We start from the raw sequence: 81,168 nt of genomic DNA, 5'->3' as shown, positions 1-81,168 counted from the left end.
ATTGAAGAAGGAGACAGGAGACAGGAGACAGGAGACAGGAGGAAAATTACATGGGGATAGTCAACGACCTGCCGCTCCGCGTCTACGCTCCCCCAAGTAATGCGTGAACACCCCCGTTGACGGTGGGGTATTAAACCCACAAAGAAAATGATAAATTATTGCACAAATTAATACTAAGAGTAGCTACTTTTATCAATCTAAAGTCAACAGTTTATCTGAATAAAAGCTTTTAATTATTTAATTCTATGATAGTAGATTAAATGAATTGTAATCATAGCGGTTTGCGGATAAATTAATTATGAAAATTGGTATTGTACCAATTTTCATTATGAATGCTATAGCAGTCGAAGGAAAGGGGGCGGACATATCAAAAGTTTAAAACTCAGATAACGAAGATTTTTCGGCCTTTAGGTCTTTTCTTCTTCCTTCTGCTATACAAACAATCAAAGTGAAGTAAGAACTTTACCCATAATGTATTAAAGAGCTAAAAATCAAGCCTCATTCCAAGAAATGCTTAAGACCTAACCTCGGTAACTACTGATTACTATCAACACCCTAAGTATTTGTAACAAACAAACATTGATCGCGCCTGGTATAGCAAAATCCAGATAACTTCTTAATTAGCAATAGTTAAAAACTTACACCAATTTTATGTTATGTTGCACAAAATGAGGTTTTAGGTTTTATACCAATTTTATGTTATGTTGCACAGAATTATGAAATTTATTAATTCGTCTGTCTTAATCTATAGTCAACTCTGATTAAAATATTATTCTATGCAACTTCATATTAATTTGGTTTACAGTTTTATTTTTTTAATGCCATACAACTCTAATGAATACTTGCTTTTTGAAGTTGCAAACCGATATGATTTTGATTGTAAATAATTAACTCTATCTCTGAAATTATAATCTTTAATATTTAAGTTAATTCCACAGGATATTCAGTTTCATCAACTTCAGAATAATTATCTGGATCGTCAAAATCTGTATTTTCTAACTCTAATTCCTCAGTATTGTTTTCTTCTTGTTCAGCTAATGCTTGCCGATGAGAAACTTCAACTGCTATTTTGCTATCTTCTTCAGCATGATCGTATTTATCAGTGTCCTTAATATCAATTTTCCAGCCAGTGAGGCGAGCGGCCAGACGGACATTTTGTCCTTCCTTACCTATAGCCAAACTAAGTTGATCCTCAGATACCAAAATATGCGCTCTCCTTTCCTCTGGATCGATTAAACGAACTTCGTCTACTCTAGCTGGACTAAGGGAATTGGAAATATAAGTTGCAGGATCTGGAGACCAGCGAATCACATCTATTTTTTCTCCCCTCAGTTCATTCACAACTACCTGAATTCTCGATCCCCTCGCACCAATGCACGCTCCGACAGGATCTACATCTCTTTCTAGAGTATCAACTGCAATTTTAGTCCTCGGGCCAACATATCGGGATGGCGGATTTGCTTCCCTGGCTACTGCTACAATTCTCACTATCTCATCTTCAATTTCTGGGACTTCATTTGCAAATAAATAAACTACTAAACCAGCATCAGCCCTGGATACAAGTAACTGAGGCCCACGAGTTGAGCCTTCACATACTCGCTTGAGATAAACTTTGAATGTGGCATTAGCACGGTAGTTATCGTTGGGTAATTGTTCTCTCTTAGGTAGTTCAGCTTCTACTTCTGGTCTACCAAAACCACTAGTTGCAGATAAGATAATTGATTGTCTTTCAAATCTTAGGACTTTTGCTTGAAGAACTTCGCCTTCTAAATCTTGAAATTCTTCTTGAATCATCTTGCGCTGCTGATCCCGTAGTTTTTGAGCTAATACTTGTTTGGTCTGGATAGCGGCCATACGACCAAATTCATTTTGTTCTGGTGTGACATCTAAGAATACGGTATCATTTAACTGGGCCTCTGGAGCTACTTCTATAACTTCTTTCAGAGCTATGTGGTGGTCTTGATTGGTTACTTCTTCAACAATGGTTTTAGTGGCCAATACTCGAAATCCTTCTTCTTCTACATCCAACTCTACTTCAAAGTTGTCAAAGTAATCATCTGTGAAATGAATTCCATCTAGACGTTGAGTGCGTCGGTAGCGTTCATATCCTTTTAGTAGAGCTTCACGTAAAGCAGCTTGAACTGCTTGTTTTGGTAAATTGCGCTCTTTACTAATACCTTCGATCATATCTTTAAGTCCAGGCAAATTAACCATTGACATAATTTTTATCCTCTATTATTTTTCTAAGTTTTTGTACTATGAGGCGAGTTTTTTTTTCATCCTTGTGAGATTAGGATATTAATAATTTAGGTATTCAAGTGAAGTATTTTTTGTTTTTTCGAGAGCTTAAACTTTGAGAATTGAAAAAACAAGAAAAGAAGAACAAGTACAGATAAAAGCTTCAGCCTTTTTATACTGAAAAAAAGTGCAACTTTTTAAGCTTGAGCTACCAAAAAGTTAGGATTTTGGGCAGACAAGGGTAGAAAAATCAAGGGAAAATTATTCCGACTACCTCCTCTATAATTCCCATTTATTCTGACTCCTGAGGACTGACTCCTGACTCCTACCCTTAACAAAAGACTAGTGAAGCGCAAACCCTAATTACCTTCCTTCCTGTAATTCAACAGTCATAATTAGAGAGCGTGGAATAGTTACTTGTCGTCCTTTTTGGTTAATGTAAATTGCTGTTTGATCGCGACCAACCAGTTGCCCTATCCACTGATTTTTACCTTTATAGGGTTCGGAAGTATTTACCGTAACGCTAAACCCTTTAAAGGCAATGAAATCTCGGTCATTATCCAAAAATTTAGAAATACCAGGACTGGATATTTCTAGTAAATATGGTTCAGAAATAATATTTGCTGCGTCTAGTGATTCTTCTATGGCATAGCTCATACGTTCACAATCATCTAAACCTGTGTCTTGATGAAAGTTCCGAATGTCCAAACGCAGCACTGGAGGATGCTGATTTGTATGAAATACTGCTCCTACTAATTCCAATCCTAGGGACTCGGCAATAGGGGTAGCAAAATTGATGATTTGTGGTATTAATGGATGACTCATAGGACAAATGCAACAAAAAAAGTGGGCTTCACCCACTCCCCGTTAACAATTGTTAACATTAACTTAAATCCTTTACAGATTATACAAATTTCGCTTAGACGAGGCTTTCTTGATTTTGCCTTGTCGAATAGCAACAACTGCTTTGTTAACTTTAAATTCTACTTCCTGTAAGAGTTATGATACTTTTTCATTACTCATTTTACAAGTTGAGAATTGGGATAGGTTTTCCCTACTAAATTAGCTCTATTAAACTATTAATTCATTAGTATATCATATTTTTTGTTGAGAAGCAAGTTAATTTTTTCTCCGATTGCAATTAACTTTTTATACCATTTCACTTTAAGGATGTCACAAATAGTTTCAAAGTTATCATGTCAAATAATACGTTTCAATACTTTAAACGTCAAAGTTTTCTGTCTATTAAATCTTACTTTTAACTTTTAACTTTTGACTTTTGACTTTTGATTTCCGTGAAACGGTATTAGCTTATATTATTTTGGGGTTGATTAGCTTTAAGCTGTAGTTGTCTGGTTTGTTCTAGAATTTTTTCGACATCTTCCTCACTCATTCGCATCACATAGTTAATTTTTACTTCTTCAAGAAAAGCTGATGCTAAGGATTGAAGTTCTTCTAATGTGTGTTCTTGTTGTAATTCTGTACTTAGTGCTTTACCGAAGTTTTGAACTAGCTGGTTAGATAATTTTGTTCCTACTGGATCTGCCATTGCTATTTTAATTGTTTCATAAGCATTTTGGGGTCCTTCGGTAGCAATATTGGATAATTCTTTAATTAATCTTTCTGATAGTTGGTTTGCTAAATTTTCAGCTCCTGGTATTTGCTGAAATCTATGAAAAACTGGTAATTCTTCAATTATTTTTTCTACATTGTAACGAATTAGAGCTTCTATATCTGCTTGTAATTGAGGTATTACTTTGCAGACAGTTACTTGCACTAATCTAGTAGCGATCGCTTCGATTTCATTAATGTTATTTAGATCGATATAAGTTTTTTGTTGAGAGGAAAATATTTGCTTTGCTAATTCTCCTGTTTTGACATCTTTTTGCACTTGATTAATTACTTGTATTATTACTACTTCTGTTAGTTCTTGAGCAATAGAAGCAAGAAAACCTCGACTAGCTTGTGCCCTAATTGTTTCTAGGTCTATAATTTGAGCATCATTGAGGCGAATTGTTAGAGAAATTATCCGTAAAAACTGTAGAAATGGTAATAGTAGAAAAATATCGTACCAACGCCAGAGCATCGCTTCTGGCCAATTCACGCTAGGATAACGACGACTAATTAAAAATGTTCTGCCTAGAAATTCAATACCAAATATAATGATGAATGGTAGGTCAATTATGCCAAAATAATCAGCTAGTCCTCCACTTTCACCGATGCCACGATAATAGTTTTTAGCAATTAATGGTTTGATTTCTGTTTCAAACCATTCCAGTTCTTCAATCCATCCATTTTTTGTTAAGTATTCTTGACTCCAGAAGGTTTGAAATGATTCTTTTGCAGAATCTTCTGAATTAGGAATTCTATCCCTTATTCTATTTTTTATTTTTTCTAAAGAGCCACTTTTGTTGGCAACGGCGAAAGGATTTTGATCGATCATTTCTATGCTAAGTTCTCGTAATTCTGCCAACTCTTCTTGTACTATTAAAGAATCAGCACCTTGAGGTATTTTCGTTTCCAGTTCTTCCAAATGATCTAAGTATTTTTCTGTATCTCTATTAGATTCAATTCCCTTTATTGGGTCGTATCTTTTTGTGAGCATTGGGATTTGCTCAAAATAAAAATCACGAAAGGTAATATAGCTGATGTTAAATAGCACTAGAATAAAATTTACTAGGGCTAAAAATGCCATCATTCTTTCAAATATTGGAACTTTACGAGTTTTCCGACGAATCTTTTTTGTAGTTACCATTGATGATTTGATTTATTTATTTTGATATATAGCAAGCAATAAACAGGTAGGTTAGGACATAGAGTGATGATGAGATGAATCGAAATAAGGGGAAATGTTTTTCCCACTGTTCCCTGTTATATTTTATATTTTTTCAGATTGGGATAGGTTTGAAACTGCTCTACAATATTTAATTTTTTGATAAATCACACTTTATATCAAGGGTGGAAAAAGAATGTTATGAATAATCAGAGCAGTTAAAAGACTTGACAGGAGATGTCCTTTGGAATACAAAGATAAATTCTGACCTAGTAAATGGTATCAAAGCTATTCATTGTGTACGTCGCCAATCCGACGGTTCCCCTACCACTGATTCCTAAAAAATAACCTAGTTATTTGCAGCAAATATTGATCAAATTGTTACTATTGGTAACTTTCTGAAAAAAAATAATCAAAAAAAATTCAAGAAAAAATGAGACCCTGAGGTCTCACTACTCACTATTTGGTACAGATAGCGATATGTTTACTTCTTAAAGATATTTATATTTTAAAAATCTAAAAGCTTTTAAATGGTTACTCCTTCTTGGCGAGCAGCATGGGCCACTGCTCCTGCCACAGCAGTAGCGACCCTAGTATCAAAGACTGAAGGAATAATATGTTCTTTGTCTAGATCTGAAGCTTTGACTAATGAGGCGATCGCTCTAGCAGCTTCTAAATACATTGTAGAAGTAAGAGTAGTGGCACGACAGTCTAAAGCACCGCGAAATATACCGGGAAATGCCAAAACATTATTAATTTGATTTGGGTAATCACTGCGACCTGTGGCCATAACTGCCACATCTCCTATAACTAACTCTGGTTGTATTTCTGGAATAGGATTAGCCATAGCAAATACTATAGGGTCTTTAGCCATAGAACGGACCATTTCTGGGGTAACAACTCCTGGAGCACTTACGCCTAAAAATACATCAGCGTCTACCAAAGCATCTGCTAGAGTACCTGAAGACTCAACAGCAAATTCTTGTTTTTCTGGGTTTAAACCTGTACGATCTTTTGATACTATACCTTTAGAGTCACATAACCATATAGTATTGGCCTCTGCTTTGCGTAACAAACGAGCGATCGCTATTCCTGCAGCACCAGCTCCATTAATCACAATACGAATATCTTCTATAGATTTTTTGACCAACTTTAAAGCATTAATCAATGCAGCTAAACTAACTATTGCGGTACCGTGTTGGTCATCATGAAATACTGGAATGTCTAATATTTGGCGTAGTTTGGCTTCTATTTCAAAACAACGAGGGGCAGCAATATCTTCTAAGTTTACTCCTCCAAATACAGGAGCAATATTTTTAACTGTTTCGATAATAGCATCAGTATCTTGAGTAGCGAGACAGACCGGAAAAGCATCTACTCCAGCAAATTCTTTAAATAGCATTGCTTTACCTTCCATTACTGGTAAAGCTCCTCCTGGACCTAGATTACCTAGTCCTAAAACTGCACTACCATCTGTAACAATGGCAACTGTATTTTGTTTAATAGTGAGTTTATAGATTTGTTCGGGGTCTTCTGCAATTGCTTTAGATATTCTGCCTACTCCTGGGGTATAGGCCATTGATAGGTCAGATTGAGACTTTAATGGCATTTTACCTTGAACTGCTATTTTACCACCACGATGTAAATTGAAGGTTCTGTCGTAGACATCAACTACTTTGATTTCTGCTAATGCTTTAACCGCTTGGACAATTTTCTCGGAATGTTCGGTACTATAGGCATCGACTGTAATTTCTCTAAGTGTAATTCGGCGACTTTGCTCTAGTAAGTTAATATGGCCTATATTGCCTCCTTCTGATGCGATGGCTTGGGTTACACTGGCCAACATTCCGGTGCGGTTAGGAGTTTCGAGGCGAATTGTTAGACTAAATGAAGGATTAGGTGTTAGTTCTACCATTTTGGGTTTTTTCTAGGTTTTGAGTTCTAGATTTTAGTGTCATCGTAGTTAATATTAAGTTGCGATTTAGCATTTCTTGGGTTTAGTCAGGATTTTCTTCATTTCTTCAATAATGGTTTTTTCTATTAACCACTATTAACCACAAAAAAATTGTCTAACAAAGTTGACTAAAATATAGTTATTCTCCAAGAGTAGGGAACAGGGAACAGGTAAAAGGGATGAAGAAAAAAATGAGTATATATGAATACGCCAGTTATCATATTCTATGCTTTCAAAGAATGCCTCAAGTATCATAACTGATTCCTGATTTCTATATAAAATAGATAATCTTCAGGTTGCTACAAGTTGTAAATTTATGAAGAATATTAGGATATGAAATTCTGCGACTTGAAAAGATTTAGTGGGTGTTATTTTATCAAAAAAACTCTTGAAATTTGCCGATTTTTGGGGAGAGGAAAAATTTGAAATGGAAACTATGACTGTTTGATGTCAAAAGTATGTGAAGCTAGATTAATATTTCTTGACTTATATAGTAATATGATTTTAGTTGTGAGATATTGGAGACTTTATAACTAGAGTTTTGTAACATTATTTTTTCACGCTTGGTATAAGTCATACTGAAAAAAATCACCACATTCTCTAGAGTTGAAAGGTGAATATTGGTTTCTATCTTTAGAGAGGTGAAAAATAGTTGGAAAATTTCCTGATTTTGGGAAGAGAAAAAATTTGAGATGGAAACTATGACTGTTTGATGCCAAAAGTATGTGAAGCTAGATTAGTATTTCTTGACTGATATATTCTACTAAGTCACACTGAAAAAAATCACTAAATTCTCTAGAGTTGGAAGCTTAATATTAGTTTCTATCTTTGTCGTTTTTCCCTGGCATCATATATCCGAAACTTGTTTATCTTACTAATTTGAAAATTCCTATATTTCTTTACTGAATAATTAAATTTTAAAGCCTCTCCTTTAAAGGAGAAAAAATAAAAAATTTTCCTTTTATTCAATCCTCTTTGTTTTAGGGAGAGGCAATTATCAATTATCAATTATCAATTATCCATTATCCATTATTGAATGGTATGTTCTTAAAACGAAGACTAAAAAAAATCATCAAATTATCTATAGTAGGAGGCTTAATATTAGTTTCTATGTCTATAGATGTCAAAAAAGTTAGAAGTTTTTGTGGCTTTTTTGTGGCAAAAGTTGATGCTGAAATGTTTAATAACCGCTCACAAGTGGCGATCGCTCATCAAGACAATCAAACAACTTATAGTTTAGCTTTTGATTATAAGGGGGAACCTGAAGAGTTTGCTCTGATTTTACCAGTACCAGTTGTACTCAAAAAGCAAGATGTAAAAGTTATTTCACCAAAACTTTTTCAACGCTTAGATGATTTTACTGCTCCTAGGTTAGTTGAATATGATTCTTATCAGGGCTATGATGAAGAAGGTGGTCTTAGAGGTGGGGGAGTTAGAGGTGGATTTCCTCGTGAAAATGTAAGAGTTATAGAAAGCTTCACGGCGGGAGAATATGATATTGTTATTTTAAGTGCAACAGAGTCTAATTCTTTGGAAAATTGGTTAAGGGAAAATCAGTATAAAATTCCTAGAGGTGCTGCTAAATATCTGCAACCTTATATTAATAAGAAACTTTTCTTTTTTGTGGTAAGGGTTAACTTAGAAGCACAAGAAAAACTAGGTTTTCAAAATTTAAGACCTCTTCAGTTTACTGTTAAGAATTATCCTCAGATTATGTTACCTTTTCAATTAGGAAAAATTAACTCAGAGGATACTCAGAATATCATCGTTTATTTTTTGAGTGAAACAGGTCGTGCTGAAGTTAGTAATTATGAAAATGTGGTGATTCCTAGTAACTTTGATGTACCACTAAATATAGAGTCAAAATTTGGCGAATTTTATCGAGAGTTGTTGACTTCAACTATTCAAGCTACAAACAAAGAAATTGCGGTCATAGAATATGCTTGGGATACAGGTTTTTGTGACCCGTGTAATACAATACCGCTCAATTCTCAAGAGTTGAATGAGTTGGGTATGAACTACGAACAAGCATTTATCACTAGATTACATTTACAGTATACAAAGAATACTTATAATCAGGATTTAGAATTTACGATTACCTCCGATAAAACTCTCTATCAAGGAAGATATATATTGTTACCAATTAAATACAATGAAGGTAGCGATGATTTTAACGACAAAGTTAAAATTAAAAATCCTTCCGGCAAAGTTATTTCGGAGGTTGAACTAAAAAAAATATTTAAAAAGTTTTAGATATCAAAAGTATCTAACTGGATGGAAAAATTAATCTAGATTTTGATTGGATAAGTCTATAGGAAAAATTTTACACATCATATACTGTGGTAAAAAATTTCGGGGTTCATCAACACAATCTCTAAATTTTTCCTCTTCGTGATTCTGAGAATTAATCTCCTCTGTTTCTTTCAATGGATTGACACAAATACCAAGTTTGCCTACTCCTCCCATTAAAGACATTACTCGATTTTTGAGACTGTCAAGATCTTGAATTAGTCGATCTGCATCTAATATAGAAGGAGCGATAATAAAAAAAGTTTTGACTCCCTTGGAGTCGGGAGCAAAGCCAAAACTACATTCACCTAATAAGGATTGAGTGGAAAGACTTAAAGATTCATAGAAAAGATTAATGAGTGTTTGATAAAAAGATTCACTTAGGGAATGATCGTCAAAAGTCGGCTTAGATAACATAATTAATGTCCTCAAGTATTATTACCTACCATCTTAACATTTCTTAAAATGGTACGCTTATATTTTTTTTATATTCATTATTAAAATTACAAAACTATAAGATAATTATTGCTAATCTAAATATCTCAAGTCAAATTGGAGATTCTACATCCAGAATCCATATAAATTCAAAAACTACACTTATACTACACTTGAAATACTAGCAGCCAAGAAAAATTAATTGGATTAGATAAGTATCTGTGCCAAATTAATTTAACATTTAATCGAGGTATAAAATACTAAATCTGGGAACAGAAAATATATCTGAATACTAAATCTATTTATTATCCCCTAATTACCTAAATTTCAATTTTTTTGAAAATCACCCTAGTCTGGCATATTTTGTATGAGTAGTAAATCTACAAATGATTTTACCTACCTACTTAAATATTCAGAATGAGTCTATCAGATATCAGTACTTTTTTCCACAGCAGAAAGTTATTATCTATAAAAGTTTAAAATCTTCAACATTAAACATAATGATTAACTCTACTCTTGAACAACTCAAAAGTAAATTCGACAAAGCTATAGTTGCTGCTTTTGGTCAAGATTTAGCCAATACAGATCCAATGGTCGTTCCAGCTAGTAATCCCAAATTTGGAGATTATCAATGTAACGTAGCAATGTCTTTAGCTAAGAAATTAAAGGATAAACCAAGGGCGATCGCTACTCAAATTATCGAAAAGCTTGATATTACCGATATATGTAAGCCTCCAGAAATTGCTGGACCAGGATTTATCAATATTACCCTCAAACCAGAATATATAGAAGTTAATTTACAACAGATTATCAAAAATGAACGACTTAATATTCCCCCGACAAAAAATCCACAGCGAGTTGTCATTGATTTTTCTAGTCCCAATATTGCGAAAGAAATGCACGTTGGACATTTACGTTCAACAATTATTGGAGATTCTTTGGCAAGGGTTCTAGAATTTCAGGGACATGATGTACTTAGGTTAAATCATGTGGGAGACTGGGGTACTCAGTTTGGAATGTTAATTACTTATTTACGAGAAGCTTTTCCGGAAGCTTTAAAAACTGCTGATGTTTTAGATATAGGAGATTTAGTTGCTTTTTATCGAAAGGCAAAAAAAAGGTTTGATGAAGATGAAATTTTTAAGGAAAAATCGAGAGAAGAAGTAGTAAATTTGCAAGCTGGTGCAGAGGATAGTCGTTATGCTTGGCAACTTTTATGTAATCAATCTCGCAGAGAATTTCAAGTTATTTATGACTTACTTGATATTGAGTTAAATGAGCGGGGAGAATCTTTTTATAATTCTATGTTGCCTGGGGTTGTGGAAGAATTAAATAAGTTAAGTTTATTGGAGGAAAATAATGGTGCTCAATGTGTATTTTTGGAGGGATTTACTAATAAGGAAGGCGAGCGTTTACCATTAATTGTACAAAAATCTGATGGTGGTTATAATTATGCAACTACTGATTTAGCTGCTTTATGTCATCGGATTGAAAAGGAGGGTGCAAAGCGATTAATTTACGTTACGGATGCTGGTCAAGCTAATCATTTTGCTCAAGTTTGGCAAGTGGCAAAACGTGCTGGTTGGATTCCAGAAAATGTGGAAGTTGTTCATGTTTCTTTTGGTTTGGTATTAGGAGAAGATGGGAAGAAGTTAAAGACTCGTTCTGGGGAAACTGTCAGGTTAAAAGAGTTATTAGATGAGGCTATAAATCGGGCGCGGAATGATTTGAAAAAGAGGCTGGAAGAGGAGAATCGTTCGGAGAGTGATGAGTTTATTGAAAATATAGCTAAGATTGTTGGTTTGAGTGCGGTTAAGTATGCAGATTTGAGTCAAAATCGGAATAGTAATTATGTTTTTAGTTTCGATAAAATGTTGGCTTTGAATGGAAATACTGCTCCTTATTTATTATATGCTTATGTGCGGGTTCAAGGAATTGCTCGGAAGGGAGAAATTGAGTTTGAAAATTTGAGAGAGAATGGCAAAATAATCTTGAAAGATGAGCAAGAATTGGTATTAGGAAAACATCTATTGTTGTTGAATGAAGTGTTAAATATGGTAGCTGTTGAACTGTTGCCTAATCGTCTTTGTGAATATTTATATGAATTGAGTGGAAAGTTTAATCAATTTTTTGAGAATTGCCCAGTGTTAACTTCAGAAGAACCTTTGCGTACTTCTAGATTATTGTTGTGTTACTTGACAGCTAGAACTCTAAAGTTGGGATTATCTTTGCTGGGAATTTCTGTTTTAGAAAGAATGTGATTTATCAGTATTCAGCTATCATTATTTCTGTTTTAGAAAGAATGTAATTTATCGGTATTTAGCTATCATTTATTAACTCTTAACTGATGATAGCTTTTGGCGAAATCAAGTTTAAATCAGTATTCAGAGACTGAATGATAATTGAAAGTCTGGATAAAAATACATCAAACTATAACAGGGAACAGGGAAAACCGGATCTGAGAACAGTGGGAAAAACATTGCCTAGTTTAAGATTCATCAGTCTATGTCTTAACCGCTCTGGCTATTGCTATAAATACTACCTATAGGACTACCTCTATATTTTTTCACCAAGAATTATATTGACTAATGTGCCAAATTCGTCTTTCATTTTTATGGCTGACTTCTAATAACTGAATGCTGAATGCTTACTGTACTTCACAAACTTCGGTAAGACCTGATTTATTAACTGAGCTGTTTGTGCAGCATTCCGCAGGAAAACTCTGATGCTATCTAGGTCTCATAAATTTCTACTTTACTGGCCTACAATCAGAAATTCAGCCTCTTAATATTTACTTTATAAATCAGTTCTAAAACTTCTGATTTTCTATCTAAAAGGTGTATTATAATTACAGGTAGATACGATTGTATGCTCTACCAAAAAATCATGAAACTAGGTTAATAATATTAATATTTTCTTAGTTAAAAATTTCATTATTAACTGAATCGATTAATTTAACATTCTGCAATTGGGAAAACAGTCAGGAGTGCAAGTATTAAATCACCCAATTCATGGGTGCTAAATCTACACCTCAATTAAGTTTGGTAACTATACATTAGCTTCACTATATAATCATGGTAAAAAAAACAGTCTTAATCGTAGATGACTGCGAAATTGTCAGAAAACTCGGTTCATACTTTCTTACTAAGATGGGATTAAATATTATACTGGCAAGTGATGGTTTAGAAGCACTAGAAAAAATCAAACTAGAACATCCTGATTTAGTGCTTTTAGACATTATTATGCCAAAAATGAATGGCTATTCAGTTTGTCGTCAAATTAAATCAGAACCTAAAATTATGAATATACCTGTAGTTTTTTTCTCTAGTAAAAACAAAGAAGTTGATGTATATTGGGCGATGAAACAAGGGGCTAATGGCTATATAAGCAAACCTATAAAAAAATCTGAGTTAATGGCAATAATGGCAAGGTTTAATATCATTGCCAATGTGAATCCTAAATATAGTGACCAGTTTCTTTATAAACAGGGTTGTATCAGAATTTTATCCCCAGAAATAGAATCTAAGTCTAATTGTTATGAATTTTGTACAACTTAATTTGCCAATAAGTTGCTCGAAAAATTGACAGCTAATCAATTAAGCAAAGATTTATTCAGGATTTAGATTTAAAATATTAACAGTGAATTAAATCCTTGAGGACATAAGAAACAAAGTAAGATAATTGGAGAGTTTTTATTGTTGAAAAATGATTTGATTACAGGGAGCGTCTCAAGATGAATATTCAAACTCTAAATTAATTGATATACAGCAATTAGCACTTTAACTATAAGCTTTTTCGCTTTTCTAGACCGGGCTTGTTGGAGTGAGTTGGTTGATATACAGCAATCTTATTTGAGTTGTGAGATATTGTAGACTTTAGGGAATGAGAAACACCGAAGCAATAAAATTATTTTTTTTCTTTTGGGTTTAATACCCTGCCTTCTACACAGTGTTTATAATAGAGTTGTTGGGAATTAAGCTAAAAAAATGGCTAAAACCCTTATTAGTCAAAGTTTATAGCGTTTTTCAGTCCTAAGATACTGAAAACCTTATAGAATAAGCCTTTGAGCATTGTTCAATTTTTATTTCCCAACAACTCTAATTGCTTGGAGTTTGAGTCCCCATCTACTTTTTCCTTTTTCCTTCTTGCTTCTTGCCTCTTCAACAAGAATGATTTACAGCGCTTTTCATATTGATGAACCACATCGTCATAATCACGCCCCCTGTAGGGATGTTCCATGGAACGTCTCTACTGTGGTCTACCGAAATGAAAACCGCTGTAGGATTGCTATATATAGTCTTTTTCAGTTCAATGAGAGACAAAACTTAGAGTTTTAGGTAATAAAAATTTACTCCTCTACCTGCATGATATATTTCGATGAAACTTACTGTTAAAAAATGTACTGAGATTTTAGTCGAAAAAAGCTTATAGAATAAAGCTTTAAGATTGAATATAATTTGGTCTTTTATCTATATATTGAAATTAGATAACAGCCAAATTATACTAGATTAATAAGGTACTCGGTCATAAATAGATTCATTTTTTTATTTACGAAAAACTAATTAACCTGAATTCAGGATAAATTAAAAGCCTGATTCTATAGTTGCTAATTCTACCATCCGCTCAACATGATTATATAGTTTCAGATTATTCCAGGTTAAATAACTGCTCTTAATCCGAACTGACGTTAATTACACTTTTATTAGTAAAAGACACTTAAATGTAAATTTTGAGAAATTAGCTCTAAGAGAAATAAACCTACTACAGAATTTCCTTGTTTATCTAGAGGAGGACTATAGCAAACAATTATTCCTGTACTAGGAACTACTCCCAAAACAATTCCACTTACACCAGACTTAATTGGAATTCCTATTTTTACAGCATAACAACTTGATGCTTCATACAAACCACAGGTAGTCATTAGCGCTTTAACTGCACAACAGTGTTTTTTCCACTTAGAGTAAGGATATTTTACTAACAACATTCCTAGATTAGCAAAATCAAAAATTGTGCCAGATAAACAACAAATTTGATTATAAGTATCTAGAGCAATTTTCGAGTTTTGAATATAACCCGCTTCTACCAATTTTTCAGCTATAGCTTGATTATTATGATTAGGTAAAGACCTAACAGAAGTTAATATATTTGTATCTAAAAATAATTGACATTTTCCATACTTGTTAAGCCAAGAACAAAAATTTTCACAGCGCTCTTGAGCAGTATTTCCTGGTAGTAACGATGATAAAGCGATCGCTCCACTATTAATCATTGGATTTCTTGGCCATCCCCCATCAATTTCCAGTTGTTCTAAAGAATTGAAAGGCTTTTCTGAAGGTTCTATTCCCACTCTTTTAAATACAAAATCACTACCAAACTCACATAATAAATACAAGAGTAAAAAAGGTTTAATTGTACTCATTAGAGGCAATTTTATTTCTACATTACCTAATGAGATAATCGGATTTTCAATACTTTGTAAAACTATGGCAAAATTATTAGGGTTAGCTTCAGCAAGTGAAGGAATATAAGTAGGTAAAGTACCTAATTTTGTTTGAGTTAATGCTGTTTCTACCCAAGCTGCTAATTGTTGTTTGTCAATGGCTAACATTATTAAATTATGATCGGGTTTTATTATTGTTATATTTTTATTTTTGGTGCATCTCAATATTTGCAAAAATACTTTTTTCTTATCTATTTCCTGTTGCTTGTTGCCTTTCGGTTCTGTTGCCTAAAAGCGATAATTTTTTGGCTTTATTCAAAATTTAAATGCACCCTTTATTTTGGGTTTAATTACCGAATAATTAAGGTTTAAAGCCTCTCTTTTCAAGGAAAAAAAAAGAACAAAAATTCCTTTTCTTCAATCCTCTTCTTTTCAAGGAGAGGTAATTGTTAATGATTAATTGTTGAACCGCTGTCTACACTGTGTTTGCAATTGGTTGGGGTTTGAGTCCCTATCTACTTTTTCCTTCTTACTTCTTACTCCTTCCTTCTTCCTTCTTCCTTCTTCAATTAGAACGGAATTTAATTATAATAAGAGTTAAGTAAAAAAATATATATACCCGATGAAAAAGGTCATTGTTATTACAGGAGTTAGCCGTGGTTTAGGTAGAGCTATGACCGATGAATTTATTAGATTAGGTCATACTATTATTGGTTGTGCTCGTTCTGCATCTGCTGTTGAAAAATTAACTACTAAATATGGTAATCCACATCAGTTTACTTCTGTGAATGTAGCAGATGAAAATTATGTGCGAGAGTGGGTAACTAAAACATTAAGTCATTATTCACCGCCAGATTTATTAATAAATAATGCCGCTATAATTAATCAACCAGGGTCTGTTTGGGAAGTTGATAGTGAGGAATTTTCCCAATTAATTGATATTAATATTAAGGGTGTGGCAAATGTGATGCGTCATTTTCTCCCCGCTATGATTTCTAGAAAGAGCGGAATAATTGTTAATTTTAGTTCTGGGTGGGGACGTTCCACTTCTCCACAAGTAGGGCCTTATTGCGCTTCAAAATGGGCAATTGAGGGTTTGACCCGTACTTTAGCCCAAGAATTACCGTCAGGAATGGCCGCTATTCCTCTCAACCCTGGAGTTATTCATACTGAGATGTTAGATATTTGTTTTGGGGAGGCAGCAAAGTCATGTACTCCTGTGCAGTCTTGGGTAAAGAAAGCTGTTCCTTTTTTGTTGAAGCTCAAACCTAGTGATAATGGAATGCCTTTAACTGTGTCTTAAGTCTGATATTTCTAGAAAGTTACGATATTACCATTTTTTTATCTTTTTCTTTTGGGTCTCATACCCCGCACCTCATAAGCAGTGTTTAAAATTGGTTGGGGTTTTAATCCCCATCAACTTTTTCCTTCTTACTTCTTCCTTCTTCAGTTAAATGCGGATGAAGGGACTTGAACCCCCACTTCCGAAGAAACTAGAACCTAAATCTAGCGCGTCTACCAATTCCGCCACATCCGCATAATTTTAATATAACACACAAATCAGAAATTTTTGCAATGACTGACAATTTTTTATTATAACTCTTTCTTCCCCTGCAAAATATAAGTCTTCATGTAACCTTTGCCCTTAATATCAATAAATCCCCGTTCCACAAATAAAAATTTGTGCTGTAAAATCTCATAGGTCTGTTCTGTTATTTGGATAACACCTGGTATACCGTGAGACTCCATACGACTAGCAATATTCACAGTATCACCCCATAAATCGTATATAAATTTTTTACGTCCAATAACACCAGCGACGACTGGGCCAGTATTTATACCAATACGAATATTAAAGTTTTGTTCCTGTTCATTAGCAAAATGGGCTACTTCCTTCAGCATATCTATAGCCATTAGAGCGATCGCCTCAGCATGATTTTCCATTGGGTCTGGCAACCCACCCACGACCATATAAGCATCACCAATAGTTTTAATTTTCTCCAAACCATATTTTTCTGCCAATAAATCAAACCTGGAAAAAATCTCATTCAACCAATAAACTAATCTTTGAGGAGTGGCACGACCTGCTAATTCAGTAAACCCTACTAAATCTGCAAATAAAACTGTAACTTCTGCGAATCCTTCTGCAATTGTACTATCACCTTCTTTCAATCTATCAGCAATAGGTTTCGGCAGAATATTTAACAACAATTTTTCTGACTTTTCCTGTTCTAGGAGCAAAGCTGCTTCTGCTTTTTTACGCTCAGTTATATCACGACAAAGAGCCAATATTAATTTACCATTCCCTGCTTTTAATAAACCCAAACGTATCTCTACTGGAAAAGTTGTACGATTTTTGCGACGATGAATTCCCTCTATAGTCATTGGTGTACCAGGAATTAAATTTTGCCACTTTTCAGACATCTTTTCTGATAAAAAATTTACCTCAATATCTTCTATATATAAATTCAATAATTCTTCACGTTTATATCCCAAACTTTTACAGGTACTTTGATTAACATCAAAAATTTTGCCATTCATTTCATAGATAATAAAAGCATCTGCAGCTTGTTCCATTACAGATCTAAATCTTTCCTCACTTTCCCGCAATGCTGCCTCTGCTAGTTTCCTTTCAGTAATATCTCTTAAGGCCGCTACTCTATTTTTATTACCACGATAAAAAAATATTTTAGCCTCTATTTCTAAAGGAAAAGTAGACTCATCCTTTCTTACTCCAACTACTTCATAAGGTTTTTCATATCCAGAAGCAATTTTTTCTAATACGAAATCCTGATATTCTGGGGTTATTAAATCAAAGGTATTCATTCCAATCATTTCTGATAATTCATATCTAAACATTTGGGCAGCAGCGATATTTATTTCTACAATTTTTCCTTGTTCATGAATCATAATCCCTTCAAAGGTAGCTCTAGATAAACTCCGAAATCTTTGCTCATTTTCCTTGAGCTTTATTTCTGATTCCTTTCTATCTGTAATATCTCTAAAAGTTCCTGTGTAGAAAGTTTTTTGATTAAATTTTACTTCTCTGAGTGCAATTTCCATGGGAAATAGGGAACCATCTGCACGGATACCAACTAATTCGTAAAGGTTTCCACTGTCAGCAATTTTAGATATCAGTTGTTCTATATAATAATGTTGTTTATCGCTTTTTTTTTGTAGCTCCGACTCTGTTTGAATATCTACTAAATTTTCCTCTAGTAAATGCAAAAAGCTAGGAAAAAAAGATTGCCAATTTTCCGGTTGAATATCTTGCAAATCAAACACATAACAATAATTTTTAATTTCTAAACTTTGATAAAATATCAAATCTGGATTAATCCATAGTTTTAATGTTTCTACAGTTAATTCTTCTACTTCAGTTAATAAATGTTTGGTATCCATTTTTTCCATAGTCAATGGATTAATAGTAAAGTCAAATATTTGATAAATAGACCTCCCTATTAAGTCTTGATTTTCATAGCCAAAAATTGCCGAGGCACTAGGATTTATACTAATAATCTCAAGCTCTGGGTTAGTAAAAGTAATAATTGCATCTGTTGCTACTTTGATAATGGCATCATTTCTCGCAGTAACTTCCTCCAAAATATCCATTACCTGATTGTAGCGATTTGCAATTTGACCTACTTCTGTAAAAGGTTCTACAGGCACTCGCAAACTTAAATCTTGTGTACGAGCTTGAGAATCCATTACTCTAAATAAATCTAATATTTCTGTTTTAGCCCAATGCTCCGAAACATTTAAACCGATATGTTCATCTGCTTGTGAAACTCGGAAAACATAAAGTTTATTTGTAATGAATAAAATTGGATATACCAAACAAAATCCTAATAGAAAAGCCGCAAAAATTCCTAATAACTGAACAGTCAATTGTTGGCTAAAACTAAGACCAGTATCTAAAACCTCCGCCTTCCCAAAAAAAGCTACTGCTAATGTTCCCCAAATACCTCCACCAAGGTGAACTGGAATAGCTCCAACAGCATCATCGACTCGAATTTTTTCTAAAGCTTGCTCTACCAACATAGTGACTATGGCAGCAATAACACCAATGAAAATGGCAGAAAAAGCTGTAACAGCATGACAAGCTGCTGTAATGCCAACTAAACCAGAAAGAGTACCATTAATTAGTAGTTCAACACTGGGTATTCTTCTGATATACCAACCTACGCCAAGAGTAGTCAACATTCCTCCTACACTCGCAAGAAGAGTATTCACAATAATGCCCGCTACCTGTCCATTTAATACCAGGGTGCTTCCACCATTAAACCCAAACCAACCAAACCAAATTAGCATTGCCCCCAAAACTGATAGGGGTAAATTAGAACCATGAATTTTTTCTGGTGGACGACCAGGAGGAAATCTGCCTGTTCGAGGACCAATAATTAATAAAGTCGCGAGAGAAACCCATCCACCAATGCTATGGACAACACTCGAACCTGCAAAGTCAACAAAACCACCTTGCCCAAGCCAACCTATTAATACACCAGTGTCAACTCCATTCCAAACCCAATGACCAAATATGGGATAGACCAGACCTGAAACTAGGAAGGCGACAAATAGATAGGAGGCAAACTTCATGCGTTCAGCTACTGCACCAGAAACGATAGTCGTAGCTGTGCCACAAAACATTGCTTGAAATAAAAAGAAGGCTGCGTCAAAAGGTTGTAGATTGGTTGCCAGGAAAAATTTACTATGGCCAATTATTCCAGAAGATGAAGACCCAAACATGAAGGCAAATCCAAAACTCCAAAAGCAGGCAACTGAAATACCAAAATCAGTGAAGTTTTTAATAGCAACATTAATGCTATTTTTTGACCTGGTGAGTCCTGACTCTAAACACATAAATCCAGGTTGCATGATAAATACTAACCCAGAACAAAGTAATATCCACAAAATATCAATTGCTTCGTAGGTAGGTTGAGATGGGGAAGTTGATATATTTTTCAGTCTGGATTGATTTTTTCTAGGAATAACAGTTTGAGTATTATGAAAATTTTGGGGTTCTATAAACTGTAATTCTGGGGATTGATAAAAGTAAGAATTTTCTAAGTCTAAATTATAAATTTGCTGTATTGTACCTTTTTTTATCTGATTTGATAATTGATGATTTTGTATATATTTATCTGTTAGTGACCCATGTAAAATAGTTAATGCCAGGGTCAGCAAGAATAAAATAATCCCTAAAATGGATTTTCCATGCATGGCTTCGGATCTTAGAGCTGATTTATCAAGTAAATATTAAGAGGCTGAATTCCTTGCAATACAAAGGTTTTTGGAGTTATAGCCCAATCATACCTAAATCCCTGAGAGTTAGATGAAATAAGGGTTTTAGCTAAGTTGAAAAATCAGCTCTTACAGAGTAGCGGGACTTTGATATTGTTGACGGTGAAAATGGCTTCAAATTCAACATTAGCAAGGAAAATACATCAACAGGTTAAAAATGGCTCTTTGCGTAGCATTCCGCAGGAAAACTTAGATATATCAATAAATAGGCTATTTTGACGTTAAAGAATTACACAGTAAGGATTCAAGGCTATTTTTAATTGATTTTTTGCTAAAGTCCCAGTAGCTAAAGCGATCGCCGACATATTTGGCTAGCATGACCTAGGAAAAAGCGGAGCTGCTCTACACTCTTCGGGTCTCCTCGCCATATCCAATCGACTAAGAGAACAGAAAAAAATCATTTTATTCAATTCTATAGTTTTCATGTAAGGTAATTGTTAATTGCGAATTATTAATTGTTTACCACTAATTTAGAACAGAAAAAGTAAGTACCTGTGCAAAATTAATTTAATATTTGTAAGTAGGGAACAGAAAATCAAATACAGTACTTTTCAAGTAAGTAATGTCTAACGGTAGAATAATAATATTCATTTATTAAAATCATAATTGGATAATCTGTACATCATAAACCTGCAATATATTGTATTTTTGATGTAAAATTCAGTTATTAGCTACTAATTATTTCAATACTCAAGTCCTCTCTAGGCACATACCTTAATTTTTTAAAATGTTGCTTTAGTAAATACGATTTGGTATTAGTTGTAAATATAAAAATCATTTTACCTACCTACTTAATAAATTCATACATAAAACAAAGCAATCAGCAATTTTTAGTTTTTCGCTGATTGCTTTATATAAAGTGGGCATATTTTTGATAAAATTATGGTTAGATAAGCAGTCTATTGCAAGACAGTAAAAGTTTGAGTATTTTACTTCTCGCTGAAAGCTTCCCAAGTCTTTCGATCCACTATACCACTAACCTTAATTCCTTTATATTTTTGAAATTTTTTAACTGCCCCTGTGGTTTTTCTTCCAAAAAAACCATCAATTGGACCCGGATTAAAACCCATTGTTTCTAAACGAATTTGTAAGGTTTTAACTTTAGACCCCTTGTCTCCTTTTGCTAATATCTTTTCTATTTGGATGGGTGGGTTTTGCCTTGAGATTGATGGTTTTTCTCTTTGAGTGGGTTGACGAGAGGCAAATGAGGGTTTACCCAGAGATGTCCAAGTAGCTTCATTAACTATACCTGTTACACTTAAACCCACAGACTTTTGAAAAGCTTTTACTGCTTCTTTGGTGCGAGTACCAAACACACTATCTACAGCTCCAGGGTCGAAACCTCTAGCTTGCAAACGTCTTTGTACTGCCCAGACTTCTGCGCCTCGAGAACCCTGTGATATATTCTTTTGATTATTCTGTTTTTTAGGTGCACCTGAATAGAATGGTTTAGAGAATAATTCAGGTTGAGCAGGTTTACCTAAAAATCTGATATTTCCACCAATAAAGGGTATCCGAAAGTTGTGATTTTTCTGTCTTTGCCACAGTTTATTTTTGTTAGTATTTTTTTCACCAGAAGTGGAAGTCTCTAAATTAGACTTGCTAGTTAAATCTTCTTCTTTTTCTGTTACTAAAGATTCTGTTTTCTTGGAAGCAACAGCTTTGCCTTGAGTAAAAGTAAACAGAGCTACTAAACTTAATAGAGCAGTAATAGTAGGGATACGCATAATAATATTATTGTGATGATTACTTAGTTTTGGTTTGAAAATCCTGGTCTCTCTTCAATAACTTTGCTGATGTTTGCGGTTCTAGTTTTAGCTGAAATTGAGCGGGACTAAAAATTTAATCATAACTGTATAATTAGGGTTTGCGTATGGAAAGTCTTTTTGGTGGGGTAGGAGACAGGAGACAGGAGAAATGGGAATTTAGAAGAAGTAGGAGCTAAGTTTTGTCCCTTGATTTTTCTGCCCAACTATGCGCCTAAAATACTAACTTTTTGAGCGTTTTAGACGTGATACCAGGTACTTTTTAAAAGCCCCAAAAAGGCACTTGTCTTTAATATGTCAATCCTTTTAGATTTAATCAGCAAGCCCTAACTAATATTAACATCTTTTATACTAATATCCAAAATTATTATTTCTTATTTGTATATAACAATTCCCATAAGGAGTGAGGTACGCGCATTCGTTTGTGTTAGGGAGTAGGGAGTAGTAATTCGAGAAAAAGGGGACGGAAAAAAAGAAAAACAACTGTACCTCACTCTTTTTGGGAATTGCTATATTTCGATTATTTCCAAAATAATTTTAACTTCAATTCCTTATTTTAAATTTGCTTTCCCTCAAGCAACAAGAGCTAATTTAACAGAATATATATCACTATACTTATTTTGAATGTAACGAATAAATGGGTCAATACTTAAAGGTTTACCTGTTACTCTGTCAATTAATTCTTTCGCAGTATATTTGCGACCATGTTGATAAATATTATGCTTTAACCATTTATGCAAAAGAGTAAAATTACCTTGTTCAATAGCAACAGTAATTTCTGGATTAGACTTCACTGCAGTTTCATAAACTTGAGCCGCAATTAAATTACCCAAAGTATAGCCTTGAAACATTCCGCCAATCATTTCACCATACCAATGCACATCTTGCATGACTCCCTCACTATCATTAGTGGGAACTATACCTAAATCTTTTTTATAGCGCTCATTCCAGGCTTCGGGAAGGTCACAAACAGCTAATTTCCCTTCTAACATGGCCAACTCTAGATCGAATCGAATCATTACATGGAGATTGTAGGTTACTTCATCAGCATCAGTACGAATGGGTGACTTAACAACCTTATTAATAGCCTGATAATATTCCGAAACAGAAACACAACTAAGCTGTTTGAGAAAAATACCCTGTAGTTGGGGATAAAAACATTCCCAAAAGCATCGACTACGAGCTACCATATTTTCCCATAATCGGGATTGACTTTCATGGATACCGCTTGAGGTTCCTTCAGCAAGGGGCGTTCCCTCTAATTCTAGGGCAATACCTTGCTCATAGAGAGCATGGCCTACTTCGTGGACTGTACTGAATAGAGCTTCGGTACAGTTATTTTCATACACGCGAGTGGTAATACGAACATCCCCAATTGAAAAGCTAGAAGTAAAGGGGTGGGGCGTTTCGTCTTGTCGGCCTCTTTGAAAGTCGAAGCCAATATGCTTTGTCACAGTACGTCCAAACTTAAGTTGTTGTTCTTTTGGATAATATTGGCGGAGGTAAAAATCATTGATAGGTGGGCCGGAGGTAATGGCTTCTACTATGGGTAATAATTTTTGGCGTAGTTCGCGAAACAGAGGGCGAAGTATGGAAACTGTCATGCCTTCGTCTACAAAGTCAATGAGAGGATCGGCAATATGTTTGTGAGGGAAAAAGCAAGCTAGTTCTCGACTTAGGTCTAATGTTTTTTCTAAATATGGTTGTACTAGGGAAAAGTTTTTGAGAGATTTGGCTTTGACCCATGCTTCGTAGGCGGTAGCTTGATGTTGGCAAAATTTGGCCATGAATTCTGAAGGGACTCGGATGGCGCGCTCGTAGTCTCGGCGAGTAACACGGATCAGGCTAGCTTCGGTGGAGTCGTAGGGGAGGCTTTGTTCGTAAGGGCGGAGGTCTTGGAGGAGTTGACCTATGGATGGGTCGGTAAATTTTTCATGGGCAAGTTCTTTGAGAGTGGCTATTTGTCGTCCTCTGGCAGAAGTGCCTCCGGTGGGCATATAGGTGGTTTGGTCCCAGTTTAGTATGGAGACGGCGGCTTCTAGGTCTCGTATTTGGATGAGACTGTTTTTGAGTTCTAGATATTTTGGTTCACAAGGAATGAGGGTTGACATGATGACTAGATGATACTAAAATTTTAGATTTATTTAATGTTTTTACTTATTCGGTGGGGTATTATATATTAGCCAATCATCAGGAGTCTTTTAGTTAATTCTACTTAAGTATATGCAAGTTTTTAACAAAAAGCTTGGTCTAAAGCCTCCGTCATGCTCTTCACGGAAGTCAGAAGTTATAATTCATAAGTCAGAAGTTCAGTAGGGTGTGTGAGCGCGAGGGTAACGTACAATCCCACAGAACGCGGTGGGTCATTTCAGTTCAGTAGCGTAACGTACAATCTCACAGAAGGCGGTGGGTCATTTCAGTTATCAGTTAGCCTCCTAACGGAGGAACTGCGTTAACAGTAACTCTGCAATCAGGAGGTTTGACATCAGGAATATTCTCTTTTTTTATCCTCTTAAAAGGGGAGACTTTAGACCACAATTTTTTGGTAAAGTTTTTATAGTGCTGCGCGCAGGCAACAGGTAACAGCTCCGGAAGGCAATAGAGGGAATAAATTGCCGATAATATAAGACTTTTAGCTATTGGACACCTCCTGGAATTCGTAAATATGCCAGCGCACATTGCTATATCTGAGAATTTTCTAATAATTTTTCTGCATCTGCTAATAGTTTATTTCCCCACAGTTCTTTTTTGGGTAGTCCTGTATGGGTTTTGGTTGAAGATATATATTTTTTAATTTCTCCCATACTCCCCTCCGGTGGAGGGGGAGGGGTTAGGGGTGGGTCCCCATCTCCCCACACTCTCTCTACCATTACTATGCACCACCACCCTTTTTTGAGGCGTTGCAGGTTTCCCCAACTTTTAGTAGGTTTGGTTGAGGTATGATATTCGGAACTTATCCGCAGCACAGAATATGTAGATAGAATTTTGTGTTGAGTTGCACTGTGGTTTAATACCAACTTGATCAATATTTGCTACAAATAACTAGGTTATTTCTTAGGAGTCAACCCACCCCTAACCCCTCCTGGGAGGGGAAGTCAGGAGTCAGAATGAATAGCTTTGATACTATTTATTAGGTAACAATTTATCTTTTTCATCCAATGGACATCTCCTATAAAGTCTTTTAATTGCTCTTATTATTCGTAACATTCTTTTCCCAAATTGGTTTAACCCAACCTACGACTACTTTTTCCTTTTTCAACAAGTAATATTGATCCCACATTCGGAACTTCAAGAGCGTATCATTAAAAGTAGTATATGAATCTGTAGCTTGGTAAGTATTTATACTATGCAAATCATCTCAATACTTTTTTCGTTCATCGATCTTCCGAGTAAAAAATTTACGCATAAATACTTGCTCTGATGATGACTCAATCACGGCAGCTATAATTTTCTTCTAAAATTCTGTCTCCTGTTTTCCCCTCCTGGGAGAGGGAGGGGCGAGGGGTGGGTTGTCTCCTGACTCCTTCTTCGGTTGCTATATTTTGTGGTGCGGAATGTGGGATTGATGGTTTATTGTTGAGTTTTTGTTGCGGAATTATCTTTTGATTTTGAGTTTAATTCTCCGCCGTCTACAGGGTGTTTATAATTGGTTGGGGTTTGAGTTCCCATCCATTTTTTCTTCTTGCTTCTTTCTTCTTGCTTCTTTCTTCTTCAACTGTCTGAGATAGTAATATTTTTATCTGAGGATTTTCTAATAATTTTTCTGCATCTGCTAATAGTTTATCGCTCCAATTTTCTTTTTTGAGCCGCTGCAAGTTTCCCCAACTTTTGTCTAATTTTAATGCTGTTTCTGCTATTGTTAAACCTGCTGAAATTTCACCTTTTTTATACAATGCAACTCCTATTACTAATTGAAGTTCTACATTTTGGTTATTTATTTCAATTGCAGTTTGCCAGTTTTTTATAGCTTCATCTATCTTTCCCATTTCATATTTAACTAAGCCAAGGTAAATAATATAATTTTCATCGTCTGGTTGAATTTCTAGAGCTTTTTCAAAAGCAGCTATTGCTTGTTGATACAGTTTTAATTGTAAAAAGGTATTACCCTTACCAGACCAAGCATAATGAGAGTCTGGTTGAATTTCTAGAGCTTTTTCAAAAGCAGCAAGTGCCTGTTCATGTCTTTCTAAATTTTCTAATGCAATGCCTTTATTATACCAAGCATAATGAGAGTCTGGTCGAATTTCTAGAGCTTTTTCATAAGCAGCAACTGCCTGTTCATATCTTTCTAAATTTCTCAGTGCAATGCCTTTACCAGACCAAGCATGATAATAGTCTGGTTGAATTTCTAGAGCTTTTTCATAAGCAGTCAGTGCCTGTTCATATCTTTCTAAATTTTCTAATGCAATGCCTTTACCAGACCAAGCATGATAATAGTCTGGTTGAATTTCTAGAGCTTTTTCATAAGCAGTCAGTGCCTGTTCATATCTTTCTAAATTTCTCAGTGCAATGCCTTTATTATGCCAAGCATGATAATAGTCTGGTCGAATTTCTAGAGCTTTTTCGTAAGCAGCAACTGCCTGTTCATATCTTTCTAAATTTTCTAATGCAATGCCTTTATTATGCCAAGCATAATGATAATCTGGTTGAATTTCTAGAGCTTTTTCATAAGCAGCAACTGCCTGTTCATATCTTTCTAAATTTTCTAATGCAATGCCTTTAAAGAACCAAGTATAATTACAGTCTGGTTGAATTTCTAGAGCTTTTTCATAAGCCACAAATGCCTGTTCATATCTTTCTAAAAAAAACAGTGCAACGCCTTTCAAGGACCAAGTATAATAATAATCTGGTCGAATTTTTAGAGCTTTTTCATAAGCAGCAACTGCCTGTTCATATCTTTCTAAATTTCTCAGTGCAATGCCTTTATTATGCCAAGCATGATAATAGTCTGGTCGAATTTCTAGAGCTTTTTCATAAGCAGTCAGTGCCTGTTCATATCTTTCTAAATTTTCTAATGCAATGCCTTTACCAGACCAAGCATGATAATAGTCTGGTTGAATTTCTAGAGCTTTTTCATAAGCAGTCAGTGCCTGTTCATATCTTTCTAAATTTCTCAGTGCAATGCCTTTATTATGCCAAGCATGATAATAGTCTGGTCGAATTTCTAGAGCTTTTTCGTAAGCAGCAACTGCCTCTTCATATCTTTCTAAATTTTTTAATGCAACACCTTTATTATTCCAGGCTTCATAATTATTGGCTTGAATTTTTAATGCTTCATCACAAGCTAATATTGCTTCTTCATTGTGCTGAAACTTTCTATCCAATAAAGCCTTAATCACCAACAAATTAGCTTTTTGTTCAACAGGAAGTCTCTCATCATCAACCAAACTTTTAATTCTCAACCATACATACTTACGCTCTTGCCTTGTAAGTTCTTTATAATCATCTAACTTTTTTGCTGAAACATCTAAAGATTCTTGTCGTAAATATTCCTCATTCATAGGAAACAGAAATAACCCAGAACGCCAATCAAAAAAATCTGGGGCACGTTTAATAAAGTAATCTACAGCAAACCTTGGTAACAGAAACACAAAGCAAATATCAAAATCATCCCTAAATCTTTCTCGCTGCTGATTCAAATTAATCAAAACAGGAGGAACTCCCCTTCTACTAATAGAAATAATTTCATTACTATCCCAACCCTTTTCCTTCATATCCTCCTCATATTGATAGAGAGAATATTCCAAACCAGTCACAAACAAAACATCAATCTCTGCTAAATTTGGCAAATCTTTTACCAAACTATAAAAATTATAAGTAGTCTTATCCAAACGCAAAACTTCCACCCTTTCTTGGGGAATATCCTGCCGAATTTTTTCAATAATTTCCGTTCCCTGTGGAGGCGAACATTCTACAAACAATAAACCAAAACCTTCAATAAATCTAACAACATTTAATAGGTCTTGATATTCCTCTGCAAAAGTTGACTGTACATCCTCTTCCCAAACAACTTTTTCTCCCTTCATTGCAGCAACTCCTTATAGTAATTTTCATTAACATAAAATATAGAGATTTTCGCTTAAAAGCAGAAGGCAGAAGTTTTGTAATCTACTTTTGTAAAAACCGCTATAAATTTTAAAATTTCTGTTATTAAAAATTCTTTGGTGGATAAAAATTTATGATCCCCCTAAATCCCCCTTGAAAAGGGGGACTTTGAAACTTCCCCCCTATAAATTAAATTCGATAAATCCTGTGATGAAAAATGCTCTGGTGGGTCAAAATTAATTTATTTGAGCATAAAATTTATCATAAATATGAGTTATATTTACTATCCCCCTAAATCCCCCTTGGAAAGGGGGACTTTGAAACTTCCCCCCTATAAATTAAATTCGATAAATCCTGTGATGAAAAATTCTCTGGTGGTTAAAAATTAATTTATTTTAGTATCACATTTCTCATCAAGATGAAGTAAATTTACGATCCCCCTAAATACCCCTTGAAAAGGAGACTTTGAAACCTCCCCCCTTTTTAAGCAGTTCCCCTCTTTTTAAGCGGTTCCGGACTTTGAAACCTTCCCTCTATAAATTGGAGAAATCCTGTGATGAAAAATTCTCTGGTGGTTAAAAATTAATTTATTTTAGTATCACATTTATCATCCCCCTAAATACCCCTTGAAAAGGGGGACTTTGAAACTTATACCCTATAAATTAAATTCGATAAATCCTGTGATGAAAAATTCTCTGGTGGGTAAAATTAATTTATTTGAGTATCGCATTTCTCATAAAGATTAAGTACATTTACGATCCCCCTAAATTCCCCTTTAAAAGGGGACTTTGAAACTCCCCCCCTTATTAAGAATTCCCCCCTTTTTTAAGCACTTTTCCTCTTTTTGAAGCAGTCCCCCCCTTATTAAGGGGGGTTAGGGGGGATCTGAAGTTAGGGGGGATCTAAATCTGACTCCTGACTTATTTAAATCTTCATTACAACAACTCCTTAAATTCCCGAACTCCTTTAATTAAAGGATTAACATCATACCAAGTTTGCTTTTCTCCCTCCTCATCCAAGAAAGTATATTCCAGCAAACAACGATTAAACAATAAATCCCGGTGTTGCTGATTATTTAATATACTTTTAGAACGAAAAACATTAACTAATATTTGCCATTCTTCTTGTTGAACCGATCTTTTATAAGGAAGTCTTGCCTCCGTAATAGCTCTTTGTACTACTTTGGCAGAAATCGGTAATTTACCCCCGGCACGTTTAATTACACTTTGCATTAATAACATTAAATCCCGGACATGACCCCCACTCATTAAACAAAATCTATCTAAAACTTCTCGACTTTCAAATACATCCGTTTCTAAAGATAAATCTGGATTAACTTCACTAACTCGTCTATCAATAATTTCCCTAATTTTAGCGACTCCCAAATCGTAAACTTCCCCCTCTGGAGTCTCCACCATAATCATTGGTAAAACCTGTGGGTCGTCATATTCAATTTTGAGATTTGGCGCCTGATTAGAATAGACCATTGAAATAGGAATTGTATAAATTGTATGACAATCTAATCCCTTCAATTGAGCGCTGCGGTCTACAAAAATTTCATCGTGATTACTACGTCCGTCCGGCTGAACAATTGGCACAATTCGGTCTAAACTATCAGCAATTATTACCAGTTCAGAACCAGAACTAAGTTTCTTTTTACCATCACGAATAAAACTATTCAGAGCCTCAATTAAACTCTCAGTATAAGGATTAATTTTGTCTCTAATTTTTCTCCTTAATGTTGGTTCCGCTCTAATATTTGCTGTAAGTTTAGCGTACTGACTAATTTGTGATTGAACTACCAAACTTTCCAAAGATATTTCCGTATTTGCTAAATCTTTTAAATCTCCCCACCGCCCTTTTAACCAATCAAGTAAAGGCTGAGGATTAGCCTGTTTCAAATGTTCTAATAAGTGTCTTGTACAAGCCAACAAAATATCAGCATATTCTGTATCTTCTGGATTAATATCCTGTTCATCAGCAGCGAAATAAACAATAAAATATCCGTTATTTTCGAGATGTTCTTTCAATCGTAAAAGTTCCGTTGATTTACCTGCACCTCGATGTCCGGCATAAAGTTGATAGGTATTATTATCAGATAATTTAATATTTTCAGCTAAATCTATAATAACGTCTCCATCCCCACGAACTTCCCGACAATCAACATATACTGGACTACCAGGTTTCAAAGGTTCAAAAGGCTTAAAAGCATTGAATAATCTTTTTAATAAATCTCCCTGTTTTACCATCTGTTAAAAATCTCCTTAAATTAGCAGAAAGAAGAAGGAAGAGGGAAGAGGGAAGAAGGAAGAAAGAAGAGGGAAGAGGGAAGAGGGAAGAGGGAAGAGGGAAGAGGGAAAAATCTTATATCAAATTCACTTTAAATATTTCACAAATAGTTTCAAACTTTAAATGTTAAATAATTTTATGAAATTACTGCATAATTAAAGTTTTGAGCTGATCAAATCTTACTTTTTACTTTTGACTTATAACTTCCATTAACTTCCTTGAAAGGGTATTACGTTATCTGAGTTTTAAGCTGTCTATCTGTCCTAACCTTTCCTTAAGACTGTTAAGTTTTAGACAGCATTTTCCCCAACATTGATTGACAACTGTGGTTGAATAACCTTTTTAATAATTATTAGTTAGTAGTGTGTTAATTATTAATGTTTTTACTTCTCCCCACACTCCCCTACCTTTTAACTCTCACTTTCCAAATTTTGACTCTGATATAGCAATGTACCCTGGCATATTTACAAATTGCAGGAGGTGTCCAATAGGTAAAAGTATTATATGATAAGCTTTTTATTCCCCCTGTTGCCTGTTGCCTCTCTTGGTGCGCATTCCCTTGCGACTGGCGTCGTCGCGGGGTCGCACCGCTGTTGCCTATTGCCTGCGCGCAGCGCCATAACTTTCCAACTTTGCCAAAATTTCTGGAAATATTTTAATATCTAGATTTTCATCTTCCCGTTGAGAAAGAGAACGTTTGACTTCCCCTAAATAAAGCGGTTCTGAAACTCCCGCTTCAGGATGAATAATTGTTCTAATTCTAATAGTTAATTGACCACTTCCACCCAGGCGACCAGGAGAAAATAAATCTCCAGCAGCTTGCTTTATTGTTGCTGTTAATTCTGACTCTGTAATAGTATTAGGAACAGCTATTACCGTTTGAGTTGCGCCATTATCATAAACCAATGAATATGGAACTGCTCCCGGAATTTCTACACGAGTAAATAATCCTAAACTTAAACCAAATAAACCAGCAGTTAACACCCCCATAAAACCTGTTACTCCGACTAATCTAAATCTAAATCCCCATTTGGAAATAAAGCCAATAATTGTCAGAATAAAAAATCCAATAGTAGCAATACCAAACCATTTAGCACCAATCAGTATTTCTGTAGTTGATAACATTTTTTCTAGTTTATTTTTTGGTTGACAATTATATTTTATAGTAATTAGTCGCTCACTAGTAAGCTGATCAATTTTTGATAGTATTTCTTAAATAGTCAGAAAGTAAAGCTTAATTTTAATTTCTGTTTCCTGTTATAGCAGAAGGAAGAAGGAAGAAAAAATAAGGAAGAAGTAAAAATCCTACGTTGTCTGAGTTTTAAGTTGTCGATCTGTCCTAACTTTTCCTTCGACTGGTATACCTAAAAGTCACAAACTACTGTCAACATTAATTGCCAATTCATAGCAATTATCATGCATTAATGCTACACTCTAGATTAAACTTCAATTATTAAATAATTAATATAGGTTGAATAACCTTTTGAATAATTATTAGCTAGTGCCACTACGCGGAAGTTAAAAGCGAGTGCTAATTGGCGAGGTTTCCTACGGGGCGTATAAAGTGCGGAAGTAATTCCGCACACAGCCCCTCCAGAATGTAAGACGCACTCAAGACAGTCAAAAGTTAAAACTCAAAAGTATTTATTTGTAATTGTTTTAGGATTTTGTAACTGGTCAGTTATTTCCGCCATCCTGCACTAGTAGTGTGTTAATTATTTATGTTTTTACTACTACCCATCTCCCCATCTCCCCATCTCCCCATCTCCCCATCTTCCCATCTCCCCATCTTCCCATCCCCCCATCTTCCCATCTCAAGAAAATATTGTTGAACTATTTCACTCCTTTCTACCCAGAAGTATATAAGTCCTCATATTACCCTTACCCTTAATATCAATTACTCCTCGTTCCTCAAATCTGTATTTGTCAGCTAAACAATCATAAGTGGCCTGGGCAACTTGAATCACACCAGCTATACCGTGAGACTCCATCCGGTGGGCTGTATTTACTGTATCGCCCCAAAGGTCATAGGCAAATTTTTTTGTCCCAATAACTCCTGCTTCTACTGCTCCTGTATTAATACCAATACGAACTTGCAAAGACTTACCTTCTTTTGTAGAAATCTCCTGGATTTTGGTTAACATTTCAAGGGCCATATCTGCGATCGCCTCTGCATGGTCCTCTTTTGGAACTGGTAGTCCACCCACTATCATGTAGGCATCACCAATAGTTTTGATTTTCTCTAGTCCATACTTGTCCGCCAATTCATCAAAAACAGAAAAAATATTATTGAGTAACTCTACCAGTTCGGCGGGAGATAAGTTGGCCGATATTTTGGTAAACCCTACCAAATCTGCAAATAAAACTGTTACTTCATTAAAGCTATCGGCGATAGTTTCCTCTCCCTGTTTTAAGCGTTGGGCAATTGCTTCAGGTAAAATATTTAATAGTAACCTTTCTGACTTTTGTTTTTCCTCAGCCAATTCCTTTAAATAGGCCCGTTCCTGGTCCCGAAATGTTTTCTTCTCTAAACAAGCATTAATTCTCGCCTTTAGCAGTATAGGGTTAAAAGGCTTGGACAAATAATCTTCTGCTCCCAATTCAATACAGCGGACTATACTATCAATATCGTCCACTGCTGAAATCATAATTACTGGGATATGCCGTAGTTTAGGGTCAGACTTGAGAGTTTCGAGGACTTCATAACCGTTCATTTGTGGCATCATAATATCTAGTAGTACCAAGTCAAACGGTTGGGACTGTATTATTTCTAGAGCTTGAAACCCATTAATCGCAGCAGTGACTAAATGCCTTTCTCGTTTAAGTCGTCGTACTAAAAGCTCTCGGTTGACTTGATTATCATCTACAACCAGTATCTTTCCCTGGCCATGCTTCATTTCCTTGGTTCTTTACCTGTAAGATTTTTGATCTTGTCTAATAATCTGGGAAGTTCTACTGGTTTTGTATCATAATCATTGCATCCAGCAGCAATACATTTTTCTCGGTCTCCTGCCATAGCATGGGCGGTCATTGCTATTATGGGAATATGGCTAGTTTCTGAGTTATCTTTAATTTTTTTTGCTGCTTGCCACCCATCTAAAACTGGCAAACTCATATCCATTAAAATTAAATCTGGTAATTTTGATTTAGACATCTCGACACCTTCAATTCCATCAACAGCAATAATTACCTCAAAACCTCTACGCATGAGACGCCTAGACAACATGTCCCGGTTCATTTCATTGTCTTCAACTAAGAGAATCTTCACCATTTTTTTCCTTCTTTGTGAAATAATATCGGCATTCCACATGCCTCGAAATTTTCTTGAACAGAGTTACATTTTTTTTCTGCGGGAGAAGGATACCAAAAACTATTTATTACCCCTGATTTTCCCTAGTTAAGAGCTGTCTTTTGATCACAATATAGAACTATGCATAATTATTCAGAGAGCAAAATACTTTCTTGACCACATCCTCATCCTTGTCAATCTTTGCTACTTTTATATTATATTACTTGCTATACTTAAAATTTATGGATTTATCTTCTTGACTATCTTCATAAATATGTTTAATACTATATGGCAAACAAAATATATAGTCATTTAAGTTTAGATTGAGAAAAGCATTTCTTGCCTTGAAAGACTTTCAGCCTAAAAAGTGTTTCATTTTTATTTGAAATTACTATAGTATTTCAATTATATAGCAATCCTAAATTATTTGTAAAACTTTCTTACTCTGCGTAAAAAGCCTGAAAGTCTTACTCCAATTCAAGGATATACTAATTCTCAGATATTTTCTGCACAACCGCTACGAGGAGTGCTGGTATAGGAAGAGCTAAATTTATGGGTAGTCCGAAAGACGTAAGGATATTGGTTAGTATATTCCTTGAATTGAATTTTTAGGAGTAAAAATTCAAAAATTATTACTTGTTTAGCACTACCAATTTATGAATTTTAAATCCCCATATTTAATATAGCAATTCCCAAAAAGCGTGAGGTACAAAATTCGTTTGTTTTAGGTAGGGACATTGCATGCAACGTCCGTAGGTTCTAGCAGGGTCATTTCATTCTAGATTTTGACAATGAATTTATTGATTTTCAGACAGCGAAAGATAAATTTCCTCAAGCTGTAAATAATGTGGTTTCGTCAATACATAAAATGGCACAGTTTAGAATAAAATAGCCCTGAGGTGCTAGGGAGTAGGGAGTAGTAATTCGGGAAACTAAGGAATAGCGGTGGGAACCCGCGTCGGCGACAAATGTTACCAATTTTTTTGAAATATCAACTAAAGTTAAAAGTTAGCAGATTTTAGAAAGTCTGTTGATAGTTAATTTGCGCTCTTTTCAGATTGATTGTCTGAAAGAATCATCAGCTACAGCAATAATTTTTATCTATCAAACTACAACCTATTACTTAACACCTCAAAACTCAAATCAAGAAGTCACGGGTGGTGAATTATGATCGCCATTATTCGTAACTAGAGGCTGCATATTTTCTGCTTCTAATTTAGGTTTTAAATATAAATTTTCTACCAAAGCAGCACCTCCAGCGAACCAAGGTGGAACAATCAAAGCGCCGATAATTCCTAATAATTGAATCCCCACTAAAACTGATAGTAATTGATATAAAGGATGTACTCCAACAGAGGAACCAACCAGTAAAGGATCGAGTACATAAGTTTCCACATTTTGGATAATATAATACAAAATTATTACCCACAAAAATAACCATCCACCTTTAGCAATAGCCACAATTAAAGCCGGGATAGCACCTAAAATTGGACCAATAAAAGGTATTAAGTTTGTAACAGAAGCTATTGCTCCTAAACCTAGGGAAAAATCTTTCAATCCTAAAAATCCTAAACCAGTGGTAGTTGCTATACCTAAAATGGCAGAAACTATGATACGTCCCCTAATATAACCTCCCATTCTTTGAGTAACAGGAACAACTTGATTTTCCAGTCTTTTATCCCAAGGTTGAGGAAAAAGTTTTACTAAACCATTAATCAAGGTTTTGCTATCTGCTAACATATAACCTGAAATAAATAAAGCCAATATTAAACTAACTACTCCTCCCAATACACCTTTAGTTAAACTATAAGAACGTAGTAATAATTGTTGACTAGAACGAATTACCCAACTGGCGACAGATTTAGTATCAAAAATTTGATTAATCCAATCAGGAGGACTTTGATTTAAAGAACTTACAAAATCTTCAAAAATATCGCCGATGCTTTCAGAAAATAATGGTAATTGGCGTAAGAGTTTTTCTATTTGATCTAATACTGGTGGACCAATAGTTAAAGCTACACTTATCAATCCAGAAATGAGGGTTAAATAAACTATAATTACCCCTAACCAACGGGGGAATTTCATTTTTTCTGTGATGTTTACTAATGGTGAAATTGATGCAGCTAAAATTACTGCCACCATTAAAAGTACAATTAGACTTCGCACTTGCCATAGTAGAATTAGTAGTAAAAAACTGCTAATAATTAATACGATATTAGATAGGGAAATAGAAATCCTTTGTTCGGGTTTCATATTAATAATTTGTCGAGTAAAAATTTGACATTAGTCTGGCTTAGTTTTAGTTGTATAGCAGGGAATAGGGAATAGGGAATAGGGAATAGTGGGAAAAGTATTTCTCTGTCTTACGGTTCATCATCAACATCAGTCAAACACCAACTTGTTCCTTGTTGTAAATACAGCAGATTCCATATTCCATTTGAAGAAGGAGACAGGAGACAGCTATACTGGAGACAGGAGGAAAATTACATGGGGATTCGCTCCCCCAAGTAATGCGTGAACACCCCCGTTGACGGTGGGGTATTAAACCCACAAAGAAAATGATAAATGTGGAACAGTAGTTCAGAGTCCAAATAAATAATCAAAGCTGATTTAACAAGATACTCAGGATTAGAAAAACTATATTCTTTCCTACCCTACTCCCTACTCCCTACTCCCTGCTCCCTACTCCCTACTCCCTGCTCCCTACTCCCTAATCCCTGCTCCCTACTGTACTTCATAAACCACCGAATAAGCTGTAAATTAACTAATTTCGATGCCAGCGCGTTACACCACCAGGTTGGTCTATTAGTTTAATACCTTGACTTTGCAGTTGATCTCTAATGCGGTCTGCTTCAGAATAATTCTTAGCTTTTTTTGCTGCTAAACGTTGCTGAATTAAAGACTCAATTTCAGCATCACTTAAACCTCCAACTTCACCATTAATTTCTGCATTTGGTTGAAATTCTAAACCTAATACTTGTGACAACTTTACAAGAGTTACCCATTGTTTTTGTAACTCCTCTAAAGATGTTTCAGTCTGACCTTCATGTACTAATATATTACCCTCTCGACGTAACTCCTTAGCTAATTCAAATAAAACAGCTAAAGCACCAGGAGTATTAATATCATCATCCATTGCTTTCTGAAATTGTTCAACTTGAGAAGTTAATAAATTTGTCTTTTCAGATAATACTTTTTCTGGCGTTTCCCATCCCAACTGAGAACCATATTGATAAGCAAATAATATACCTTCCTTAATCGTATTCCAACCATTTACCGCAGAAGCGATCGCTTCAGGGGTAAAATCAATAGGTTTTCGATATTGGGCAGTCAAAACAAACATTCTTACAGCCATTGGGTCTACAGGTTTGTCTAACAAATCCCGAATCGTGGTAAAATTACCGAGGGACTTTGACATTTTTTCCCCATTAATTGTGACAAAGCCATTATGTAACCAATATTTAGCTAAAGACTTTCCAGTTACTGCTTCCGACTGGGCAACTTCATTTTCATGATGAGGAAAAATTAAGTCCGCCCCACCACCATGAATATCAATAGTCTCTCCTAAACACTCTCGCACCATTGCAGAACATTCAATATGCCAACCTGGTCTTCCTTTTCCCCAGGGAGAATTCCACGCAGGTTCCCCCGGTTTTGCTGCTTTCCATAAGGCAAAATCAAATGGGTCTTTCTTTTTAGAGGTCTCTAAATTTTCTCCTCCAACTCTGCCACTTGCACCAGCTTGCATTTCCTCCAAGCGACGGCCAGATAATTTCCCATATTCGGTAAATTCCCGCACCTGATAATAGACATCCCCTCCCGCAGAATAGGCAAAACCTTTTTTTTCCAGGTCATTGATTAACTGCTGAATTCCATCTATTGTCTGGGTTGCCCGAGGATATTCGTCTGCTTCTAGCACATTCAACCGTTTCATATCCTCAAAATAAGTCTCTGTAAAGCGTTCGGCCACCGACTCCATAGAAGTACCTGTTTCTCTGGCCCGATTAAGGATTTTATCATCTATATCAGTAAAATTTTGCACATATCGTACCTGATAGCCCCGCCACATTAGATATCGACGTATTATGTCCCAGGCAATATACGAACGAGCATGGCCCAAATGGCAGTAGTCGTATACTGTAACACCACAGCAGTACATTTTAACTTTGCCTGGTTCTAGGGATTCAAAATTTTCTTGGCGACGAGTTAGGGTATTGTATAGTTTCAGGGTCATAAAGTAATTTCAACAAGTTTTTTCTAATTCTAAATTATCAGGAGAATAGCTGTTTTTGATTTTGGCGTTAATTTAATTATGAACTTTTAATCTTCACAATTGTTTTCATGCTAAATCTGCCTGTCAAAAGATGTTTTTGTTTCAAGTATACTTAAATGTTCTGTTTTTCACCTTACTTGATGCATTGATTTGTTATTTGTAAAAATTAGATGATATGTAAGAGCTGATTTGTAAACTTAGCTAAAACTCTTATGTCATCTAACTCTCAGGAATTTAGGCGTTATTGGGATATAACTCCAAAAACCTTTGTATTGCCAGGAATTCAGCCTGTTAATATTTACTTAATAAATTAGCTCTAAATAGTTGATAATAATATTCACTCAGATTAATAATTTTGAGAATAATTAGTTTAGTTGTAGTTCGGTTTCTACTTCTGACTTACCTTGGATTGCCTAGACAATTTAAGTGCTGAAGCAAAATTAATTACCTAATTTTATTCTCTGTAATTTTTACAGCATCATATTTGGTAGTGCAGAGCGCAAAGTGTGGGATAAATAATCAAGTCATTCCAGTTCCAAGGAGCGATGTAGCTATGCTAGGTTTCGATATGCATGAACATGGGCATTATGAATCAAATTTGTATTTTTTTGCACGTCCATAACAGCAGCAGAATTTCTTGTGCCAATTCATGCACATTATCGCTATTCATCCAGAAATCAACTGTTGAAGAAGGAGACAGGAGACAGCTATACTGGAGACAGGAGGAAAATTACATGGGGATAGTCAACGAAGGGCCGCTCCGCGTCTACGCTCCCCCAAGTAATGCGTGAACACGACCGTTGACGGTGGGGTATTAAACCCACAAAGAAAATGATAATAAGAATATGTTAAGAAGACAAAAAACAATACTCAATCAAGCAAAAAAACTCCCACATTTTCTTTATGCACAACCTCATATTTTTAGCTTTAGAGTATGTGTAATTAATTTTGTATGACTACTTTAATACCTAAAATATGATGACTATGGTAATAAGCATTCAGCTATCATACCAGTTTGATATCAGGTTGCATAGAATGATGAAATTCATTAATTGCTACTATCTTTATTTACGCGTATCTGCGGTCAATTCTGCTTGAAATATTATTCTATACAGCTTCATTTCAATTTGGTATCAGCTATTGATGAGAGGAAGAGGTAAAAGTAATTGAAAAATTTAGAGAGAATTAAAAGTTACTGCCAAAGCATGCTACTTCAACTTTAGAAGGAGTTATTTATTATTTGCTGTTTGCGTAGCATCCCGCAGGGAAGTGCTGACTACTAAGAGCTATTTGCGCAGCATTCCGTAGGAAATACTTACCTATGGTATAGTCTTAATTTAATAATTTCACCCCTTGAATAGAATACTTTAAAAGTCTAGCTAGTCCATAGAAATTATCATTTTCTTTGTGGGTTTAATACCCCACCGTCAACGGTCGTGTTCACGCATTACTTGGGGTGAGAATCCCCATGTAATTTTCCTCCTGTCTCCAGTATAGCTGTCTCCTGTCTCCTTCTTCAACGACCTTTGACGATATTAATGTTTAGTTAAATATAATTCAAATATGATTTCACAATTTAAGTATCATCTCAGAAATACAATTACATTAAGATACTTTAGCCCAATATTTTCTGGGAATTTATTTTTTATTTTTGGTTGTCAAAGAAGTGGTACAACCTTATTACTATCCATTCTTAATGCACATCCTCAAATTACTTGTGTAGACGAAACAGAATTTCCTAGTCCATATCCTTTTCCCTCAGCTCAAAGACTAGCAGTTAATAAGATTAACCATCATTATTCATGTTTTAAGATCCTAGAACATTCTCATAAACTAGATTTCTTAAAAAGATTTTATCCTAATTCAAAAATAATATGGCCGATTAGAAATCCTCATAGCACTATTTCTTCGATGCTCAATCTAGTTAATTCACAAGGAGATTGGATCGATCGATGTGTTATAAAAGAAATAGAAAGACTCAAACCTTTTTTTGGTAAAGAGTTAGAAAATTGGCATCTATCTCAATTATCTAAAGTTGAATTAGCTGGAATTTATTGGTTATATAAAAACCAATACCCGATTTTGCTCAAGAATCATGGATTTGATGTTTTAGAGTCTAAATATGAAGATCTAATCCAAAATACAAAAGAAACATTAGCGAAAATAACTAATTTTTTGGAAATTGAATGGAGCGATGATTTACTGAATTTTTATCAAAAAAATCCTGGTAAATATTTGGCAGGAGGAACCAGGACTGACAGACCTATTAATACAACGAGAGCTAGCAATTTACAGGGAAAACTAAATGCTGAAGAAATACAGAAAATTAATGTAATTTGTCAGCCTGTAATGCAGAAATATAGCTATACAGAACTGTAAGAAAAATTTTCGATCTATAAGTGGTGTCTAATTGCCAAAATTAGTAATATTGTTTTAAGTTAATTTGTTTTGATTTTAAGTGTTTTTTAATTAGGGCTTGCTGATTAAAACTCAAAGCATTGATAGATAAAGGTTTTAGCTATTTTAGGTTGAAAAAAGTGCCAACTTTTCGGTTGCTCAAGGTCAAAAAGGAGCGCATTTTGGGCAAGAGTTGGGCAGAAAATTCTAGGGACAATTCTTACTCCTACCTCCTCTATAATTCCCCTAAGTCCTGTCTCCTGTCTCCTGTCTTCCCCTCCTAGGAGGGGTTAGGGGTGGGTTGTCTTCTACCCCTACTAAAAGACTTTTGAGCGCAAACCCTAATTAGCTTAATAAAGATATTAACTTATACAATTAGACAGTAGTAATATTGTTTGATAAATACTTTGATTTATCGGGATATAAACGTAATAATTCAGCTATTAGCGATCGTCTATTACTATTGAATAAAGTGACCAAACATCTTTCGCACAAGTTTTGCTCAATTCCTCTTCAAGAATCTACCCTTTGCCTAGTGAATGGAATGCTAGATTTTGTTTTATTAATGCCTTTGCTGAACCAGTTAAAATTCTCCATGGTTATTCCCGGAATATAGAAAATATAGCAATCCTAAATAGGTCGTGACAAATCAAAAAGTAAATAAAAAAACTGAAACTCTTACCTGTTCTCTGTTCCCAGTTAAGTGTTCCCTAAAAAGCAGTAAGATTTTTGACACGAATAAAATAGGATTGCTATATTGCTTATTTAATTAACTTAAATGGTAATAAACATAGAGTTTGGATTCCCCATCTGAAAAGATGTATTGTCTTTAAACCTTATACTTGGAAACATTATTTAGGTCGGTTACTGGGAAAATTGGGAATAATGAAAACAAAAAAGGCGTGAATGTTTATAATTTCTCGTCAGCAAACTTAAATAATTGAAGAAGGCAGAAGGCAGTTATGCTGAAGGCATAAGGTCTAATACCATTTATCAAAAACTTTTCAACCCGTATCTTGAGTATGGGACCTACCCCTAGCCCCTCCCAGGAGGGGAAGTAAACACAAGAATAATTAACATTTAGCTTAGCTAAAATTAGTAAAAAAAATGTTCTATTTTTTTTAATTACTTAATAACTGAAGTGTTACCTAAGTATCGCATTAATGCATGGGAATTGGTATCATTCCTTATGGATATTCTTCGACAGGTCACGCCCCTATCTTATAACCCCAAAAAATTTTAAGCACCCCTCTTAACTGTGGGGTATTAAACCCACAAAAGAAAATATAAATAATTAACACATTAAGTGGTTAATAATTATCAAAAAGGTCATTCTACCTGTATTAATTACTTACTTAATAATTTTCTCACCTAAGAAAAGCATTGTTTTTTCACCCTTAGTATAAGAGGCAGTATTCCATTTATGTTAGCTTTCCTTCAGAAAGAAAATGCTTATTACTAAAAAAGAGTGAGTAGAGCTAGCAAATTTTAAGTCAAATTTCAAATTAAAGAAAGACATAAAAATAATAAATGGGTAAAGTGGTTCTACTTTTTGCAGGTGACTAATTAGTTATCCAAAATATTAATATCAAAAATTAAAATGATAGATAATACACCCTCTGCTACAGATAGTTATTTACCAGAAAAACCATCCCTAAAAGCTGGCTTACTTGCTCTTAAACAAAAAAAATATTCACAGGCGATCGCTCATCTAGAAATAATTTCTCAACAAAAACCCCTGAAGCAAAAGTTAAAAGCAAATATGGGTTTAATAGTAGCTTATGAACGAACTCAACAAATAGATAAAGCCATTACCCTATGCCGTAATTTAACAAAAATCTCTAATGATGAAATTCAAACTTTTGCTCATCGTAACCTCAAAGAATTATTAAAGCGATATCCGCAAAAAAATCCTAAAAAATTAACTATTCCTACTCCTAAAACCCCACCATTACCTCCCCCACATCAACAACAAAATATTAAAACAGGATTTGTTCCATTTTATCCCACTTCAGAGCAAAATGCCTCGGCAAAAAATAATCAAAAACTATCTCAAAAAAATATTAATTTATCGAACATAAATAACTCTGTAAAAAATTCTAGTCAACCCTCAGATATTGTCAAACATAATCAGTCAAATCAAAATGATATAGATACAGAAAAAAATCAAAAACAACCTTTATCAACAGAAATTAATAACTCCAATTCAAAACCCTCAAATCAACCCTATAAAAAATCAACAAATATTCCTACAGATACAGGCGATCGCTCACCAAAAATAATATGGCGTGAAGCTGGAAGAGCAAAAGGAGGTCGTCAACTTAAATCTCCTAACTTAACTCTTTTCTGGCTAGAAAAAATAGTTGTGGGTGCTAGTCTATATTGGCTAAGTCTGACTATATTAAAATTGACTTTAGATATTACTAATGATTTCCTAGTTTGGCTGCCTTATTTCCAACCGATTCAAATTTTTTACCGAGACCCAACTCGAAATTTTATAATTTTTCTGACAGTATTATTTATCTTCTCTCCCTGGTTAATTGATGGGTTATTAACCCTTAGTTATGGTCTCCAAAATTTACCAACAACAACTCTAATTAATTACAGTAAAGAAGCCAATAAACTACTCCGTAGCTTTTGTCAAAAACGAAAAATACAAAAAATTAAATTAAAGATTTTACCAATAGATGTTCCTATAGCATTCAGTTATGGATGGTTGCCTCGTTTTTTCAGAATAGTTGTTAGTCAGGGATTGTTAGATAAATTAGCAGAAGATGAAATTGCCACTATTTATGCCAGGGAAATTAGTCATGTTAAAAATGGAGATTTTTGGTTAATGTCTATAGCTACTTTGATGCTTCAAATTCCTTACACTATTTATTGGCAATTAACTTTTTGGGCAGATTGGGTATTAGATTTTGTTGAGCGCGGATTACCTGATTTTTTACCAGAATTCATCAAATCTTGTTTACCTATTTTAGTATCCGGTTTTAGAGTATTCGCTGCAATAATTTCTACTCCTAGTTATGGCTTATATTGGTTGCTAAAATTGCCGATTTTATGGTTATCTCGTCGAAGAGTCTATTATAGCGATCGCCTTGCTTGTAACTTAACAGGAAATCCTAATGGTCTGACACGAGCTATTCTTAAAATTACAATTGGAATGGCTAATGATATACAAAATCAAGGCAAAATTATAAATTTATTAGAAAGTTTTGAACTCTTAATGCCAGTCGGAATAAATCAAACTATTACTTTTGGTAGTGTTTGTTCACATAGTAATTTTGAATCAATTTTTAACTGGGATATTGTCAACCCATATCGTCATTGGTTGGCAATTAATGATAGCCATCCTTTGCTTGGTGAGCGGTTAAAAATATTATCTTTATATGCTAATTTTTGGCAGCTAGAGACTGAGCTGAATTTAGAAAATATTAATGCTAATGCCATTGAAAAAAATCAGTTAAGTAGGAATCAACAAGAGAAATATTTAACTACACCAAGTTTTAATTTACAGAAACTTTTACTTCAGGGAGCGCCTTTTTTCGGAATGTTAATAGGTCTACTTTTTACTGGCTTATTTTGGTTAATAGGTGGAATTTCTTCTGCTGTTGGTCTTTGGAGACTTGATTGGTTATGGGGAGATATTTCGATTTTAGTTGGCTCTTTAGCCATAGGTTTTAGTATTGGTATTTTGATTAGGATTAATCACTTTTTCCCCGATATTAAACCAAGCAAAACTTTGTATAATCCTGATTTGTTAAAATTATTAACTGATTTAGAAGCTTTGCCATTAGATAGTCATTTAATTCAGTTTAAAGGTCAACTTCTCGGTAAGAGTGGCATGAGTAACTTCTTGGGACAAGATTTGATTCTACAAACAACACAAGGACTGATAAAGTTACATTATTCTTCTCAATTAGGTCCTGTTGGTAACTTATGGCCTACGATCACGAATCATGGAGATCTTGTTGGTAAGTCTATAACTGTTACTGGTTGGTGGAGGCGAGGGGCTATTCCTTGGATAGATATCCATAACTTAAAAGGCGATTCTGGTAAATCTCTTAATAATGGCCATCCAGTCTGGTCAACTATTGTAGCTTGTATTTTTTCTATATGGGGAGTTTATATGATATATGTAGGCAGATTTTAATTATCAGATTATGTAAAGAAAGGTTGCACTATTAAACAAACAATGTTAAATTTAGCTATAAATTTAAATTTGCTTAACTAAAGTAACTTCAGGATGTAGGCTTGTATTAGTTTGTAGAGATATTACGTCTATTGAAATGTATAAACTTATCCTATTTAATAGTAAGTATAGTTTTAGTAGTATATATATAATGGTTTAGTTAATCAGCAGCAAAGTTCTAAAATTCATTGTCGGCTAAAATTCTTGCATGGTAAGTGTCAATCTCCCAACATAGTAATTTCTGCCAGCTAGTTATTACGGCTGCTTTTTTTTTAATTAAGAACCTTCGCGATCTTATAAGTGGACATTGCTTAATAGTTTAGCTATTAGATTTTTCTTTACTTTCGCATACTTGCGGTATTATGTGTGATTATTCTAATTTAACTTGCCTTTTCCTTAGCTTGAGTTCTATTCTCATAATTGCCATGACAATATAACGTCATTTTTTCTCTAGCTTTTTAGCATTAGCGCTAGTGAATCTTATCTTGAACAGACAACTCCTATATAAAATATGTCAAGTATGTTTTTCTTGATTGTCACGATCAATAAATCTTGATGTATCTTTAGTCTAAGACTTTGGATTTTGGTATGTCAATCCTAATTTTAATCTTAATGAAACACTCAGAAAATTCAAGCCATTCTTGATGATAATATAGAGCTTTTCTTTTAGGATAGGGCTTTAAACCGAATTTTTTGGTAATAAAATATTGGTAGCCAAATTTTTCAAAAATATGTAGATTATTGACTTAGGGTTGTGATAAGTTTATACTAGTCAGATATAATGTTGTCTGTTAAAAAATCAAATATTTAATATGAACATTTCCGGTTTGCTTGGAAAATAAGGTAAATATTATGGTTAAGAGTTGGTCTTCAATAGTAGGGAGTATACTAAAAATAAATGTACTATGTAGTAATTGAGTTGCTTGAATTTAGCAGGCTTTAAAGTTATATTTATAAGTTAGGGTTATAAGCGTTTAGCAAATCAATATCAAAAAGAAGTAATTTAGCAAGACCTATAGCCTTGTTGACTGAGTGGTGACTAAAAAGTTTAAAAACAACCTGATAAAATCACATTATCTGCTAAAGTTAACCAAATTAAAAAATGGGAGATCATTTCACTTTTTATTAAGGGCTAACTACTGAAGTTAAACAATTTGGATAAATTTGGACAAATCTCAATAAATCTTGACAAAAAACTGATTGTCTGCTAGGGTACACAAAAGCAAAAATCAAGCTAATTTAATTTAGATTAAGGCTTGAAACCCTGTACAAAACTCTTAAGAATAGGTGGCTTGTAAAAAGGTGATTGAGAAATCCATTAACCTTAAGTGAATGTCCGGAAAATATCAAGTAGCAAAGTTTTCATAGTAGATTAATAGATTTTAGTAGGTGGAGTTCCCGCCGATTTTAAGCCTGCTCTCGAAGATAAGTTACAGACTGCAGTCAGTGGTATTCAATGTTCGCGCAGCATTGCGTCAGCAAAGCAGGAAGCTAGCTCTAAAACCCTTTTGGGTAAGTTTGGGTAAGTTGAGTAGAACGGTAAATAGTAATATTTGTCTCAGGTTTTTCGCACTTCAGAGTCAGGAGCAGTTTTTTTTTGAGCGCCCTCTTCTTTTGTTTGTGTTCAGTCAATCTCAGTCAACAAAGTTTTTGTTTTATTGTTATTAAGCAAGTCAAAGTCTGGAGGAAATTGGTATGTCAATTCGTTTGTATATAGGTAATCTACCTAAAGAAGTAATGGAACGTCAAGAACTGCAAGAAGTTTTTGCCGAAGAAGGTGATAGTGTGAGCACTAAATTGATCACAGATCGTAAAACTGGTAAGTGCCGTGGTTTTGGCTTTGTAACAGTCAAAAATGATGAACAAGCTGACCAAATTATCGAAAAGTACAATGGTTATCAGTTTAAAGAAAGTCCTTTGAAAATTGAAAAGGCTTTGCCACGCTCTAAGAATAAGGGCGAGTCAGAAAAAACTGAGGATGAGTCAAAACCAGCCAGCAGAAGCACTGGTAAGGCGAAAAAGTCTCGTCGTGAAAAGGATAAAGGAGCATCTAAAACTACCAGTAGTACTCCTAATTCTAGCGGAAATGATGCAGTTCAGCCAGACCCCCGTTGGGCAGATGCGTTAGCAGAGTTGAAGCAGCGTTTAGCAGCTACCAGTAATTCTTAAGAAAACAAACAAGTAAAGTAAATTAGACTATCAAGTTAAAATGATTGTAGATATAGTTGTACAAGGAACTGTAGCTATATCTATAAAATCTTAATAAGTTTATAAAGTCACTTTGAAGCCTTCGATTTAATGATAAATCAAAGGCTCTTTTTATAGTTTAATTTTTGACTAAGACAAGACAGGTTTGAGTTAATTAGTTATAGGTTTCATGATTTTGATATTTAATTAAGCTTGGAACGACTATGTTTGTAGCTAAACTTAGCTCTACCTCATATTGCAATTCACTTAATCTCTATGATTCAAACTAACTATTATGTTATAAGAAAAAAATCAAAAACTTATAACACTTTCGATCTAAGTAATGCTATGGGTAAACATACTAACTTTCGAGGGGTAGAAACGTAAGCTCGACGGTTGAACACATCATATTGATTGCGCTCAATAGCATCTAAAATTTTACTGTAAAGCATAGAAGCTGACCAAACAGGCCAACGAATATCAGGATTCAAACGCCTAATACCTTTCTCTGCATCAACAAAAAACTTGCGTGCTCTGTTAATCTGAAATTTCATTAATTCTCGCCAGCGTCGATCGATTACACCATTCAATAAATCTTCTTCAGTATAATCAAACAAAGCTAATTCTTCTAGAGGAAGATAAATCCGACCCCGACGAGCATCCTCTCCTACATCTCGTAGAATATTGGTAAGTTGATTGGCAATTCCCAAAGCGATCGCCTCTGATGTGGGAGGTTTAATCTGTTGATTTCTATTCCAGGGAGCAGTCAGACTCGATCGCTCCACTCCCATAACTGGCATAGTCATTAAACCAACTGTACCTGCCACTCGATAACAGTAAAGTTCAAGTTCTTCAAATGTTTCGTAGCGACTGCGGTACAGATCCATTTGCTGACCCGCGATCATATCTCGAAATGGTTGTATGTCTAAAGGAAACCTGGATAGAGTATCTACCAAAGCTACATCTGTATCTTCTAGTGGATAGCCAGCAAAGATAGATTCTAGATGTTTTTCCCACTCTTGGAGAGTTTCTGTAGTTGTAGAACTTGACATGGGTCCATCGACCAGTTCATCTGTACGACGACACCAGACATATATTGCCCATATCGCCTTACGTTTAACTTCTGGCATTAACTGAGTACCCATATAAAAAGTTTTAGAGTGGGTAGCTGTGACTTTACGACACAGCTCATAAGACTCTTCTAGTGATACCAGGGATGAACGAGTCATGCGTTGAGAAGATTTAGACCGTTGCAGCATTCTTTGCTGGCTTTGGAGTTGTTGGTTGCAAGTTTGCATGAGATTCAAGGTGAGTAGAAGCGTTAGCGGAGCTTGCCTTCGTAATTGCCTGCGCTGTAAGCTTTCCAGAAAGTACAGCTCCTTCCATGCTGGCTAGATAGCGCTGCATAGTATAATCTCCTGTAAGGAAGAAATTGGCAATTGGTGTTACTTGGGAAGGGCGACAATCTTGGCGACCGGAGGTAGCTTTATATACAGAGCGGGGCGTTTTGACAACGTGAGATTTCAACAACTTAGCTGGAGAATTTCCTTTAAAGTGATGGGGAAATAATTTTTCCAACTCTGCCATTGTGGCTGCGATTATTTCTTGGTCGGATTTATTAATCCAATCTTTGGCGGGTGCTAATACTAATTCCAACATGGAACGATCGGGATTAGCATATTCACGACAGGTGTTACTCATGTCTGCATAGACACTTAGTAGAGGTGAGCGTGAAAACAGTAGATGGTCTATATCTGTTAGTTTGCGATCAAACCATAGATGTAGATTAATTACTGGTACACCTTCAAGACCATTGAGCTTTTGGAAGTATTCCATCTGCTGCCACGGTTTGGGTAACATTGTTTTTAGGGGATCGACTGGCATTGCTGATACATAAGCATCAGCAGTTATTACTCGGTCTTGTGCTCCATTTAATCCTCTGATTAGAAATCCACTGACTTTACCATCATCGTTCAGTAAAAATTCCTTGAGTGGTGCATTTAACTCTACTTCTCCACCTCCCTTAGCAATATAGTCTACCAGAGGTTGACATAATCGCTCTGTGGGCGAACCATCTAAAAAGGCCATTTTAGAGCCATTTTTTTCTTGGAGGAAGCGGTTTAGAGCCGTGAGGATTACGGTTGAGGATATTTCCTCTGGCCCAATAAAATTCAACGCTTTTGACATGGCGATGAATACTTCTTTCTCTACTCTCGGAGGAACATTCTGTTTTTTCAACCATTCCGAGAAGGTGTATCTGTCCATTTTTTCCACATATTCCTGGCCTTGAAGCATAGCTGGAATCAGACCTATACCAAATCTAATTTTTTCTGGCCAGGTTAGCATATCATTATTGCGGAGAATAGCCACTACTCCATTCAAAGGTGCTGGAATATCAGGAAAATCAAATCTAGAGTATGTTCCTGGTTTTTCTGGCTGATTAAAAATCATCGTGTGCTGTTTCCATTGCAGTCTATCCTCTATATTTAGTTCTTTGAATAGCTGCAACATATTTGGATAGGCTCCAAAAAATATATGTAGACCGGTCTCGTACCAGTCTCCTTCCTCGTCTTTCCAGGCTGCTACCTTACCTCCTAGAACGTCCCTTCTTTCTAGGACTATTGGAGTATGACCCATGTCTGTTAGATATTTGGCACAGGAAAGACCGGCTAGTCCCGCTCCCGCGATCGCAACTCGCATTTATTTGGTAAAAACCTCTTTAATTCAATTTACTTCTTTTTTATTATTATAACTTTACAAGTTGTTACAAATTTCAGCAACATCTCATTTGTTATTTTTAATTCCATTTGCCTCAATTTTTGTTATATATACTTTTGACAAAAAGTAGATAAGTGTGGTAATGTTACAGCAAAATTAGTAATATAATCTAAGTATCTTAATAAAATTTAAAAATACATACTTAAATTTGCTCTTGAATATCGATAACAGATTAAGATTAACAGACTAAGGGTAAGAGGCGAGCACAAAAAAAATTAAATCTATAAATCTAAGTTAAGTATGTAGCTATAGAAAAAAAGGCCAAATAAGGAATAAGGAGCCAGAGAGGAGAATACAAACCCCATAAATTCAATAAATTTGAGGGTGTTAGCAAGGAATTCTTGAGCATAGTTGTTTCTCTAAAAAAATTAACCTTAGTCCATAATTCATAAATAAATTTAGTTGTTTTCAACTCTATAAGCAGACAGAAGGCAAAAATATATTTGATTATTCCTGTCTATTGCTTCTGGTCTTATGCCTTCTTTTCAGAGGGTGAGGCTATCCTCAAAGCTTGAGAAATTTGACACGATAGAATAATCAACAAAAGGACAGAATAAAGAAAACTAAGGCATGGGCAAAGTAGTCGGCATAGACCTGGGTACAACAAACTCCGTAGTCTCCGTCATGGAAGGCGGAAAACCCATAGTGATAGCTAATTCAGAAGGAATGCGGACAACTCCATCTGTAGTTGGCTTCACTAAGGAAGGAGAACGAATAGTAGGACAAATGGCCAGAAGACAAACTGTTCTGAATCCTCAGAACACTTTCTACGGGGTCAAGCGATACATTGGACGTAAATACTCTGAACTATCTCCAGAGTCAAAGCGGGTTCCCTATACAATTCGCCGGGATGAATATGGTAATGTCAAAATTAAATGTCCTCGGATGAAACGAGATTTTGCTCCGGAAGAAGTCTCAGCAATGATATTGCGGAAACTGGCAGATGAAGCAAGTCGCTATTTGGGAGAAGAAGTTACAGGGGCAGTAATTACCGTACCAGCCTATTTTAATGATTCCCAAAGACAGGCCACTCGTGATGCAGGGACAATTGCGGGTTTAGAAGTTAAAAGAATTCTGAATGAACCAACGGCTGCATCTTTGGCTTATGGATTAGAGAATACAGATAATCAGGTAATTCTGGTCTTCGACTTGGGTGGAGGTACATTTGATGTATCAATATTAGAGGTAGGAGATGGAGTATTTGAAGTTAAATCCACGAGTGGAGATACTCAACTAGGGGGTAATGATTTTGACCAACGAATAGTAAATTGGTTAGCAGAACAATTTTTAGAGACAGAAGGAATAGATTTAAGGACAAGCGATCGCCAGGCATTACAACGGCTGATGGAGGCTGCGGAAAAAGCTAAAATAGAATTATCTGGGGTCGGAGTGACTGAGATTAACCTACCCTTTATTACAGCCACAAAAGATGGCCCTAAACATTTAGAAACTAGGCTGACTAGGTCTCAATTTGAAGGACTTTGTGGGGATTTAATTCCCAGAATAGGACGCCCTGTGAAAATGGCATTAAAAGATGCGGGTATTAGTCCTTCTATGATTGATGAAGTAGTATTAGTGGGTGGTTCAACTCGGATTCCTTTTGTCCAAGATTTAGTTTACTCTCTAATAGATAGAGAACCAAATCAAGGGGTTAATCCTGATGAAGTTGTGGCTGTGGGAGCTGCTATTCAAGCGGGAATTTTAGCTGGGGATGTACGAGATGTGCTGCTGTTGGATGTCTCCCCATTATCTTTTGGATTGGAAACTATTGGTGGGGTGATGAAAAAACTTATTCCTCGAAATACTACTATCCCGGTACGACGTTCTGATATCTTTTCTACTTCAGAAAATAACCAGACTGTTGTTGAGATTCATGTTATTCAGGGAGAAAGAGAAATTGCGGCAGAGAATAAGTCTCTGGGAAAATTTAAGCTGACGGGTATTCCTCCTGCACCACGGGGTGTGCCACAGGTACAGGTGGCTTTTGATATTGATGCTAATGGTATTTTGCAGGTGACTGCAATGGATAAAACTACTGGTAGGGCTCAAAGTATTACTATTCAAGGAGCATCGACTTTAACTCAGCAAGAAATTAGTCAGATGATTCGGGATGCTGAAAAATTTGCTGAAACAGACAGACTAAGAAGGGAGCAAGTGGAAAAGCGTAATCGTGCAGAAGCTTTGGCCTTTCAAGCTGAACGACAACTCCGGGAGGTGGCCTTGGATTATGGTATGCAATTTGCTGCTAGGAGTCGTCAACGGATTGAGATGTTGATTAGAGAGTTACGGGATAGTCTGGAGAGGGATGATGAGCGTGGTATCGATCAGGTGGGAGTTGATTTACAGGATGCTCTGTACGATTTGAATCGTGAAGTTTCAATTTATACTTCTGATTCAGAGGATGATGATTTTTTTGGATCTGTGCGTCGGAGTATTTCTGGAGAGGACCGCAAGGGCAAGGAACGCTATGATTATGATAATAGGATAGATCGTAGGTCTTCGGATCGAGTCAGTTATAACAGACCAAATAGACCTAATCGTTATTATCAGAGTGATGATTGGAATGATGATGATGATTGGTTGTAACTATTTTAGATTTTACGGGAGATAGTTTCTTGCTTAGTTGCAAGATATAGTTAAAATTAAAAGTGAATTTATTGTCGTGAATGAGTTATAAATATTGGAGAATTTCCTAAGTAAATTAGTGACTTTCTATTATTTTTCTCGAAAAGTGAGAAGGTAAGAAGTCTTAAGTATTCTACCGTTTTTCCTCAAAAAGTTATAGAAAATATTTATAGTTAAAACTTATAAGTTTAAGTTAGCAGATGCAAAATTTTCGGAATTATTATCAGATTTTAGATGTTTCTAAAGATGCTTCGGTGGATGAAATTAAGAAAGCATATAGGAGACTGGCACGACAGTTTCATCCAGATGTAAATCCTGGTGATAAAGAGTCAGAAGAAAAATTTAAAGATATTAATGAAGCTTATGATATTTTATCAGATATAGAAAAACGAACAGAATACGATCAGTTTATTCGATATTGGAAACCTAAAGGAATTGGGGGTAGGGTGGGGATACGAGTTCCTGATTTTAGGAATTGGGATAATCGTGATGAAAATGGGCGAAAAAATGAAAAAAATTCAGATGTTAGTGACTTTTCAGATTTTAATACTTTTGTAGACCAACTATTAGGTCGTCGCCGTGAAGTTAGAACTCCAGTTGAATCGACAATTCCAAAAACTCAGACTTCTAATGTTTATCGTTCTGGTCAGAAAAAGAATACTTATAAGGCAACAGAGCGGGAAGTAAAAAAGGATATTGAGGCTAGATTAACTTTACCTTTGGAAAAGGCTTATGTGGGAGGGGTTGAAAAAATACGTTTGGAGGATGGGCGTTCGATAGAGGTGAATATGCCGATGGCTATGGTTAGTGGTCAAAGAATTCGTCTGAAAAATCAGGGTATTGGTGGGGGAGATTTGTATTTGAAGATTACGATCGCTCCTCATGATTTTTATCAGTTGGATGGACCGGATATTTTTTGTGAGTTACCTATTACTCCTGTGGAGGCCGTTTTGGGTGGGGATATTGAGGTGCCTACTTTGGATGGTTGGGTGAAGATGAAGTTGCCGGCGGGGGTTTTTTCTGGTCAACGTTTACGGCTTGCGAGTAAGGGGTATCCTGATGGGAGGGGTGAGCGTGGAGACCAGTTGGTGGAGATTAAGATTGTGACTCCGAAGGAGCCTAGTCAGGAGGAGTTGGAGATTTATCAGAAGTTACGGGAGGTTGAGAGGTTTAAGCCGAGGAAGGATTTGCCTGTTTGATTTGAGCTTAAGGTGTGCGAAGGAATAAGCTTGCTTTGTCTGAGTTTTGAGCTTTTGATATGTTCTAACCTTACATATATAATTTATATTTCCTAGGTTTTAGTTGAATAAAAAGTCATGCTTAGGGACGAGTGACTAAAATTTTATATACCTTATCACGATTTTTGAGAAGATGCAACCTCATTATTCTCTAATTTTTTGAGCTTCAGAAAATGAAAAAGTGCAACTTAAACTCAAGAAGGAGTCCTGCGCTTTATCTGCTGATTCAGGGTCATTTCAGTTATCAGTTATCAGTACCTCTGCCTGTTTGCGGAGCATTCCACAGGAAAGCATCGGAATTGAAATATTGAACTTGATTTTTTTTCATCCCATTGAAAGGGGAGGCTTGAGACCTTATTTTTTGGTCAGGAGGCATTTTTGAGAGCAAATAAAAATCTGTTTCACTTTTTTTTGTTGAATAAAAAATCATGCGTAGGGGCGAACAACTGCCAATATGTATATCCTATCGCGGTTTTTGAGGGGATGCAACCTCATTATCCTCTAATTTTTTTGAGCTTCAGAAAATGACAAGGTTCAATATTTTGATTACCTATACTCATAGGGAACGATCGGGCAATATTTCTATTATTGAGGATGATTTTTTTTTGCAGCGGAGGGAAGTTTTGGAAAAGAATTCAGACAACCTTTGAGAAAACGCATCTATGTTGATGGAGGTCTGGATTTTTCGGCTTATTTGTTTTGGCGTTGGTGAATCAGCATCAGAATTAAGATATTTGGACTAACCGTAATCAACATCAGAATTATGAATACCCCTTTCATTACTTGCTCCCGAACAAACCGTAAACGAAATAATCTGTAGGGACTTTAAATAGGGTTTCCATACGCAAACTCTAATTATTAATTATTAGGTAAGTTTTAGTTATCAATTTCAGTCTTTTAGTTTTAAAATTTTTAATTTTGTCATCAACCTCTGACAAAATCGGAGAAAAGTTTTCCCAATCAGCTAACGAAGTTTCAATATTTTTAGCGCTTTTACTCGGTTGTGTGATACTCTAAATGGTAGAAAAATCCAAGGGATAGTATTGCTTAAAAGAATTTTGAGGCTGCAAATACCTATCGTGTCGTTGTTTTTAGAGGCGATCGTCTGAATTTATGTGACGATGAATGACTAATTTTTCTCTCCTCATTTTTCAGTAGATTGATAGATTGACTGTTTTGTGGTAAGTGGCTGGAAATCTGTATTAGAAACTTGCTTATGGTCTTTTTTGCCTGGCACTGGTAGAGGTGCGGTAGATTATTTTGCCAGAGTTGTTGATAGTAACTACCTCAAAAATAAATACTTCTCCTTTTAAGCTAGCCATAGAATTGAACTGGTGAAAATATTACATAATACCGTGCCAAATTCTACTATCAAAACTAGGTTAGGTAGGGTAAGTAAATTTTTACCTACCCTACCAAAACTAAGTAGAGCAGACTAAAAAAAAGACACTGTATATTTAATCAAAAAACTCCTAAAGCCATTTAATATAAACTTTTGAGCTAATTTACAATTTGATAAATAGCGCCCAAAATTTACCATTTTCTACTTAATAGTTAAATAGCTATTAATTACTGCTGAAACTGACGAGTACCGAAAAGATTTTCCCTGGCTTTTTCATCAAACTTCTTTGTCCGACTCTCACTTAAAACTGCTAAACCACGACTTACTGTAGGTCGCTGACTAATAGTTTCAAACCATCGCTTTAAATGAGGAAAGTCTGATAAATTTTGCCCTTGCTTTTCGTGGGGTACTATCCAAGGATATATTGCCATATCAGCAATAGAATAATCTCCCGCCACATATTCTACTTGAGATAATTGTTGATTTAATACTCCATATAAACGTGATGCTTCATTGGTGTATCTTTCAATTGCATAGGGAATTTTTTCGGGTGCATATTGACGAAAATGATCAGCTTGCCCTAACATTGGGCCAAGACCTCCCATTTGAAACATTAGCCACTGAATTACTGTGTAGCGATCGCTTGGGTTATCGGGAATAAAGCGACTTGTTTTTTCAGCTAAATAGAGCAAAATAGCTCCTGACTCGAAGATAGAAATAGGGTTGCCATTGAGTCCATTAGGGTCAACAATGGCTGGCATTTTATTGTTAGGGCTAATTTTCAAATATTCTGGCTGAAATTGGTCTCCGGCGGTAATATTAACTGGAATTAAGTTATAAGGGGTTTCTGTTTCTTCTAACATAATAGAAATTTTCCAGCCATTAGGAGTAGGCCAATAATATAAGTCGATAGTCATAATTTAAAAAGCTCTAATTTTTATTGAGTTTGCTATTAAAAAGCCTTTAGCAATTAAGTACTTCAGCAATCAGCAGTCAGCTTTTGATAAGGGGATTTAAATTCTTCTTAAAATTAAGCGACTTAATAGAAGTCGGAGATTTAAACCCAAGCTTTTCTGTTCCGGAATGCTCCACAAACAGATACCTAATTAGGGTTTGCTGAAAAAAGTATTTTTGCTCTTTGTAGGAGACAGGAGACAGGAGACAGGAGGAACGGGGAATTTAGAGGAGATAGGAGTAAGAATTGTTCCAATATTGTTCTGCCCAACTATGAGCCTAAAATACGCTCCTTTTTTAGCGTGAAGAGCTGAAACAGGCGCACTTTTTCAAAGCCCCAAAAAGTCTAAAACCTTTATCTGTAAATACTTTTATATTTAATCAGCAAGTCCTAATTATATGGGCAAATTTTTAGGCTGATAGTTGATAACTAATTGCTGATAGCTAGTATCGCTACACAGAAGTTAAAAGTCAAAAGTATTGATTTGTAATTGTTTTAGGATTTTGTAACTGCTTAGTTATTTCCACCATCTTGCACTAGTTAATTGTAACCAAGACTTTGACGTGCCAGACTGTCAAATAAATCGAGCATTTTTTTCCGCCACATATTAACAGAGTCGTTGGTTTCTAATAATTTAATGGGGGAGATAGAACGAGCAAATTGAAATTTAGCAAATATAACGTAGTCGGCAAAGTTTGGTTTTTCTCCTGCCAAGAAAGGCTGCTGATTTAAAGTTTCTCTTAAAGGAGAGAGGATGGTTCTAAAATGCTCAATTTGAGATGGTTGTACATCTTTAAATTCTTCTAGTGATTTGCCTAATAGTTGTTCGCGAGTTTCTCGAAAATAAGTTTTGTCTTTGGCATCTATATGTTCAAATACATTGTATATAAGCATTGGTAGTAAGGCTGGGTTCAAAACTTTTTCATCCCAATTTTTGATAAATAAAGCTTGAGCTTGTGCTTGATAACAGCCGAATAAAGAAGGTTTATTTGGATAGGTTTCTTCTAAGTAGTTGGCAATATTCCAAGAGTCAAAAACTACTCGATCACCATCAACAATTACTGGTACTTTTTCTTGACCAGAGAAAGCGATTGTTTCTTTTTCAGTAAAGTGCCAAGGAATTCTTTCTACTTCCAGTTGTTTATGGGCTAGAGCCATACGAATTCTCCAGCAGTATGGGCTAAAAGCTCTGTTATTTTCTGTACCTACTAGGTCATACATTTTGATTTTCATGGATGGCATAATACTTGCAACTGCTCTATTAAGGATAACAGAATTTTAGCTTGTTAATAAATAATATTTTTTGTCAAAATCGAGTTATTTTTACAGCAATAATTAGCTAATTTTAGGTAATTATAAATAAGTAATAATAGATTTTATTTGGATTGTAAATGAAGCAAGCATTCGTTTAACTTCTACTACATTCTCAACCAGATATTCGTACTCTGAAGCTTTGATAAAATTACTTTTTTCTCCTTGAAAGGTAATAAAACTGATAGCTGACTCCTGTTTGTGCAGCATTCCGCAGGAAATGCTTATCTTTTAGAAGGTAAATCTTTCTTATTCTTGAAAAAAGAGAGATGGAGATAATTTTAGAGATGCGAGTATGGTGTTTGGCAAAATTTTTCCAACAATCATTTTTATCAGTTAAGAAATTGTTAGTGATTTAAGTAGATTTCACAATCATAATCAGTTAGGTATAAATGACTTTATTAGTAAGCATTTAGCCGTCAGCTATCAGATATTCCCTGTAGGATGCTACGCAAACAGCTATTGCTTTTAGTTTTAGATCAAAGCTTTACTAATTGAGGTAGATTTCATTAATTGATAATGGATAATTGATAATTACCTCTGGTTAAAATCGAGAGGATTGAATATCAGGAGATATTATTTCTTCTCTTGGTCGATTGGATATTGTTAGGAAACCCATCCATCCCACCCTTCGGGAAGCTGCGAATATCGACCACTTTTTTCCCCTTAAAAGGGGAGGCTTCAAGGCGCGAAAAAGTATTGAAAAAACAACTTATCTTGACCTTAGCAGTGTATATTCATTATTTATGAAACAGCTAAAAGCTGAATGCAAGCTAGCTGAATATTTAAGGAAAAAGTATTTTTAGATTAACTGCTGAAGTAGACAAGTATATTTTTTGTTCCCTACTACCTACTATCTACTTACAAATTTTGAATTAATTTTGCACAAGTACTTATATTTTCTACAAAACTGCGTCGAGAATGTCAGCATTCAGGTATTAGTAGTCAGCTCTTCCTAGGTCATACTGCGCAAACAGCTTTTTAATGAATGAAGCCAGCTTTATTTTAACTTATACTACATTTTTAACCAGAGTATTATAAACATTTAGCTATGAGTAATCAGCTCTTCCTCCGGAATGCTACACAAACATTTTTTTAATGAATGAAGCCAACTTTATTTTAACTTATACTACATTTTTAACCAGAGTATTGAAGTACAAGAAAGACTCGCTTGAGTTGTAAACCCATGCAATTATGTGGTAAGAAATGAGTTAATAATTCATAGCTGATAGCTGATGGCTGAATGCTTACCCGATAATTACTATATACATTTCCTTGTTTAAAAATTACCAATGAATATTTTTTTGATTTATCCCTCAAATTACGGTCTTATGCTGATTCAAGTGAAATATTAATCAGTGAAAATACTATTGTTGTGCATCAACAAATAATTAATAATAAAATAACAGACATTTACTCACACCATAAAATAGAAATGAATATAATTCCTACTCAATGTCAATACTTACAAAATCAGGTAGAAAATTTACTTCAATTATTGCATCAAGAATCTACTCTAAGACAACAAGATACAACAGCGGTTCGTGCTTCTTTAAATAAAGTAATTTCTCCCAAATTTGAAATAGTATTTGCAGGAGCTTTTAGTGCGGGTAAGTCGATGTTAATTAATGCTTTATTAGGAAGAGAATTACTTTATAGTGCAGAGGGACATGCTACAGGAACAGAATGTTATATAGAATATGCCGAACCTGAAAAAGAACGAGTAGTTTTAACATTTTTAAGCGGGAAAGAAATTCAAGAACAAGTAGCAATTTTACGACAGGAATTAGGTTTAGACTCCAATGCTAATATTCAACAACCAAAGGTAATCCAAATTATTAGGGAACAATGCGACGCAATTATTAAAAATGAAGGTGGCGAAAATAAATCGGAGCGGGCTAAACAAGCAAAAGCATTGAAATTATTAGTAGATGGTTTTGAGGCGAATAAAGAATGTATTCATTCTGCTGAAAATGCTATTTATTCTATGGAGCAGTTTAATTTTTCTAACCTGAAAGAAGCGGCAAGTTATGCACGACGGGGGATGAATAGTGCTGTGTTGAAGAGAGTAGAATATTATTGTCATCATCCTCTTTTAGAAGATGGAAATGTAATTATTGATACTCCAGGAATTGATGCGCCAGTAGAAAAAGATGCTCAAGTTACTTATGACAAAATAGAGCATCCAGAAACTTCTGCGGTTGTTTGTGTTTTAAAAGCTGCTGCTGCGGGAGATATGACAACTGAAGAAACAGAATTACTGGAAAAAATGCGAGAAAATCCTGGAATTAGAGACCGGGTTTTTTATGTGTTTAATCGTATTGATGAAACTTGGTACAATTCTCAACTCAGACAACGATTAGAAAGTTTGATTATTTCTGATTTTCGGGATACAGAAAGGATTTATAAAACCAGTGGGTTGTTAGGTTTTTATGGCAGTTTAATAAAAGAAGCAAGTTTAGGCGATCGCTTTGGTTTAGATAGTATATTTGCTAATAGTGTTAAAGGTTTAGATGAGGAGGAGGAAACACCACAATTTGTCTATGCTTTTAACAATTATTGTGGTACTTCTCGCAAACTTCCGAGTAATTTTCGGATAAGTATTAATGGTTTTGAGTCGCCTAATGAAAATTATGTCCGGATTTTAGGTGAGTGGGGTAAACCGTTAATCGAACAATTAATAAAAGATAGTGGAATAGAAGAATTTAGGAATGGAATTACTCGGTATCTGAAGGAGGAAAAACGTCCACAATTATTTGCAAATTTGGCAGATGATTTGCAAAATATCTGTATTCAATTACAGAAAAATTATTTAGCTACTCAACAAAACTTGGCGAGTCAACCCCAGGAAATAGAGGCAATGAAAATCCAGGAATTATCATTGTTGAATTCTCAACTTCAGGAGGTGGGCGAAGGATTTAATCAACATATTTCTGAGGAAGTAAATTTGCTAGTCACAAATAAATGTGATGCTTTTGAAGCAGATTTTAATCAACTCCAATCTCGAATGATTCGTCGTTTAGATGAACTGTTAGATACTTTTTCTGTAGAAGCTGCTTATAGTAGGGCAACTATTAATCATCCACGGAATGCAACGGCACCTTTATTAGCAGTTTTAGTCGAAGCACTTTATTATTTAGCCAATCAATTGGAGGATATTTTAGTTGATTCTACCCAGTCAGTAGTAAGTGGATTTTTCCAACGTTTAATTGACCGAGTCCGCAAGTCAGAATATTATCGGCAACTTTATCGTTTGTTGGGGAATGATGGAAGTATTGAACAACATTTAAAGGAAGTAAAAAAAGTAGTTACTACGGCATTAATAAGTGCGGCGCGGATAGAATGTGACAGGTTTGTGCGAGAAAGTCCCCGTTTTTATGATGAAGGAACTTTTTCTATCTATCAGTTTCGGCAGACTTTGTTGCAGACTTCTCAAAGTTTTGATTGTAGCAGTATGGTAGAAGCTGAACCGTCAATTAGGCAATTGTTGAAGTTGGATTTTGAGCCGAAAGTTTCTAGGACTATTCGACAGACTTTTCGTCAGACTTTGAATCAAACTTTGAAGACTCATTTATTACCTATGGCGGAAAAACAAGGGGAAGATATTATGCAGCAATATAATCAAGCGCGGGAATATTTAGAGAAAAGTTTGGAGACTGAAGCTGCGGAAAAAATTCAACGAAATTTACATTTACAAACTGAGGTTGAGGAGAAAATAGGGGTTTATAATCAGTTGGTTTCTAGTATTAATAGTTGTTTACGGACGATGTTATTGAATGAGCGACAATTGCCAATTATTTATGGGTTTAATTTTGGGAAAAATGGGGATGATTTGGATGTAGTAAGTGATGAAAATGAGAAATTATTGGAGAGTGAAGAAGTATCTCCACTTGATGATTTAAGACAGCAGATGAATTTGAATAGTTAGGGGTAGTTTTATTTCAGAAAAATGTAGGGTGTGTTGTTGAAGCATCCTACAGTTATAGTGCTTTGCGCAAGGCAAAAGTCAAAAGTCAAAAGTTAAAAGTAATACCAGTTTGATAAATATTTACTACAAATCAATAGGTTATTTCTTAGGAGTCAACCCACCCCTAACCCCTCCCAGGAGGGGAAGTTAGGAGGACCGAGTCAGAATGAATGGCTTCGATTCCATTTTTTAGGTTGTAAATTATCTTTTTCGTCAAAGAGATATCTCCTGTCAAGTCTTTTAATCGCACTTATTATTCGTAACATTCTTTTTGCAAATTGATGTAATACCAAAAATCAATATATTTTGATAAACCCGATCATTTTGAAGATATAGCGCTACGCAAATACGCTCTTGACATTCTTCTGTTCCCTGTTCCCTACTCCGGTGTTCCCTTACAACCAAAATTTATTGTCAAACGCCAAAAGACGGAGTGCTATAGAAAAAATCCCCTGTTTACCTAGTTGAAAATATTCTGTAGGGGCTAACATTCAGGCAGTAACTAAAAGTATAAACTCTAGATTTTCTTTCCGAATGCTTCCCCCTCCTGTCAGGATTCAAAATTTAGAGATAACAATTATCAAACCCTGAAACAAAAACATTAAAATACTAACTACAAACTATTTTTATTTCCCACCATAATAAAAAGCAATTTCTTTCTCTTTAAGTGGAGCAAAATTTGCATCTTTCAACATTTGATTTAACTCTTCCTGGGAAATATGCTTCGCCCCAATACGCACAATACGAGACCGCATTGTATTACTAACCCCACTCCGTTGTCGTTGACCTTCTAATGCCATTACCTTGTGATAAAGGTCGAGCTTTTCTGTTGGGATAGCAGAACCATCTAAATCTATTCCTTTAGCGATCGCCTCATCCACAGCATCTGCTCCAGTAGTGGATGCAGTTGTGGAAGTTTTTTCTGAAGACATAGCAAAAAATTATTGGGTTTACATGATTATTTTATCTCGTGTAAGGCACACCTCAAAACTTTCTATAGGAGTAAATTTTTCCAATTAAAATTTAACTCATAGCAAACTCAGTAAACTTTCTCACCTCTGGAGCTTTAAAAACAAAAATAATATCACTTTTAATAATATCTAATCTGATTAACTCATCAGTTATTCCTTCTCCAGTAAAATATTGTTCTATGTAAATATTTTCATTTTTAAACTCAATATAAACATCAGTATATTTCATTTTTTGGCGTTGGTAATTTGAGGTATGATATCATGTCTGGATAAGAGCGCGGCGATAGAACTCCGTGACCTTTACGCGACCAAAAAACTTTCTCCTTTTACTCGGGGTTTCTGATTCTTTCTTCCCTCCTGACTCGCTCCGACTGACTTCCCCTCCTGGGAGGGGCACGCGGGTGGGTTGACTCCTAAAGAATTAAGATTAATATCATACACGCGCTTTACCAACGCCCATTCTTTTTTCCTTACTAATCAACTGTTAACCATAAATACAGCAATCCGGAATGATTTATGAGAATTTTATTACTTTAGTTTTCCCTATTCCTTATACTAATTAAAAAAAAGAATGTTACGAATAATCAGGGCAATTAAAACACAAGTGCAGGAAATGCCTCTTTGACTAAAAAGATAACTTACCGAATAATTAAGGTTTAAAGTCTCTCCTTTAAAGGAGAAAAGCGGTCGTTTTGCTGGCGCACAACTCCGTTAACGCTGCGCGACATGTTTGCGGAGCATGACAAACGGAAAAAGTGGAGCTTCCCGAAGGGTGGGATGGCGAGGAGACCCGCTCTTGCAGAGCCGCTCCGCTAACGCCATATCCAATCGACCAAGAGAAAAGAAAAAATTTTCCTTTTAGTCAATCCTCTTCTTTTCAAAGAGAGGTAATTGTTAATTATTAATTATTAATTATTAATTGTTGAAGACCTAATAAATGATATTGAAGCTATTCATTCTGTACGTTGCTAATCCGACAGCTTCCCTACCTGACTCCTAAGAAATAAACTAGCTATTTGTAGCTAAGATTTATAAAATTCGTATTATTATCTAAAAGTCTAGGGTATTTCAAAATTCAAATAAAATTGTTATAGTAATTGCAAATTTCATCTGATTTATGAACTAATTCAAGAAAGAATAAGGTTTTAGTTATCTAGAAAAATCTGCCAATAGCGCAGTCAAGACATCCGGAGCTTCAATATTGTAGAAAATCAGAAGCGATTAGTGCAGGATGGCGGAAATAACTGACCAGTTAAAAAATCCTAAAAGCCTTACCAATCAATACTTTTGACTTTTGACTTTTGACTTTTGACTTCCGCGTAGCGGCACTAGAATAGTCAACCCATCTTTAATTCAAGCATTTAAAGCATTTTAACTGTATTCTTGTAAGTATCTTTTGCTAGCATTATTTGATCGATAAAATATTATGCTTCAAGATTTATTATAACTGAATATCCATAGTAAATTCAAGAAGTCAGAAATCAGAAGTGTGTTTGCGCAGCATTCGGAGCGAAAGTCAGAAGTTAAAATTAGTGGGAGATTGTTACTTACCACTAATTTTCAACCGCTAAAATAAAATTTATAGCGGGGGTTGCGTTACCCTATTTATCCGTCTAGAAATAGAGATTTTATTACCGAAATTATCACGGGGAAAAACTTCTGACTTGGTGACTTCCTATTTCTGACTTTCCGTTTGTCATGCTGCACAAACGAGGGCAGGGATAATGTTAGTATTTTAATAAACTATTAACTGGTGATATAATCATACTGAATTAACAAAAATTAGAGATTTAATCAGAAATAAATTATGAGCAAAACTCCCCGAATAAACATTCCTTTAGCAGTCAGAAAATATGTATTCGAGCGCGACCGCTACCATTGTAAAAGTTGTGGTAAAACTACTAGAGAAACACAACTTACTATAGACCATATTATCCCCCTAGCTAGTGGTGGTAGTAATGATATTAGTAACCTACAAACCCTCTGTAGTAAATGTAATCAAAAAAAGAAACATAACTTTGACCCACGATTCCAACGGAACTTCAGTAACTAAAGCCAAAAAAAATTATTCCACCCCCGAAAAATCTCAATTTTTGAGTAAAATGGAACCGGATTAAATCAGGATAAATATATGGTAAATTCAAAAAGAATTAACTTTCTTAAAAGTAAGTTGTACTCTCTAATAAGTAGAATGTCTGATATAGACCTAGAAAGAGGTTGGGAATATTTACAAACACTTTATTATGATAGCTTCATGCTACAAGCTATTCAACAATCTAAAACAACTCATAAACCAGGAGATATATTAACCAAAGAAGAAGCCATACAAATATTGTATTTTGACCGAGAAGATAGTCAAACTAAAAATAACCAATAATAATAAATTAAGATATAGAAAAAACAATATTATTGTGAACCTAGAAGTGCGTTATGCTCGGTCTTTTGTCCAAGACCTAAAAACTTTAGAAACTGCCGCCTACAAAAAAATATATGATTTTGTTTTTCTCAAATTCAGTCAAATAAATTACTTACAAGAACTACCAGAATTAAGACAACTTGGAACCAGTGCTATTTTCTACAGATTTACTGTGGACAAATATCTAATTGGTATAGAAGTAACAGGTCAAATTCTTAAATTTATCCGTATTTTACCAAAGCCACAAATTTAATATTATAAACTATAGATAGCAGACTAAAAAAAACAAAAAATACAGTAATTTTTATGGACTCAAAAGCACTCTGGCAACGCTATATTAACTGGCTTTATTACCATGAAGGATTAAAATTTTATGTTGATATAAGTCGCATTAAATTTGACGATTCTTTTCTAGAAACAATCAAGCCAAAATTTGAAAAAGCTTTCCAAGATATAGAACAATTAGAAAAAGGTGCGATCGCCAACCCAGACGAAAACCGGATGGTTGGCCACTACTGGCTGAGATCCCCAGAACTTGCGGCCACCCCCGAAATCAAACAAGAAATTGTCCAGACTATCGAACAGATTGAGACTTTTGCCAAGAAAGTCCATAGTGGAGAAATCAAACCTCCTAATGCCCCCAAATTTACAGATATTCTGTCCATTGGTATCGGTGGTTCAGCTCTCGGTCCTCAATTTGTGGCCGAAGCCCTTAGTCCAAATGACCCACCAATGCAAATACATTTCATCGACAATACCGATCCTGCAGGTATCGACCGCGTACTCTACAAACTCAAAGACCGCCTCAAAAGTACCCTAGTCATAGTCATCTCCAAATCAGGGGGTACGCCAGAACCTCGCAACGGTATGATGGAAGTCAAAGCAGCTTATGCTGCTCAAAATCTAGACTTTGCTCCCCACGCCGTCGCAACTACCACCCCCGATAGTAAACTAGGTAAAATTGCCAAATCTGAAGGATGGCTAAATATTACCCCCATGGCAGACTGGGTAGGGGGACGTACTTCAGAATTATCCTCCGTTGGTTTACTACCAGCAGCATTGCAAGGAATTGACATCCAGGCTATGTTAGATGGGGCAAAAGAAATGGACATAGCCACTCGCAAACATGATATTAAAGGCAACCCCTCTGCTTTATTAGCTTTGAGTTGGTATGCGGTAGGTAACGGACGAGGGGAAAAAGATATGGTAGTTCTCCCCTACAAAGACAGTCTGCTAATGTTCAGCCGTTATTTACAGCAGTTGGTCATGGAATCTTTAGGCAAAGAAAAAGACCTAGATGGTAATATAGTCAACCAAGGTATTGCAGTTTATGGTAATAAAGGTTCCACAGACCAACACGCTTATGTACAACAGTTGCGTGATGGTGTACCTAATTTCTTTCTTACCTTTATCGAAGTTCTAGAAGACCGTCAAGGTATTTCTCCTGAAGTAGAACCAGGAGTAACCTCTGGTGACTACTTATCTGGTTTTCTACAAGGTACTAGACAAGCACTTTATGAAAATCAGCGAGATTCTATTACAGTTACAATACCCAAAGTTAATCCTAAAAATGTAGGGGCCTTAATTGCTCTTTATGAGAGAGCTGTTAGTTTTTATGGCTCTCTAGTTAATATTAATGCCTATCACCAACCAGGAGTAGAAGCAGGTAAAAAAGCTGCGGCCACAGTGCTAGAGTTACAACAACAGGTAGTAAATGTCCTCAAGCAAGAGGTTTCTCCCCTATCTTTAGAAGAAATTGCCCAAAAAGTAGGTGCTGATGACAAAATAGAAATCATCTATAAGATTTTGCGCCATTTGGCAGCTAACCAACAGAATATTGTTTTTCATGGAAATCTTGGGCAACCAGTTAATTTAGCTGTAAGCTATCAGTAGTATTAAGTATTATAGGTATTAATTTGGCCTAGAGCATTCGGGTTGGTTATTGGACTCATCCAGATTGTGCAGCAACAGATATAGTTTTTACTCATGGACTAGAGAATATAGTAACTCAAGGACTCTGGGACCCGGAAATAGCCTGTAAAGTAAGTTTGTGGGTGCTTTCTGACCTAAGATAATAAGTTGCGTTGGACAGCAACCCACATAATTATAATCTTGGGAAGTCTACGCGTACATCCAGGTTAAGCACCATGAGAATGTCACTAGGAGATAACTTCACAAGCATAAAAATTTAGTTACTAATAGTCTAGGTATTTCCCTACTCCCAATGTTAATTTACTTCCCTATTCCCATTAAACAATGCCCTTAACAATTCTCGTAGTTGATGATGATTTGGGAACTCGTTTATGTGTTGGTGATTACCTAGAGATTTCTGGTTACTCGGTAGTCAAAGCTGAAAATGGTCAACAAGCTTTGGATTTATTAGAGAAATCTCGGCCACACCTGATGATTACTGATATTGCTATGCCAGAAATAAATGGTTATGACCTGGTACGACAAGTTCGATCGCGTCCCATTTTTCGTTTATTGCCTGTGATTTTTTTAACTGCCCATACAAGTACAGAAGAACGAGTAAAAGGCTATAATTTGGGGTGTGATATTTACTTACCAAAACCTTTTGAATTACCAGAGTTAGGAGCAATAGTTCGGTCTTTGTTGGAGCGGTCTGCTCTTATTGCCCAAATTTCACCCATATTTAACCAATATTCTCAGACAGAAAAGCTATCTAAATCACATTATTCAGAAGCAGTATCTCAGTCAGTTATTGCCAATTCTAAGATTAGTTTGACTGAGCGAGAACAACAAGTTTTGAGTCTTTTAGTTAATGGTCTTTCTAATGTTCAGATTGGCGACCGCCTACATTTAAGCCATAGAACTATTGAAAAATATGTCAGCAGTTTATTTAGAAAAACCAATACTAATAATCGAGCTGAATTAGTTCGTTTTACTATGGAAAATTACTTGACTAATTAGGGTTTGCTGAAAAAGTATTTCAGTAGAAGTAGGAGACAGGAGACAGGAAAAATGGTAATTAAGAGGAGGTAGAAGTAAGAATTGTAAGAATGATTTTTATGCCCAACTATGCGCCTAAAATACGCTCCATGCATGAGTATGAAGAGCTGATTTCCAGGCATTTTTTTCAACCTAAAACAGCTAAAACCTTTATATATAAATGCTTTTAGATTTAATCAGCAGATCAATAATTAATTTTAAATTTAGTTAGTTTGAGTTTATTTTTTGCCAAAAATTTAGACTAATTCAGCATTCATAGACCGCTATTTTTTTTGATTAATAATATACTCTAACAGTCCCTCACAAGCATCTAAAAGTATTTCAATCACATGGTCAAATCCATCCTGACCACCATAATAGGGATCGGGAACTTCCTGCACATCAAAATACCTACAAAAGCCACACATTAATTTGACTTTATCCTGATACTTACCAGCAGTATCTAAGCGTAGTACATCCCGATAATTATCCTTATCCATTGTTAAGATTAAGTCAAAATTATCAAAATCTTCTACTTGAAATTTACGAGCTGCACCTTTAAGGGTAATTCCTCGCATCTTAGCTGCATAAGTCATCCTAGAATCAGGTGGACTACCTATATGATAGCCTCCTGTACCAGCAGAATCACAAACTATACGGCCGCTCAAATTAGCTTTTTCTATCAGATGATTCATAATATTTTCTGCTGATGGAGAACGGCAGATATTACCAAGACAAACAAATAATAATTTATATTCCATAAATTAATCAAAAATAGGTAATCTTGAAGAAGGAAAAAGGAAAAAGCAAGAAGGAAGAAGGAAGAGGATAAGAAAGTTTTTTATCGCTAATATCAAGCCTCATTAATTAATCATAAAAATTCATCTAAATGATTGAAATAATTACTTTAGCAGTAGTCTTCTGAAAGAAAAATTTTTGTTTCAAGCCTCCCTTTTTAAGGGTATAAAAAACGGTCGTTAGCGCAGCTTCCCGAAGGGTGGCATGGGGAGGAGACCCGCTCTTGCAGAGCCGCTCCGCTAACGCCATATCCAATCGACCAAGAGAAAGAGAATATTCCTTATGTTTTAAATAAGGTTTTCCTACGGAATGCTGCGCAAACAGCTAGAGATACTGAAGTCCGAAGTTCCTCCGGAGGAGACTAACTGAAATGACAATTTTATAAATATGATTAAGACTAGGATACAGGTTAGTTATTAGTCTACGATACATTGGTTCTTAACTTAAACCTGCCCTAGCTATTAAGACTTAAATTATCAAAATAATTGGGTCGCGTAACCCCGCCTTTTAAGGCAAAATGTTTTTGTAGGCTTGCTCAAATACCCGTTACAAAAACAACTTCTGTACGTCGCCAATCCGACGGCTCCCCTATCTGACTTCTGACTTCTGACTTTATGAAAGTCCAGGTATATTTAAACCACCTGTCAAATCTTCCATGCGCTCGCGCATAGTAGCAGTAGACTTACTATAAGCGTCTTGCATTGCTACTGTCACCAATTCAGAAATTACTTCTGCCCCTTCTCCTAGTGCATCAGGTGAAATTTCTACTCGCCGTGGTTCTTGGTTTCCACTCAAAAAAACCTTGACTAAACCACCACCTGCTACCCCTTCAACCTCTAATTTATCCAGATCTTCTTGAAGTTGTTTAGCTCCTTCTTGAACCTGTTGAGCTTTTTTAAAAGCCTCTGTTAGTTCTTTCATTTTACCTAACCCGAAGTTAAAGCCTTTTCCTGATTGTGACATAATTACTACTCTTCTATGGTAAGTCTTATTTGTTATTTGTTTGTTGCCATTAAATTATTAGAGACCTAATAATTTATGCAGCACATATTTTAATTCTTCTAGATTCTCAATATATTTATACAGAATCTAGTTAGATTTTGTGCTTTAGTAGGAGCCGATCAAAATGCGCACCTACCTTATATATAATATCATGGCATCTTTACATAAAAATCATAATACTGCAATAGATTTTTAGTACCTAATTAAATTAAGAATTTGACCAAAAAATAGGGTTTCAAGCATCCCTTGAGCTGTGCCACAAGCTGTAGCTCTACAAGGGGATGAAAAAAGTAAACTTCAGTATTTTCTTGCCTCTGGGTTACCTAGGTCATGCTGCGCAAACAGGAGTCAGTAATGATAACTGATAACTGATAACTGGAATGACGAACCTGCCATTTCCAGCCCTAATTTATTCAAGATTTCCCTGTACCATAATTAGCAACAAAGCCGTTAAAAGTTGTTAGTAGACCATAAAATGCCTAAAATATAGTAATTAATTCAGAAGGTGGGGAATCTGAAAATCATGCCAATTTTAGTGACTATTACTAATTGAAACCTGATAGTAATTTACTTATAGTTAGAAATCTGAATAATTAACAGAAAAGCTCGATATCTAAAGTTTATTTATCGATTTTGTGTACCTAATTTGCACTTAACTAGATTGTTTAACTAGTGCAGGATGGCAGAAATAACTAACCAATTACAAAATCCGAAAAGCCTTACCAATAAATATTTTTGACTTTTGAATCCATGACTTTTGACTTCCGCGCAGCGACACTAGCTAGAAGCACAGGTTAAGTGTACTGGTATTATAAAGTTGCTGCTCCTGAAAAATCTCCGATCATTTTTACCTCTGGTTTTAATAAAAAAGACCATTGCTTTTCCACCTGTTCTTGAACATGATATATCAATTGGAAAATATCGTTAGCTGTAGCTCCCCCACAATTAAGAATAAAGTTTGCATGACGATGAGCTACCTGGGCCATACCTATTTGATAACCCTTAAGACCAGTTTGTTCAATTAACCAACCAGCAGCTTGTGGCCCAGGATTGCGAAAAACACTACCACAACTAGGTAAATGATAAGGTTGGCTAGTCTTACGCTTGTTAAAATTTTCAGAAGTGATAGCTGTCACTAAAGCAGGATTTTCCCCTGGTTGTAACTGAAAAGTAGCTTGAGCCACCAAAATAGACTTACCTTGTAGCCTAGAATGGCGATAGCTGTATTCCAAATCTTGAGGAGACAGAATTTCTATCCGACCATCAGGCAACATAACATGGGCATTAACTAATATATCAGCTATACATTTTCCTTGTGCCCCAGCATTCATTACCACAGCACCACCAACAGTACCAGGGATACCAACAACCCACTCCAAACCTTGCCAACCCATTCTAGCTGCCTTCCAAGCAATACGTGGTAATGATTCACCAGCACCTACAGTTAGAAGACCTGTTTCCTGTTCAAAGTTAATGTGACGAAGGTTACGACTACTAATAACTAATCCTGGTAAACCACTATCGCTCACTAACATATTGGAACCTCCTCCTAGCAAAGTAATTGGTAGTCCTTCAGAGTGAGCAAACTGAAAACTTGCTTGTAATTGATCTAATTTTTTTGGTGTGACATACCATTCAGCAGGTCCTCCAACTCGGAAAGAAGTCAGAGGAGCTAAAGGAACATTAGACCTAATTACACAATCTGTTCCCAGTAGTGGAATAGGTTTATATTGTGGCCTTTGAGCTGAACTAGCTATGTTATAAGGGAGAGTCATTGTCATAACTAATACTTGAATTATCGTAATTTTAAAGATAAAGATATTGTTTAAGAGTTAGCTAACTCAACTGAATGTTCCTATATATAAGCTGTTTCAATAGATACAACCTGATAGTGAGGTTTTTGATAATATGCCATAACCTCTGGAATAATTTTATTGAGGTTGCCAGCACCGAGAAATATTGCCAAATCTCCTGGTGTTAGGACTTCATGTAAAAATGCAGTTACTGATTCTAAAGATGGTTGATAATAAACCTGTTGATGATAACCAGAAATTGCTTCCGCTACTTGTTGGCCAGTAATTTTACCCAATGGTGATTCTCCTGCACTGTAGATATCAGTAACAATTACCATATCAGCATCATTAAATGACTTAGCAAACTCTGAAACAAAAGCTTGAGTACGACTATGACGATGAGGTTGGAATATAGCAACAACTCTTTGGATCGGCGATGAGTTATTTTGTTTTGTAAAAGATAAACTTGTTGTAGATGTGCGAGATTTTGTAGTCACTTTTTGACTGTTTTTTCGTAAGCGAGCTGCGGCTAAAGTTGCGCTAACTTCACTAGGATGATGAGCATAGTCATCAATAAATACAATACCATTGCACTCTCCGCGATTTTCAAATCGACGATGAGCGCCTTCAAATTTAGCGATCGCCAAAGCAATAGCGGGAAATTCTAAACCTAGTAACCTGCCTACTGCTACAGCAGCTAAAGCATTACTTAAGTTATGTTTACCTAATAACCCCAACTGTAACTCTCCCAGAATTTGGCCCCGCTCCCAAACACGAGCTAAGGTAACATGAGATTGATAATCTACACAATCGACTGTATAATCTGCATCATTATCTGAATTAAGACTATAGCTAATAGTTGGCTGGAGGAAGTTTTTGACTGTAGAACAATCTATACAACCTACCAAAGTTTGACAATTTTCTTTAAATACCTTGAAAGTTTCTACTACCTGATCTAAACTTTCATAATGATCTGGATGGTCTAATTCAATATTTGTTACTACACCAATGTGTGCAGATAATTTAACCAGAGAACCATCTGATTCATCTGCTTCTGCGACTAGATAAGGACTGTTACCTAAACGAGCATTACCTTCCCAAGCATCCACTTCTCCACCAATAACAATGGTGGGGTCTAAACCAGTTTCTAGAAGCATGAATCCGATGAGACTGCTAGTTGTAGTTTTGCCATGGGTTCCTGCTACAGCTATACTTTGATAATCTTGAATTAAAGCTGCTAATAGATCTGAGCGATGTAAAATGGGACATCCCAGTGCAATTGCGGCTTCATACTCAGAGTTAGTTTTATTAATTGCTGTCGAACAAATTACTTGTGGCAGCTCCGAAATTTCTTGGTTATCCTCCATCCTACCATTGCGCTTTTCCGTCATTAATGCTTCTGCATTTAGACGGAGATCGATAGAAGATAAATTTAAGTTTGAGTCGTTTGACGGAGATACATTTTTCTCTTGAGAAATTTGTTGAAATAATTCTAAATTTTTAGCATCTTGATGCCAAAATATATGAGTTCCTATTGCTTGCAAACGTTTTGTTATATGGCTTGATTTTAGATCCGATCCATAAGTTGGTAAATTGCGTTTGGCTAAAATGTAAGCCAAAGCTGACATTCCGATGCCTCCAATACCAATAAAATGAAACGGCCTACCATTGAAATCTACATATATAGACATTAATTACTCCTTATACACCACACTGCGCCCATAACACGCGATATCATACCAGGATTTTTTTTTTTTAGATAGAGTCTAGCAGTAATTTACCAAAAATACTGGTTAGTTTAGTTAATCAGCTCTATTACTTGCTTGTAATGGAGTTTGTTTTCTATCAAATCTTTACCCACTGGCCAGTCTTTTTCCGGATATACCTCGAAAAATTAATCAAGGATAAATTATCAGGATTTTTTACATACAAAAGAATAAGTATTTATAGAACCTAACTAGACAAAATCAATTATGAATTATCATTCACAGTTTAGATTGCTATTCAAGCATTAGTTGTTAGTCAGTAACTTGTTGTCCAATAACTAATGGGTTGCTAATTCTGACTTACTTAAATTGAGCAAACAAAATTTGTTATGAATAACTTACTATAAAACTATTTAACAAAAGTTTTTTATTCGCTTCTATATCTTCTTACTACTTAAACTGTCCCAGGATTGATTAGTGGAGCAGAAAAATTTTTCGACTTCAATGTAGACTTTTGACTTTTATGATTTTGACTTTTGACAAAAAAATCCTCACAAGTTCTATACCCCATCCACATAGGTTCCTTTATACAACAAGCTGTGAACAAAAACTTAAATTTAATGCCATAGCTAACTCGATTAATGGCAGGGATCGTAATTAACCTACAAAAAAATTACCAAATTACCATTTTGCTGTATGATAATGGTCAAGATTAATTTTCTTTTAAGCTCTCCTTATCTAAAATTCATATCACTTCTGAATGAAAAAGTTAGGGATCTGAGATGAAGGTAAGGTAGAGTTTAAGCCTGAAATCAATATCTGGAACTACCAAAAAGCACCCAGTGGGGCAGCACGGGGCCTGGCTCAATTAAATAGCAGTCAGCAGTCAGCAGTCAGCAGTCAGCAGTCAGCATTAGGAGTTTTTTTTATGCCCTAGTCGAGGATTTCAACCCCGACTCAACCATCCGGCGCATTAGTTGCCGGAGTATAAACCCAAGGTCAAAAAGCTGATAGCTGTTTGCGGAGCATTCCGGTACGGAAAATGCTGAAGCGCTGATAGCTAGTTAACACTGAAACTGGATTAATTTAGTGTGTAAAACTGTCAAAAACTTTAATTGTACATGATTATTGCTGTTATTAGGAGGTAAAAAGTGATTAGAGTTGCTATAAATGGTTTTGGACGGATTGGACGAAATTTTTTACGTTGCTGGCTCACTCGTACAGATAGCCAACTTGATGTTGTTGCTATCAATGATACTTCCGACCCTAAAACCAATGCTCACCTACTAAGGTACGATTCAATGTTGGGCACATTAAAGGGTGTAGATATTAGTACGGATGAAAATTCCATCACAGTTAATGGTAAAACAATTAAGTGTGTATCCGACCGTAATCCTTTAAATTTACCATGGGCAGACTGGAATATCGATCTAATTATTGAGGCTACAGGTGTATTTGTAACTGAAGAAGGAGCCTCAAAGCATTTACAGGCTGGAGCAAAAAAGGTTTTAATTACAGCTCCTGGTAAAGGTGGAAAAGTTGGTACTTTCGTGGTAGGTGTTAACCATCAAGATTATGAGCATGATGATTACAATATTGTCAGCAATGCTAGTTGTACAACCAACTGTCTAGCTCCAGTGGTCAAAGTGATAAATGACAATTTTGGCATTATTAAAGGTACAATGACCACAACTCATAGTTACACTGGCGACCAACGTATTTTGGATGCTAGCCACAGAGATGTACGACGGGCCAGAGCAGCGGCTGTAAATATTGTGCCAACTTCTACAGGTGCAGCTAAAGCAGTGGCTCTGGTAATTCCAGAAATGAAAGGTAAGTTAAATGGTATTGCTATGCGGGTACCTACTCCTAACGTTTCTGTTGTTGACCTTGTAGCTCAAGTTGAGAAAAATACTTTTACTGAACAAGTTAACGAAGTTATACAAGAAGCTGCTAATGGACCAATGAAGGGTATTATTGAGTACTGCGATTTACCTTTGGTTTCTAGTGATTTTCGTGGTCATGATTCATCTTCTATTGTAGATGCTAGTCTGACAATGGTTATGGATGGCGATATGGTGAAAGTTATTGCTTGGTATGATAATGAATGGGGTTATAGTCAGCGTGTTGTAGACTTGGCTGAAGTTGTCGCACAGAAGTGGCCTGCTTAGTGTGTCTGAGTTTTCACTCTCTGGCAATTGAGTTAAAAACCCAAGATAAATAATTTTTTCAAAAATGTTGAAATGCTTGGCTAAGTGTAAGTTGCTCGTTTGGGTAAATTCCTTGGCTATCTATTAATAAGATGTCGGTGTCGTCTGTGGTTGTACCTACTATGGCTGCACCGACTCCAATTTTTTTGACTAATTCTTGGCCACAAATTGGAGGTAAGCATAAAACTAGCTCGAAATCTTCTCCTCCATAGAGTGCCCACTTTAATGCTTGTTCCGGTGAGGCAAGTTTAGTTAAAGAAGAAGGAATTGGAATTTGATTGCGATCAATCCTAGCTCCGACCTGAGATGCTTGACACATCTGAATGATCGCATCTGCTAATCCATCACTACTATCCATTCCTCCTACTAAAATTGAGTTTTGGTTTTTCTCTAAATTATTAGAAGTATTTAAAGATAAGCAATTCCATAAATTTGTTAAAATATCGAGCCTTGGTCGAGGACGTTGATGAGCTAAAATTAGGGAAGAACGTTCTGCTTCTGTGAGAAATTCACCTAGTTCTGGATGCAGTAATAATTCTAACCCTGCTTTTGATGCTCCATGTACTCCAGTAACAACGATCGCGTTTTGGGGTTGACAATTTGAACGAAGAATAGTTTGTGAAGGTTCAATTTGTCCGAAAGCAGTAATTGAGATAGTACGGATAGGCGATCGCACAATGTCTCCACCGACTATAGGAGTATTATATGGTTGTAGACATTCAGAAATTCCTTGGTAAAGTTTTTCAACCCAAGTAACGGGAGTATCGCCAGTGAGACCGAGTGCGATCGTAATACCAATAGGGAATGCACCCATTGCTGCGAGGTCGGATAAGTTGGCAGCAGCGCTACGCCAACCGACATCTTCAGGGGAAGTGGTGCGATCGCTAAAATGTACTCCATCAACGAGTGTATCTGTTGTAACTACTAATGATTTGTGGGGTTGAATTGGCACAATAGCAGCATCATCCCCAACAACTTCTGTGGGGCAAAAACGGTGTAATACCTTTAAAAGTCCTTGTTCACTAATATCTTTAACTGTGGTCATGACAATCTATACTATACTGCAGTTATATTTATAATTCAAACCTACATATCTAATTACTTTTGAAAGTCTAAAATTTCTCAATTATTTGTTTTTATATCATGCTTGGATAATTACCGATAGAAAAATACTTTGTTTTTAGCTATAGGAGAATATGTATTCAGTAATTATCTGCAAACTTACTCTTTAAATCATCAGTATCATCAGTATCTGTAGTTAATTTACAAGTTTTACCTAAATCAAGGTTGTCAAGAATAAAGAGAGGATCTAAGTCTATTTCTCAATTCTGGAGAAATAGTAAAATAAAGTGTATTAAATCTATAGTTATTTATCTAAATTTCTAGAAACTAAAAGTTAGATTAAACAATAAGTTTTGCTACCTCTATACTGAAAATAGATTTCAGATAGCAATTTTGAATTATTAGCTTCTATTGCCTTTTTCCAGAATATTTTGTAAGTAACATAAAAAGGCTTTATATCAGCTACTTATATACTTTCAATCATGTGCATAATTTTGATAGTAATTATACACTATATTCTTCAAAAAATATAATCATTCAAAAATTTTTTTTTATCGATGAAAAATCAATATTACTTTGACATATTTGTTCTTTTTTTGTTAGAATATGAATTATTAAGGAGATTGATTAGTTTGAAAAATAGCTGAATTTAAACTAATTTTTGTAACTCACTAACTAAAAAGAATGATTGTCAAAATTGAATGATTGATAAAAATTAAAAAAAAACATTAATTTTTGTGTCAAAAAATCAAGATAAATCAATAAAAAGAATGGCTATTGACAAAAATCAAAGATAAATATTACCAAAAAAACAGTGTTGTAAGTTACATTTTTTTTAGTATAAATAATAAATGATAGTTTATAGTACAAACTAAAAGATGACTTCTTAACATTACTTTAATAAGTTTCCCGATCTAATGAAACCTAGAATAATAGTCTGTGGCTTGGGTCGTACCGGCTACAAAGTATTCCGTTTATTAAGACAGCAGGGTGCAACAGTTGTAGGTATAAGCGATCGCCCACTCCGTGGAGAGGGTACAGAGATTATTGTCGGCAACTTTCGTTCAGCATCTACCTTATTGGCAGCAGGCATTCAAAGCGCTCATACTCTGGTTTTAGCAGGGAAAGATGAGTCTGTTAATTTGGCCGTCTTAATGTTAGCAAGAATTCTCAATCCGAAAATTCGGATTATCAATCGCCTATTTAATACAAGTTTGGGCGATCGCTTAGACCACACTCTAACCGATCATACAACAATGAGTGTGTCAGCTTTAGCAGCTCCAGTGTTTGCTTTTGCAGCTTTAGGAAATCATGCTATTGGCCAGTTACACATATACAATCAGACCTGGCCAATGCGAGAAGAATTAATCGGTCATAATCATCCTTGGAAAGGTCGTAAACTGAGTTCTTTGTGGGACGACCGCTCTCTAATGTTGATCTACTATATACCAGTGGCAGATCCAATAGATTTAGTCTCTGCTGTAGTAGAAGAGCGGGAGTTACAGGTAGGAGATCGTCTGATTATTTCTAGCAAACCAAAGCTGCGAACTCGCAGACAAAATTTAGTTTATTACTTATTCAAGATATTTGGCAGACTCAGGCAATTTCAGCGACACAGTAAATCAGCAGTAATTCTCAACTTGGCTCTTTTAGTAACTGTGTTATTCTGCACTATTACTTATATTAGCATAAATCTGAATAACAGCTTTGTTGATTCTCTCTACTTTACAGTTGGGATGATTACAGGAGCAGGGGGAAATGAAAAAATAGCCGAACAAGCACCAGGCAGTATCAAAGTATTTACTTCGATAATGATGCTTGTAGGAACGGCGATCGTCGGTATTTGTTATGCGCTGCTGAATGATTTTGTATTAGGTACTCGCTTCCAAGAGTATTGGGATGCTGCCCGCATACCACTAAAACAACATTACATTATTTGTGGGTTTGGTGGCATTGGTTTACATATTGCCGAGCAACTGATTGGTAGTGGGTATGAAGTAGTAGTGGTAGAGCGTAACCCTAGCTGTAGATTTCTCAGTACTGCCAGGTCTATGAAAATTCCTGTAATTGAGGGAGATGCAAGTTTATCTACGACTCTAGAAGTTGCCAATATTGAAAAAGCTGAAGCACTTTTAGCTGTAACTGGTAATGATATTGTTAATTTAGAAATTGCTCTGAGTGCCAAGGGACTTGTTCCTAAAATCACAGTTGTGGTGAGAAGTCAAGACCCGCACTTAGCTCTAATGGTGCAACAGGTTTTTGAGTTTGAGTCTGTACTTAGTCCCACAGAATTAGCTTCCCCTGCTTTTGCAGCAGCAGCTATCGGCGGTAGAATTCTTGGTAATGGGATTACAACAGATAGTTTGTGGGTAGCGTTAGCCACTTTAATTACACCGGGACATCCTTTTTGTGGAAAAATTGTTCAACAAGCAGCTAGCAGTGCTGATTTTGTACCTTTGTATATAGAAAGCAACGGTAAAGAAATTCATGGTTGGGAATTGCTAAATGCGACTCTGAATTCTGGTGATGTTTTGTACTTAACGATGCCAGCTAATAGATTAGACCAACTCTGGAGAGATGCACCTATACAACTAATAAGTAATGCTGTTAAATAGTTTAATTCTCCACCGAATAGATTGGGAGGTTTGCAAATATGTCATTTTTATTCTCCTGGGTTTTAACTCAGGAGTTTTCAACTTTTCGTAATTAATTAAGTGGGTAGGAAAAATTATAGCGCTGTGCGCAGGCAACAGCTCCGGAAAGCAACAGCTCCGGAAGGGGGAATAAATTGCCGATAATATAAGACTTTTAGCTATTTAACCCCTCCTGCAATTTGTAAATATACCAGCGCTCATTGCTATATCTAACTATTAACTGAAAAGCATTTTATATTTGGCGAAATTTAGGTTTCATAGCTTGATTCATCAACGCCACATTAAAAATCCCCGTGACTTTAGTCCTGGGGATAGTCAAAAATACTCTGTAATTAGTTGTAGCTAAATATCAGTTATTTAAACTTAGAAACTGCACTATCAAAGGCGTTGTGCAAATCATTCCAAGCCTTTTCAAAACCAACTTTTACATCTCCCCATGCTTGTTCGCTTGAGTTTTGTAGTTCCTGAAATTTGGTTTTGACTGCATCACGCTTAGTAGACAATTCTTCTATCTTTTTGTGATAATTAATTGCAGCATCAGCTTTAGCTTGTTTTGCTTTGGCTTTCATTTCATCAATTTGAGCATTAAGTTTATCAATTTGAGCTTTGATTTTAGCTTCGTAGGCTTGTTTTGTTTCTGGTTTATTTGCCATAATTATGACTCGATATGGTTTAACTAACTATTAGCATTTTCCGTACCGGAATGCTCCGCAAACAGCATTCCGGACTGAAACACTTTTTGATTAAAAACTATTTTTTCTAAAAAAAATAGACTAATACTTTGACTTCTCAAACAGATTTAAAAGTTGGCTAATTGCCAGAACAACTAACTCTGATTAGTTAATTGGGCTACTAAGAATCTGACAGAATATATATTGTCTATTTTATTTATGTATGATTGTAATAATTGCTCTGGTTGTTGTCAACAATACATCACAATATATAACGATATGTCAAGATTTATTTTATTCAACCTCTAAATAAATTAAATTGCCCGATATGAATATAGATTTAGTTATATCCCTAGAGGTAATGTGCTTTTCATGTTAACATAAAAAGCTAGGCTATTTTTAAATGTTTCCATAGTGATATTGGGCTAGGGTTTAACGAAGTTAGAAGTAAGAAGTCAGAAGTTATTTTTGTAACGGGGATTTGAGCAAGGCTCCAAAAATATTTCGCCAGTCAAGGCGGGGTTTTAAACCCATATTATTTTGATAAGTATATTTAGATAACATAAAGCAGTCCTCTTGGGGTTCTGTAGAAAATATCCTAGAAAAAAACAATATGGGTAAGATTTTGAAACTGTTTATCTGTTTTAATTGTGTTGATAAATGATTCATAATTGCGGTAAAACGGTTGACCAAGCGCTGAAAAATGAAGCTTAAAACCCACATTCCGCACTTCAATTTTTAACATAAAAATTAGTATAAAATCCGTAGCTTGCTTAGGTATTTATATTATCATTTTCTTTGTGGGTTTAATACCCCACCGTCAACTGGAGTGTTCAAAATTACTTGGGGTGAGAATCCCCATGTAATTTTCCTCCTGTCTCCTGTCTCCTGTCTCCTTCTTCAAATAAATTATCTTCATTTACCTTGATCGGGAGTCAAATTATCAGTTAAAGATTAAGCATAAATACTTGCTGAATCCTTGACCCCTATTGACCACTATAATTTTCTTCTTACTTCTTATTTCTTATTTCTTATAAAGGAGAGGCATTAAATCTTAATTAATTATTCGGCAAAAAACTCAAAGTCCATTATAACCTCAAAAGAATATTGCTATTTTAACAGTAAAAATCAGGGTATATGGGATTGAGTCAATATCAAGAAAATTATAAGTTTTTAAGAGAGTTGAACAAGACTGCCGTAGATTACCCTCCGGATATTTGTCTGCATCAGTTGTTTGAAGCGCAAGTAGAAAGAACTCCCAATTCTGTAGCTGTTGTGTTTGAGGGGAACCAACTAACTTATGAAGGTTTAAATCAAAAAGCCAATCAACTAGCTCATTACTTGCAGAATCTAGGGATAGGTCCAAACGTATTAGTAGGAATTTGCCTTGAGCGATCGCTAGAGATGGTTATAAGTCTCTTAGGCATTCTCAAGGCTGGGGGAGCTTACATTCCCTTTGATCCGGGCTATCCTCAAAAACGTTTAGCCTATATGTTGTCTGATTCTCAAGTGTCGGTGGTTTTGACGAGTAAGACCTCAGCCCCAGCCTTGCCTGACAATCATGCTCGTCTCATTTACTTGGATAGTGATTGGTCAAAGTTTGATCAAAAATCTCAGAAAAATCCACTCAGCACGGTCAATAGTGAAAATTTAGCTTATACTCTCTACACATCAGGCTCGACTGGAAAACCGAAAGGAGCGATGAACTCTCATCGTGGAATTGTCAATCGCTTGCTCTGGATGCAAGATACTTATCAATTGACCAGCTCAGATCGAGTTCTTCAAAAGACACCATTTAGTTTTGATGTATCGATTTGGGAGTTTTTCTGGCCATTGTTAGCTGGGGCAAGAC

50 protein-coding genes and 1 tRNA gene are annotated in these 81,168 nt (G+C 35.4%); 19 read left to right on the top strand and 32 right to left on the bottom strand.

Annotated features, from left to right (window positions below; genetic code table 11):
* Positions 1–921: 921 nt before the first annotated feature.
* The 4 genes from nusA to F6K27_RS09900 all read right to left on the bottom strand — a co-directional run bounded on the left by nusA (position 922) and on the right by F6K27_RS09900 (position 6,926).
* Positions 922–2,220, bottom strand: coding sequence for a transcription termination factor NusA (gene nusA, locus F6K27_RS09915; protein ID WP_287275739.1), 1,299 nt, complete (start codon positions 2,218–2,220; stop codon positions 922–924).
* A 381-nt stretch (positions 2,221–2,601) separates the two neighbouring features.
* Positions 2,602–3,063: a ribosome maturation factor RimP gene (gene rimP / locus F6K27_RS09910; protein WP_124145086.1), complete on the bottom strand. Its 462-nt coding sequence runs from the start codon at positions 3,061–3,063 to the stop codon at positions 2,602–2,604.
* Positions 3,064–3,544: 481 nt separating this feature from the next.
* Positions 3,545–4,993 (bottom strand): hypothetical protein, encoded by a 1,449-nt coding sequence (locus F6K27_RS09905; RefSeq protein WP_287275736.1) that lies wholly within the window; start codon positions 4,991–4,993, stop codon positions 3,545–3,547.
* A 544-nt stretch (positions 4,994–5,537) separates the two neighbouring features.
* Positions 5,538–6,926, bottom strand: coding sequence for a malic enzyme-like NAD(P)-binding protein (locus F6K27_RS09900; protein WP_287275734.1), 1,389 nt, complete (start codon positions 6,924–6,926; stop codon positions 5,538–5,540).
* Between the two features lie 1,080 nt (positions 6,927–8,006).
* On the opposite strand from F6K27_RS09900, the gene F6K27_RS09895 reads away from it, so the two are divergent.
* Positions 8,007–9,218 (top strand): DUF2330 domain-containing protein, encoded by a 1,212-nt coding sequence (locus tag F6K27_RS09895; protein ID WP_287275732.1) that lies wholly within the window; start codon positions 8,007–8,009, stop codon positions 9,216–9,218.
* Between the two features lie 30 nt (positions 9,219–9,248).
* Here the strand turns inward: F6K27_RS09895 and F6K27_RS09890 are convergent, their stop codons facing one another.
* Positions 9,249–9,671, bottom strand: coding sequence for a hypothetical protein (locus F6K27_RS09890; protein ID WP_287275729.1), 423 nt, complete (start codon positions 9,669–9,671; stop codon positions 9,249–9,251).
* Between the two features lie 521 nt (positions 9,672–10,192).
* Between F6K27_RS09890 and argS the strand changes: the two genes are divergently transcribed.
* The gene (argS, locus tag F6K27_RS09885) at positions 10,193–11,950 is read left to right on the top strand and encodes an arginine--tRNA ligase (protein WP_287275759.1); all 1,758 of its coding nucleotides are present in this window, start codon (positions 10,193–10,195) and stop codon (positions 11,948–11,950) included.
* An 813-nt stretch (positions 11,951–12,763) separates the two neighbouring features.
* A complete protein-coding gene (locus tag F6K27_RS09880) occupies positions 12,764–13,246 on the top strand; it encodes a PleD family two-component system response regulator (RefSeq protein ID WP_287275727.1) in 483 nt (160 codons plus the stop codon).
* Between the two features lie 517 nt (positions 13,247–13,763).
* Here F6K27_RS09880 and F6K27_RS09875 read toward each other — a convergent pair.
* Both F6K27_RS09875 and F6K27_RS09870 read right to left on the bottom strand, forming a co-directional pair.
* Entirely contained in the window at positions 13,764–13,928 is a 165-nt protein-coding gene (locus F6K27_RS09875; RefSeq protein ID WP_161564534.1) for a hypothetical protein, read from the bottom strand.
* A gap of 463 nt (positions 13,929–14,391) precedes the next feature.
* Complete coding sequence (locus F6K27_RS09870) at positions 14,392–15,297, bottom strand: glutaminase (protein ID WP_287275724.1); 906 nt, start codon at positions 15,295–15,297, stop codon at positions 14,392–14,394.
* Positions 15,298–15,751: 454 nt separating this feature from the next.
* On the opposite strand from F6K27_RS09870, the gene F6K27_RS09865 reads away from it, so the two are divergent.
* On the top strand, positions 15,752–16,432 hold the full coding sequence (locus F6K27_RS09865) for an SDR family oxidoreductase (protein WP_287275721.1): 681 nt from the start codon (positions 15,752–15,754) through the stop codon (positions 16,430–16,432).
* Positions 16,433–16,584: 152 nt separating this feature from the next.
* Here F6K27_RS09865 and F6K27_RS09860 read toward each other — a convergent pair.
* From F6K27_RS09860 to cysS, 12 genes are all read right to left on the bottom strand, one after another.
* Positions 16,585–16,666 (bottom strand) — tRNA-Leu (locus F6K27_RS09860).
* Positions 16,667–16,722: 56 nt separating this feature from the next.
* Positions 16,723–20,349, bottom strand: a complete 3,627-nt coding sequence (amt, locus tag F6K27_RS09855) for an ammonium transporter (RefSeq protein WP_287275719.1) — start codon at positions 20,347–20,349, stop codon at positions 16,723–16,725.
* A gap of 1,010 nt (positions 20,350–21,359) precedes the next feature.
* Positions 21,360–22,157 carry a peptidoglycan-binding protein gene (locus tag F6K27_RS09850; RefSeq protein ID WP_287275717.1) on the bottom strand — a complete coding sequence of 266 codons (798 nt, stop codon included), beginning with the start codon at positions 22,155–22,157 and terminating at the stop codon, positions 21,360–21,362.
* Positions 22,158–22,768: 611 nt separating this feature from the next.
* Entirely contained in the window at positions 22,769–24,307 is a 1,539-nt protein-coding gene (locus tag F6K27_RS09845) for a carboxypeptidase M32 (RefSeq protein ID WP_287275714.1), read from the bottom strand.
* Positions 24,308–24,877: 570 nt separating this feature from the next.
* Positions 24,878–25,213, bottom strand: a complete 336-nt coding sequence (locus F6K27_RS09840) for a hypothetical protein (protein ID WP_287275712.1) — start codon at positions 25,211–25,213, stop codon at positions 24,878–24,880.
* A 612-nt stretch (positions 25,214–25,825) separates the two neighbouring features.
* Entirely contained in the window at positions 25,826–28,222 is a 2,397-nt protein-coding gene (locus F6K27_RS09835; protein ID WP_287275710.1) for a tetratricopeptide repeat protein, read from the bottom strand.
* A 954-nt stretch (positions 28,223–29,176) separates the two neighbouring features.
* The gene (locus tag F6K27_RS09830) at positions 29,177–30,490 is read right to left on the bottom strand and encodes an AAA family ATPase (RefSeq protein WP_287275708.1); all 1,314 of its coding nucleotides are present in this window, start codon (positions 30,488–30,490) and stop codon (positions 29,177–29,179) included.
* Positions 30,491–31,127: 637 nt separating this feature from the next.
* The gene (locus F6K27_RS09825) at positions 31,128–31,655 is read right to left on the bottom strand and encodes a Ycf51 family protein (RefSeq protein WP_124155654.1); all 528 of its coding nucleotides are present in this window, start codon (positions 31,653–31,655) and stop codon (positions 31,128–31,130) included.
* A gap of 713 nt (positions 31,656–32,368) precedes the next feature.
* Positions 32,369–33,427, bottom strand: coding sequence for an adenylate/guanylate cyclase domain-containing protein (locus F6K27_RS09820; RefSeq protein WP_287275704.1), 1,059 nt, complete (start codon positions 33,425–33,427; stop codon positions 32,369–32,371).
* Positions 33,424–33,801 (bottom strand): response regulator, encoded by a 378-nt coding sequence (locus tag F6K27_RS09815; RefSeq protein WP_287275757.1) that lies wholly within the window; start codon positions 33,799–33,801, stop codon positions 33,424–33,426. The genes F6K27_RS09820 and F6K27_RS09815 overlap by 4 nt, the downstream gene beginning before the upstream one ends.
* 1,161 nt (positions 33,802–34,962) lie before the next feature.
* Positions 34,963–36,072 (bottom strand): AI-2E family transporter, encoded by a 1,110-nt coding sequence (locus tag F6K27_RS09810; protein WP_287275703.1) that lies wholly within the window; start codon positions 36,070–36,072, stop codon positions 34,963–34,965.
* Positions 36,073–36,583: 511 nt separating this feature from the next.
* A complete protein-coding gene (gene cysS / locus F6K27_RS09805; RefSeq protein WP_287275702.1) occupies positions 36,584–38,053 on the bottom strand; it encodes a cysteine--tRNA ligase in 1,470 nt (489 codons plus the stop codon).
* 1,602 nt (positions 38,054–39,655) lie between these two features.
* Here cysS and F6K27_RS09800 point away from each other — a divergent pair.
* The 3 genes from F6K27_RS09800 to F6K27_RS09790 all read left to right on the top strand — a co-directional run bounded on the left by F6K27_RS09800 (position 39,656) and on the right by F6K27_RS09790 (position 46,850).
* A complete protein-coding gene (locus F6K27_RS09800; RefSeq protein WP_287275700.1) occupies positions 39,656–40,471 on the top strand; it encodes a sulfotransferase in 816 nt (271 codons plus the stop codon).
* A gap of 1,618 nt (positions 40,472–42,089) precedes the next feature.
* Positions 42,090–44,642 (top strand): M48 family metalloprotease, encoded by a 2,553-nt coding sequence (locus tag F6K27_RS09795; protein ID WP_287275698.1) that lies wholly within the window; start codon positions 42,090–42,092, stop codon positions 44,640–44,642.
* 1,734 nt (positions 44,643–46,376) lie between these two features.
* Positions 46,377–46,850, top strand: a complete 474-nt coding sequence (locus tag F6K27_RS09790) for an RNA-binding protein (RefSeq protein ID WP_287275696.1) — start codon at positions 46,377–46,379, stop codon at positions 46,848–46,850.
* A 338-nt stretch (positions 46,851–47,188) separates the two neighbouring features.
* On the opposite strand, the gene crtB is transcribed toward F6K27_RS09790, so the two are convergent.
* Both crtB and pds read right to left on the bottom strand, forming a co-directional pair.
* A complete protein-coding gene (gene crtB, locus F6K27_RS09785) occupies positions 47,189–48,127 on the bottom strand; it encodes a 15-cis-phytoene synthase CrtB (protein ID WP_287275754.1) in 939 nt (312 codons plus the stop codon).
* On the bottom strand, positions 48,111–49,568 hold the full coding sequence (gene pds, locus F6K27_RS09780; protein WP_287275693.1) for a 15-cis-phytoene desaturase: 1,458 nt from the start codon (positions 49,566–49,568) through the stop codon (positions 48,111–48,113). Before pds ends, crtB begins: the two co-directional genes overlap by 17 nt.
* 648 nt (positions 49,569–50,216) lie before the next feature.
* Here pds and dnaK point away from each other — a divergent pair.
* From dnaK to F6K27_RS09765, 3 genes are all read left to right on the top strand, one after another.
* Positions 50,217–52,232, top strand: coding sequence for a molecular chaperone DnaK (dnaK, locus tag F6K27_RS09775; RefSeq protein ID WP_287275692.1), 2,016 nt, complete (start codon positions 50,217–50,219; stop codon positions 52,230–52,232).
* Between the two features lie 239 nt (positions 52,233–52,471).
* On the top strand, positions 52,472–53,470 hold the full coding sequence (locus tag F6K27_RS09770) for a DnaJ C-terminal domain-containing protein (protein ID WP_124143553.1): 999 nt from the start codon (positions 52,472–52,474) through the stop codon (positions 53,468–53,470).
* Positions 53,471–54,687: 1,217 nt separating this feature from the next.
* Positions 54,688–54,822, top strand: coding sequence for a hypothetical protein (locus F6K27_RS09765; protein ID WP_287284250.1), 135 nt, complete (start codon positions 54,688–54,690; stop codon positions 54,820–54,822).
* Between the two features lie 256 nt (positions 54,823–55,078).
* Here the strand turns inward: F6K27_RS09765 and F6K27_RS09760 are convergent, their stop codons facing one another.
* The 3 genes from F6K27_RS09760 to F6K27_RS09750 form a co-directional block, all read right to left on the bottom strand.
* Complete coding sequence (locus F6K27_RS09760; protein ID WP_287275690.1) at positions 55,079–55,768, bottom strand: glutathione S-transferase family protein; 690 nt, start codon at positions 55,766–55,768, stop codon at positions 55,079–55,081.
* Between the two features lie 578 nt (positions 55,769–56,346).
* The gene (locus F6K27_RS09755; RefSeq protein WP_287275688.1) at positions 56,347–57,048 is read right to left on the bottom strand and encodes a glutathione S-transferase family protein; all 702 of its coding nucleotides are present in this window, start codon (positions 57,046–57,048) and stop codon (positions 56,347–56,349) included.
* Between the two features lie 1,206 nt (positions 57,049–58,254).
* Entirely contained in the window at positions 58,255–58,410 is a 156-nt protein-coding gene (locus F6K27_RS09750) for a hypothetical protein (protein WP_161564975.1), read from the bottom strand.
* Positions 58,411–58,552: 142 nt separating this feature from the next.
* Here F6K27_RS09750 and F6K27_RS09745 point away from each other — a divergent pair, with 142 nt between their 5' ends.
* Positions 58,553–61,045 (top strand): dynamin-like GTPase family protein, encoded by a 2,493-nt coding sequence (locus tag F6K27_RS09745; RefSeq protein WP_287275684.1) that lies wholly within the window; start codon positions 58,553–58,555, stop codon positions 61,043–61,045.
* Positions 61,046–61,710: 665 nt separating this feature from the next.
* On the opposite strand, the gene F6K27_RS09740 is transcribed toward F6K27_RS09745, so the two are convergent.
* Both F6K27_RS09740 and F6K27_RS09735 read right to left on the bottom strand, forming a co-directional pair.
* Positions 61,711–62,016: a DUF4090 family protein gene (locus F6K27_RS09740; RefSeq protein ID WP_124143556.1), complete on the bottom strand. Its 306-nt coding sequence runs from the start codon at positions 62,014–62,016 to the stop codon at positions 61,711–61,713.
* A 91-nt stretch (positions 62,017–62,107) separates the two neighbouring features.
* A complete protein-coding gene (locus tag F6K27_RS09735; RefSeq protein ID WP_287275681.1) occupies positions 62,108–62,284 on the bottom strand; it encodes an element excision factor XisI family protein in 177 nt (58 codons plus the stop codon).
* Between the two features lie 1,578 nt (positions 62,285–63,862).
* On the opposite strand from F6K27_RS09735, the gene F6K27_RS09730 reads away from it, so the two are divergent.
* The 5 genes from F6K27_RS09730 (at position 63,863) to F6K27_RS09710 (ending at position 67,402) form a co-directional block, all read left to right on the top strand.
* Entirely contained in the window at positions 63,863–64,108 is a 246-nt protein-coding gene (locus F6K27_RS09730) for an HNH endonuclease (protein ID WP_124143559.1), read from the top strand.
* Positions 64,109–64,186: 78 nt separating this feature from the next.
* Positions 64,187–64,432, top strand: a complete 246-nt coding sequence (locus F6K27_RS09725) for a hypothetical protein (protein WP_240038792.1) — start codon at positions 64,187–64,189, stop codon at positions 64,430–64,432.
* A 34-nt stretch (positions 64,433–64,466) separates the two neighbouring features.
* Positions 64,467–64,724: a cytotoxic translational repressor of toxin-antitoxin stability system gene (locus F6K27_RS09720; protein ID WP_124143560.1), complete on the top strand. Its 258-nt coding sequence runs from the start codon at positions 64,467–64,469 to the stop codon at positions 64,722–64,724.
* Positions 64,725–64,777: 53 nt separating this feature from the next.
* Positions 64,778–66,364: a glucose-6-phosphate isomerase gene (locus F6K27_RS09715; RefSeq protein ID WP_287275678.1), complete on the top strand. Its 1,587-nt coding sequence runs from the start codon at positions 64,778–64,780 to the stop codon at positions 66,362–66,364.
* A gap of 363 nt (positions 66,365–66,727) precedes the next feature.
* Positions 66,728–67,402 carry a response regulator transcription factor gene (locus F6K27_RS09710; protein ID WP_124143562.1) on the top strand — a complete coding sequence of 225 codons (675 nt, stop codon included), beginning with the start codon at positions 66,728–66,730 and terminating at the stop codon, positions 67,400–67,402.
* A 302-nt stretch (positions 67,403–67,704) separates the two neighbouring features.
* Here the strand turns inward: F6K27_RS09710 and F6K27_RS09705 are convergent, their stop codons facing one another.
* The 4 genes from F6K27_RS09705 to murC form a co-directional block, all read right to left on the bottom strand.
* A complete protein-coding gene (locus F6K27_RS09705; protein WP_124143563.1) occupies positions 67,705–68,181 on the bottom strand; it encodes a low molecular weight protein-tyrosine-phosphatase in 477 nt (158 codons plus the stop codon).
* 649 nt (positions 68,182–68,830) lie between these two features.
* Entirely contained in the window at positions 68,831–69,181 is a 351-nt protein-coding gene (locus F6K27_RS09700) for a YbaB/EbfC family nucleoid-associated protein (RefSeq protein WP_124143564.1), read from the bottom strand.
* Positions 69,182–70,029: 848 nt separating this feature from the next.
* Positions 70,030–71,001, bottom strand: coding sequence for a UDP-N-acetylmuramate dehydrogenase (murB, locus tag F6K27_RS09695; RefSeq protein ID WP_287275675.1), 972 nt, complete (start codon positions 70,999–71,001; stop codon positions 70,030–70,032).
* A 74-nt stretch (positions 71,002–71,075) separates the two neighbouring features.
* Positions 71,076–72,704 carry a UDP-N-acetylmuramate--L-alanine ligase gene (murC, locus tag F6K27_RS09690; protein ID WP_287275673.1) on the bottom strand — a complete coding sequence of 543 codons (1,629 nt, stop codon included), beginning with the start codon at positions 72,702–72,704 and terminating at the stop codon, positions 71,076–71,078.
* A 1,166-nt stretch (positions 72,705–73,870) separates the two neighbouring features.
* Here murC and F6K27_RS09685 point away from each other — a divergent pair.
* The gene (locus F6K27_RS09685; RefSeq protein WP_287275670.1) at positions 73,871–74,890 is read left to right on the top strand and encodes a type I glyceraldehyde-3-phosphate dehydrogenase; all 1,020 of its coding nucleotides are present in this window, start codon (positions 73,871–73,873) and stop codon (positions 74,888–74,890) included.
* A gap of 58 nt (positions 74,891–74,948) precedes the next feature.
* Here F6K27_RS09685 and thiL read toward each other — a convergent pair whose 3' ends face one another.
* Positions 74,949–75,974: a thiamine-phosphate kinase gene (thiL, locus tag F6K27_RS09680; RefSeq protein ID WP_287275668.1), complete on the bottom strand. Its 1,026-nt coding sequence runs from the start codon at positions 75,972–75,974 to the stop codon at positions 74,949–74,951.
* A 934-nt stretch (positions 75,975–76,908) separates the two neighbouring features.
* Between thiL and F6K27_RS09675 the strand changes: the two genes are divergently transcribed.
* Positions 76,909–78,606 carry a TrkA family potassium uptake protein gene (locus F6K27_RS09675; RefSeq protein ID WP_287275667.1) on the top strand — a complete coding sequence of 566 codons (1,698 nt, stop codon included), beginning with the start codon at positions 76,909–76,911 and terminating at the stop codon, positions 78,604–78,606.
* Positions 78,607–78,998: 392 nt separating this feature from the next.
* On the opposite strand, the gene F6K27_RS09670 is transcribed toward F6K27_RS09675, so the two are convergent.
* Positions 78,999–79,298: a hypothetical protein gene (locus F6K27_RS09670; RefSeq protein WP_124143570.1), complete on the bottom strand. Its 300-nt coding sequence runs from the start codon at positions 79,296–79,298 to the stop codon at positions 78,999–79,001.
* A 1,155-nt stretch (positions 79,299–80,453) separates the two neighbouring features.
* Here F6K27_RS09670 and F6K27_RS09665 point away from each other — a divergent pair.
* Positions 80,454–81,168 (top strand): AMP-binding protein (locus tag F6K27_RS09665; RefSeq protein ID WP_287275664.1); only part of this gene is annotated, 715 nt, incomplete at its 3' end.

It is taken from the genome of Okeania sp. SIO2F5, from assembly GCF_010692685.1.
In the GTDB taxonomy this organism is placed as follows: Bacteria; Cyanobacteriota; Cyanobacteriia; order Cyanobacteriales; family Microcoleaceae; genus Okeania; species Okeania hirsuta.
Note: the sequence above shows the minus strand (reverse complement) of the source record. Positions and strands in the feature narration are given on the sequence as shown.

Excerpts from the sequence above, each read along its gene's own strand:
- thiL (WP_287275668.1), bottom strand. The coding sequence starts at position 75,974 with ATGACCACAGTTAAAGATATTAGTGAACAAGGACTTTTAAAGGTATTA.
- F6K27_RS09890 (WP_287275729.1), bottom strand. The coding sequence starts at position 9,671 with ATGTTATCTAAGCCGACTTTTGACGATCATTCCCTAAGTGAATCTTTT.
- F6K27_RS09790 (WP_287275696.1), top strand. The coding sequence starts at position 46,377 with ATGTCAATTCGTTTGTATATAGGTAATCTACCTAAAGAAGTAATGGAA.
- F6K27_RS09830 (WP_287275708.1), bottom strand. The coding sequence starts at position 30,490 with ATGGTAAAACAGGGAGATTTATTAAAAAGATTATTCAATGCTTTTAAG.
- rimP (WP_124145086.1), bottom strand. The coding sequence starts at position 3,063 with ATGAGTCATCCATTAATACCACAAATCATCAATTTTGCTACCCCTATT.
- cysS (WP_287275702.1), bottom strand. The coding sequence starts at position 38,053 with ATGACCCTGAAACTATACAATACCCTAACTCGTCGCCAAGAAAATTTT.
- F6K27_RS09675 (WP_287275667.1), top strand. The coding sequence starts at position 76,909 with ATGAAACCTAGAATAATAGTCTGTGGCTTGGGTCGTACCGGCTACAAA.
- F6K27_RS09755 (WP_287275688.1), bottom strand. The coding sequence starts at position 57,048 with ATGCCATCCATGAAAATCAAAATGTATGACCTAGTAGGTACAGAAAAT.
- F6K27_RS09850 (WP_287275717.1), bottom strand. The coding sequence starts at position 22,157 with ATGCGTATCCCTACTATTACTGCTCTATTAAGTTTAGTAGCTCTGTTT.
- F6K27_RS09670 (WP_124143570.1), bottom strand. The coding sequence starts at position 79,298 with ATGGCAAATAAACCAGAAACAAAACAAGCCTACGAAGCTAAAATCAAA.
- pds (WP_287275693.1), bottom strand. The coding sequence starts at position 49,568 with ATGCGAGTTGCGATCGCGGGAGCGGGACTAGCCGGTCTTTCCTGTGCC.
- F6K27_RS09770 (WP_124143553.1), top strand. The coding sequence starts at position 52,472 with ATGCAAAATTTTCGGAATTATTATCAGATTTTAGATGTTTCTAAAGAT.
- nusA (WP_287275739.1), bottom strand. The coding sequence starts at position 2,220 with ATGTCAATGGTTAATTTGCCTGGACTTAAAGATATGATCGAAGGTATT.
- F6K27_RS09705 (WP_124143563.1), bottom strand. The coding sequence starts at position 68,181 with ATGGAATATAAATTATTATTTGTTTGTCTTGGTAATATCTGCCGTTCT.
- F6K27_RS09700 (WP_124143564.1), bottom strand. The coding sequence starts at position 69,181 with ATGTCACAATCAGGAAAAGGCTTTAACTTCGGGTTAGGTAAAATGAAA.
- murC (WP_287275673.1), bottom strand. The coding sequence starts at position 72,704 with ATGTCTATATATGTAGATTTCAATGGTAGGCCGTTTCATTTTATTGGT.
- F6K27_RS09760 (WP_287275690.1), bottom strand. The coding sequence starts at position 55,768 with ATGACTATCGACTTATATTATTGGCCTACTCCTAATGGCTGGAAAATT.
- F6K27_RS09895 (WP_287275732.1), top strand. The coding sequence starts at position 8,007 with ATGTTCTTAAAACGAAGACTAAAAAAAATCATCAAATTATCTATAGTA.
- F6K27_RS09820 (WP_287275704.1), bottom strand. The coding sequence starts at position 33,427 with ATGAAGCATGGCCAGGGAAAGATACTGGTTGTAGATGATAATCAAGTC.
- F6K27_RS09735 (WP_287275681.1), bottom strand. The coding sequence starts at position 62,284 with ATGAAATATACTGATGTTTATATTGAGTTTAAAAATGAAAATATTTAC.
- F6K27_RS09740 (WP_124143556.1), bottom strand. The coding sequence starts at position 62,016 with ATGTCTTCAGAAAAAACTTCCACAACTGCATCCACTACTGGAGCAGAT.
- F6K27_RS09825 (WP_124155654.1), bottom strand. The coding sequence starts at position 31,655 with ATGTTATCAACTACAGAAATACTGATTGGTGCTAAATGGTTTGGTATT.
- F6K27_RS09715 (WP_287275678.1), top strand. The coding sequence starts at position 64,778 with ATGGACTCAAAAGCACTCTGGCAACGCTATATTAACTGGCTTTATTAC.
- dnaK (WP_287275692.1), top strand. The coding sequence starts at position 50,217 with ATGGGCAAAGTAGTCGGCATAGACCTGGGTACAACAAACTCCGTAGTC.
- F6K27_RS09745 (WP_287275684.1), top strand. The coding sequence starts at position 58,553 with ATGAATATAATTCCTACTCAATGTCAATACTTACAAAATCAGGTAGAA.
- F6K27_RS09810 (WP_287275703.1), bottom strand. The coding sequence starts at position 36,072 with ATGAAACCCGAACAAAGGATTTCTATTTCCCTATCTAATATCGTATTA.
- F6K27_RS09725 (WP_240038792.1), top strand. The coding sequence starts at position 64,187 with ATGGTAAATTCAAAAAGAATTAACTTTCTTAAAAGTAAGTTGTACTCT.
- F6K27_RS09800 (WP_287275700.1), top strand. The coding sequence starts at position 39,656 with ATGATTTCACAATTTAAGTATCATCTCAGAAATACAATTACATTAAGA.
- F6K27_RS09835 (WP_287275710.1), bottom strand. The coding sequence starts at position 28,222 with ATGAAGGGAGAAAAAGTTGTTTGGGAAGAGGATGTACAGTCAACTTTT.
- F6K27_RS09845 (WP_287275714.1), bottom strand. The coding sequence starts at position 24,307 with ATGTCAACCCTCATTCCTTGTGAACCAAAATATCTAGAACTCAAAAAC.
- F6K27_RS09870 (WP_287275724.1), bottom strand. The coding sequence starts at position 15,297 with ATGTTAGCCATTGACAAACAACAATTAGCAGCTTGGGTAGAAACAGCA.
- F6K27_RS09815 (WP_287275757.1), bottom strand. The coding sequence starts at position 33,801 with ATGGTGAAGATTCTCTTAGTTGAAGACAATGAAATGAACCGGGACATG.
- F6K27_RS09880 (WP_287275727.1), top strand. The coding sequence starts at position 12,764 with ATGGTAAAAAAAACAGTCTTAATCGTAGATGACTGCGAAATTGTCAGA.
- F6K27_RS09900 (WP_287275734.1), bottom strand. The coding sequence starts at position 6,926 with ATGGTAGAACTAACACCTAATCCTTCATTTAGTCTAACAATTCGCCTC.
- murB (WP_287275675.1), bottom strand. The coding sequence starts at position 71,001 with ATGACAATGACTCTCCCTTATAACATAGCTAGTTCAGCTCAAAGGCCA.
- F6K27_RS09875 (WP_161564534.1), bottom strand. The coding sequence starts at position 13,928 with ATGGAACATCCCTACAGGGGGCGTGATTATGACGATGTGGTTCATCAA.
- crtB (WP_287275754.1), bottom strand. The coding sequence starts at position 48,127 with ATGCTGCAACGGTCTAAATCTTCTCAACGCATGACTCGTTCATCCCTG.
- F6K27_RS09710 (WP_124143562.1), top strand. The coding sequence starts at position 66,728 with ATGCCCTTAACAATTCTCGTAGTTGATGATGATTTGGGAACTCGTTTA.
- F6K27_RS09795 (WP_287275698.1), top strand. The coding sequence starts at position 42,090 with ATGATAGATAATACACCCTCTGCTACAGATAGTTATTTACCAGAAAAA.
- amt (WP_287275719.1), bottom strand. The coding sequence starts at position 20,349 with ATGCATGGAAAATCCATTTTAGGGATTATTTTATTCTTGCTGACCCTG.
- F6K27_RS09905 (WP_287275736.1), bottom strand. The coding sequence starts at position 4,993 with ATGGTAACTACAAAAAAGATTCGTCGGAAAACTCGTAAAGTTCCAATA.
- F6K27_RS09865 (WP_287275721.1), top strand. The coding sequence starts at position 15,752 with ATGAAAAAGGTCATTGTTATTACAGGAGTTAGCCGTGGTTTAGGTAGA.
- F6K27_RS09730 (WP_124143559.1), top strand. The coding sequence starts at position 63,863 with ATGAGCAAAACTCCCCGAATAAACATTCCTTTAGCAGTCAGAAAATAT.